Annotated in this window: 87 protein-coding genes, 1 tRNA gene and 1 pseudogene (1 of these 89 running past the window's edge); 41 read left to right on the top strand and 48 right to left on the bottom strand. The window is 57.3% G+C overall.

The window, feature by feature from the left end; genetic code table 11:
- Nucleotides 1-177: pseudogene (locus tag ACQUTI_RS21950) on the bottom strand (carbohydrate porin); the annotation flags it as partial.
- Nucleotides 178-507: 330 nt separating this feature from the next.
- The gene (gene xylA / locus ACQUTI_RS21945; protein WP_108450706.1) at nucleotides 508-1,827 is read right to left on the bottom strand and encodes a xylose isomerase; all 1,320 of its coding nucleotides are present in this window, start codon (nucleotides 1,825-1,827) and stop codon (nucleotides 508-510) included.
- Nucleotides 1,828-2,253: 426 nt separating this feature from the next.
- On the opposite strand from xylA, the gene ACQUTI_RS21940 reads away from it, so the two are divergent.
- Both ACQUTI_RS21940 and ACQUTI_RS21935 read left to right on the top strand, forming a co-directional pair.
- Nucleotides 2,254-3,693: an MFS transporter gene (locus ACQUTI_RS21940; RefSeq protein ID WP_072206957.1), complete on the top strand. Its 1,440-nt coding sequence runs from the start codon at nucleotides 2,254-2,256 to the stop codon at nucleotides 3,691-3,693.
- 58 nt (nucleotides 3,694-3,751) lie between these two features.
- Nucleotides 3,752-5,431 carry a glycoside hydrolase family 43 protein gene (locus ACQUTI_RS21935; RefSeq protein WP_099441535.1) on the top strand — a complete coding sequence of 560 codons (1,680 nt, stop codon included), beginning with the start codon at nucleotides 3,752-3,754 and terminating at the stop codon, nucleotides 5,429-5,431.
- 82 nt (nucleotides 5,432-5,513) lie between these two features.
- On the opposite strand, the gene ACQUTI_RS21930 is transcribed toward ACQUTI_RS21935, so the two are convergent.
- The gene (locus ACQUTI_RS21930; protein WP_099441534.1) at nucleotides 5,514-6,152 is read right to left on the bottom strand and encodes an HNH endonuclease; all 639 of its coding nucleotides are present in this window, start codon (nucleotides 6,150-6,152) and stop codon (nucleotides 5,514-5,516) included.
- 179 nt (nucleotides 6,153-6,331) lie between these two features.
- Between ACQUTI_RS21930 and ACQUTI_RS21925 the strand changes: the two genes are divergently transcribed.
- Entirely contained in the window at nucleotides 6,332-7,201 is an 870-nt protein-coding gene (locus tag ACQUTI_RS21925; protein WP_099441533.1) for a phosphorothioated DNA-binding restriction endonuclease, read from the top strand.
- 442 nt (nucleotides 7,202-7,643) lie between these two features.
- Here the strand turns inward: ACQUTI_RS21925 and ACQUTI_RS21920 are convergent, their stop codons facing one another.
- The 5 genes from ACQUTI_RS21920 to ACQUTI_RS21900 form a co-directional block, all read right to left on the bottom strand.
- Complete coding sequence (locus tag ACQUTI_RS21920; protein ID WP_064178477.1) at nucleotides 7,644-7,991, bottom strand: hypothetical protein; 348 nt, start codon at nucleotides 7,989-7,991, stop codon at nucleotides 7,644-7,646.
- 2 nt (nucleotides 7,992-7,993) lie between these two features.
- A complete protein-coding gene (locus ACQUTI_RS21915; RefSeq protein WP_064178476.1) occupies nucleotides 7,994-8,398 on the bottom strand; it encodes a hypothetical protein in 405 nt (134 codons plus the stop codon).
- Between the two features lie 10 nt (nucleotides 8,399-8,408).
- Nucleotides 8,409-9,785 (bottom strand): hypothetical protein, encoded by a 1,377-nt coding sequence (locus tag ACQUTI_RS21910; RefSeq protein WP_077267839.1) that lies wholly within the window; start codon nucleotides 9,783-9,785, stop codon nucleotides 8,409-8,411.
- A 334-nt stretch (nucleotides 9,786-10,119) separates the two neighbouring features.
- Nucleotides 10,120-10,443: a helix-turn-helix domain-containing protein gene (locus ACQUTI_RS21905; protein ID WP_064178475.1), complete on the bottom strand. Its 324-nt coding sequence runs from the start codon at nucleotides 10,441-10,443 to the stop codon at nucleotides 10,120-10,122.
- Nucleotides 10,427-10,786 (bottom strand): type II toxin-antitoxin system RelE/ParE family toxin, encoded by a 360-nt coding sequence (locus ACQUTI_RS21900; RefSeq protein ID WP_064178474.1) that lies wholly within the window; start codon nucleotides 10,784-10,786, stop codon nucleotides 10,427-10,429. Before ACQUTI_RS21900 ends, ACQUTI_RS21905 begins: the two co-directional genes overlap by 17 nt.
- Before the next feature lie 1,004 nt (nucleotides 10,787-11,790).
- Between ACQUTI_RS21900 and ACQUTI_RS21895 the strand changes: the two genes are divergently transcribed.
- From ACQUTI_RS21895 to ACQUTI_RS21880, 4 genes are all read left to right on the top strand, one after another.
- Entirely contained in the window at nucleotides 11,791-12,669 is an 879-nt protein-coding gene (locus tag ACQUTI_RS21895; RefSeq protein ID WP_064178473.1) for an integrase domain-containing protein, read from the top strand.
- On the top strand, nucleotides 12,669-12,893 hold the full coding sequence (locus tag ACQUTI_RS21890; protein ID WP_064178472.1) for a helix-turn-helix transcriptional regulator: 225 nt from the start codon (nucleotides 12,669-12,671) through the stop codon (nucleotides 12,891-12,893). Before ACQUTI_RS21895 ends, ACQUTI_RS21890 begins: the two co-directional genes overlap by 1 nt.
- On the top strand, nucleotides 12,886-13,965 hold the full coding sequence (locus ACQUTI_RS21885) for a helicase RepA family protein (RefSeq protein ID WP_064178471.1): 1,080 nt from the start codon (nucleotides 12,886-12,888) through the stop codon (nucleotides 13,963-13,965). The genes ACQUTI_RS21890 and ACQUTI_RS21885 overlap by 8 nt, the downstream gene beginning before the upstream one ends.
- A 517-nt stretch (nucleotides 13,966-14,482) precedes the next feature.
- Nucleotides 14,483-14,743, top strand: coding sequence for a helix-turn-helix transcriptional regulator (locus ACQUTI_RS21880; protein WP_064178470.1), 261 nt, complete (start codon nucleotides 14,483-14,485; stop codon nucleotides 14,741-14,743).
- Between the two features lie 28 nt (nucleotides 14,744-14,771).
- Here the strand turns inward: ACQUTI_RS21880 and ACQUTI_RS21875 are convergent, their stop codons facing one another.
- Nucleotides 14,772-15,038: a DUF2442 domain-containing protein gene (locus ACQUTI_RS21875; protein ID WP_064178469.1), complete on the bottom strand. Its 267-nt coding sequence runs from the start codon at nucleotides 15,036-15,038 to the stop codon at nucleotides 14,772-14,774.
- Nucleotides 15,010-15,297 carry a helix-turn-helix domain-containing protein gene (locus ACQUTI_RS21870; RefSeq protein ID WP_064178468.1) on the bottom strand — a complete coding sequence of 96 codons (288 nt, stop codon included), beginning with the start codon at nucleotides 15,295-15,297 and terminating at the stop codon, nucleotides 15,010-15,012. The genes ACQUTI_RS21875 and ACQUTI_RS21870 overlap by 29 nt, the downstream gene beginning before the upstream one ends.
- Before the next feature lie 118 nt (nucleotides 15,298-15,415).
- On the opposite strand from ACQUTI_RS21870, the gene ACQUTI_RS21865 reads away from it, so the two are divergent.
- Entirely contained in the window at nucleotides 15,416-15,670 is a 255-nt protein-coding gene (locus ACQUTI_RS21865) for a helix-turn-helix transcriptional regulator (protein WP_064178467.1), read from the top strand.
- Nucleotides 15,671-15,742: 72 nt separating this feature from the next.
- On the opposite strand, the gene ACQUTI_RS21860 is transcribed toward ACQUTI_RS21865, so the two are convergent.
- The 3 genes from ACQUTI_RS21860 to ACQUTI_RS21850 all read right to left on the bottom strand — a co-directional run bounded on the left by ACQUTI_RS21860 (nucleotide 15,743) and on the right by ACQUTI_RS21850 (nucleotide 18,603).
- Nucleotides 15,743-16,975: a hypothetical protein gene (locus ACQUTI_RS21860; RefSeq protein ID WP_074194154.1), complete on the bottom strand. Its 1,233-nt coding sequence runs from the start codon at nucleotides 16,973-16,975 to the stop codon at nucleotides 15,743-15,745.
- Between the two features lie 70 nt (nucleotides 16,976-17,045).
- Entirely contained in the window at nucleotides 17,046-18,299 is a 1,254-nt protein-coding gene (locus ACQUTI_RS21855) for a tyrosine-type recombinase/integrase (protein WP_064178466.1), read from the bottom strand.
- Between the two features lie 219 nt (nucleotides 18,300-18,518).
- Nucleotides 18,519-18,603: transfer RNA gene (locus tag ACQUTI_RS21850), tRNA-Leu, on the bottom strand.
- A gap of 593 nt (nucleotides 18,604-19,196) precedes the next feature.
- Between ACQUTI_RS21850 and ACQUTI_RS21845 the strand changes: the two genes are divergently transcribed.
- The 8 genes from ACQUTI_RS21845 to ACQUTI_RS21810 all read left to right on the top strand — a co-directional run bounded on the left by ACQUTI_RS21845 (nucleotide 19,197) and on the right by ACQUTI_RS21810 (nucleotide 27,577).
- Entirely contained in the window at nucleotides 19,197-19,871 is a 675-nt protein-coding gene (locus ACQUTI_RS21845) for a carbonic anhydrase (protein ID WP_114508608.1), read from the top strand.
- Nucleotides 19,868-21,337: a SulP family inorganic anion transporter gene (locus ACQUTI_RS21840; protein WP_101839309.1), complete on the top strand. Its 1,470-nt coding sequence runs from the start codon at nucleotides 19,868-19,870 to the stop codon at nucleotides 21,335-21,337. The genes ACQUTI_RS21845 and ACQUTI_RS21840 overlap by 4 nt, the downstream gene beginning before the upstream one ends.
- A gap of 111 nt (nucleotides 21,338-21,448) precedes the next feature.
- On the top strand, nucleotides 21,449-22,468 hold the full coding sequence (ahr, locus tag ACQUTI_RS21835; protein ID WP_004178400.1) for an NADPH-dependent aldehyde reductase Ahr: 1,020 nt from the start codon (nucleotides 21,449-21,451) through the stop codon (nucleotides 22,466-22,468).
- A gap of 130 nt (nucleotides 22,469-22,598) precedes the next feature.
- Nucleotides 22,599-23,483 carry a carbohydrate ABC transporter permease gene (locus ACQUTI_RS21830; protein ID WP_004146807.1) on the top strand — a complete coding sequence of 295 codons (885 nt, stop codon included), beginning with the start codon at nucleotides 22,599-22,601 and terminating at the stop codon, nucleotides 23,481-23,483.
- Nucleotides 23,473-24,360, top strand: coding sequence for a carbohydrate ABC transporter permease (locus tag ACQUTI_RS21825; RefSeq protein WP_048294078.1), 888 nt, complete (start codon nucleotides 23,473-23,475; stop codon nucleotides 24,358-24,360). The genes ACQUTI_RS21830 and ACQUTI_RS21825 overlap by 11 nt, the downstream gene beginning before the upstream one ends.
- Before the next feature lie 10 nt (nucleotides 24,361-24,370).
- Nucleotides 24,371-25,195, top strand: a complete 825-nt coding sequence (locus ACQUTI_RS21820; RefSeq protein ID WP_004192335.1) for a phosphodiesterase — start codon at nucleotides 24,371-24,373, stop codon at nucleotides 25,193-25,195.
- A gap of 5 nt (nucleotides 25,196-25,200) precedes the next feature.
- A complete protein-coding gene (locus ACQUTI_RS21815; RefSeq protein ID WP_048322810.1) occupies nucleotides 25,201-26,274 on the top strand; it encodes an ABC transporter ATP-binding protein in 1,074 nt (357 codons plus the stop codon).
- The gene (locus ACQUTI_RS21810) at nucleotides 26,267-27,577 is read left to right on the top strand and encodes an ABC transporter substrate-binding protein (protein WP_122543403.1); all 1,311 of its coding nucleotides are present in this window, start codon (nucleotides 26,267-26,269) and stop codon (nucleotides 27,575-27,577) included. The genes ACQUTI_RS21815 and ACQUTI_RS21810 overlap by 8 nt, the downstream gene beginning before the upstream one ends.
- A gap of 186 nt (nucleotides 27,578-27,763) precedes the next feature.
- On the opposite strand, the gene iolE is transcribed toward ACQUTI_RS21810, so the two are convergent.
- Genes iolE through iolD form a run of 4 tightly spaced genes read right to left on the bottom strand, consistent with a single transcriptional unit; the run spans nucleotide 27,764 to nucleotide 32,613 of the window.
- Nucleotides 27,764-28,663 carry a myo-inosose-2 dehydratase gene (gene iolE / locus ACQUTI_RS21805; RefSeq protein WP_002886970.1) on the bottom strand — a complete coding sequence of 300 codons (900 nt, stop codon included), beginning with the start codon at nucleotides 28,661-28,663 and terminating at the stop codon, nucleotides 27,764-27,766.
- A gap of 23 nt (nucleotides 28,664-28,686) precedes the next feature.
- Nucleotides 28,687-29,571 (bottom strand): sugar phosphate isomerase/epimerase family protein, encoded by an 885-nt coding sequence (locus ACQUTI_RS21800; protein WP_004152193.1) that lies wholly within the window; start codon nucleotides 29,569-29,571, stop codon nucleotides 28,687-28,689.
- 41 nt (nucleotides 29,572-29,612) lie between these two features.
- Nucleotides 29,613-30,626 (bottom strand): Gfo/Idh/MocA family protein, encoded by a 1,014-nt coding sequence (locus ACQUTI_RS21795; RefSeq protein WP_004152192.1) that lies wholly within the window; start codon nucleotides 30,624-30,626, stop codon nucleotides 29,613-29,615.
- Between the two features lie 46 nt (nucleotides 30,627-30,672).
- Complete coding sequence (gene iolD, locus ACQUTI_RS21790; protein WP_004152191.1) at nucleotides 30,673-32,613, bottom strand: 3D-(3,5/4)-trihydroxycyclohexane-1,2-dione acylhydrolase (decyclizing); 1,941 nt, start codon at nucleotides 32,611-32,613, stop codon at nucleotides 30,673-30,675.
- A 505-nt stretch (nucleotides 32,614-33,118) separates the two neighbouring features.
- Between iolD and ACQUTI_RS21785 the strand changes: the two genes are divergently transcribed.
- The gene (locus ACQUTI_RS21785; protein ID WP_064795199.1) at nucleotides 33,119-35,032 is read left to right on the top strand and encodes a bifunctional 5-dehydro-2-deoxygluconokinase/5-dehydro-2-deoxyphosphogluconate aldolase; all 1,914 of its coding nucleotides are present in this window, start codon (nucleotides 33,119-33,121) and stop codon (nucleotides 35,030-35,032) included.
- Between the two features lie 151 nt (nucleotides 35,033-35,183).
- Nucleotides 35,184-36,041 (top strand): MurR/RpiR family transcriptional regulator, encoded by an 858-nt coding sequence (locus ACQUTI_RS21780; protein ID WP_004206536.1) that lies wholly within the window; start codon nucleotides 35,184-35,186, stop codon nucleotides 36,039-36,041.
- 748 nt (nucleotides 36,042-36,789) lie between these two features.
- On the opposite strand, the gene iolB is transcribed toward ACQUTI_RS21780, so the two are convergent.
- Together iolB and ACQUTI_RS21770 are read right to left on the bottom strand one after the other, a co-directional pair.
- On the bottom strand, nucleotides 36,790-37,599 hold the full coding sequence (gene iolB / locus ACQUTI_RS21775; RefSeq protein WP_094334463.1) for a 5-deoxy-glucuronate isomerase: 810 nt from the start codon (nucleotides 37,597-37,599) through the stop codon (nucleotides 36,790-36,792).
- Nucleotides 37,600-37,617: 18 nt separating this feature from the next.
- On the bottom strand, nucleotides 37,618-39,123 hold the full coding sequence (locus ACQUTI_RS21770; RefSeq protein ID WP_004146794.1) for a CoA-acylating methylmalonate-semialdehyde dehydrogenase: 1,506 nt from the start codon (nucleotides 39,121-39,123) through the stop codon (nucleotides 37,618-37,620).
- Between the two features lie 351 nt (nucleotides 39,124-39,474).
- Here ACQUTI_RS21770 and ACQUTI_RS21765 point away from each other — a divergent pair, with 351 nt between their 5' ends.
- The gene (locus ACQUTI_RS21765) at nucleotides 39,475-40,296 is read left to right on the top strand and encodes a TIM barrel protein (RefSeq protein ID WP_017900562.1); all 822 of its coding nucleotides are present in this window, start codon (nucleotides 39,475-39,477) and stop codon (nucleotides 40,294-40,296) included.
- A 97-nt stretch (nucleotides 40,297-40,393) separates the two neighbouring features.
- Nucleotides 40,394-41,896, top strand: a complete 1,503-nt coding sequence (locus tag ACQUTI_RS21760) for a helicase HerA-like C-terminal domain-containing protein (protein ID WP_048322798.1) — start codon at nucleotides 40,394-40,396, stop codon at nucleotides 41,894-41,896.
- A 49-nt stretch (nucleotides 41,897-41,945) separates the two neighbouring features.
- On the opposite strand, the gene lptG is transcribed toward ACQUTI_RS21760, so the two are convergent.
- On the bottom strand, nucleotides 41,946-43,028 hold the full coding sequence (lptG, locus tag ACQUTI_RS21755; protein ID WP_002886956.1) for an LPS export ABC transporter permease LptG: 1,083 nt from the start codon (nucleotides 43,026-43,028) through the stop codon (nucleotides 41,946-41,948).
- Entirely contained in the window at nucleotides 43,028-44,125 is a 1,098-nt protein-coding gene (gene lptF, locus ACQUTI_RS21750) for an LPS export ABC transporter permease LptF (RefSeq protein WP_012969078.1), read from the bottom strand. Before lptF ends, lptG begins: the two co-directional genes overlap by 1 nt.
- A gap of 389 nt (nucleotides 44,126-44,514) precedes the next feature.
- On the opposite strand from lptF, the gene pepA reads away from it, so the two are divergent.
- The 4 genes from pepA (at nucleotide 44,515) to ACQUTI_RS21730 (ending at nucleotide 50,069) form a co-directional block, all read left to right on the top strand.
- Entirely contained in the window at nucleotides 44,515-46,026 is a 1,512-nt protein-coding gene (gene pepA, locus ACQUTI_RS21745; RefSeq protein WP_004206531.1) for a leucyl aminopeptidase, read from the top strand.
- Between the two features lie 121 nt (nucleotides 46,027-46,147).
- Nucleotides 46,148-46,591, top strand: a complete 444-nt coding sequence (gene holC / locus ACQUTI_RS21740; protein WP_004206530.1) for a DNA polymerase III subunit chi — start codon at nucleotides 46,148-46,150, stop codon at nucleotides 46,589-46,591.
- On the top strand, nucleotides 46,591-49,446 hold the full coding sequence (locus ACQUTI_RS21735) for a valine--tRNA ligase (protein WP_017900564.1): 2,856 nt from the start codon (nucleotides 46,591-46,593) through the stop codon (nucleotides 49,444-49,446). The genes holC and ACQUTI_RS21735 overlap by 1 nt, the downstream gene beginning before the upstream one ends.
- Before the next feature lie 119 nt (nucleotides 49,447-49,565).
- Nucleotides 49,566-50,069 carry a GNAT family N-acetyltransferase gene (locus ACQUTI_RS21730; protein WP_017900565.1) on the top strand — a complete coding sequence of 168 codons (504 nt, stop codon included), beginning with the start codon at nucleotides 49,566-49,568 and terminating at the stop codon, nucleotides 50,067-50,069.
- A 280-nt stretch (nucleotides 50,070-50,349) separates the two neighbouring features.
- Here ACQUTI_RS21730 and miaE read toward each other — a convergent pair whose 3' ends face one another.
- Both miaE and rraB read right to left on the bottom strand, forming a co-directional pair.
- Complete coding sequence (miaE, locus tag ACQUTI_RS21725; RefSeq protein ID WP_043519333.1) at nucleotides 50,350-51,114, bottom strand: tRNA isopentenyl-2-thiomethyl-A-37 hydroxylase MiaE; 765 nt, start codon at nucleotides 51,112-51,114, stop codon at nucleotides 50,350-50,352.
- A gap of 58 nt (nucleotides 51,115-51,172) precedes the next feature.
- Nucleotides 51,173-51,595, bottom strand: coding sequence for a ribonuclease E inhibitor RraB (gene rraB / locus ACQUTI_RS21720; protein WP_004206524.1), 423 nt, complete (start codon nucleotides 51,593-51,595; stop codon nucleotides 51,173-51,175).
- Between the two features lie 98 nt (nucleotides 51,596-51,693).
- On the opposite strand from rraB, the gene argL reads away from it, so the two are divergent.
- Together argL and argF are read left to right on the top strand one after the other, a co-directional pair.
- Nucleotides 51,694-51,789: a putative translational regulatory protein ArgL gene (gene argL / locus ACQUTI_RS21715; protein WP_370743245.1), complete on the top strand. Its 96-nt coding sequence runs from the start codon at nucleotides 51,694-51,696 to the stop codon at nucleotides 51,787-51,789.
- A complete protein-coding gene (gene argF, locus ACQUTI_RS21710) occupies nucleotides 51,759-52,763 on the top strand; it encodes an ornithine carbamoyltransferase (protein WP_043519330.1) in 1,005 nt (334 codons plus the stop codon). The genes argL and argF overlap by 31 nt, the downstream gene beginning before the upstream one ends.
- A 69-nt stretch (nucleotides 52,764-52,832) precedes the next feature.
- Here the strand turns inward: argF and ACQUTI_RS21705 are convergent, their stop codons facing one another.
- Nucleotides 52,833-53,285 (bottom strand): YhcH/YjgK/YiaL family protein, encoded by a 453-nt coding sequence (locus tag ACQUTI_RS21705; RefSeq protein WP_017900567.1) that lies wholly within the window; start codon nucleotides 53,283-53,285, stop codon nucleotides 52,833-52,835.
- A 194-nt stretch (nucleotides 53,286-53,479) separates the two neighbouring features.
- Between ACQUTI_RS21705 and ACQUTI_RS21700 the strand changes: the two genes are divergently transcribed.
- The 5 genes from ACQUTI_RS21700 to ridA all read left to right on the top strand — a co-directional run bounded on the left by ACQUTI_RS21700 (nucleotide 53,480) and on the right by ridA (nucleotide 55,571).
- Nucleotides 53,480-53,584: a pyrBI operon leader peptide gene (locus tag ACQUTI_RS21700; RefSeq protein WP_002886930.1), complete on the top strand. Its 105-nt coding sequence runs from the start codon at nucleotides 53,480-53,482 to the stop codon at nucleotides 53,582-53,584.
- Nucleotides 53,559-53,618, top strand: coding sequence for a pyrBI operon leader peptide (locus tag ACQUTI_RS21695; RefSeq protein WP_227650304.1), 60 nt, complete (start codon nucleotides 53,559-53,561; stop codon nucleotides 53,616-53,618). Before ACQUTI_RS21700 ends, ACQUTI_RS21695 begins: the two co-directional genes overlap by 26 nt.
- Before the next feature lie 2 nt (nucleotides 53,619-53,620).
- On the top strand, nucleotides 53,621-54,556 hold the full coding sequence (pyrB, locus tag ACQUTI_RS21690) for an aspartate carbamoyltransferase (protein WP_004206522.1): 936 nt from the start codon (nucleotides 53,621-53,623) through the stop codon (nucleotides 54,554-54,556).
- Nucleotides 54,557-54,570: 14 nt separating this feature from the next.
- Entirely contained in the window at nucleotides 54,571-55,032 is a 462-nt protein-coding gene (pyrI, locus tag ACQUTI_RS21685; protein WP_002886927.1) for an aspartate carbamoyltransferase regulatory subunit, read from the top strand.
- A gap of 152 nt (nucleotides 55,033-55,184) precedes the next feature.
- Complete coding sequence (gene ridA, locus ACQUTI_RS21680) at nucleotides 55,185-55,571, top strand: 2-iminobutanoate/2-iminopropanoate deaminase (RefSeq protein ID WP_002886926.1); 387 nt, start codon at nucleotides 55,185-55,187, stop codon at nucleotides 55,569-55,571.
- A gap of 73 nt (nucleotides 55,572-55,644) precedes the next feature.
- Here the strand turns inward: ridA and mgtA are convergent, their stop codons facing one another.
- Together mgtA and mgtL are read right to left on the bottom strand one after the other, a co-directional pair.
- Nucleotides 55,645-58,353, bottom strand: coding sequence for a magnesium-translocating P-type ATPase (gene mgtA / locus ACQUTI_RS21675; RefSeq protein ID WP_004206521.1), 2,709 nt, complete (start codon nucleotides 58,351-58,353; stop codon nucleotides 55,645-55,647).
- Between the two features lie 145 nt (nucleotides 58,354-58,498).
- Complete coding sequence (gene mgtL, locus ACQUTI_RS21670) at nucleotides 58,499-58,552, bottom strand: mgtA regulatory leader peptide MgtL (protein ID WP_219340445.1); 54 nt, start codon at nucleotides 58,550-58,552, stop codon at nucleotides 58,499-58,501.
- Between the two features lie 178 nt (nucleotides 58,553-58,730).
- On the opposite strand from mgtL, the gene treR reads away from it, so the two are divergent.
- The 5 genes from treR to nrdG all read left to right on the top strand — a co-directional run bounded on the left by treR (nucleotide 58,731) and on the right by nrdG (nucleotide 66,358).
- Entirely contained in the window at nucleotides 58,731-59,678 is a 948-nt protein-coding gene (treR, locus tag ACQUTI_RS21665) for a trehalose operon repressor TreR (protein WP_004206520.1), read from the top strand.
- A 131-nt stretch (nucleotides 59,679-59,809) separates the two neighbouring features.
- Nucleotides 59,810-61,228 carry a PTS trehalose transporter subunit IIBC gene (gene treB / locus ACQUTI_RS21660; protein WP_017900568.1) on the top strand — a complete coding sequence of 473 codons (1,419 nt, stop codon included), beginning with the start codon at nucleotides 59,810-59,812 and terminating at the stop codon, nucleotides 61,226-61,228.
- A gap of 51 nt (nucleotides 61,229-61,279) precedes the next feature.
- The gene (treC, locus tag ACQUTI_RS21655) at nucleotides 61,280-62,935 is read left to right on the top strand and encodes an alpha,alpha-phosphotrehalase (protein WP_049003742.1); all 1,656 of its coding nucleotides are present in this window, start codon (nucleotides 61,280-61,282) and stop codon (nucleotides 62,933-62,935) included.
- Nucleotides 62,936-63,320: 385 nt separating this feature from the next.
- Entirely contained in the window at nucleotides 63,321-65,459 is a 2,139-nt protein-coding gene (gene nrdD, locus ACQUTI_RS21650) for an anaerobic ribonucleoside-triphosphate reductase (protein WP_428923363.1), read from the top strand.
- A gap of 434 nt (nucleotides 65,460-65,893) precedes the next feature.
- Nucleotides 65,894-66,358 (top strand): anaerobic ribonucleoside-triphosphate reductase-activating protein, encoded by a 465-nt coding sequence (gene nrdG / locus ACQUTI_RS21645; protein WP_032456904.1) that lies wholly within the window; start codon nucleotides 65,894-65,896, stop codon nucleotides 66,356-66,358.
- 3 nt (nucleotides 66,359-66,361) lie between these two features.
- Here nrdG and ACQUTI_RS21640 read toward each other — a convergent pair whose 3' ends face one another.
- From ACQUTI_RS21640 to pmbA, 14 genes are all read right to left on the bottom strand, one after another.
- Nucleotides 66,362-66,643 carry a type II toxin-antitoxin system RelE family toxin gene (locus tag ACQUTI_RS21640; protein ID WP_017900571.1) on the bottom strand — a complete coding sequence of 94 codons (282 nt, stop codon included), beginning with the start codon at nucleotides 66,641-66,643 and terminating at the stop codon, nucleotides 66,362-66,364.
- Nucleotides 66,633-66,875: a type II toxin-antitoxin system RelB/DinJ family antitoxin gene (locus tag ACQUTI_RS21635; protein ID WP_002886901.1), complete on the bottom strand. Its 243-nt coding sequence runs from the start codon at nucleotides 66,873-66,875 to the stop codon at nucleotides 66,633-66,635. The genes ACQUTI_RS21640 and ACQUTI_RS21635 overlap by 11 nt, the downstream gene beginning before the upstream one ends.
- A gap of 77 nt (nucleotides 66,876-66,952) precedes the next feature.
- Entirely contained in the window at nucleotides 66,953-68,863 is a 1,911-nt protein-coding gene (locus tag ACQUTI_RS21630) for a BglG family transcription antiterminator (RefSeq protein ID WP_057212387.1), read from the bottom strand.
- Between the two features lie 22 nt (nucleotides 68,864-68,885).
- The gene (locus ACQUTI_RS21625; RefSeq protein WP_114508604.1) at nucleotides 68,886-70,037 is read right to left on the bottom strand and encodes a lactonase family protein; all 1,152 of its coding nucleotides are present in this window, start codon (nucleotides 70,035-70,037) and stop codon (nucleotides 68,886-68,888) included.
- Between the two features lie 66 nt (nucleotides 70,038-70,103).
- Nucleotides 70,104-70,844 carry a 2-dehydro-3-deoxy-phosphogluconate aldolase gene (gene dagF / locus ACQUTI_RS21620; protein WP_186602551.1) on the bottom strand — a complete coding sequence of 247 codons (741 nt, stop codon included), beginning with the start codon at nucleotides 70,842-70,844 and terminating at the stop codon, nucleotides 70,104-70,106.
- Nucleotides 70,841-71,959, bottom strand: coding sequence for a DgaE family pyridoxal phosphate-dependent ammonia lyase (locus ACQUTI_RS21615; RefSeq protein WP_043519322.1), 1,119 nt, complete (start codon nucleotides 71,957-71,959; stop codon nucleotides 70,841-70,843). The genes dagF and ACQUTI_RS21615 overlap by 4 nt, the downstream gene beginning before the upstream one ends.
- Nucleotides 71,943-73,076: an amidohydrolase/deacetylase family metallohydrolase gene (locus tag ACQUTI_RS21610; RefSeq protein WP_114508603.1), complete on the bottom strand. Its 1,134-nt coding sequence runs from the start codon at nucleotides 73,074-73,076 to the stop codon at nucleotides 71,943-71,945. The genes ACQUTI_RS21615 and ACQUTI_RS21610 overlap by 17 nt, the downstream gene beginning before the upstream one ends.
- A gap of 112 nt (nucleotides 73,077-73,188) precedes the next feature.
- A complete protein-coding gene (locus ACQUTI_RS21605) occupies nucleotides 73,189-73,833 on the bottom strand; it encodes a DUF4310 family protein (RefSeq protein WP_004206504.1) in 645 nt (214 codons plus the stop codon).
- A gap of 13 nt (nucleotides 73,834-73,846) precedes the next feature.
- The gene (locus tag ACQUTI_RS21600) at nucleotides 73,847-74,623 is read right to left on the bottom strand and encodes a DUF4311 domain-containing protein (RefSeq protein WP_002886897.1); all 777 of its coding nucleotides are present in this window, start codon (nucleotides 74,621-74,623) and stop codon (nucleotides 73,847-73,849) included.
- A gap of 21 nt (nucleotides 74,624-74,644) precedes the next feature.
- Complete coding sequence (locus tag ACQUTI_RS21595) at nucleotides 74,645-74,944, bottom strand: DUF4312 family protein (protein ID WP_004206503.1); 300 nt, start codon at nucleotides 74,942-74,944, stop codon at nucleotides 74,645-74,647.
- 2 nt (nucleotides 74,945-74,946) lie between these two features.
- The gene (locus tag ACQUTI_RS21590; protein ID WP_004206501.1) at nucleotides 74,947-75,309 is read right to left on the bottom strand and encodes an SFCGS family glycine-rich protein; all 363 of its coding nucleotides are present in this window, start codon (nucleotides 75,307-75,309) and stop codon (nucleotides 74,947-74,949) included.
- Nucleotides 75,310-75,319: 10 nt separating this feature from the next.
- Entirely contained in the window at nucleotides 75,320-75,658 is a 339-nt protein-coding gene (locus tag ACQUTI_RS21585; protein WP_004206500.1) for a PRD domain-containing protein, read from the bottom strand.
- A 289-nt stretch (nucleotides 75,659-75,947) separates the two neighbouring features.
- Complete coding sequence (cybC, locus tag ACQUTI_RS21580) at nucleotides 75,948-76,334, bottom strand: cytochrome b562 (protein ID WP_002886893.1); 387 nt, start codon at nucleotides 76,332-76,334, stop codon at nucleotides 75,948-75,950.
- A gap of 36 nt (nucleotides 76,335-76,370) precedes the next feature.
- A complete protein-coding gene (gene pmbA / locus ACQUTI_RS21575) occupies nucleotides 76,371-77,723 on the bottom strand; it encodes a metalloprotease PmbA (RefSeq protein WP_017900576.1) in 1,353 nt (450 codons plus the stop codon).
- Nucleotides 77,724-77,818: 95 nt separating this feature from the next.
- Between pmbA and yjgA the strand changes: the two genes are divergently transcribed.
- Nucleotides 77,819-78,370, top strand: coding sequence for a ribosome biogenesis factor YjgA (gene yjgA / locus ACQUTI_RS21570; protein WP_004206498.1), 552 nt, complete (start codon nucleotides 77,819-77,821; stop codon nucleotides 78,368-78,370).
- 565 nt (nucleotides 78,371-78,935) lie between these two features.
- On the top strand, nucleotides 78,936-80,144 hold the full coding sequence (locus ACQUTI_RS21565) for an aldose 1-epimerase family protein (RefSeq protein WP_428923362.1): 1,209 nt from the start codon (nucleotides 78,936-78,938) through the stop codon (nucleotides 80,142-80,144).
- A 43-nt stretch (nucleotides 80,145-80,187) separates the two neighbouring features.
- Here the strand turns inward: ACQUTI_RS21565 and ACQUTI_RS21560 are convergent, their stop codons facing one another.
- Nucleotides 80,188-80,715, bottom strand: coding sequence for a GNAT family N-acetyltransferase (locus ACQUTI_RS21560; protein WP_186602553.1), 528 nt, complete (start codon nucleotides 80,713-80,715; stop codon nucleotides 80,188-80,190).
- A 68-nt stretch (nucleotides 80,716-80,783) separates the two neighbouring features.
- Nucleotides 80,784-82,157, bottom strand: coding sequence for a UDP-N-acetylmuramate:L-alanyl-gamma-D-glutamyl-meso-diaminopimelate ligase (gene mpl / locus ACQUTI_RS21555; RefSeq protein ID WP_004206494.1), 1,374 nt, complete (start codon nucleotides 82,155-82,157; stop codon nucleotides 80,784-80,786).
- Nucleotides 82,158-82,332: 175 nt separating this feature from the next.
- On the opposite strand from mpl, the gene fbp reads away from it, so the two are divergent.
- Complete coding sequence (gene fbp, locus ACQUTI_RS21550; RefSeq protein WP_004206493.1) at nucleotides 82,333-83,331, top strand: class 1 fructose-bisphosphatase; 999 nt, start codon at nucleotides 82,333-82,335, stop codon at nucleotides 83,329-83,331.
- Nucleotides 83,332-83,375: 44 nt separating this feature from the next.
- On the opposite strand, the gene yjfF is transcribed toward fbp, so the two are convergent.
- The 4 genes from yjfF to ytfQ all read right to left on the bottom strand — a co-directional run bounded on the left by yjfF (nucleotide 83,376) and on the right by ytfQ (nucleotide 87,979).
- On the bottom strand, nucleotides 83,376-84,374 hold the full coding sequence (yjfF, locus tag ACQUTI_RS21545) for a galactofuranose ABC transporter, permease protein YjfF (protein ID WP_002886825.1): 999 nt from the start codon (nucleotides 84,372-84,374) through the stop codon (nucleotides 83,376-83,378).
- The gene (gene ytfT / locus ACQUTI_RS21540) at nucleotides 84,361-85,386 is read right to left on the bottom strand and encodes a galactofuranose ABC transporter, ATP-binding protein YtfT (protein ID WP_004206491.1); all 1,026 of its coding nucleotides are present in this window, start codon (nucleotides 85,384-85,386) and stop codon (nucleotides 84,361-84,363) included. Before ytfT ends, yjfF begins: the two co-directional genes overlap by 14 nt.
- 10 nt (nucleotides 85,387-85,396) lie before the next feature.
- Nucleotides 85,397-86,899, bottom strand: coding sequence for a galactofuranose ABC transporter, ATP-binding protein YtfR (ytfR, locus tag ACQUTI_RS21535; protein ID WP_008807146.1), 1,503 nt, complete (start codon nucleotides 86,897-86,899; stop codon nucleotides 85,397-85,399).
- Nucleotides 86,900-87,022: 123 nt separating this feature from the next.
- Nucleotides 87,023-87,979: a galactofuranose ABC transporter, galactofuranose-binding protein YtfQ gene (ytfQ, locus tag ACQUTI_RS21530; RefSeq protein WP_002886769.1), complete on the bottom strand. Its 957-nt coding sequence runs from the start codon at nucleotides 87,977-87,979 to the stop codon at nucleotides 87,023-87,025.
- Between the two features lie 403 nt (nucleotides 87,980-88,382).
- On the opposite strand from ytfQ, the gene ppa reads away from it, so the two are divergent.
- Entirely contained in the window at nucleotides 88,383-88,913 is a 531-nt protein-coding gene (gene ppa / locus ACQUTI_RS21525; RefSeq protein ID WP_002886766.1) for an inorganic diphosphatase, read from the top strand.
- Nucleotides 88,914-88,987: 74 nt separating this feature from the next.
- Entirely contained in the window at nucleotides 88,988-90,175 is a 1,188-nt protein-coding gene (locus ACQUTI_RS21520; RefSeq protein WP_186602555.1) for a hypothetical protein, read from the top strand.
- A gap of 145 nt (nucleotides 90,176-90,320) precedes the next feature.
- On the opposite strand, the gene ACQUTI_RS21515 is transcribed toward ACQUTI_RS21520, so the two are convergent.
- Both ACQUTI_RS21515 and tamB read right to left on the bottom strand, forming a co-directional pair.
- Nucleotides 90,321-90,665, bottom strand: a complete 345-nt coding sequence (locus ACQUTI_RS21515; RefSeq protein ID WP_002886724.1) for a gamma-glutamylcyclotransferase family protein — start codon at nucleotides 90,663-90,665, stop codon at nucleotides 90,321-90,323.
- A gap of 2 nt (nucleotides 90,666-90,667) precedes the next feature.
- Nucleotides 90,668-92,519, bottom strand: the end of a protein-coding gene (gene tamB / locus ACQUTI_RS21510; protein ID WP_186602564.1) for an autotransporter assembly complex protein TamB. The gene runs 1,925 nt beyond the window's last position; the window shows 1,852 of its 3,777 coding nt (coding positions 1,926-3,777); the start codon falls outside the window, past its right edge — the gene reads right to left on this strand; it ends in the stop codon at nucleotides 90,668-90,670.

Raw genomic sequence — 92,519 nt, 5'->3', positions numbered from 1 at the left:
CTTTTTGTCGGCCGCGGCGTCGATTTTCGCCTGGCGTTCGGCCAGCGCTTTATCAACGGCTTTGGCGACGATGGCGTCGATCTGTTCCTGAGTAAATTCTTGCGCCATTACAGAGGTAAGCGGAAAAAACGCGGCGATAACCGCCATGGTTAATGGAAGTTTTTTTATCATTGTCATGAGTTTCTCAATATAGGTTAATTTTATTCAGACAATAACCAGCCTATTCTGAGCTGACAGAATATGTCGCTATCATCAGAACAAGTTATTTTTTATTTTGTACGGTCACAGAGGCATTACACAATTATCGCGACTCTTCCTCCTTCACTAATATTAAACAGGTGGCACAATAGCAGAACCATCCGCACTGCGGATTGTTCATCTATAGACAGTCAAACAGATAGCCTTGCGGCGCAGACAGCATAAATACAACACGAACCAATAAACGCTATTTCCTGGCAGCAGGCAGATGGCGGAATATATGCCCCCGCAGGGGCATATCAGCCAAATTTAACCAAAGATATAGGTATTGACGAGATTTTCGAGTAATTCCTGACGCCCGCTGTGATGCTGCGGATTCAGATTATGCTGCTCAGCGTACCGGGCAATATTATCCAGCGACATGCGGCCGGCCATAATTTGTTGCCCCAGCTCGCCCTGCCAGCCGGCATAGCGTTTTGCCAGACCCTGATCGAGCTTGCCATCCTCAATCATGCGCGCGGCCAGCTTGAGGGACAGCGCCATCACGTCCATGGCGCCAATATGGCCATAGAACATGTCGTATTTGTCGGTGCTCTGCCGGCGAACTTTGGCGTCAAAGTTCAGGCCGCCGGTGGTGAATCCCCCGGCTTTGAGGATCTCGTACATCACCAGGGTATTTTCTTCCACGCTGTTCGGGAACTGATCGGTATCCCAGCCGAGCTGCGCATCGCCGCGGTTGGCATCAACGGAGCCGAAAATGCCCAGCGCGATGGCGCTGGCGATTTCATGATGGAAAGAGTGCCCCGCCAGGGTGGCGTGGTTGGCTTCAATGTTCACCTTGATCTCATTTTCCAGACCAAACTGCTTCAGGAAGCCATACACCGTCGCGACATCGTAATCGTATTGATGCTTGGTGGGCTCCTGCGGTTTCGGCTCGATAAGCAGCGTGCCGCCAAAGCCAATCTTATGCTTGTGCTCCACCACCATCTGCAGGAAGCGGCCAATCTGCTCGCGCTCCTGGCGCAGATCGGTATTCAACAGCGACTCGTAACCTTCGCGGCCGCCCCACAGCACATAGTTTTCGCCGCCGAGCTGGTGGGTGGCGTTCATGGCGGTCACCACCTGCGTGGCCGCCCAGGCAAACACCTCCGGATCGGGGCTGGTCGCCGCCCCGGCGCCGTAGCGCGGGTGGGTAAAGCAGTTGGCGGTGCCCCACAGCAGTTTCACGCCGGTTTGCTGCTGTTTCTCCGCCAGCACTTCGGTCATCACGGCGAAATTATGCAAATACTCTTTCAGCGACGCGCCTTCTGGCGAGACGTCGACATCATGGAAGCAGTAATACGGCACGTTGAGCTTGTAGAAAAATTCAAACGCCACGTCCGCTTTGCGTTTGGCCATTTCCAGCGCATCGCCCGCGGCCTGCCAGGGACGCTCAAACGAGCCGGCGCCAAACATATCAGCGCCATTCCAGCAGAAGTTATGCCAATAACAGGCGGCAAAACGCAGATGATCTGCCATGCGTTTTCCCAGCACGATTTCATCCGGATTATAGTGGCGAAACGCCAGCGGATTATCGGTTTTAGGTCCGGCAAAAAGAACGCGTTCGAGCTGGTCAAAATAAGTTTGCATGATGAACTCCGAAATTGAGGAAGCCGAAAATTAACAACTGTGACACATCGTGTATTCTCATCGTCGGTTGCTCAATTACGTTATTTCACTCGGCGATTGAGAAAATGCTCAAATGTGAGCCATCTCGCAAATAAAACTATTTTAAATATCTCGCTTCGCGCGCGTATAGCGTACACTCCCTGGGGAATTCAGGTGAACATAGCGAATTAAAATGCCTGTTTTGTCACATTGCATATCTGTCAGAAAATTAGCGGCGGATAACGAGTCAACGCAGGTGATACAGGCCTTTGCTTCGAGGATCACAGAAGTAAAAAAACATAATTACTTAATTTAAAAACGTAATAGATTCTTCCAGGTCAACTGTGTCAGAAAGTGTTTCACCTACACAAAACAAACCGGAGTCTGCTTAGAATGAGTAAAAACATAATGCACAGTCGGCATGATGAATATCATAAATTAACCCGCGGAGAACGAATTGGTTATGGCATGGGCGACTTTGCGCAAAACCTGGTTTTCGGCACCATTGGGGGTTTTCTGGCTTTGCATATGCTGACGGTAAATACCATCAGCACGGCAACGGCAGGCTTTATTTTTCTTTTTGTCCGCATCATTAATGTGTTTTGGGATCCGATGGTCGGAACCTACGTGGATAAACGAACCTCGAAAGCAGGAAAATATCGCCCCTGGCTGTTACGAGCCGGCGTGCCGCTGGTGATCCTGTCGGCATTACTGTTCGCGCCAATCCCCGGAGTGAAAGGTTCGGTGGCTTTCGCCTTTATTATTTATCTGGCGCTGGACCTGGTTTATTCCTTAGTCAATATTCCCTATGGCTCGCTGAATGCGTCGCTGACCCGCGACCCGGAATCGATCGATAAGCTGACCAGTACCCGTATGATGCTGGCCAACAGCGCCAACCTGCTGGTCTATACCCTGTTCCCGATGTTTGTGCAGATGGCGGCGCCGAAAGATCGCAGCCTGAAAGACACCGGCTTTTTCGGCCTTGAGCTGAATCTGGGCAACTATACCGATCCGTCGGCGAACTACGCCTGGTTCGGCGTGTACGCCATCTATATGATCATCGGCGCGGTGGCCCTGTTTATCTGTTATAAATTCACCAAAGAACGCGTTGTCGCGACCGCCGAGCAGACCGCCAACGTCAAAACCACCGACCTTTTCCACGAGCTCAGACATAACCGCCCGCTGGTTATTCTCGGCATGTTCTTTATGCTGGCCTTTACCTTCATGTTCTTTATGAACACCGTTAACGGCTTCTTCAACCAGTACGTCGTCGGCCACTCCGAATGGATGGGCGCGGTGGGTCTCGTCGCGTCTATTCCCGGCATCGCCTTCCCGATTTTCTGGCCGAAACTGAAAAAAATCTTTGGTAAAAAAGGCTTCTTCCATCTGTTCCTCGCCATGTTCATCGTCGGCGAACTGCTGACCTACGTCTGGTCCCGTGAAGGGATGCACGACGCCCTGTGGCTGGCCTATATCGCCACCTTTATTAAACAGTGGGGCTTAACCTCCGCCACCGGCTTTATGTGGGCGCTGGTACCAGAAGTCATCGCGTATGGCGAATTAAAATCTGGCAAACGCAATGCCGCCATTATCAATGCCATTATGGGACTCTTCTTCAAGATCGGCTTCACCATCGGCGGCGCGATCCCGCTGTGGCTGCTGGCGGTGTATGGATTTAATGAAAGCGGCGCCGTGCAGAGCGCCAGCGCCATCGACGGGATCATTATGACCGCGGTGTGGATCCCGATTGCGCTGGCCGCTATTTCGATGGTGATCATGCAGGTTTATCCGATCTCCGATAAACATGTTACCGACATCAACCGTCAGCTGGATGAGATCCGCGTGTAGTTAAAAAAATTATAAATCAGACCGATTCGTCACTTTCCATTTTAAAAGGTGTAATGAAATGTCACTTATTCAAAACCCGATATTACGTGGCTTTAATGCCGACCCCAGTATTATTCGCGTCGAGGATACGTACTATATTGCCAACTCGACGTTTGAGTGGTTCCCGGGCGTGCGTTTACATGAGTCGAAAGATCTGAAAAACTGGAACCTGCTGCCTTCGCCGCTCTCCACCACCACCCTGCTGGACATGAAGGGCAACCCCTCCTCCGGCGGCATTTGGGCGCCGGCGCTCTCCTGGGCCGATGGGCAATTCTGGTTGGTGTATACCGATGTGAAGGTCACCGAAGGCGCCTTCAAAGACATGACCAACTATCTGACCACCGCGAAGGATATTCGGGGCCCGTGGAGCGACCCGATCAAGCTGAACGGCGTCGGGTTTGACGCCTCGCTGTTCCATGACGACGATGGCCGGAAATATATCGTTCAGCAAACCTGGGATCACCGGGAGTACCATCACCCCTTCGATGGCATTACCTTAACGGAGCTGGATACCAACACGCTGAAATTAATGCCAGAAACCGCGCGCACCATTTACCGCGGCACCGCCGTGGCGCTGGTCGAGGGGCCGCACCTCTATAAACTGAACGGCTACTACTATCTGTTTGCCGCCCAGGGCGGCACCGTGTTTACCCACCAGGAGGTGGTGGCGCGGTCGAAAACCCTCGAGGCCGACAGCTTTGAAACCGAGCCGGGCGACGTATTCTTAACCAACGTCGACACCCCGGACAGCTACATCCAGAAACAGGGCCATGGCGCGCTGGTCTCCACCCCGGAAGGCGAATGGTATTACGCCTCGCTCTGCGCCCGGCCGTGGAGTCGCCCGGGGGAATCCATCTACGACCCGCGCGGCTGGTCAACCCTCGGTCGGGAAACCTCGATCCAGAAAGTGTACTGGGACGACGAAGGCTGGCCGCGTATTGAAGGCGGTCACGGCGGGAAAACCTTCGTCGAAGGGCCGAAAGACGCCATCTTCACCGAAAGCGCCAGCGATAATAGCCAGCAGGATGACTTTACGTCGCCAGCGCTCGACCCGAACTGGAATACCCTGCGGGTGCCGTTTACCGCCAAAATGGGCACCACCGGCAACGGCAAATTAACCTTAATCGGCCAGGGTTCGTTAGCCAATACGCATGACCTGTCGCTGATTGCCCGCCGCTGGCAGGCCTTCTATTTTGACGCCGCGGTGAAGGTGAAATTCGAGCCCTTCAGCTACCAGCAGATGGCCGGGTTAACGAATTACTATAACGACCGCCACTGGAGCTTTGTCTTCCTGACCTGGAATGAAATTAACGGCAAGGTCATCGAAGTCGGCGAAAATAACCGCGGGAAATACACATCGTACCTGAAAGATAACGCCATCAAGGTGCCGGACGGCGTGGAATACGTCTGGTTCCGGACCAAAGTCCGCAAGCAGACCTACAGCTATGAATACAGCTTCGATGGCGTGACCTTCACCGAGATCCCGGTCCAGCTGGATGCCGCAGTGCTGTCCGATGACTATGTGTTGCAGAGCTACGGCGGGTTCTTTACCGGGGCGTTCGTCGGCCTGGCGGCGGTAGACTACGCCGGGTACGGCACCCAGGCTGAGTTTTATCAGTTCGAGTATCAGGAGCTGGGCGATAGCTTAGCGGCCAATGGTAGCTACAGCTGGGAGGCTGGCGAGACGCGGGATAAGTAAGAGAGAGCGGACCCACGCTACCGGTGAGGTAGCGTGGGTTTTGTGGTGTGTTTGATGTAATGAAAGCGAGCGCTGTCGGATGTCAGTCTGCAGGGCGCAGCCGGGCCTTCAGCTCTTCGGGAGTAAACGGCGGATCTCGCCGGTGCAGCATTGCATGGCAGTTGGGACATACCGGGATCAGATCGGTTTCTGGGTTCAGACGATAATCCTGCTTGATCCCGGACAGCGGAATGAGATGGTGGATATGGATAAAGCCCTGGCCGATATCGCCATAGCGGCTGGCCATATCCAGACCGCATACCTTACACTGGCAGCCGTGCAGGCGAAGCGCCGCCTGACGAGCCTGACGGTCACGCTCATAGCGATTGATCACCACCTGCAACGCCGCCCCTTCCACGTACTCCATGGTCGTCTGCCCCTCATCGGGGAAAAGCGCAACCTCGTCATCGCCAGCGCCCTGCGACGCGATCGTAAATCCTTGCTCCAGTAACAGACGCACGCATTTGGATTTAATCCCTCCGCTGAAATCCGCCGGGGTAAATTCCGTCCCCGTCGCAAGCGTGGCCGCTAACCCGACGATGGCTTTTGAAGGATACCGACGCCCCTCAAACTCGATCTCATACAGACGCGCGCTTTTAAACTGATGCGCAACGCCTGCATCGTAAGCGCGAATGGCGGCGATGATGCATTCCCTGGATAAATGGTCCGGTAGTTTTTTCATAAGACATAGCTATCTGATGGCGCGAAGCTTGAGTATAAATAGAAAGCTATGGGCTTTTCGAACAAATAACTGGCAGTGATAGTTAAATAGCGATCCACGTAGAATCGCCGCATCTGGTAGGTTGATCGGCAAGGATTTTGCGAGCATCATCGCATTTATTTAGCTGCCAATATCACGCTATGCCCTCCAGCACGACCCTGCAACACGCGATCGAGAACATCACCATCTGGCGCAAAGGCGAACAGCGTGCACCGCATAAGCCACTGCTGCTGCTGTACGTCCTCTCACAGTACCAGCGCGGCCATGTGCGGATGTTCGACTACGCCTCAGAGATACGCGATGAGCTGCATAGCCTGCTGGAACGCTTTGGCCCGCAGCGCCGCCAGTACCGGCCGGACATGCCCTTTTGGCGCCTGAAAGGCGACGGCTTCTGGGAGCTGCACAACAGCGAACAGTGTTCAACCCAGGGCAGCCGACAGCCGCCCGGCAAAGAGCTGGAGCTCTGCCACGTCGCCGGCGGCTTCGATGAGCCGCATTTTGCGCTACTCAACAGAAATAAGAAGCTGATCAATACTCTCGCCCATCAGATCCTCGAAGCGCATTTCCCGGAGAGTATTCAGGAAGAACTGGCAGAAGAGATGGGGTTTGATCTGCAGCAGATCCGTAAAGAGCGCGACCCGCATTTTCGCCAGCAGGTGCTGCGCGCCTATAACTATGAGTGCGTGATCTGCGGCTTCAATATGCGCCATGATAATACCTCTGTCGCCCTGGAAGCGGCCCATATCAAATGGAAGCAGCACGGCGGCCCCTGCGAAATCCCTAACGGACTGGCGCTCTGCGCGATTCACCATAAGGCCTTTGATAAAGGCTCCATTGGTCTGGATGAGGATATGCGCATCCAGGTTTCGCCGGCGGTGAACGGCGGAGGCATCGTTGGCAGGCTGTTCTGGGATTTTGATGGTAAGACGATTACCTTGCCGCAGGGGAAAGCATGCTATCCGCAGGAGGGGTTTGTGGCGTGGCACCGGCGGGAGGTGTTCAGGGGTTGAGGGGGTATGGTGTGTGGGGTTTAATGTTGAGCGTAGGGTTTAAGGATTGTGAATGTGTTTCGGAGAGGATTTCGTGGTTGATCAATGATTGGTCGTGGCTAGATTAAAGGACTTATTTATTGGTTGTTTTGATATTGATGTTTGTGAGTTGGTGCGAAGGCCGGACTCGCTACATAATACAACCAATTGATTTTTAACTAATTTTAAAAATAAAATATTTAATTGACCACCATTTTGACCACCGCAATGTTTTATGCGGCACTATTTTGGTCAATCTTTGCATCAGATATAAGGGAACTTACCCTTAGACAAAAAGGGGTAAGCTCCCTACTTATTAAAAAAGTCAATAAATATGATTGATAACTAAGAGCGAAAAACGGATATTAGCGCCACATTTACAGCTAAAAAAGTCCAAAAACACATTTTTATTGGGGATTACTGATCATTCAATAAACCAATTATGTTCTGAACCATCCCAACCATAATATTTTCCATGAAATGCATCCATCGCTGCAACGTATTGTGAAAGTATCAATGTTACATCACTTGCTTGTGGCACATCATCTTCATCCAAGAGATCTAAAAAGGTAATCGACTCCTCATCAGACAAAACTGTTTTAACTTTTTCAAGCAAGCGGTTGACTATTTTTATTTTTCCTTTACTAACAGCCGAATCAGGTTTCTTCTTGGAGATTTCTTTAAATTCAGAATACATCGCTCTTAGCAAAGGAGTCGTAGTATCATGCGTTTGGGCCTTCTCTTGTGTTGTATAGAATTTATCACTTTTCACTTTTAATCCTTAAGTTTTTTTGGCTTTACGGTACGAATTAATACCATACCATCTTCATCGACCTTATCAGTTGCTTCACCTATAACTCGCCAAAACCAATTTCCGTTTCTAATAACAACATTATCAGACCTTTGCTTCTCAAAACATTGCAGATATTGAGAAAGTATAAAAACAACGTCACTGTTTTGTGGTATATCGTCTTCATCAAAGCTATCAAAATCGTCGAACGGCTTATACATTTCACCCAGATAGTCATTACTCTGTGATAAAAGTTTGTTTACGAACTTTAGCTTAAATTTATTCACCGCATCATTCGGGCTTTTTTTTGATAGTAATGATATTTCTTCATATATACTCAACAATTGACCAGATATTTTTTCAAAAGTATCTACATTAGCTCTATTCATTTTCTTACCCTCATGATGGACATGCTCGTCTAAACTCGATGTACTTTTTCTTCAAGACTTCAATCGGTGCTCTTTGCTTACTTTCATATACATCAACCATTAACTTTAAATCATCATCTGTAATTGCGATTATGCACTTTCTTTGAGACGACCATAAATCAATGGTATTTTTAAACATTGCCTTTGGTAACGGATTACGGGTCAGAAAAATTCCAAATCTTCCAATATTGGATTGGAGATAGCGGTTGAGCTGATTTATGTGATCTCTATCAATCGTTTTTACATTTTTCATTTCAATGACGAGTTGACGGTTATCGTAATCACAAAATATTTCATCTAAGAAATCAACATCGCGGTTATTATAGAATATCAAATCCCGAATATGCCTTCCCGATTCCGTCCGACTTTGTGTTTCAGCAAAGTCTAAATGTGGATAAAATAATGTAGCTAGTAAACTAGCTGATAAATCTTCGTACTTCATGTCAGCACCATCGTCTTTCCCTGTTTCAAGCTTTAAAAGCTCAGATAATTTCCTTTTTGCTGATAGGACAGGAATTTGACTAAACAGAGGGTCATTTTGACAATCCTTTGAAGTCCGATCTTTATATTTTACATATTCCTCTATAACCCCGAAATTGTCCCTATTAAAATTCAATACCTTCACCCGTTCTTCAGGCTCATTCGGATTAAATATCTCATCCCTCGGGCAATGGGACTTAAAATAATCCTCAAAATTAATCCAAGGGTTAAATCTTAGCCAACGCTTGGGAGTGAATATTAATGGCTCCCGAGTCTTAGGGTTTACTGGAAGCAGCAACTTTTTATTAAAATCGAAAGCATGTTTTTGATAGTTATATACAGAATCAAGGATAACTCCCTCAGTGGGTATTCGATTGATTTCGCACTGTTCTATTGTATAATCAATCAAAAATGATTTGATATAGTTGCAGGCAATGTCACTAACTCGATCCTTTGATATTCCAGAAATATAAAGTTGTATTATTTCAAAATGCGTGAATCCGAACTGGCTATATTCTGGAATATCCACAAACAAGCTAAGAATTTCCTTTGCTTGTTTAATCCCAATTTTTACTCCATTTCGCGACTTGGAGACACCGAGACCAACCTCTGGACATTCAGAAAGGTTAACAAGTACGTTGATTGCATCTTCTCCACGTCCTTTTTTAATCAAATAATTTAAATGATTGAAAGAGTTCGTAATAGCGGTATGTAACGACTGATCCTGCAAAGATGGTGACTTCCAAAGCAAAAAAGGATCGACGTAAAGAGGAATATCTTCATCAAAAAATTGAATTGCGAAATCCAAGTCTGCTTGAGACTTATGAACTCCATGATAGTCAGTTAGTCTAGGTCGAAATAGCTCCATGCGCCCTCGTTTTTTCGTCTAACGCTTATCCAATAAATAGATACTTAACTTAATACTGTACCGGATGACCTTGTCAATTTAACATTCATGTAACTTCTTTTATTCCTTTTCATTTTAGTCGGTTATTGGTACATGCCCCGCCTTGTTAAAGTACAAGTTAGCATGTCTAAGAAATTATGATATGCGTTTGGTCACTATCTAGATGCAAATGCTAAATGTATCAGAAGTTAGCCATCAGAAATAATTTCCGCTTTTGGCACTAAGTGTCCCATCAAATTAGCTCGAAATTTATCGCATAAAATGGCTAGACCCAAAATAAGCCAGTACAACTAAATCAAACCAACACCTTCAACCCATGCTTCTGCACCACGGTAAGCAGTTTCAGCGATAACCCACTTGGGCGTTTTACGCCGCTTTCCCATTTCTGCACCGTTGACACACTGGTGTTCAGGTAGCTGGCAAAAACGGGCTGGCTGACGTTTAGCTTCTCGCGCAACGCCTTAATCTCAATGGGTTGAAGCTCATCCACATTGTTAAGGCACGCTTTATCAAAGTTGCGCATCGTTTCCTGTGGGATAGCATCGACGCTGAATAATCCAGAAGCCGCGCTGTGGATGGCCTCAAATGCAGGACTCTTGAATTTACTTTTTGCAGTCATGGCAAATCTCCACCAGTTCTTTACTCTTAATCAGTGCCGTAAGCTTTTCATCAGCAAGAGCAGCGTAATGCTTCGCTAACTCACGAAATCCGGCCAGTTCACGATTATCAATGTTTGCCATATCCTGTTTGGCATAAAGGAACGTGTAAAACCAGTGCTCCCCACCTTTCGCCACAATAATGGCGCGATCGCGATTCTGGTTCAGCCGTTTCTTGTAAACTCCCCCGCCGAGGTCGTCAGCCTTCCCCTGCACTACCGCCTCAATAGCCTGGCATAACTCACTATCTTTAATTGCGTGCGATTTAGCCGCCTTGCTGAACCATTTAGTTTTGAATACGCGCATCCGGCTGACATCCTGTTACCTTAACTATAGCACCTGGTACTAGATTACTCCTTTTACTCACTGATGCAAAGTGCTTGAAGCCAACAAAAAATTGCCGTATTTTTAACCGCGCATATCTGCTGTCAACGGACAGCCACCAATGTTTCCAGTATCAGGATGATACGAGTGACCTGTGAGAAACGCCTTCGGGTGGTCACAAGCCAAAGTCATATGGAATGGAGTGTGGTCTGAGACTGACGCCTTCGGGCGACCACAAAGAAAGTTGTCGAAGCCTGAAAGACAACGCTGGATTAGCGGTAAATCTGCTCACCTTTGAAAGCAGGTATCGTCAATAAAAAACGCGCCTATGACGTGACGATAAAGGTTCCTTAAACTTAAGAGACGGCTAATAACGAGCGTTTCCTCGCCGATCGGCATTATCTGTAAAGAATGCTGTATTCGGTCTTCTCCTCAGTGAATGAGTTGCTGCAAGCAAGGCTATAACTTTTGCCTTCGATGACAGCAGTATCATCACCCGCTTAACGACAGGTACTTCCCGTACTGAAGGGTTTTCTGTACCCCAATTCTGGCACGTATTAAACGCTGCTGGCTGCGCCTTGATATGCCGTCAGGCATCTGCATGCGCCTGCCCTGCTGCGCGCTAATACGTGGCGTCACTTTTTGCGTGTTAACGCATGAAAGTGACGCCACAGCACAAAGCTGCCTCAACCGTGATGGCAAGTAATCTCACTTGACGACTCATGAATCTGACACACCAGTTCGGATGCCGAACTGTTCACTTTTACAGGAGATTTGAACCGATACCGAGGCAGGCCAATGGCCTGAGGGGATAACCTGCAATCGCAGGAGGCTGCACAGAGTGCATTACCGACGCCCCGCAATACCTCAACAACTGCCCGCTCTGGCGCACAGGTATCCGTTCAAGGCAGGTCAATATGATTGTTTCTGCCATTAAGCCCACGCGCCAGAGAAATGCAGCTCGTTGAAATTGAGAGAGGTTTGCTATAAGTAAATTAAGTCGTGAAATGAAAACGCGGGCTAAGCACGTCGGTGGCAGCTTTAAAACCGTTCACGATCGTACCCGTATCATTGATCGATTTTGTCGCCATCTGATGGCGCTCAATATCCAGGTCAGGGATGTCCAGCATCTGAAAACTAAACATATCGAAAGTTATATTGCCAACCGCCAGGCAACAGGTATTGCTGTTCGAACGCTTCATAATGACATGTCGGCACTGCGTGCAGTGTTTCGGCTGGCAGGCAGGGAAAAGCTTGTTACATCAACACGTTTAACGAACAAAGCACTGGGATTAAGCGGAGCAAGTCGCGCAGGTACGAAATTCGCGATTCCGGATGAGCGATTTCAGGCAGTATTGCAAAGCGCCCGACAGTATGACCAGGGGCTTGCCTGTGCCCTCCAGCTTGCCAGATTGCTGGGGCTTCGCTCACAGGAAGCTGTGCAGTGCGCCAGTTCACTGAATACCTGGAAGAAACAGCTTGAACAAAATCAATCAACCCTCACCATTGTTTTTGGCACCAAAGGCGGCAGGCCACGTGAAACACGTATCCTCAACCGTAACGCTGTACAGCAGGCAGTAAATGACGCTCTGCTGATTGCTAAAACACGTAACGGAAAGCTTATCGACAAGCCCGATTTAAAAACCGCCATGAACTTCTGGCGCACACATACCACACGGTTAGGGTTGATCGGCAATTATTCCCCCCACAGCCTGCGCTACGCATGGCCTCAGGATGCCCTTCGCTATTACCTGTCACAAGGATTTTCCCGCAGTGAAGCCAGAGCAATGACGTCAATGGATCTCGGCCACGGCGATGGTAGGGGTCGCTACGTCGAGCGCGTTTACACCAGGAAGGAGGGCTAATGATGTCGAATTTCAGGTTGTTGCGATTATCGGATGTGATGGAAAAAACCGGCTTCAGGAAATCATGGATTTATCTCCTGATAAGCAAGGGCGATTTTCCTCCGGCAGTCAAAATTGGCTCCCGCTCGGTGGCATGGCTGGAAAGCGAAGTGAATGACTGGATTGCTGAACGCATCGGCAAACGCGAGGGGGTACAGCAAACGGGGAAGTCAGACAATGAGTAAATTGATAACTGATACCGAAACAAAATTCAGCACCACACTTCCCCTGCGCAAAGGGTCTGACGGCTTTGATACCCGGCAGGACTACCTGATTAAGGGCTATTTGCCTGCCTCATCCGTTGCCAGCGCTTACGGTGCCAGCGGATCTTACAAATCCTTCTTGGCGGTATCATGGGGATGCCATATCGCTACCGGTAAGCCGTGGGCGGGAAAACCAGTCAAGCAGGGAGCCGTTATTTATATTGTTGGTGAAGGTGGGATCGGCGTTCCTCGCCGTATCCGGGCATGGAAGCAAACGCTTAATGGCGGTAGCCCTATTGATGCGCTATATCGTGTCGATTGCCCGATCTTTCCTGCCAGCCCGGAAAGCGTGCAACAGGTGATACAAGCCGCCAAAGATGTCAAAGCCGTAACCGATATGCCAATTCGCCTGATCATTCTGGATACCCTCGCCCGCTGCTTCGGCGGTTCAGACGAGAACGCAGCTAAAGATATGGGTGCCTTCATTCAGGGATGCGACTATATCAAAGCGGCCACACAGGCTACGGTGCTGATCATTCACCACTCTGGCAAAGATCAGGACAAAGGCGCACGCGGTTCCAGCGCATTCCGGGCGGCACTGGATGTGGAGTTTAATGTGCGCCGTGAAGGTGACGGTGGCGCATTGATTCTCAGTTGCACCAAGATGAAGGATGCCGAAGAGCCGCCACGTCGTGCCTATGATCTGCATTCCGTCGATTTATACGTGGATGATGATGGCGATCGGATCACTTCGCTGGTACTGAACGATGAAGGCCGCGAGGCCATAGATAATAATATCGCTGGCGACCAGGATTTATCAGGTATTTCACGACTCACGGATAACCACATTGCCTTATGGCAGGCTATTCGTTCTCGCACAGGCAGTGGCGATAGTTGTACCCGCTCACTGGTTCGGGACGATATGAGGGCGATGGGATTTGACGTAGCCAAAAAATTTACCCGCTGGCTGGACAAACTGGAAAAAGATGGTCTGATCGCGGTGGATGGAGAACGCATTACGCCGTTGTCGCAAAGAGATAAAACGAGAGATTAACCGGGGAAAGTGGGGGAATCTGATTCTGTTAGCGTCCAAATTCAATATATTCCCCCACTTCCGCCATGTATATATACGCCAGGTGGGGGAATAACTTAACCCTATAATAAATATCATTTTTTCATCAACATCAAAATTCAGGTGGGGGAATAAAAAACTTATCATCAAGTGGGAATAAAATGGGGGACTATCTGAGAATCACACACCTTATTTTCGCGTCAATTTCTCCAAAGAGATCGCTCCTCCTTAGCTTTGGTTCTCTTACCACCAACCAGTAACGCTTTTTAGACTTGACTGAGGCGGAGCGCAGCGAAGTGAGCACCGAACAGTCAAGTCTAAAAAGTGGAAAAACGGCACTGGCTTTACCACTCCATCCTTCTGGAGAGTCACTTTTTTGCCACAATAGCTTTTCTTCCTTTTTGATCTCAGACCAGCCCACCACTAAGTATTACTTAGTATATTTTCATCAAACACAGATGAGAATCGAGCCAGGACAAGTTAGTCATCTGGGACTCTCATGCTACCTCATCGTTTAAAAGCTGCACGCTTGAAAGCTGGTCTGTCACAGGAGCGGTTAGGAATTCTTGCCGGGATAGATGAAGCGACGGCCAGCGCCCGTATGAATCAGTATGAGCGCGGTATACACACGCCGGACTTTGAACTGACCTGCCGGTTAGCGTCGGTTATGGAGATTCCTGCCTGCTATTTTTATGCGGTGGAGGACGATCTGGCGGAGATCATACTGGAATATGCGAATAGTCGTCAGTCCGGGATCTAACCGATATCTGTACCCATACCGCATATCGTCATTTGCGATGAGTCATATCCCTGATTGCTCCCGCATAAAGCGCCTCAATATTGATATCCTCATCAATTTCCTCCCAATGAATTCCCCCACCTGCATTAAGGATGAAGCGCTCTCTCTGTTCTACTGTCGCGCGTTCAAGGCGTGGGAAGTTTTGGAGAGGGATATTTAGCAGTGCTTTCCCTTTAGCCTGAACGTGTAGGCATTTATCTGAGAAATAAACCACTACTGACGATTGATCAAATAGCAGACTGTTTACCTTCTTCATTCAATCTTTTCCTTATGCGCATTTTTCTGTCCAGTAGCGTACCAGAACTATCAAAATAACGGCTGGGCCAGATTTCTGCAGGATGAACGTCCAGCGCCGTGGCCACAAGCCATTCCCCTTTTGGCCAGGGACGCGAAAGCACATTGGCAAGCGTTGAAGAACTGAGTCCCGCAGAGCGCGATAACGCAGCCAGAGTCGTGCCTTTCTTGCGCAAGGCGGCGATGATATCTGCCGGATGCCAGTCATGATGTGATGCCATACCTATCTCCATTAAAACTTCGGGTAACAGTACGCATCAAATACTAAGGATTACTTAGTATATTTTCAAGACGCACAGATGAGAATCGCGACAAGCCACACAAGAAATCAGGATTCTCATGCTACCTCATCGCTTAAAAGCCGCACGTTTAAAGGCTGGCCTGTCACAGGAACGGTTAGGGATTCTTGCCGGAATTGATGAAGCAACAGCCAGTGCCCGAATGAATCAATATGAGCGCGGTATACACACGCCAGACTTTGAACTTGCCTGTCGGTTGGCATCGGTACTACAGGTTCCGGCTTGTTATTTTTATGCGGTGGAAGACGATCTGGCAGAAATGATTCTCGGATATTCAGAATCGCAGGAAAAATAAGCCCTATAAGACGTATTAGCTCCCGCCCCCCAGAGAAGGGGCGGGAGCGTTGTAAAAAGCATCACGGAATTACTAAATTTTAAAATTCCCTTTCGCATCCATAATTGTATCCCATTGTTTAAACTCATCACTAGTAAGAACAACACAACCTTTTGCCATAGTTTTGAAATGATTATTAAGGTATTTGTCTTTTTGGCGAGAAAAATTATCAAAGCTTGAAACCAGTGTTTTTTTCCTAAGGCTCTCTACATACACTGGGCAAACAAGATTATTCCCGTTAAAAGAAAACATATTAACAGCTTTAATAAAAAAATCACGTCTTCCTTCTAAATATTTAGTCTCCCATATAGTAGCAGGGAATAACTCCTTATAGTACTTTTCAGATGTAATATGATAATAATGAACCCTTTTATCTAATACACCTATTGTACTCAGCGCGGTTGAACCAATGAACAAAAAACCATTAGGCCAAATACAAACAATAAAGAACAATGATCCCATAATAGCTAATGAAGTCTCTTTCATTACTTTATAACTAAAAACACCAACATTATTGAAAGAATAATTTCTTGAATAAAAAATCATTGCCGGGAATAATGAAAGAAACGAGTAAGCAGAGAGAAAAAGGAAAGCATATACATACCCAAAAAATGTATGCCCATCAATACTCTTCAATACTAAAGAGATGGATATACTTATTGAAATTGAAGACAAAAAACATATTATTGATGTAATAATGATAGAAGCGCTTATTCTGATAATTTTAGCAGACCCACTAAAACGATTTTTATGACTATTTTTTACTTTCGCTATAGCTACTACAGAAACAATTGATGCTATGAAAGATAGAAGCAGAGAGCGTAATGGCTCATCCAGATAGAAGAAAACCTTATCTATATAGCTATAATTCTTAACGAAAGAAGAGAACACATCAGATGAAAAAATAAAAACAGAAGCTAACATAACCACTATTGTTATAAATGTGATAAATGGCATGTTTTTTGTGCTAGTGATATAACTATCCTTAACAAAAGAAGAGAATAATATCAAGTTAAAACTTGGAAGTATAAATGCAAATGACATAAATAGAGATATAAAAATAAACGAGAAAAATATTGAGAACAGATTCGTTTTATTTTCAATAGCACCAACCAGCAAATCAAGTCGAGAGAAATGCCCCAAATAACCCCAAACGATAATTACTGATAGAACCATGTATATGGGTGATATTTTTAGCGCATATATAAGATATTTCTTGACATTATTCAGAGTCGGCGTCAATCCTTTTTCTTTTACTCCTTCCATATTCACTCCGGCATTAATGTTAATATAAAACCACTCCATATAAATCAACAAGTTAAAATATCAAAACATATCATATTTTAAACTCATACGGCACCACATACTCTTCCCGATTCGCATCCAGATAATCCGCCCACCATTGCAGCATCAGCCGCCGTTCTTCGATATGTTCGGCCTTATGAATATAGGCCGCCCGCACGCTATTACGCTCCTGGTGACTCATTTGCCGCTCGACAGCATCCCGCGACCACTGCCCGGATTCAACCAAAGCGCTACAGGCCATTGTGCGGAAACCATGCCCGCACAATTCAGTAGTGGTGTCATATCCCATAACCCGCAGCGCATTATTGACGGTGTTTTCACTCATCGGTTTAGTCGGGCGACGATCGCCGGGGAAGATAAGTTCATAAGCACCGCTGATAGCCTTAATCTCTTTCAACAGCGCCAAAGCCTGGCAGGATAACGGTACTAAGTGCTCAGTGCGCATTTTCGCCCCGCGCTGAGAATGTTTTACACCGGGGATCGCTTCACGTTCAGCGGGTATCGTCCACATAGCACGTTTAAAGTCGATTTCAGTCCAGCGGGCAAAACGCAGTTCGCTGGAGCGGATAAAAACGCACAGCGTGAACTTTAAAGCCAGTGTGGTTAACGTTCTCCCTTTATAGCTTTCAATCCTTGCCAGAAAATCAGGAAGCTTATCCAGCTTCAACGCCGGGCGATGGGTCGCCTTCGGCGGCGCTATCGCCCCGGAGAGATCCTGAGCAGGATTGCGCTCTATCAGATCGTTCTGCACCGCATAGCGCATAATATCGGTCACCCGCTGACGTAGCCGTGACGCCAAATCGAGATGGCCGTTTTGCTCCACGGCTTTCAACGGCTCAAGCAAGCCTTTAGTCTTCAGGTCCGCTATGTGGCGATGGCCTATCGCCGGCAAAATATTACGTTCCATATCGCGCCATACCCGTCCGGCATGCGTTTCTGACCAGCGATTCTGACTAATGTACCGATGCCAGTCTCTCGCGACTTTCTCAAAGGTAATCAATGCGGCCTGTGCTTCTTCCTTTTCTTTCCCCCGTTTTTCTGCCGGGTTGATACCTTCAGCCAATAACAGCCGTACCTCATCACGCTTCTCACGGGCCTTTGCTAACGAGATTAGAGGATAAGCGCCAAAAGCGATGCGGCTTTCCTTGCCTTCGAAACGATACTTGAGATACCAGCGCTTAGAGCCGCCAGGGCTTATCAGCAGGTATAGTCCATGTGCATCAGCGAGTTTGTAAGCTTGCTCGCGAGGCTTAGCGGTGCGGGCTACAACGTCTGTCAGGGCCATAATTGGGGGTCAACTCCTAATCGAAGTGAATTGACCCTCATCTTGACCCCCAAATCATCTGGATGTCAATGGACAAAAAAAGACCAGCGCGGATAAAACGAACAGATCAGGAGGAAAAGAGATAAAACATCGATCTCTTAATAAACAGAAGGATATGGAGGTTTATGGAAGATTATGGACATAAAAAAAGCCACCCTAAGGTGACTGATTTTTCCACAATGGTGCCGAAGGCCGGACTCGAACCGGCACGTATTTCTACGGTTGATTTTGAATCAACTGCGTCTACCGATTTCGCCACTTCGGCACTGAAGGGGATGCGGAAACGTTCTGGATTATACCTGTCGGCGGCGGTCATGCAAGCGACAGCGTGCCGTCAATGCGCTAAGTGTCGAAAAAAACAGCGCTATCCTGCGCGGCGTCACCTTTAGCTGCCGTTCCATAGCGTGCCTACCACCAGCAACCCTTCTCTCACCCTCCCGCAGACCCAGCTCCACCTGCCAGCCACTCCCCTTTCCCCCTTTTCCCCCCCCAAACCCCACTCAAACTTATCTCAAATTTTTCTCACATTACTCTCGCCAGCATTCCTCAACACAACCCAACTATCCCCATCCATCCCCAATATCCAATCCCTCAATATTCCCCCGCCCCTACCCACCATCATTCCTATATATTCCAGAAAGTTTTAACCAATGCCTTTTTGTTATTCATCAGCCCCGCAGTAACATATTAATTTCATCAATATTTTTATAACTTTACATTAATGAAAAGTTTTCTTTTTGCCGTTTATTCCAGGATTTTCCTCAGGCGTGAAGGGTTCCGGTAAACACTATTTTTACTAGTCGCTGTACGAGTCTTGATGGACATATTCACTCGATGAATTAACTCAGGAGAATACTTGTGACGACGTTAAAACCTTTGCTGGCCCGCAACCGCAGCTGGGCGCTGCAGAAGTGTCAGCATGACCCGGACTATTTCGAAAAATGGGTCGACGGGCAGCGGCCCCACTCGCTGTGGATCGGCTGCTCCGATAGCCGCGTTCCCGCCGAGGTGCTCACCGGCAGCCAGCCCGGCGAGCTCTTTGTCCACCGCAATATCGCCAACATGCTCGACCCCACCGACGACAACGTCATGAGCGTCCTGCAATATGCCCTCCACTACCTTGAGGTGGAGCGGGTGGTGCTCTGCGGCCACTACGGCTGCGGCGGCGTGCAGGCGGCGCTCTCTCTGCCCACCCTGCCGCTGGCGCAGGAATCCTCGGCGCTGGCTCGCCGCATCGGCCAGCTGCGCCACACCCTGCATCACGAAATTGCGCAGATCGCCGATGGATGTTGTGTTGCGGCCTCCCCCGGCGCCAGCGCCAGCACCGACGCGGAGCGCTCTCGTCATGCGCTGGACGCCCTGGTGGAAGCCAACGTTCGCGCCCAGTTCGCCCGTCTGCTGGAGAGTGAACCGGTGCAGACGGTGCTCGCCAGCGGGCGGCCGCTCAGCCTGCACGGCTGCGTCTACGATCTGGCTTCCGGCCATTTAACCACCCTCGTCGAACACCTCTCACCGCAGGAGCACGCCCCATGAATACGCTTCGTCAGGACTCTCTCGCCGGCATCGTCGTCTTCCTTGTCGCCCTGCCGCTGTGCCTCGGCATCGCCCAGGCCAGCGGCTTACCGCCCTTCGTCGGCCTGCTGACCGGCATCATCGGCGGCCTGGTCGTCACCGCCCTCAGCCCCTCCCGCTTCGCCGTCAGCGGCCCCGCCGCCGGACTGGTCACCATCGTCGTCGCCGCCATTGAATCCCTGGGTTCCTTCTCCGTCTTCCTGATGGCGCTGGTGCTGGCCGGCGCGCTGCAGCTGCTGTTCGGCATCCTGCGGGCCGGGCGTTTTATCTCGCTGGTTCCCGCCAGCGTCATCAAAGGCATGCTGGCGGCGATCGGCATCCTGCTGATTATGCAGCAGATCCCCGTCGCGCTCGGCACGGCGGAAGAGATCGGGCTTGCCGAAGTGGTTCAGGGCAATGCCGCGTTCTCCGTCACTGCGATGGCCGTCGCCGCGGGCGGCCTGCTGGTGCTCTGGCTCTGGGGTTCGCCGCTTATCCGCCGGGTGAAGAGCCTGCGCTGGATCCCCGGGCCGCTGATCGCCGTCCTGCTCGGCTGCGTGACCACCCTGCTGCTGACCCATTTTGCGCCGCAGCAGCTGGCCGCTCTGCCGCGCATCACCCTGCCGGCGTTCGGCAGCCTCGGCGATCTGCTGGGCGAGCTGGAGTCTCCCGCATGGAGCGCGTGGCGCAATCCGTCGGTGTGGGTGGTGGCGGTGACCCTGGCGCTGGTCGCCAGCCTCGAAACCCTGCTCAGCCAGGAGGCGCTGAAAAAGCTGCGCCCGCAAAATCCGCCGCCTTCGCCGAACCGCGAAATGGTCGCCCAGGGCGTGGGCAACCTGCTCTCCGGCGTGCTGGGGGCGATGCCGATCACCGCGGTGATCGTCCGCAGCTCGGTGAACGTCAGCAACGGCGCGCAGAGCAAACTGTCGATCTTTATCCACGGCGTGCTGCTGTTGATCTGCGGCCTGTGGTTCAGCGGTCTGCTGACCCTGATCCCGCTCGCCAGCCTCGCCGCCGTGCTGCTCTATACCGGCTATAAGCTGGCGACGCCGCGGCTGTTCATCGAGCAGTTCCGCCAGGGGGCGGCGCAGTACGTCCCGTTCCTCGCCACCATCGGCGGGATTATCGCCTTCGGCATGCTGGCGGGGATCGGGATTGGCCTTGCCACCCAGATGGCGTTCAGCCTCTGGCGCAGCCATCGCCACTCGCTGCAGCTGGCGCGCTACGATGACCACTACGTGCTGCGCATCCAGCAGAATCTGACCTTTATGCACAATCCGCATCTGCTGGCCCTGCTGGCGAAAATTCCGGAAAAGAGCGTGGTGATCGTCGAGCACGACAGCGTCGGCTACCTCGACCCGGACGTGCAGGCAGTGCTGGATGATTTTGCCGAGAACGCCCCGCAGCGCGGCATCCGCCTTAATCAGTGGCCGCTGGCCAGCCGCTGAGCTTAACGGGCGGCTGGTCCGCCCGCTTCGCTACCCCTCCGATTGCCAAGCGCCGTGGAATGCCATGCTCTACACTTTCTGGGTTATCACGCCAACCCCAAGGAAATGAACATGAGCATCATTAAAAGCTACGCCGCCAAAGAAGCGGGCGCCGATCTGTCGCTGTGGGAATACGATGCCGGCGAGCTGCAGCCGGAAGATGTCGAAGTTGAGGTGGAATACTGCGGGATCTGCCATTCGGACCTGTCGATGATCGACAACGAATGGGGGATGTCGAGCTACCCGCTGGTGGCCGGTCACGAGGTGATTGGCCGGGTGGCGGCGCTGGGCAGCGCGGCGCAGGATAAAGGGCTGAAGATTGGCCAGAAGGTCGGCATCGGCTGGACGGCGCGCAGCTGCGGCCATTGCGACGCCTGCATCAGCGGCAACCAGATCAACTGTCTGGAAGGTTCGGTGCCGACCATTCTCAACCGCGGCGGCTTCGCCAATAAGCTGCGCGCCGACTGGCAGTGGGTGATCCCCCTGCCGGAGAGCATCGATCTGGCGTCCGCCGGCCCGATGCTGTGCGGCGGCATCACCGTCTTTAAACCGCTGCTGACCCACCACGTCACCGCCACCAGCCGCGTCGGGGTGATCGGCATCGGCGGCCTCGGCCATATCGCCATTAAGCTGCTGCGGGCGATGGGCGCGGAAGTGACCGCCTTCAGCTCCAACCCGGCCAAAGAGCAGGAAGTGCTGGCGATGGGCGCCGATCGCGTGGTCAACAGCCGCGATCCGGAAGCCTTAAAAGCGCTGGCCGGTCAGTTTGACCTGATCATCAACACCGTGGCGGTGGATCTCGACTGGCAGCCGTACTTCGAAGCCCTGGCTTACGGCGGCAACTTCCATACCGTCGGCGCGGTGATGAAGCCGTTCCCGGTGCCGGCCTTTACCCTTATCGGCGGCGACCGCAGCATCTCCGGCTCGGCGACCGGCAACCCGTCCGAACTGCGCACGCTGATGAAGTTCGCCGGGCGCAGCAAAGTGGCCCCGACCACCGAGCTGTTCCCGATGTCGCAGATTAACGAAGCGCTGAAGCACGTTCGCGAAGGCAAAGCCCGCTACCGCGCGGTGCTGAAAGCCGACTTCTGATGGTTCTCTCCCGCCGGGCGGCCCGCTCGCCCGGCGTTTTCCCCGTCGCTTCATCAAACCGTCATCTCCCCGCCATGCCTCTGTAGTCATTGCTTCCCACAATCCGGGCTTCGATAAATGGCTGAACGAGATGCGCGTCACCATGAGAAAGACCTGGCTTCCCTGGCTGATCCTGTCGCCTTCCCTGCTGTTTTTACTGCTGTTTACCTGGTTCCCGCTGGGGCGTTCGGTGTATGACAGCCTGTTTGATACCCGCATGGCCAGCGACGGCGCACAGTACGTCGGGCTGGATAACTTCGCCCGCCTGTTTGCCGATAACGTCTTCTGGCAGTCGCTGGGCAATAACCTGCTCTATATCCTGCTGACGGTGGTGCCCGGGGTGACCCTCGCCCTGCTGCTGGCGGTGGCGCTGAGCGAGAACCATCGCGTCAACCGCTGGCTTCGCACCGCCTTCTTCTTCCCGATGATTATCCCGATGGTCAGCGCCGCCGCGCTGTGGCTGTTTATCTTTATGCCCGGCCTCGGCCTGCTCGACCACTATCTGGCGAAGCTGTTCGGGCCGATGAACAACAACTGGCTGGGGCGCAGCAACAGCGCGCTGCTGGCGCTGGCGCTGATTGGCGTGTGGAAGTTCGCCGGCTACTACATGCTGTTTTTCCTCGCCGGGCTGCAGAGCATTCCGGCCTCGACGCGGGAAGCGGCGCTGATGGAAGGGGCTACCCGCACGCAGGTCTTTTTTAAGGTCACGCTGCCGCTGCTGCGCCCGACCCTGAGCTTTGTGATCACCACAGCGCTGATCTACTCCATCACCCAGATCGACCACGTGGCGGTCATGACCCGCGGCGGGCCGGACAACGCCACCACCGTGCTGCTCTATTACATCCAGAATCTCGCCTGGGATACCCACGACCTTGGCAAAGCCTCCGCCGCCACCTTCCTGACCCTGGCCGGGCTGTTCGCCTTCTCGCTGATTAACCTGAAACTGCTGGAGAAAGGAGCCCACTATGAGCGCTGACATTTCGCCGCTGCTGGTCCGCACACCCGCCGCTGCGCGTCCGCTGTGGCTGCGCCTGCGCCGCTCGTCGCCCTTTACGCTTACAGTATTAATGTGCTGCCTGGCGCTGCTGTGGATCAGCCCGTTTATCTGGATGCTGGCCACCTCGTTCAGCGCCACCACCTTCGGGGAAGATATGGCCTCGCTGCTGCCGCGCCTGCCGCTGACCCTCGATAACTTCCGCGACGCCTGGAACAGCGCCGACTGGCTGAGCCTGTACGCCAACACCCTTATCTTCACCTTCGGTACCTTCTTCGTGCAGCTGTTGACCATCACCACCGCCGGGTACGTCTTCGCCTGCCACGAATTTCGCGGCAAGCAGACGCTGTTTCTCCTGTTCCTGGTGCAGTTGATGATCATGCCAGTGGTGATGATGGTGCCGAACATGCTGACCCTGAAAACCTTCGGCCTGCTCAACACCCTCACCGGGGTGATGATGCCCTACTTCACCTCGGCGTTTGGCGTGTTCCTGATGCGTCAGGCGTTCCTCGCCATTCCGAAAGAGCTGGAGGAGGCGGCGCTGATGGAGGGCTGCCGCTGGTGGCAGGTGTTGTTCCGCGTGCTGCTGCCGATGTCCTGGCCGTCGGTGCTGGCCTTCGCCACCGTCAGCATCACCTACCACTGGAACGAGTACCTGTGGCCGCTGATGATGCTCAACGATCCCGACAAGCAGGTACTGACCGTCGGGCTGGTCTCCTTCGCCATGGGCGCCGAATCCGGCGGCCAGTGGGGCACCATCGGCGCCGGGACGCTGATGGTCTGCCTGCCGCTGATGCTGGCGTTCATTCTTTTTCAGAAACAGTTCCTGCGGAGCTTCGGCTTCTCCGGGATCAAATAAGGAGTGATTCATGCTGTTAGCACACATTTCCGATACCCATTTCCGCAGCCGCGGCGAGAAGCTGTACGGCTTTATCGACGTCAACGCCGCCAACGCCGATGTGGTCTCGCAGCTTAACGCGCTGCGCGAGCGCCCGGACGCGGTGGTGGTGAGCGGGGATATCGTCAACTGCGGCCGCCCGGAGGAGTATCAGGTGGCCCGCCAGATCCTCGGCAGCCTGAACTATCCGCTGTATCTGATCCCCGGCAACCACGACGACAAAGCCCATTTTCTGGAGCATCTTCACCCGCTGTGCCCGCAGCTGGGCAACGATCCGCAAAATATGCGCTATGCGGTGGATGATTTCGCCACCCGCCTGCTGTTTATCGACTCCAGCCGCGCCGGCACCTCGAAGGGCTGGCTGACCGACGAGACCATCGGTTGGCTGGAAGCCCAGCTGTTCGAGGGCGGCGACAAACCGGCGACCATCTTTATGCACCACCCGCCTCTGCCGCTGGGCAATGCGCAGATGGACCCGATCGCCTGCGAAAACGGCCACCGTCTGCTGGCGCTGGTGGAGCGTTTCCCGTCGCTGACGCGCATCTTCTGCGGCCATAACCACAGCCTGACCATGACCCAGTATCGCCAGGCGCTGATCTCCACCATTCCCGGCACCGTCCATCAGGTGCCGTACTGCCACGAAGACACCCGTCCCTATTACGACCTCTCCCCGGCTTCGTGCCTGATGCACCGCCAGGTCGGCGAGCAGTGGGTGAGCTACCAGCACTCGCTGGCCCACTACGCCGGGCCGTGGTTGTACGACGAAAACATCAGTTGCCCAACGGAAGAGCGCTAACCGCCATGCTCAGTCTGCAAAACATCAGTAAACGTTTCGACGGCAAGCCGGCGCTCAGCGCCCTGTCGCTGGATATTCACGAAGGCGAATTCGTGGTGCTGGTCGGCCCGTCGGGCTGCGGGAAAAGCACCCTGCTGCGCCTGCTTGCCGGCCTGGAGCCGGTCAGCGAAGGCCAAATCTGGCTGCATGATGAGAACATCACCGCCGCCACGCCGCGCGAGCGCAACTTCGCGATGATCTTCCAGAACTATGCCCTGTTTCCGCATCTGTCGGTGCGCGACAACATCACCTTCGGCATGCAGGTGCGCAAGGAAGAGAAAAGCAGCTGGCAGCCGCGGGTGGACAAAGTGGCGCAGATGCTGCAGCTGGAGGCGCTGCTTGACCGCAAACCGGCGAAGCTCTCCGGCGGCCAGCGCCAGCGGGTGGCGATGGCCCGGGCGATTGTGCGTAATCCGCGGCTGTTCCTGATGGACGAGCCGCTCTCCAACCTCGACGCCCGCCTGCGCAGCGAAGTGCGCGACAGCATTATGGCCCTCCACCAGCAGCTGAAAACCAGCACCATCTATGTGACCCACGACCAGACCGAGGCGATGTCGATGGCCGACCGCATCGTGGTGATGAACGGCGGCCACGTGCAGCAGGTCGGGCGCCCGGAGTATCTCTACGCCAACCCGGCCAACCTGTTCGTCGCCGGATTTATAGGCTCGCCGGCGATGAACCTCCTGTCGCTACCCTGCGCCAACGGTGAAGTACTGTTGGGAGAACAGCGCCATCCGCTGCCACCGCGCCACCGGGATCAGACCCGCGTCTGGCTGGGCATTCGCCCGGAACATATTACCGACCGCGTGGAGGAGGGCCATCTGCGCCTGCCGGCCACCGTTCTGCAACGAGAACTGATGGGGGCCGACTACCTGCTCCACGTCAGCACCCCGATCGGCACCCTGCGCTTTAGCCGCCGCCACCGCGGCACGGTGCCGGAGAAAGGCGAGTCGCTACCGATCGGCTTTTCGCCTGCCGATGTGCATCTTTTTCATGCTGAGACCCAGCATAATTTATTGATGGAGTGTAATCATGTTTAAACCTTTTACGGTAGTCGCGGTTGGCCTCAGTCTTGCCCTGAGCGGCGCGGCGCTGGCAAAAGAGAAAATAGACTTCATGTTCCCGGCGCCGGTGGACGGCAAGCTGACCATGGAGATGACCCGCGTCATTAAGCAATTCAACGACTCGCAGCAGGATGTCGAAGTACGCGGCATCTTCACCGGCAACTACGACACCACCAAGATCAAAGCCGAATCGGCGCAAAAGGCCGGGCAGCCGCCGGCGCTGGTGATCATGTCCGCCAACTTCACCACCGATCTGGCGCTGAAGGATGAGATCCTGCCGATGGATGAGCTGTTTAAATATGGCGATCAAAAGGCCGGCGATTTTCTGCAAAAGGAATTCTGGCCCGCGATGCATAAGAACGCCCAGGTGATGGGCACCACTTATGCGATCCCGTTCCATAACTCGACGCCGATCCTCTACTACAACAAGACGATGTTCGATCGGGCCGGGATCAAACAGCCGCCGCAGACTTGGGCCGAGCTGCTGGCCGATGCCAAAAAGCTGACCGACGAGAGCACAGGCCAGTGGGGGATCATGCTGCCGTCGACCAATGACGACTACGGCGGCTGGATCTTCTCGGCACTGGTGCGCGCCAACGGCGGGAAATACTTTAACGAAGACTATCCGGGCGAGGTCTATTACAACTCGCCGACCGCCATCGGCGCCCTGCGCTTCTGGCAGGATCTGATTTACAAGGACAAGGTAATGCCGTCCGGGGTGCTGAACTCGAAGCAGATCAGCGCCGCGTTCTTCTCCGGTAAGCTCGGGATGGCGATGCTCAGCACTGGCGCGCTGGGCTTTATGCGCGAGAACAGCAAAGACTTTGAGCTTGGGGTGGCGATGCTGCCGGCCAAAGAGCAGCGCGCGGTGCCGATCGGCGGCGCCAGCCTGGTGAGCTTTAAAGGCATCAGCGATGCGCAGAAGAAAGCGGCGTATCAGTTCCTGACCTATCTGGTGAGCCCCGACGTGAACGGCGCATGGAGCCGCTTTACCGGCTACTTCTCGCCGCGCAAGGCGTCATACGATACGCCGGAGATGAAGGCCTATCTGCAGCAGGATCCGCGGGCGGCGATCGCCCTTGAGCAGCTGAAGTACGCCCATCCGTGGTACTCCACCTGGGAGACCGTGGCGGTGCGTAAGGCGATGGAGAACCAGCTGGCGGCGGTGGTCAATGATGCCAAAGTGACGCCGGAAGCGGCGGTGCAGGCGGCGCAGAAGGAAGCCGACACGCTGATGAAACCGTATGTGGATAAGACCGCGCTGGCGGAAGTGAAGTGACGCTTTACCCGTCATCGTCACCCTCACCCTGGCCCTCTCCCTGAGGGAGAGGGGACGGTTCGGCGCTGTGGTTGAGCCCTAAGCCCGGGAGAGGGAACTGTCCGGCGCTGTGGTTAAGCCCCGAGTCCGGTTGTGAAAGGAAAAAAAGCAGGCCATACCCGGTATGGCCTGAAAATGTCACAACGATTAGATCCCTGCCGTTTCGCGAATATATTTGCGCGCTTTGACGGCGTATTCGAAAGGATTGGCCAGGGCAGGATCCTGCTCGGCTTCCACCACCATCCAGCCTTTATAGCCAAAGTCGTCCAGCAGCTTGAACACCGGACGGAAATCGATCACCCCGTCGCCCGGGACGGTGAAGGTGCCTTTTTTCACGCCGTCGAGGAACGACAGGCCGTCGCGGCGCACCTGGTCGATCACCGGCGGACGGACGTCTTTCAGGTGAACGTGGTTGATGCGCGGCAGATACTTTTTGAGGATCGCCAGCATCGGCGCTTCGCCGCCTTCGGAATACCAGGCGTGGCCGGTGTCGAACAGCAGGAAGACGCGCTCGTCCACCAGCGACATAAACTTGTCGATTTCCGCAGTGGTCTGGATGCCGGTGCCCATGTGGTGGTGCAGACAGACCTGCATCCCCTTCTCCGCCGCCAGGCGACCGAGGGTGTTATAGCCTTCCGCTACCCGCTGCCACTCTTCGTCGCTGAAGCACGGCTTCGCATCGCCGAGGATCGGTTTATCCAGCCCCTGGATGCTGCCGCTCTGCTCGGAGCAGCCAATCACTTTCGCGCCCATCGCATGAAGGAAGTTCATGTGATTGACGAATTCATCAATGGTTTTTTCCCGCTGGCCGTTGGCGAAAAAGGTGCTGAACCAGGCGTTGCAGATCTGAATGCCGCGGATGTCCAGCATCGGCTTGAGGACCGCCGGGTCGCGCGGATATTTGCTGCCGACTTCGCTGCCGGTAAAGCCGGCCAGCGCCATTTCGCTGACGATCTGCTGGAAGGTGTTTTCGCTGCCAAGTTCCGGCATATCATCGTTAGTCCAGCCGATCGGGGCGATAGCCAGTTTGACGTTATCTTTGTTCATAGTAGGGCTCCTGCCGCTGCGCCTTAACGGCGCAGCAATTCACGTTCAATGAGTTCACGGGTTTCCACTGCCTGGTATTTCATTTTTTCCGGGTAGCCAAACAGCGAGGTGGCGACAATCGGCTCCCCGCCGACCTTGAAGGTCTGCTCGGCGAATTTCATTTCGCGCAGGGTGCGGAACAGCGCGTCGAAATCCACATCCCCTTCCCCGACGCCTACGTGCTGGTGCACCACGGCATCCACGCCCGGCGGGTTAACGATATAGCGGCAATGTTTCGTATGATTGCGGGTATCCGCAATCAGGACATGGGAGAGATCGCTCCCGGCATAGCGCAGCATGCTCGCCACATCGCCGACGCCTTTGTCGTAGAAAAAGGTGTGCGGCACGCTGTAGACGTACTTCACGTTATCGCTGCGGAACGACTTCACGATATCGACGGTTTCATTATTCTCTTCGCAGAAATCCCAGGGATGCGCCTGGATCTCCACGCGAATGCCTTCCCGCTCAAAAATCGGCAACAGCTCTTCCATCGAGCGATAGAACATTTCATCGCAGATCTCAGGCTGATTCGGATCGCCGGAGAACTCGGTGTTGATCACCTGAACGCCCATCTCCACCGCAATTTCCACCAGCCGTTTCCAGTTTTTCACCGCCGCCTGACGGCGCAGTTCGTCCGGGCCGGACCAGCGGTAGACGCAGATAAACGACGACAGCTCAAGGCCGGTATCGCGCAGCGCCTGCTTGTACTCCGCCATGATCTCCCGGCTGGCGCGCGGGTGCTTGTAGAACGGGTTAATCTGCGGGTGCGGCGACTGTTCAATGTACTTGTAGCCCCACTCCGCTACCTGATGGACCATGCGGGTGATCCCGAGGTCCTTAATGACATCCACATCAAAGGCAATTTTCATCGTCGTTACCTGTGCAAAGAAGTTCCGTCAGCAAAACGTGCTTAACGTTTGTAGAATGCCGGGCACTCGGGCAGCGTCACTTCAACCGGCTCGCTGGTTCCCTGCGCTTTAATGCAGGCGTCCGCCGCCACCGACGCCGCGTAGCCGTCCCAGGCCGACGGGCCGTGCAGCTGGCCGGCTTTGACGTCGTTGATAAAGGCCTGCAGCTCGACGTCGTAGGCTTTGATAAAGCGGTCTTTCCAGTCGGTCAGAATGGCGGTCGACAGGCTGGCGGACTTGCGCATCTGGACGGCAGACGGCTCCGGCAGACGGGCAATCCCGGTCTCGCCGACCACTTCGCACTGGATGTCATACCCGTACTGGCAGTTCACGAACACCTCGACGTCGATCAGGGTGCCTTTTTTGGTTTCAAAGGAGACGATCTGCGGATCTTTCAGACGCGCGTGGGTGTGCGAGGTGGAGCGCGGGAAGCGCACCTGCACGGAACGGTAGTCATCGTTCAGCAGCCAGCGCAGCACGTCCAGCTCGTGGATCAGGGTGTTAGTGATCGCCATATCGGTGGTGTAGTTCTCACCAACCGACTGGTTGCGATGGGCGCAGCGCAGCATCAGCGGCGCGCCGATATCGCCATCGTCGATCACTTTTTTCAGCGCCAGATAGCCTTCGTCGTATGGGCGCATAAAACCTACCTGCACCAGGCGACGGCCGGCCTTCATTTCAGCATCGACGATGCGGCGGCAGCCTTCCGCAGACATCGCCAGCGGTTTTTCGCAGAACACCGGCTTACCGGCGGCGATGGCGGCCAGGGTGTACTCTTCGTGGGTCGGGTCCCAGGAGGTGACCAGGATGGCGTCGACATCGCTGGCGTTAATCACGTCGTGGCCGTCGGCGTAGACTTCCGCCTGCACGCCCGGCAGCGCGACCGCCGCACGGGCGTTGTCGGCATTGATATCAGACACCGCCACAACGGTGGCGCCCTGCAGAACCTGGGTGCAGCGACGGATGTGTTCTTTACCGATAGCGCCAGCGCCGATGACACCTAATTTGAGCGACATAATGGTTTTCTCCGTAAGTCTGTAGGATTCAGGGTGGATGTTCGTTTTAGTAATCACGCGCCTGGGCGCGTTTTTCATTAATCATTTGCGCAACTTTGCGGATCCGCTCAGAGAGCGCCGTCTGGGCGACCCCAACGTTCCACCAGCTGCCGTATTTGTGCACCATGGTCTTCGGCAGCACTTTAATATCAATCAGGGTGCTGACCGTTTCGCGACGGGCGGCGTCCAGCGCGTGGCGCAGTTCGTCCAGGGTGGTGACGCGCCAGGTTTTGCAACCGTAGCCGGCGGCGATGGTGGCGAAGTCCACCGGCACCAGGCCGCCCTGCAGCTGGCCGGTTTCCGGCTGGCGGTAGCGGAACTCGGTGCCGAAGCTGTCCATCCCGTGCTCCATCTGCAGGTTGTTGATGCAGCCGTTGGCCATGTTGTCGAACAGCACGACGTTGATCTTCGCCCGCTCCTGCAGGGAGGTGACCAGCTCAGAGTGGAGCATCATGAACGAGCCATCGCCGACCAGGGAGTAGACTTCGCTCTGCGGCTGCGCCAGCTTCACGCCCAGCGCGGCGTTGACCTCATATCCCATGCAGGAGTAGCCGTACTCCACGTGGTAGGTGTTTTCGGCACGGTTGCGCCAGACGCGCTGCAGATCGCCGGGCAGGCTGCCCGCCGCCGCGACGATCACCGCCTCGGCCGGCAGCGTTTCATTCAGTACCCCAAGGACGCTGCTCTGGGTCAGGGTGGAGTCGGTGATCTGGCGGAACTCGCGATACACCGATTCGCGATCGAGATGATCGTCGATCTCCGGGACAAAGGATTTCTCCTGCCACACCGCCTGGTAGACGCGCTGGGTCTCTTTTAACTGACGGCTCTGCACGCTCTCGATCTGCGCGCCCCAGCCGGCCTGCCAGCCGCTGTCCGCCAGCGCCGCGTCGAGGGCGGTCATCGCTTCCCGGGCGTCCGCCAGCATGGCAATACCGTCCAGCTTCCAGGCGTCGAAGTTGCTGACGTTAATATTCAGGAAACGCACCTCCGGGTGCTGGAAAATCCATTTCGAGGCGGTGGTAAAATCGCTGAAACGGGTGCCAACGCCGATCACCAGGTCGGCCTCTTTCGCCAGCAGGTTCGCCGCCAGACAGCCCGTCTCGCCGACGCCGCCGACGTTCAGGGGGTGAGAAGAGACCACCGTCCCCTTCCCGGCCTGGGTTTCGGCAAAGGGCACCCCGTAGCGCTCGGCGAAACGGGACAGCGCTTCGCCCGCGCCGGAGTATTTCACCCCGCCGCCGCAGACGATCAGCGGTTTACGACTGGCTTTGATGGCCGCCACGGCGTCCGCCAGCTGCGCGGCGCTGGCCGGGCGGCGGTCGAGACGGTGCACCCGGCGCGCAAAGAAGGATTCCGGGTAGTCCCAGGCTTCGCCCTGCACGTCCTGCGGCAGGCACAGCGTCACCGCGCCGGTTTCCGCCGGGTCGGTCAGGACGCGCATGGCGTTGATGCAGGCGCTCATCAGCTGTTCCGGGCGGGTAATGCGGTCCCAGTATTTGCTGACCGCGCGGAAGGCGTCATTGGTGCTGATGCTGAGATCGTAGCTCTGTTCAATCTGCTGGAGCACCGGGTCCGGCTGGCGGGTGGCGAAGACATCGCCCGGCAGCAGCAGCAGCGGAATGCGGTTGGCGCTGGCGGTGCCGGCGGCGGTGATCATGTTGGCCGCCCCCGGACCGATGGAGGAGGTGCAGGCGATAATCTGCCGGCGCAAGGCCTGGCGGGCAAAACCGGTGGCCGCGTGGGCCATCCCCTGCTCGTTGCGCCCCTGATAGACGCGCATGTCGCCGCTGTCCTGCTCCAGCGCCTGCCCCAGCCCCAGGACGTTGCCATGGCCGAATATCGCGAAAATGCCTTTCACGAACTTCAGCTCTACGCCATCCACTTCCAGGTACTGGTTATCGAGGAACTTCACCAGCGCCTGCGCCGTTGTCAGTCTCAGTTTGCCCATGATGCACAATCCTTATTGTTCAGTATTTGTGTGTGGCGTCGCGCCGATGCCGCCGGGGCCGTCGTTAACGTCACTGGAATACCTGTGGATTATAGGCAAACATTTTTTTCATTAAATACAAATACAGAAGAAATATTTCATTTTGCGAGAAGGATCAAACTCTCTACCCATTTCATACGTTTCACTTACATTCCTGACACGTTTTCGGGCCCTTTTTTGCCGCAGCACACGGCAATATCTCCTTAAAAATCATAGGTAAATGGCTGTCGTGTGGCGTTTCATTTTCCCCCGGGTCGACAGTGGGGGCGATCCGCGCTCACGCGAGGCTCAGTGCGGCAGAGTGGTAGATCCCTCACACTTTTGGTTTTTTAATTTCGAACGAGTTTGCAAATGAAATATTTATTTCTCAAACTAAGGGTAACCAATAACCCTCAGGCTGTTCACGGAGTCGACGTCGGGATCCCGACCCTTCCAGGCAGCAGACACCAAAAAGGAAATCCTAGCTATGAATGCAGCAGTAAAGCGGCTCGACGTCATCTGTATAGGTCGGGTGGCCGTCGACCTCTATGCCCAGCAGATCGGTTCGCGGCTAGAAGACGTTGCCAGTTTCGCGAAATATCTGGGCGGCTCCTCCGGCAACGTGGCCTTTGGCACCGCGATTCAGGGGCTGAAATCGGCCATGCTGGCGCGCGTTGGCGATGAACACAACGGCCGTTTCCTGCGCGAAACGCTCAACCGCGCCGGGGTGGATACTGAGTATCTGATTACCGACAAATCCCGCCTGACCGCGCTGGTGATGCTGGGGATAAAGGATCAGGAGACTTTCCCTCTGATTTTCTACCGCGATAACTGCGCCGATATGGCCTTAACGCCTGACGACATCAGCGAGGAGTATATTGCCTCCTCCCGGGCGCTGGCGGTGACCGGCACCCATCTGTCGCACGCCAACACCCGCGCCGCGGTGCTGAAGGCGCTGGAGTACGCCCGCCGTCACGGCCTGCGTACCGCGCTGGATATCGATTACCGTCCGGTGCTGTGGGGACTCACCTCGCTCGGCGATGGCGAAACCCGTTTCATTGAGTCCGGGCCGGTCACCAGCCAGCTGCAGGAAGTGCTGCATCTGTTCGATTTGGTGGTGGGAACCGAAGAAGAGTTTCATATTGCCGGGGGCAGCACCGATACCCTGACCGCGCTCAAAAATGTGCGCAATGCCACCAAAGCCACCCTCGTCTGCAAGCGCGGGCCGATGGGCTGCGTGGTGCTGGAAGGCGACATCCCGGACAGCTGGGACCAGGTGCCGCTGCAGCAGGGCGTGCGCGTGGAGGTGCTCAACGTGCTGGGCGCCGGAGATGCCTTTATGTCTGGCCTGCTGCGCGGCTGGCTTAACGACGAGGGCTGGGAGCAGGCTTGCCGTTATGCCAACGCCTGCGGGGCGCTGGTGGTCTCCCGCCACGGCTGTGCGCCGGCGATGCCGACCAAAGTCGAACTCGATGACTACCTGCAGCGCGCCGAATCGGTGCCGCGCCCGGACGTCGACGATCGCCTCAACCACCTGCACCGGGTGACCAGCCGCCGCCAGCAGTGGCCGGAGCTGTGCATTTTCGCCTTCGACCATCGCAAACAGCTGGCCGATCTGGCGCGGGAGGCCGGGCGCGATGAAGCCTGCATTCCGCAGCTCAAGCTGCTGTTGTTGGCCGCGGCCGAAGCGGCGGCGCAGGAGGCGGGTCTTGACCAGCGCAGCGGTATTCTGGCCGACGGCACCTACGGCCAGCGTGCGCTGAACGCCATTACCGGCAAGGGCTGGTGGATCGGGCGCCCTATCGAACTGCCCAGCTCGCGACCGCTGCGTCTGGAGCATGGCAACATCGGCTCGCAGCTGATCGACTGGCCGCTGGAGCATGTCGTCAAATGTCTGGTCTTCTATCACCCGGATGACCCGACGGCGCTGCGTGCAGAGCAGGACGCCCTGCTGCTCGAGGTGTGGCAGGCCTGTAACAAGTCAGGCCATGAATTGCTGCTGGAGGTGATCCTGCCGGAAAATGGCCCGGACAAAGACGAGCGCCATTACCACACCATGCTGGAACACTTCTATCAGCTGGGGATCAAGCCGGACTGGTGGAAGCTGCCGCCGCTCTCCAGCGCCAGCTGGCAGCAGATCACCGCCCTTATCGAGCGCGAAGATCCGTGGAGCCGCGGGATCCTGATCCTCGGTCTCGACGCACCTTCCGACAAACTGCGCGCCGGTTTCGCCGAGGCGGCCGCACACCCGATGATCAAAGGTTTCGCCGTCGGGCGCACTATCTTTGGCCAGCCGTCGCGGCGCTGGATGCAGGGTGAGCTCAGCGATGAGGCGCTGATAGAGGAAGTGAAACGCAACTACCTGACGCTTATTGGCTACTGGCGCGAAGCCCGGCGCTGATCCCCCGACGCCCGTCTCCGTCACCTTGCGGAGCGGGCGTTTTTCTGTTTCTTCGTGAAATGAATCGCGTATTTCGTCGCAATAAATGAAAAATTCGCTTCATTTGGTACACTGGAAGCCATATTCCTTCCATTTTCTCAGAGCGCACTCTATGGCCAATAACCCAACACAGCTGACCATCCTGCAGGATGAAATCAGGCGTCGCTACGATACGTTAAGCAAACGCCTGAAACAGGTCGCCCGCTATATCCTTGATAACAGCAATAGCGTGGCTTTCGATACCGTGGCCTCCATTGCGCAACAGGCGGACGTTCCCCCTTCCACGTTGATTCGTTTTGCCAACGCCTTCGGCTTCAGCGGCTTTAACGAAATGAAACAGATGTTCAAGCAACATTTGATGGAAGAGACCGCCAACTATACCGAGCGCGCCCGTCTGTTCCGCCAGACCACCAGCGATGAGTCCAGCCCGCCGGAAACGCCGACGGAAATTCTCAATATGTTCACGATGGTGAACAACCAGGCGCTGCAGCAGCTGGCGATGCAGACCTCCAGCGATGAGCTGGAGCGCGCGGTGGCCCTGCTGGGCGAGGCGGAAAATATCTACGTCATTGGCCTGCGCCGGTCGTTCAGCGTCGCCTCCTATCTGACCTATGCGCTGCGCCACCTCGATCGCAAAGCCTTTCTGATCGACGGCCTCGGCGGCATGTTCACCGAGCAACTGAGTCTGGTCGGCCCGAAAGACGTGGTGGTGGCGGTGAGCTTCTCGCCGTACGCCCGGGAAGTGGTCGAGCTGGTGGAGCTGGGCGCGCAGCGCAAAGCGCGGCAGATCGCCATTACCGACAGCCAGGTCAGCCCGCTGGCGGCCTTCAGCGATGTCTGCTTTGTGGTGCGGGAAGCGCAGGTGGATGGCTTCCGCTCGCAGGTTGCTTCCCTGTGCCTGGCCCAGACGCTGGCGGTGTCGCTGGCGCTGAACAGCAGTCAGGAGTCTGAGGCCAAGCAGAAGGCGTGAAATAAGCCGCCTGGCGTTAGTCGCCCGGCGGAGTTGTATAAGCCTGCGGGAGGCGCCAGTAGGCCGGGCAAGGCATTTATGCCGCCATCCGACACAAAGACGGGTATGGCGTCGGAGGTGTCCTGCCCGGCGGCGCTGCGCTTGCCGGGCCTGGGATATGTGCGCCTGCGGGATGCCGTAGAGACTGTTATCGGTTTGCAACTTTCCCGGCCAGACAATGCGTTTATTACGTGTAACTTCAGCGAAATTTGCGCTCCCGGTTAATCGTCTGCGTTATGCCTGGCATGGCACAGGGAGCGCACAGGGGGCGGCCAGTCGCCGCCGCCCCCTGTACCCCCGGGCTCCGGCCAGCAAAATCGCCGCTGCGCGGTCCCTTCGACTTATCCCTGCAGGCTTCGGGTCGGGCCGAGGCAGCGTCCGTGCAAAACACGGCCCTCAGCCCGCATCCATGCGGGCTGCCCCGGCCTTCCGGGAACGTCTCAGCGATTTTGAGGCCGTCAGCACCGGCAGTTTCAGTCGCGCAAGTGGGTAAATCAAGGACAGGTCGCAGGAACCCTGTAGGCCGGATAAGCGTAGCGCCATCCGGCACAGTCACGGGTACGGTGCCTGACGGCCCGGCAACGCTGCGCTTGCCGGGCCAGGGAGTGGGATTCCGCGGAGCCTTTCGCTAAAAAACACCCGCAGCCTCAAACAACAAGGCCGGTTAGCATCGCTAACCGGCCTTTTTTATCGGCGTCTGCGCGTCACGTTAGTCGTGGCGCGGATATTCCGGCGTGTTGATCCAGGCGTGGTCCTCTTCCCAGGTGAACAGCCATTTCCGATCCGGCCCGGCCATGACGTTCAGATAGTAGCTGTCGTAACCGGCAATCGCCGCCACCGGATGGTAACCGCGCGGCACCATCACCACATCGTGGTTATAGGGCGCCATGCAGGCGTCCAGGCTGCGGTCGTCGGTGTAGACCCGCTGGAAGGCAAAGCCCTGCGGCGGATCGAAGCGGTGATAGTAGGTCTCTTCCAGTTGCGTTTCTTTGCCCGGCTGGGCGGTATCGTGCTTATGCGACGGCCACGAGCTGGTGGCCCCTTCGTCGGTGTAGACTTCCACCACCAGCAGGCAATCCGCCTCGGCGCTGTCCGGCAGAATATTATGCACCCGACGCTGGTTGCGCCCTTTCCCACGATGCTCGACGCCGACGTCTTCCGGCCGAATAAGGCGTGCCGGGAAGTTGCCTTTGCCCGGCGCGCTACACACCGCCAGCTCCAGATCGGAATCGGCTGTCACCTCGACCCGATCCTGCGGTGGCACGTACACCGACCACGGCGGGGTGCGTTCAAACGGCGACATCCGTTTACCGAGATTCGGGAAATCGGCCTGCTGCGTTTTCACCGACGCCAGGCCGGCGACCAGCACCAGGCACAGCTCGCGGTCGCCGCTCTCCAGCGTCACGGTCTGCCCTTTTTTCAACATCCAGACATCAAAGCCGATATAGCGCCAACCGGCGCTTTGCGGCGTAATATGCTGGATCTGTCCCTCTTTTCGCGATTTAGCCAGTAACGACATGGCGCTCTCCTTCGCCGATTAACCTAACGTCGGCATGCTGAATTCAGATACGGTCTGCTGCCCTGCCGGCCAGCGTACGGTGGCGGTCTTCATGCGCGTGTAGAAGCGCACGCCGTCCGGCCCGTGAACGTTCAGCGCCCCGAACACTGAGCGCTTCCAGCCGCCGAAGCTGTGGAACGCCATCGGCACCGGGACCGGCACGTTCACCCCGACCATCCCCGCCTGCACGTCGTGGACGAATTCACGCGCGGTGTGGCCGTTGCTGGTGAAGACGGCGCTGCCGTTGCCAAACTCGTGGCTGTTAACCAGCTCGAGGGCGCTGTCATAGTCCGCCGCGCGCACAATCCCCAGCACCGGGCCAAAGATCTCTTCGCGCCAGATGGTCATCTCCGGGGTGACGTGATCGAACAGGGTGCCGCCGACATAATAGCCCGCGTCGTAACCCGGCACGCGCAGTTTGCGGCCATCGACCACCAGTTTTGCCCCTTCGCTTTCGCCTTTATCAATATAGCCGAGGACTTTTTTCTGGTGAGTATCAGAAACCACCGGCCCCATCTCGTTCTCTTCCTGGCCGCGCATACAGCCCGGGCCCACTTTCAGCGCCTCCACCAACGGCTTCAGGCGGGCGATCAGTTTGTCGGCGGTTTCATCTCCCACCGCGACCACCACCGGCAGCGCCATGCAGCGCTCGCCTGCGGAACCGAAGGCGCCGCCCATAATGGCGTTAACGGTGGCGTCAAGATCGGCATCCGGCATCACTATCGCGTGGTTTTTGGCGGCGCCAAAGGCTTGCACGCGCTTGCCGTGGGCGCTGGCGGTCTTATAGATATACTCCGCCACGCCGGAGGAGCCAACGAAGCTCACTGCCGCAATGCGCGGGTCAGTGTACAGCTGCTCGGCATCTTCATTGCTGCAGTGCACGACGTTAAACACGCCGTCCGGCAGACCAGCCTCTTTCAGCAGCTCTGCCAGACGCACGGCGGCCGTCGGCGCCAGCGCCGGCGGTTTGAGGACGAAGCTGTTGCCGCAGGCCAGCGCCAGCGGGAACATCCACATCGGCACCATCGCCGGGAAGTTGAACGGGGTGATCCCGGCCACCACGCCCAGCGGCTGCATCAGCGAATAGCTGTCGACGCCGGTGCCGACGTCAGAAGAGTATTCACCTTTAATCAGGTGCGGGATCCCGCAGGCGAATTCGACCACTTCCATGCCGCGGGTCAGCTCGCCCAGCGCATCCGACCACACTTTGCCGTGCTCGCTGACGATGATCCCCGCCAGCTCTTCCACGTGCTGCTCCAGCAGCATTTTGAAGTTGAACAGCACGCGGGCGCGGCGCAGCGGCGTGGTACGGGACCAGCTGTCAAACGCATCGCGAGCAACCTGAATCGCCTCAGAGACTTCCTGCGCGGTCGATACCGTGACTTCGCGCACCGCTTTGCCCGTCGCCGGATCGTACACCGGCATCGTTTCGTTGCTGCTGCTGATAACGGTTTTCCCGCCAATAAAGTTTCCTGTGATCGTCATGTTCTCGCCTCATAGTGAAGAGGGCCAGCGCACACCGGCCCGTCGCTGATTCTGCTGTGCTATAACCGTAGTAAAATGAAATTTATATTTCAACATTGTTGTGAAATGAAATTTCATTTTGGTGATAACAGTCGCATTTTGCGCTCACGCATCGCTTACACGCTTCCCCCATCGAGCCGCGCCGCCTCGTGATGCCAGGCTCCCCGTCCCGGTCGCTCCCGCCGCGGCGGCCGGGAATATTTTGCGAGGCAGCTCAAACAATCATCATTTTCATTCTTGCTTATTTTGGAATAAACGTTTTGACTGTTAGCCAATTGAACGAACCTAACCCTCTTCCGTCAGGAGTGTCCTATGGCCATCGCAATGCAACGTTTTTGTATTAACCGCAAAATCGCGCCAGCGCTCAGCATTGAAGCGTTTTTCCGTCTGGTGAACCGTCTGGGCCTGAATAAAGTCGAGCTGCGCAACGATTTACCCAGCGGGAAGGTGACCGACGATCTAAGCCATCAGCAGGTGCGCGAGCTGGCGGCGCGTTATCACATCGAGATCCTGACGATTAACGCGGTCTATCCCTTTAACCGCCGTAGCGAAGAGGTGCGGCAGCTGACCGAGTCGCTGCTGAAAGAGGCTCAGGCCATCGGCGCCAAATCGCTGGTGCTCTGCCCGCTCAACGACGGCAGCGAGGTGCCGGCCAGCGACACCCTGGGCGCCCTGCGCGATCTGGCCCCGCTGTTCGCCTTCTACGGCATCCACGGCCTGGTGGAGCCGCTGGGCTTCCCGCAAAGCTCGCTGCGATCGGCGCACCAGGCGCAGACGCTGATCCATGACGCGCGCGTGCCGTTTAAGCTGCTGATCGACACCTTCCATCACCATCTCTACCCGCAGGCGGCGGACGAGTTCAGTCAGGTGGAGGTAGCGGACATCGGGCTGGTCCACCTTTCCGGAGTGGACGATACCCGTCCGCGCGAGCAGCTCACCGATGCCGAGCGCATCATGCTGACGCCGCAGGATCGTCTCGGCACCTGCGAGCAGGTTAAGGCCCTGGAAGCCCGCGGCTATCAGGGGGTATACGCTTTTGAACCCTTCGCTCCCGAGCTGGCGCAGTGGAGCGAAGCGGATATCGAGCGCGAAATTGAGCAGAGCATCGCGCTTATCCAACGCCACTGCGCCTGAGGCCTCTCGCTAAAGCGTGCGCGGCGCGTGACGATTTCCCCAACGCCGGACGACGAGGTTGCCTATAATCGTCGCAGGATAAATGGAGGAATCGATCATGAGCTCACCCCTGTTGATTGCGCGCACGCTGGATAACGCGCTCTATTTGCTGCCCGCCATGGCCAACCGCCATGGGCTGATCACCGGTGCGACCGGCACCGGTAAAACCGTCACCCTGCAAAAGCTGGCTGAGTCGTTTTCGGAGATTGGCGTGCCGGTATTTATGGCGGACGTCAAGGGCGACCTGACCGGCATTGCCGCCGCGGGCCAGAGCTCAGAGAAACTGCAGGCGCGGCTGGAGAAGATCGGCGTCAGCGACTGGGAGCCGCACGCCAACCCGGTGGTGCTCTGGGATATCTTTGGCGAAAAGGGCCACCCGGTGCGGGCGACGGTCTCCGATCTTGGCCCCCTGCTGCTGGCGCGCCTGCTCAATCTCAATGAGGTGCAGAGCGGCGTGCTGAACATTATTTTCCGCATCGCGGACGACCGCGGCCTGCTGCTGCTCGACTTCAAAGACCTCCGCGCCATCACCCAGTTTATCGGCGACAACGCCAAATCTTTCCAGAATCAGTACGGCAATATCAGCAGCGCCTCGGTCGGCGCCATCCAGCGCGGGCTGTTGACCCTGGAGCAACAGGGCGCCGGGCACTTCTTCGGCGAGCCGATGCTGGATATTGCCGACTGGATGCGCGTCGATGCCAGTGGCAAAGGGGTGATCAATATCCTCAGCGCTGAAAAGCTCTACCAGATGCCGAAGCTCTACGCCGCCAGCCTGCTGTGGATGCTCTCCGAGCTGTACGAGCGCCTACCGGAGGCGGGCGATCTCGACAAGCCCAAACTGGTGTTCTTCTTCGATGAGGCGCATCTGCTGTTCAACGATGCGCCGCAGGTGCTGCTGGATAAAATCGAACAGGTGATCCGTCTTATCCGCTCCAAGGGCGTCGGCGTCTATTTTGTCTCGCAGAACCCGGCGGATATTCCCGACGCTGTGCTCGGCCAGTTGGGCAACCGTGTGCAGCACGCGCTGCGCGCCTTTACGCCGAAGGATCAGAAAGCGGTGAAAACCGCCGCCCAGACCATGCGCGCCAACCCGGCCTTCAGTACCGAACAGGCGATCCAGGAGCTGGGCACCGGCGAGGCGCTGATCTCCTTCCTCGATGAGAAAGGCAGTCCGTCGGTGGTCGAGCGGGCGATGGTTATCGCTCCCTGCTCGCGGATGGGGCCAGTCAGCGATGACGAGCGCAATGGCCTGCTGAATCACTCGCCGCTGTACGGCAAGTATGAAGAGGAGGTGGACCGCGAGTCGGCCTTCGAGATGCTGCAGCAAGGGGTGCAGGTCACTACCGAGCAGCAGTCGGCTCCGCCGGCGAAGGGTCAGCAGAGCGGAGAAGACGACGGGCTGCTCGGCGGCCTGAAAGATATCCTGTTCGGCAGCACCGGCCCGCGCGGCGGCAAACGCGACGGTATCGTGCAGACCGCGGCGAAAAGCGCAGTTCGCCAGGTCACCAATCAGATCGTCCGCGGCATGCTGGGCAGCCTGCTGGGCGGACGCAAGCGCTAAAAAAAAAGCCCCCTCATCAATGAGGGGGCTTAGGTTTCAGGCTTACCCGCTAGGCCTTACGCATCATCAGCCAGAGGCTTATCAGGAAGAAGCTGGCGCTTGGCAACAGCGCGCCGATGATCGGCGGTATGCCGTACACCAGGGTCAGCGGGCCGAAAATCTGATCCAGCACGTAGAAGATAAAGCCGAAGCTAATCCCCGTCACTACCCGGACGCCCATCGGCACGCTACGCAGCGGGCCAAAGATAAACGACAGCGCCATCAGCATCATCACCGCCACCGACAGCGGCTGGAAGATTTTGCTCCACATATTGAGCTGGTAGCGTCCCGGATCCTGACCGCTGGATTTCAGGTATTTCACATAGTTGTGCAGCCCGCTGATCGACAGCGCATCCGGATCCAGGGCAACCACGCCGAGCTTGTCCGGCGTCAGGTTGGTTTTCCAGGTACCGCTCACCATCTGCGACCCGGTCACCTGCTTCGGATCGGTCAGATCGGATTCATCCACCTGCGACAGGCGCCACACTTTATTCTCGCTATCGAATTTTGCCGAGGCGGCATAGCGCACCGACTGTAAACGACGCTCCGGGTTGAAGGCATAAATGCTGACGCCCCCCAGCTCATCGTTACCTTTCACCCGTTCGATATAGACAAAGTTATGGCCATCTTTCGCCCACAGCCCCTGCTGGGTGGAAAGTAGCGAACCGCCGTACATCTGCTGGGCGCGGTAGTTGCGCGCCATCTGTTCGCCCTGCGGCGCCACCCACTCGCCGATCGCCATGGTCAGCAGCACCAGCGGGATAGCGGTTTTCATCACCGCCAGCGCCACCTGCAGCCGGGTGAAACCGGACGCCTGCATCACCACCAGCTCGCTGCGCTGGGCCAGCATCCCCAGCCCCAGCAGCGCGCCAAGCAGCGCCGCCATTGGGAAGAAGATCTGGATGTCTTTCGGCACGCTGAGGATGGTATAGAGGCCGGCGCCCAGCGCGTCGTAACTGCCCTGCCCGGACTTTTTCAGCTGATCGACAAACTTGATAATGCCGGAGAGCGACACCAGCATGAACAGCGTCATCATGATGGTGTTGAAAATCGTCTTACCGATATAACGGTCAAGTACGCCAAACGCCTGCATCAGGCCGCTCCTTTATTAAAACGGGCGCGGAAGCGGCGCATCGGCACCGTGTCCCACAGGTTTAACAGCACCGCCAGCGCAAAATAGAGCAGGTTGATCGCCCACATCCAGATAGCCGGGTCCATTTTGCCTTTGCCGCCGTTCGACTTAATCGAGGTCTGCAGCAGGAAGAACACCAGGTAGAGCAGCATCGCCGGCAGCATCGACAGCACGCGGCCCTGGCGCGGGTTCACCACGCTGAGGGGCACCACCATCAGCGCCATAATGAAGACCGTCGCCACCAGCGTGAAGCGCCAGTGCAGTTCGGCGCGCGCGCGGTCGGTGTGGGTCTGCCACAGAGTGCGCATATCCATCTGTTCGGTGTCGTCCGGATCGGAGGTCACCGCCTGGTGGCCGATAATGGCCTGATAGTTATTGAAATCGGTAATGCGGAAATCGCGCAGCATCGCGGTGCCTTCAAAGCGGGTGCCCTTGTTGAGGGTCACCACCTGCGAACCGTCTTTCTGCTGCGACAGCTCGCCGGAATCCGCCACCACCACGGAAGGTCGCGCGTTGCCTTTCGGACGCAGCTGGGCAAGGAAGACGTCATGGAAGCGGTTGCCGTTGACGCTCTCGATAAACATCACCGCGTTACCATCGCTGGCCTGCTGGAACTGGCCCTGGGCCAGAGCGGCCATGCCGGGGTTAGCCTTGGCTTCCGCCAGCACTTCATCCTGATGGCGCGACGACCACGGCCCCGCCCACATCACGTTGACCGCCGCCACCGCGCCGGTGAACAGCGCGAGGATCATCGCCGCCTTGATCAGCACGGCTTTACTCAGGCCGCAGGCGTGCATCACCGTAATTTCGCTTTCGGTGTACAGCTTGCCGAGGGTCATCAGCAGGCCAAGGAACAGACTTAACGGCAGGATAAGCTGCGCCATCTCCGGGATGCCGAGCCCCAACAGCGAGAGCACCAGATTGGTTGGGATATCGCCATCCACCGCAGCGCCGAGGATCCTGACTAATTTCTGACAAAAGAAAATCAGTAACAGGATGAATAGGATCGCCAACTGGCTTTTCAGCGTCTCACGAACCAGATATCTTATGATTATCACTATAAATACGCCCGTAAAAACCCGTTTTAGTGCAGGAAAATTGCTTGTTTCATGGCTTAAACGTCATTTATTCTCTTTGGTCGTCGAAAACGTCGCTAAGATTAAATGACTCATCGGTTCTGCATGTCAGGATCTTTTCTGACGAACCCAGGCCTTAATAACGTTAAGATTAACACGAAGTCACCGCAACAGCGGATATGAGTTACGAAAGCTTGCAATTATATACTCAATGGATTTCGAGTTGTAAGAAGGCAGCAGGGCTGTGGCCCCTGGCGCGCACAATGTGCCACGTCAGGGTAAGCAGGCGCAGCCGGCGCATCTGCAACTTGAAAGGCGACGAGTATAGCCGTAGCCACCACTGTTGTCTTTAAGATTCAGGAGCATAGTGCATGGAGTTCAGTGTAAAAAGCGGTAGCCCGGAGAAGCAGCGGAGCGCCTGTATCGTGGTCGGCGTCTTTGAACCACGTCGCCTCTCCCCCATCGCCGAACAACTCGATAAAATCAGCGACGGCTACATCAGCGCCCTGCTGCGTCGCGGCGAGCTGGAAGGCAAACCTGGCCAGACGTTATTGCTGCACCATGTGCCAAACATTCTGTCTGAGCGCATTCTGCTGATTGGCTGCGGCAAAGAGCGCGAACTGGATGAGCGTCAGTACAAGCAGGTCATCCAGAAAACCATCAATACCCTGAATGATACCGGTTCAATGGAGGCGGTCTGCTTCCTGACCGAGCTGCACGTCAAGGGCCGTAACAACTACTGGAAAGTTCGCCAGGCCGTTGAAACCGCCAAAGAGACGCTGTACAGCTTCGACCAGCTGAAGACCAACAAAAGCGAGCCGCGTCGCCCGCTGCGTAAAATGGTCTTTAACGTGCCGACCCGTCGCGAGCTGACCAGCGGCGAACGCGCCATTCAGCACGGGCTGGCGATCGCCGCCGGCATCAAAGCGGCGAAAGATCTCGGCAACATGCCGCCGAACATCTGTAACGCCGCCTATCTGGCCTCCCAGGCACGCCAGCTGGCCGATACCTATAGCAAAAACGTTATCACCCGCGTGATCGGCGAACAGCAGATGCGCGAGCTGGGAATGAACGCCTACCTCGCCGTCGGCAACGGTTCGCAGAACGAGTCGCTGATGTCGGTCATCGAGTATAAAGGCAACCCGTCGGAAGACGCGCGCCCTATCGTGCTGGTCGGTAAAGGCCTGACCTTCGATTCCGGCGGTATCTCCATCAAGCCGGCTGAAGGCATGGACGAGATGAAGTACGACATGTGCGGCGCCGCGGCGGTGTACGGGGTGATGCGGATGGTTGCTGAGCTGCAGCTGCCGCTGAACGTGATCGGCGTGCTGGCGGGCTGTGAAAACATGCCTGGCGGTCGCGCGTATCGCCCGGGCGATGTTCTGACCACCATGTCCGGCCAGACGGTGGAAGTGCTGAACACCGACGCCGAAGGCCGTCTGGTGCTGTGCGATGTGCTGACCTACGTTGAGCGCTTCGAGCCGGAAGCGGTTATCGATGTCGCAACGCTGACCGGCGCCTGCGTGATTGCCCTCGGCCATCACATCACCGGCCTGATGTCGAACCATAATCCGCTGGCCCATGAGCTGATCGGCGCCTCTGAACTGGCGGGCGACCGCGCATGGCGTCTGCCGCTGGCCGATGAGTTCCAGGACCAGCTGGAATCCAACTTTGCCGATATGGCGAATATCGGCGGCCGTCCTGGCGGCGCGATCACCGCCGGCTGCTTCCTGTCGCGCTTCACCCGCAAGTACAACTGGGCGCACCTCGACATCGCCGGCACCGCCTGGCGTTCCGGCAAAGCCAAAGGCGCCACCGGTCGTCCGGTCGCTCTGCTGTCGCAGTTCCTGCTCAATCGCGCGGGTTTTAACGGCGAAGAGTGATTGCCGTCTGATGCCCGGTGGCGCTACGCTTACCGGGCCTACGGAAAGATGCCGTTTGTAGGCCGGGTAAGCGTAGCGCCACCCGGCTTTGCATTTAAATCCACGACAAGAAGCCCCATATATGAAGAATGCAACGTTCTACCTTCTGGACAACGAAGACACCGTCGACGGCCTGAGCGCCGTCGAGCAGCTGGTGTGTGACATTGCCGCAGAACGTTGGCGCAACGGCAAGCGCGTCCTGATCGCCTGTGAAGATGAGCAGCAGGCGATTCGTCTCGATGAGGCGCTGTGGTCGCGGCCGCCGGAGAGCTTTGTGCCGCACAATCTGGCGGGCGAAGGCCCGCGAGGCGGCGCGCCGGTGGAGATTGCCTGGCCGCAAAAGCGCAACAGCAGCCCGCGGGATATTCTGATCAGCCTGCGGCTTAACTTTGCAGATTTTGCCACCGCTTTCACAGAAGTGATAGACTTTGTCCCTTACGAAGAAAATCTGAAACAACTGGCGCGCGAACGCTATAAGGCGTACCGCATGGCTGGTTTCAACCTGAACACGGCAACCTGGAAATAATGGAAAAGACATACAACCCACAAGATATCGAACAGCCGCTTTACGAGCACTGGGAAAAGCAGGGCTATTTCAAACCGAATGGTGATGAAAGCCAGGAGAGCTTCTGCATCATGATCCCGCCGCCGAACGTCACCGGCAGTTTGCATATGGGTCATGCCTTCCAGCAAACCATCATGGATACCATGATTCGCTACCAGCGCATGCAGGGCAAAAACACCCTGTGGCAGGCGGGGACCGACCACGCGGGTATCGCTACCCAGATGGTGGTTGAGCGTAAGATTGCCGCTGAAGAAGGGAAAACCCGCCACGACTACGGCCGCGACGCCTTCATCGACAAAATCTGGCAGTGGAAAGCGGAATCCGGCGGCACCATTACCCGTCAGATGCGCCGTCTCGGCAACTCCGTGGACTGGGAGCGCGAGCGCTTCACCATGGACGAGGGGCTTTCCAATGCCGTGAAAGAAGTCTTTGTTCGCCTGTACAAAGAAGATCTGATCTACCGCGGTAAACGCCTGGTTAACTGGGACCCGAAACTGCGCACTGCCATTTCCGACCTCGAAGTGGAAAACCGCGAATCGAAAGGTTCGATGTGGCACATCCGCTACCCGCTGGCCGATGGCGCGAAAACCGCTGACGGTAAAGACTACCTGGTGGTCGCCACTACCCGTCCGGAAACCCTGCTGGGCGATACCGGCGTGGCCGTTAACCCGGAAGATCCGCGCTACAAAGATCTGATTGGCAAATTCGTGGTGCTGCCGCTGGTAAACCGCCGCATCCCGATCGTGGGCGACGAACACGCCGACATGGAGAAAGGCACCGGCTGCGTGAAGATCACCCCGGCGCACGACTTTAACGACTACGAAGTGGGTCGTCGTCACCAGCTGCCGATGATCAACATCCTGACCTTTGACGGCGACATCCGCGAAAGCGCGGAAGTGTACGACACCAAAGGCAATGAATCTGACGTCTACTCCAGCGAGATCCCGGCGGAGTTCCAGAAACTGGAACGCTTCGCGGCGCGTAAAGCCGTCGTTGCGGCGGTTGACGCCCTCGGCCTGCTGGAAGAGATCAAACCGCACGACCTGACCGTCCCTTACGGCGACCGCGGCGGCGTGGTTATCGAACCGATGCTGACCGACCAGTGGTACGTGCGCGCGGACGTGCTGGCCAAGCCGGCGGTGGAAGCCGTTGAAAACGGCGACATCCAGTTCGTGCCGAAGCAGTACGAAAACATGTACTTCTCCTGGATGCGCGATATTCAGGACTGGTGTATCTCCCGTCAGCTGTGGTGGGGTCACCGCATTCCGGCATGGTATGACAACGACGGCAATGTCTACGTGGGCCGTAGCGAAGACGAAGTGCGTCAGGAAAACAACCTGAGCGCCGACGTTGCGCTGCGTCAGGACGAAGACGTTCTCGATACCTGGTTCTCCTCCGCGCTGTGGACCTTTTCCACCCTCGGCTGGCCGGAAAACACCGACGCCCTGCGTCAGTTCCACCCAACCAGCGTGATGGTGTCCGGCTTCGACATCATCTTCTTCTGGATCGCCCGCATGATCATGATGACCATGCACTTCATCAAAGATGAAAACGGTAAACCGCAGGTTCCGTTTAAGACCGTCTACATGACCGGTCTGATCCGCGATGACGAAGGCCAGAAGATGTCCAAATCCAAGGGTAACGTTATCGACCCGCTGGATATGGTTGACGGCATCACCCTGCCGGAGCTGCTGGAGAAACGTACCGGCAACATGATGCAGCCGCAGCTGGCGGAGAAAATCCGTAAGCGCACCGAGAAACAGTTCCCGAACGGCATCGAGCCGCACGGCACCGACGCTCTGCGCTTTACCCTGGCGGCGCTGGCCTCTACCGGCCGCGACATCAACTGGGATATGAAGCGTCTGGAAGGTTACCGTAACTTCTGTAACAAGCTGTGGAACGCCAGCCGCTTCGTGCTGATGAACACTGAAGATCAGGATTGCGGCTTCAACGGCGGCGAGATGGTGCTCTCCCTGGCCGACCGCTGGATCCTTGCGGAATTCAACCACACCGTCAAAGCGTATCGCGAAGCGCTGGATAACTTCCGCTTCGATATCGCCGCCGGCATCCTGTATGAGTTCACCTGGAACCAGTTCTGCGACTGGTACCTGGAACTGACCAAGCCGGTCATGAACGGCGGCAGCGAAGCGGAGCTGCGCGGCACTCGCCATACGCTGGTGACTGTGCTGGAAGGTCTGCTGCGCCTGGCGCATCCGATCATTCCGTTCATCACCGAGACCATCTGGCAGCGCGTGAAGGTCATCTGCGGGATCACCGCCGACACCATCATGCTGCAGCCGTTCCCGCAGTACGATGCCTCTCAGGTGGACGACGCGGCGCTGGCCGACACCGAATGGCTGAAGCAGGCGATCGTCGCCGTGCGTAACATCCGTGCGGAAATGAACATCGCTCCGGGCAAACCGCTGGAACTGCTGCTGCGCGGCTGCAGCAAAGAGGCCGAGCGTCGCGTGAACGACAACCGCAGCTTCCTGCTGAATCTGGCGCGTCTGGAAAGCATTACCGTGCTGCCTGCCGAGGATAAAGGTCCGGTCTCGGTGACCAAGATCGTCGACGGCGCCGAACTGCTGATCCCGATGGCGGGCCTCATCAACAAAGAAGATGAGCTGGCGCGTCTGGCGAAAGAAGTGGCCAAAATCGAAGGTGAAATTGGCCGCATCGAAAGCAAGCTGGCCAACGAAGGCTTTGTCGCCCGAGCGCCGGAAGCGGTGATCGCCAAAGAGCGCGAGAAGCTGGAAGGCTACGCGGAAGCGAAAGCGAAGCTGATTGAACAGCAGGCAGTGATCGCCGCGCTGTAACCCTCCCGCCCCTTGCCACCCGGCAAGGGGCGTTTTTATGAAACATCCTCGCTTGCGCTCTCCCCTGCCGCGATGTTATTAACATCATCATTCGTCTTTTTTGGGTAATGAGTCATTGTATGAATACGAGCGTCCCCGCGGCGACGTTGCTGCGTCGCATTACGGCGGCAGACAATCCCGCCATCGCCAGGGTCATCCGTCAGGTCTCCGCTGAATACGGCCTGACCGCCGATAAAGGCTATACGGTCGCCGACCCGAATCTCGATGAGCTGTATGAGCTGTACAGCCAGCCGGGCTCCGCCTACTGGGTGGTGGAGAAAGAGGGAGAAGTGGTGGGCGGCGGAGGCGTCGCGCCGCTCGCCTGCAGCGAGCCGGATATCTGCGAGCTGCAGAAAATGTATTTTATGACCAGCGCCCGCGGCCAGGGGCTGGCGAAGAAGCTGGCGCTGTTGGCGCTGGACTACGCCCGCGAGCAGGGCTTTAAACGCTGCTATCTGGAAACCACCGCCTTCCTGACGGAGGCGATCGGCTTATATGAGCATCTTGGCTTCGAACATATTGACGGTCCGCTGGGCTGCACCGGCCACGTGGACTGCGAAGTGCGGATGTTGAAAACGCTGTAGCGCCTCGATATCGCAGGCGTCCCCGGTAGCGCTACGCTTACCGGGGCTACAGTTCGGTAGCCCGGCTAAGCGCAGCGCTACCGGGGTATGTCCCGGATGGCACTGCTGGCACCTTACCCGTGCTCGCGGTGCCGTTTTTTTGTCGGGTGGCGGCTAACGCCTTACCCAACCTACTGCCCGTACTATTGCGAGCTGAAGCTCTCAACGCTATCTCTCCCCATGACTACTGAAACTGCCGGTATTAGTGGCTACCGGGGCTACAGGGGCCGAATAGCGTGGGCTACGCCGCCGCCGGCACGCCGCTGTGAAAGCGGAACTCGGCCTCCGGACGGAGGATCAGCGCCGCTTCCGCCTCGCCGAGCTGGCGTACCCGCTCGCTGATATCTTCTCCGGCAATCTTCTGCGCCAGATCCAGGTAGTCCTGATAGTGACGCGCTTCCGAGCGCAGCAGCGACAGATAGAACTTCTGCAGATCGTCGTCCAGCCACGGCGCCAGCGCCGCAAAGCGCTCGCAGGAGCGGGCCTCGATATAGGCGCCGCAGATGAGCTTATCGATCAGCATCACCGGCTCATGTGAGCGCACTTCGCGCCGCAGGCCGCGGGCATAGTTGCTGGCGGTGATTTTGACATAGGGGATATCGCGCGCCAGCATCATCTCCCGCACTTGCCAGAAGTGATGCAGCTCCTCTTTAATCAGCAAAATCATGCTGTCCAGCAGCTGACGGCCCCATGGGTCGTCGGTCTGCGGCATGGCGCTTTTGTTGATCCGCTTATGCAGAGCGACAAAATCCGGCTCCGGCCCCCGGCGGTAGGTGAAGTCTTCATACGGCTTCAGGCAGTCCAGAAGCTCATCGGCGTCGGCTTTATCCGCGACGTAGCGACGCACCAGCAGCATGGCGTTCTGCGCCGCTTTCAGTTCGCACACCATATGGTCGGTCAGCAGCAGCGGCAGGTTTTCCGGCTTGCGGGCTTCGTCAATCCACGCCTGCGGCGTCGGGCAGTGCAGGAAGTTGATAATCGGGGAGAGTATCTGCGGGTAATCCATGGAAGTTCCTTGCTATACGGCGGCTGGCGCCGCCGTATCCATCTACAACATCTGCGACTTAGTGACGAACGCCATCGTCGTCTTCATCGACAAAATCTTCGTCATCATCGCCGTCTTCTTCGCCGTTGGGGTCCTCATAGTAGGTGCCCCACCCGTCATACTCGACGTCAAATTTTTCTGCCAGCGTCATCAGCTGTTCCACCTGGGCATCGATCAGTTCTGCGTTCAGGGCGCATTCGCTCAGAATATCGCAGCAGATGACCACTTCACCCTCTTCCACTTCCAGCTCTTCGGGCTCGGTTACTTCGTAGCCCAGCTTAAAGGCTTCCACCGCCACTTTCTCCAGGGTTTCGAAATCGTCTGCAGAGAGGTGATGCTCAATCGTGTACAGTGCGTCCGGATCGCTGCCATCCTCCAGCAGCTCTTCGATAATCAGACGCGTCTCTTCACGCTGTTCTTCCAGGTGTTCCGGGTTTGCCATGGCTCGTTCCTCATAATGTGCGGCAGTTATCCCTATTGTCACATACCGCCGTCATTGCCTCCACTTCTCAGTGAAAGATTTCGATCACAGACTTGCAAATGAATATTCATACATATAAATTGAATTTTAATTCAATTAGTGGCCTATGCCAGGTGAGGGAACCATGTCTGAGTTTTACCAGAAGCATTTTTTAAAGTTACTCGATTTTACGCCTGCAGAAATCACCGCCCTGCTCGAGCTGGCGGCAAAGCTGAAAGCCGATAAGAAAAACGGTATCGAAGTCCAGAAACTGGCAGGGAAAAACATCGCGCTCATCTTCGAAAAAGACTCAACCCGTACACGATGCTCTTTCGAAGTTGCCGCATACGATCAGGGCGCCCGCGTGACCTACCTGGGGCCCAGCGGCAGCCAGATTGGCCATAAAGAGTCGATCAAGGACACCGCCCGTGTGCTCGGACGGATGTACGACGGCATTCAGTATCGCGGCCACGGCCAGGAAGTGGTGGAGACCCTGGCGCAATATGCCGGCGTGCCGGTATGGAACGGCCTCACCAACGAGTACCACCCTACCCAGCTGCTGGCGGACCTGCTGACCATGAAAGAGCACCTGCCGGGCAAAGCCTTTAACCAGATGACGCTGGTCTACGCCGGCGACGCGCGCAACAACATGGGCAATTCGATGCTGGAAGCCGCCGCGTTGACCGGTCTGGATCTGCGCCTGGTGGCGCCATCGGCCTGCTGGCCGGAGGCCGCGCTGGTGGAAACCTGTACCGCGTTGGCGAAACAGCAGGGCGGCAACATCACCCTGACGGAAGATATCGCCGCGGGGGTGAAAGGCGCCGATTTTATCTATACCGACGTCTGGGTCTCAATGGGCGAGGCGAAGGAAAAATGGGCCGAACGTATCGCCCTGCTGCGCGACTATCAGGTTAACAGCGCGATGCTGGCGCTGACCGGCAATCCGCAGGTCAAGTTCCTCCACTGCCTGCCGGCGTTCCATGACGACCAGACCACGCTGGGCAAACAGATGGCGGCCGATTACGGCCTGCACGGCGGCATGGAAGTGACTGACGAGGTGTTTGAGTCGGCGGCAAGCGTGGTCTTTGACCAGGCGGAAAACCGGATGCACACCATCAAAGCGGTGATGGTGGCGACGCTGAGCAAATAGTCCTTCGCTCGCCGTCAAATCCCGGATCGCTCGGCGCGTATCCGGGATACCGCCCGTCAGGGCGCTGCGTTACGCCATCAGCATCTTCACCACCGCTTTGCGCACCTTCGCCGGCGCGCCCACGGCGCACAGCGGTTTATGCACTTCCCCGGGATAAAACACCACAAAGTCCCCTTCGTTAAGGATCACCGTTTGCTCCTGCGTCCCCTCCGCCAGGAAAGCGATGTCTTTCTCCGCCAGCCAGTCGGTCTGCGGCTCTCCTGCCGGCAAGGTGCTGAAGGTCATCCCCTCGCTGCCGCGGAGCACAATCTGGATATCGAGATAGCGGGTATGATATTCCGCGCGGCGTGCGGCCTGCGGCTCGGTGGTGTCTTCGGAAATCAGATAAAACAGGTTGTCGCCGTCGATATCGTGTTTACCCAGCGGCGTCGCCTCGCTGACATGGGCGATAACGTGTTCGATAGCCTCGCGCAGCGCGGCCGGCAGCCACGGCTGCAGATGGTGGATATTGCCAATAATCATCGCTTACCTCAAATATAAAACAACATTTCATTTTTGCGTTTTATACCCCCATCGCCGCTGCCATACCAGTACAGTTTCATGGTTCTTTGCGCTGGCGCACTTTTCTGCAGGCAAACGATTACCTGATTGTGAATGAATCGCTTGATCGTCATAACGGTCTGCGTATAATGCCAGTCGTTTTGCCGGGAGGAAGCATGGCCAATTGCGTACGACATTCTGTCTTAGCGCGTCTCAATGCAGACGCTGGCCTGCCGTTTTTCTTTCCGTTGCTCATTGGATTCCCGAAGCCCCTTATTTAAGGGGCTTTTTTTTTGCCCAGGCGTCAGGAGATAAGCATGGCTAACCCGCTATATCAAAAACATATCATTTCCATAAACGATCTCAGCCGCGAAGACCTCGAACTGGTGCTGGCGACGGCGGCAAAGCTGAAAGCCAATCCACAACCCGAGCTGCTGAAGCATAAGGTTATCGCCAGCTGTTTCTTTGAAGCCTCGACCCGCACCCGCCTCTCTTTTGAAACCTCGATGCACCGCCTGGGGGCCAGCGTGGTCGGCTTTTCCGACAGCGCCAACACTTCGCTGGGCAAAAAAGGGGAAACGCTGGCGGATACCATCTCCGTCATCAGCACCTACGTTGATGCCATCGTGATGCGTCATCCGCAGGAGGGCGCGGCCCGTCTGGCGACCGAATTCTCCGGCGGCGTGCCGGTACTGAACGCCGGCGACGGCGCTAACCAGCACCCGACCCAAACCCTGCTCGACCTGTTCACCATTCAGGAGACCCAGGGCCGCCTCGAAAACCTCAACGTGGCGATGGTCGGCGATCTGAAGTATGGCCGTACCGTCCACTCCCTGACCCAGGCGCTGGCCAAGTTCAGCGGCAACCGCTTCTACTTCATCGCCCCGGACGCGCTGGCCATGCCGCAATACATCCTCGATATGCTGGATGAAAAAGGTATCGCCTGGAGCCTGCATAGCGCCATCGACGACGTAATGGCGGAAGTGGATATTCTGTACATGACCCGCGTGCAGAAAGAACGTCTGGATCCGTCGGAATATGCCAACGTCAAAGCGCAGTTCGTCCTGCGCGCCGCCGACCTTGAAGGGGCGCGCGCTAACATGAAGGTGCTGCACCCGCTGCCGCGCATTGACGAAATCACCACCGATGTCGATAAAACGCCGCACGCCTGGTACTTCCAGCAGGCCGGTAACGGCATCTTCGCCCGCCAGGCGTTACTGGCACTGGTACTGAATAGCGAGCTGGCTCTGTAAGGGGGAAATGAGAGATGACACACGACAATAAACTGCAGGTAGAAGCGATCAAACGCGGCACCGTGATCGACCACATCCCGGCGCAGGTCGGCTTTAAGCTGCTCACCCTGTTCAAACTGACCGAAACCGACCAGCGCATCACCATCGGCCTGAACCTGCCCTCCGGCGAGATGGGCCGCAAAGACTTGATTAAAATCGAGAACACCTTCCTGACCGACGAGCAGGTTAACCAGCTGTCGTTATACGCCCCGCAGGCGACGGTAAACCGCATTGATGATTACGAAGTGGTGGGCAAATCCCGCCCGAGCCTGCCGGATCGTATCGACAGCGTGCTGGTCTGCCCGAACAGCAACTGTATCAGCCACGCCGAACCGGTTTCTTCCAGTTTTGCAGTGAAAAAGCGCGCTGATGACATCGCACTCAAATGTAAATACTGCGAAAAAGAGTTTTCTCATTATGTGGTGCTGGCCAACTAAATGCGGTTGGTATTGGTGGTAGGCCTCCCTATAATGGCTACCACCCTACGCTTCGTCCTTCAGGCGGCGTCTGCGCCGGCGATACAGCGCTTATCGCCTGGCGGCAACCTGAATGATTTTGCGTAACATTACTCAGTTCATCTGGAGATAACATGAGCAAAACTATTGCGACGGAAAATGCACCAGCAGCGATTGGCCCATACGTTCAGGGCGTTGACCTCGGCAGCATGATCATCACCTCTGGCCAAATCCCGGTCGACCCGAAAACCGGCAGCGTTCCGGAAGACGTGTCCGCACAGGCGCGCCAGTCGCTGAACAACGTGAAAGCGATCGTTGAAGCCGCTGGCCTCACCGTCGGCGATATCGTCAAGACCACCGTTTTCGTCAAAGACCTCAACGATTTCGCTACCGTTAACGCCACTTACGAAGCGTTCTTCACCGAGCACAACGCCACCTTCCCGGCGCGCTCCTGCGTTGAAGTGGCGCGTCTGCCGAAAGATGTGAAGATCGAGATCGAAGCCATCGCCGTGCGTCGCTGATCGCTAACCTCGGCATGAAAAAAGGCAGCCCGCAGGCTGCCTTTTTTACGTGGGTCATCCGTAAACCTTCCCCTCATTGCCAGCCGTAGCGGCGGCTGTAGAAGCCTTTGACGGTTTGGGTCAGCACCATATAGCCCGCCAGGATCGCCACCAGCCACGGGAAGTAGCTCAGCGGCAGAGCCTGCAGCTGCAGATAGCCCGCCAGCGGCGAGAACGGCAGCGCGATCCCCACCGCCATCACCACCAGGGTCATGGCGAACAGCGGCCAGGCGGCGCGGCTCTGGACGAAGGGAATGCGCCGGGTGCGGATCATGTGCACAATCAGCGTTTGCGACAGCAGCCCCTCGATAAACCAGCCGGACTGGAACAGGGTCTGCATCTCCACGGTATTGGCGTGGAACACCCACCACATCAGGCCGAAGGTGAGGATATCGAAAATCGAGCTGATCGGGCCGAAGAAGACCATAAAGCGCCCGAGATCGGCCGGGTTCCAGCGCTGCGGTTTGCGGATCTGTTCATCATCGACGTTATCGAACGGGATCGCCACCTGGGAGACATCGTACAGCAGGTTTTGAATCAACAGGTGCAGCGGCAGCATCGGCAGAAACGGCAGGAAGGCGCTGGCCACCAGCACGCTGAAGACGTTGCCGAAGTTGGAGCTGGCGGTCATTTTGATGTACTTGAGCATGTTGGCGAAGGTGCGGCGGCCTTCGATCACCCCCTCCTCCAGCACCATCAGGCTCTTCTCCAGCAGAATGATATCCGCCGCCTCGCGGGCAATATCCACCGCGCCGTCGACCGAGATGCCGATGTCCGCCGCGCGCAGCGCCGGGGCGTCGTTGATGCCGTCGCCCATAAAGCCCACCACGTGGCCTTCGCGTTTCAGCAGCGTCACGATACGCTCCTTATGCAGCGGCGCCAGGCGGGCGAAGAGCGTGGTGCGTTTCGCCAGCGCCGCCAGCTCGTCGTCGCTCATCGCTTCAATCTGGCTGCCAATCACCACTTCGCCAGCATCCAGCCCCACTTCATGGCACACCTTGGCCGCCACCAGCTCGCTGTCGCCGGTGAGGATCTTCACCGTGATGCCGCTGGCTTTTAATGCTTTCAGCGCCGGAGCGGTGGTCTCTTTCGGCGGATCGAGGAAGGCGATGTAGCCTTCCAGGATCAGGTCCGACTCATCGGCGCGCTGGTAGTCGCCTTCGCGGGCCGGCAGATATTTGGTCGCCACCGCCACCACCCGCAGCCCCTGCCGGTTGAGGGTGTCGGTCACCCGGCGAATGCGGCGCAGCATGGTGTCGTCCAGCGGCACGATATCGCCGTTGTAGCGCACCTGGGTTGAGACGTTGAGGATCTCCTGCAGCGCCCCTTTGCAGATCAGCTGATGCGCGTCGTCCTGCTCTTTCACCACCACCGACATGCGGCGGCGTTCGAAGTCGAAGGGGATCTCATCTACCTTCTGCCAGCGCGCCGCCAGCCCGCGGGCGGCCTCCAGCTCAACGCCCTCCAGCACCGCGGTGTCGAGCAGGTTTTTCAGGCCGGTCTGGTAGTGGCTGTTGAGCCAGGCGGCATGCAGTACCCGCTCGCTGACCTTGCCGGAGACGTCGGTATGGTTCTCCAGCACGATTTTATCCTGGGTCAGGGTGCCGGTTTTATCGGTGCAGAGGATGTCCATCGCGCCAAAATTCTGAATGGCGTCGAGGTGTTTGACGATCACCTTTTGTTTTGACAGCTTCACCGCCCCGCGCGCCAGCGTCGAGGTGACGATCATCGGCAGCATCTCCGGCGTCAGGCCGACCGCCACCGACAGCGCGAACAGCGCCGCCTCCCACCAGTCGCCTTTGGTGTAGCCATTGATCAGCAGCACCACCGGGGCCATCACCAGCATAAAGCGGATCAGCAACATGCTCACCCGACTGATGCCTTTCTGGAAGGCGTTCGGTTCGCTCTCCTGCTCGCTGACGCGGCCGGCCAGTTGACCAAACCAGGTGTGGCCGCCGGTGGCGAAAACGATGGCCTGCGCCGAGCCGCTCACCACGTTGGTGCCCATAAAGCACAGGGTGTCGCACTCCAGCGGGTTCTGCTGCAGCGGATCGCGGCTGCGGGCCACTTTCTCCACCGGCAGCGATTCGCCGGTCAGCGAGGCCTGGGCGACGAACAGGTCCCGCGCCTGCAGGATACGCAGGTCGGCCGGGATCATGTCTCCCGCCGACAGCCTGATGATGTCGCCCGGCACCAGCTGGTCGATAGGCAGTTCCAGCCAGCGGCTCTCCCCCTGCTCGTTGACCACCCGCAGCACGGTGGCGGTATTGCTCACCATCGCCTTCAGCGCATCCGCCGCTTTGGTCGAGCGCGCCTCCTGGATGAAGTTGAGCAGCGTCGAGATCCCCACCATCAGGGCGATAACCCCGGCGGCGAACAGATCCTCGGTGGAATAGGAGACGATGCCGAGCACCGTCAACAGCAGATTGAACGGGTTGCGGTAGCAGGTCCACAGATGCACCCACCACGGCGAGGGCTTCTGCGCCGGGATCTGGTTGTCACCGTGTTTGAGGATTTTCGCCGCCACTTCGCCTTCATTGAGCCCTTCAGGGTGGCTGTCAAAGGCGCGCCAGATCTCCTGGTCGTCCATCGCCGCCACGTCCAGGCACTGTTTGCCCAGCGACTCAGGAATGGGGCCGCTCGCCAGATGGCGGGCGTCCGGCAGCGGATCGCGCTGGACTAAACGGCGTGGCAGATGGCGGCTAAGCTGTGCGAACAGCTGCCGGGTATAATTTTTCAGCATAAACAGTCCCTCCGCGCTCGCCAAAGCGAACGCAGCGTTGCCGACGGGCGTAGCAAAACCTACCTGTCAGGCATGTTATTTTTATGGCAGGGACATCAAGGACGTCACTGCTTTACGCTTTCCGGTAAAGCAGTGTTAAACAGGCTTACCGGAAAGAAAGGTTGCTCCATCGAGGATGAGGAGTGGGATCGGGGTCCATAACTATCTCCGGTAAGTGAATATAAACGGCGCGGATTATAGCGCCCTCGTTAAGGATTGTGTGGCAATAATGGCGATGATAAACCCGCGCAACTAAACCGAACGTAAACCAGACTTTGCTCATTGCGGTTTGGTTGAGTAGCATTATGCTCACTTCTACCCCCTGACGAGAATTCCGCATGCAGAACCGGCTGACCATCAAAGATATCGCGCGCTTAAGCGGCGTAGGGAAATCAACGGTATCCCGCGTCCTCAACAACGAGAGCGGGGTCAGCGAACGGACCCGCGAGCGCGTCGAAGCGGTGATGCAGCAGCACGGTTTCTCGCCCTCTCGTTCCGCCCGCGCCATGCGCGGCCAGAGCGATAAAGTGGTGGCGATTATCGTCACCCGTCTCGATTCGCTGTCGGAAAACCTCGCCGTGCAGACCATGCTGCCCGCCTTTTATGAGCAGGGTTACGACCCGATTATGATGGAGAGTCAGTTCTCCCCGGGGCTGGTGGAGGAGCATCTCGGCATGCTCGCCCGGCGTAATATTGACGGCGTGGTACTGTTCGGTTTTACCGGCATCGACGAGGCGATGCTCGCCCCCTGGCGCGACACCCTGGTGCTGATGGCCCGCGACGCCCCCGGCTTCGCCTCGGTGTGCTATGACGACGAGGGGGCCATCACGCTGCTGATGCAGCGGCTCTACGAACGCGGACATCGCCACATCAGCTTCCTTGGCGTACCGCACAGCGACGTCACCACCGGCGAACGCCGACATCTCGCCTACCTCGCCTTCTGTAAAAAGCATCGTCTGACGCCCACCGCCGCCCTGCCGGGGCTGGGCATGAAGCAGGGGTATGACACCGTCGCCAGCGTGTTGACGGCCGAGACCAGCGCCCTGGTCTGCGCCACCGATACCCTCGCCCTCGGCGCCAGCAAATATCTCCAGCAGCAGGGCCGCGATGCGCTGCAGCTCGCCAGCGTCGGCAGCACGCCGCTGATGAAGTTTCTCCACCCGGAAATATTGACCGTCGATCCGGGCTATGCCGAGTCCGGACGCCGGGCCGCCCGGCAGTTGATCGAGCAGATCGCCGGCAGCGTCGATCCCCGCCAGATCGTCATTCCCGCCGCCCTGAATTAATCTCGTTCGGGCGATTTATGTGATCGTCGCCGGGTTTCGGGAACGTTCCCATTTTGCAAATCAAGCGGAACGGTTAGGATGCCCTCAAGGTAAAAACGGCATCTCTCCCCCTCTGTTTTTGAGGCTTCATCATGAGCAAAGTAAACCAGCAGGACATCGATAAACTGATCGAACTGGTGGGCGGGCGCGGCAATATCGCCACCGTCAGCCACTGTATTACCCGTTTGCGCTTTGTGCTGAACGACCCGGCCATCGCCAGACCAAAAGAGATTGAGCAGCTGCGCATGGTGAAGGGATGCTTCACTAACGCCGGCCAGTTCCAGGTGGTCATCGGCACCGAGGTGGGCGATTACTACAAGGCCCTGCTGGCGACCACTGGCCAGACTTCCGCCGATAAAGAGCAGGTCAAACAGGCCGCGCGGCAAAATATGAAGTGGCATGAACAGCTGATTTCGCACTTCGCCGAGATCTTCTTCCCCCTGCTGCCGGCGCTGATCAGCGGCGGTCTGATCCTCGGTTTCCGCAACGTCATCGGCGACTTACCCATGAGCAATGGCCAGACGCTGGCCCAGATGCACCCGTCGCTGAAAACCATCTATGACTTCCTGTGGCTGATTGGCGAGGCGATCTTCTTCTATCTGCCGGTGGGGATCTGCTGGTCGGCGGTGAAGAAGATGGGCGGTACGCCGATCCTCGGGATCGTCCTTGGCGTCACCCTCGTCTCCCCGCAGCTGATGAATGCCTATCTCCTCGGCCAGCAGGTGCCGGAGGTGTGGAACTTCGGCCTGTTTACCATTGCTAAAGTCGGCTACCAGGCGCAGGTGATCCCGGCCCTGCTGGCAGGCCTGACCTTAGGCTTTATCGAGACGCGCCTCAAGCGCATTGTGCCGGACTACCTCTACCTGGTCATTGTGCCGGTCTGCTCGCTGATCCTGGCGGTATTCCTCGCGCACGCCATTATCGGTCCGTTCGGCCGCCTGATCGGCGACGGCGTGGCCTTCGCGGTGCGCCATCTGTTAACCGGCAGCTTCGCGCCGATCGGCGCCGCGCTGTTTGGCTTCCTCTACGCGCCGCTGGTGATAACCGGTGTCCACCAGACCACCCTCGCCATCGATATGCAGATGATCCAGAGCATGGGCGGTACCCCGGTGTGGCCGCTGATTGCGCTGTCCAACATTGCCCAGGCGTCGGCGGTGGTCGGCATCATCATCGCCAGCCGCAAGCAGAATGAACGTGAAATATCGGTGCCGGCGGCGATCTCCGCCTATCTCGGGGTCACCGAGCCGGCAATGTACGGTATCAACCTGAAGTACCGCTTCCCGATGCTGTGCGCAATGATCGGCTCTGGCCTCGCCGGCCTGCTGTGCGGCCTGAACGGCGTGCTGGCGAACGGCATCGGCGTCGGCGGCCTGCCGGGGATCCTCTCCATCCAGCCTACCTACTGGCAGGTGTACGCCATGGCGATGGCCATCGCGGTGGTGGTGCCGATTATCCTCACCACCGTGGTGTATCAGCGCAAGTACCGTCAGGGCACCTTGCAGATTGTCTAACTTCTTCTTTCGGGGCGCCTTTGGCGCCCCTCGTTGCAGCAGGAAAGTACTATGAATCAACTCCCCCACTGGTGGCAAAACGGCGTTATTTATCAAATCTATCCGAAGAGTTTTCAGGATACCACCGGCAGCGGTACCGGCGACCTGCGCGGCGTCACCTCCCGCCTCGACTATCTGCAAAAGCTTGGGGTAGACGCCATCTGGCTGACGCCGTTCTACGTCTCTCCGCAGGTGGATAACGGCTACGACGTGGCGAACTACACCGCCATCGATCCCTCCTACGGCACGATGGCCGACTTTGACGCCCTGGTGGCGGAGGCGAAGGCCCGCGGGATCCGCATCGTGCTGGATATGGTGCTGAACCATACCTCGACCGAACACGAATGGTTCCGTCAGTCGCTGAATAAGGAAAGCCCCTACCGTCAGTTCTATATCTGGCGCGATGGCGAACCGGACGCCCTGCCGAACAACTGGCGCTCCAAGTTTGGCGGCAACGCCTGGCAGTGGCACGCCGACAGCGGGCAGTATTATCTGCACCTGTTCGCCATTGAGCAGGCGGATCTCAACTGGGAGAATCCGGCGGTGCGCGCCGAGCTGAAAAAGGTCTGCGAATTCTGGGCTGACCGCGGCGTCGACGGTCTGCGCCTCGACGTGGTCAACCTGATCTCAAAAGACCAGACCTTTCCCTGCGATCTGGACGGGGATGGCCGCCGCTTCTATACCGACGGCCCGCGGGTGCATGAGTTCCTGCAGGAGATGAGCCGCGATGTCTTCACCCCGCGTCATCTGATGACCGTCGGCGAGATGTCTTCCACCTCGCTGGAACACTGCCAGCAGTACGCCGCGCTGGACGGCCGCGAGCTGTCGATGACCTTTAACTTCCACCATTTAAAAGTCGATTATCCCGGAGGGGAGAAGTGGACCCTCGCCCGCCCGGACTATGTGGCGCTGAAGGCGCTGTTCCGCCACTGGCAGCAGGGGATGCACAACCGGGCATGGAACGCGCTGTTCTGGTGTAACCACGATCAGCCGCGCATCGTCTCGCGCTTTGGCGACGAAGGCGCGTACCGGGTGCCGGCGGCGAAGATGCTGGCGATGGTGCTGCACGGCATGCAGGGCACGCCCTATATTTACCAGGGCGAAGAGATCGGCATGACCAATCCGCACTTCAACAGCATTAGCGATTACCGTGACGTCGAAAGCCACAACATGTTTATCGAACGTGCGGCGCAGGGGCAAAGCCCGGACGAACTGCTGGCGATCCTTGCCAGCAAGTCGCGCGACAACAGCCGCACGCCGATGCCGTGGCACGCCGGCGAGAACGGTGGCTTCAGCGACGGCGAACCGTGGATCGGCCTTGGCGATAACTACCGGGAGATCAACGTCGAGGCGGCGCTGGCGGACCCCGATTCGGTGTTTTATGCCTATCAGCAGCTGATTACGCTGCGTAAAACCCTGCCGCTGCTGACCTGGGGCGATTATCAGGATCTCCTGCCTGACCATCCGTCGCTGTGGTGTTATCGCCGTCAGTGGCAGGGACAAACGCTGGTGGTCGCCGCCAACCTGAGCCGCGACCTGCAGACCTGGCAGCCAGAGGAGGCCCCAGGCGACTGGAAGATGATTATCAGCAACTATGCCGAGACCACGCCCCGCCCGACCGGGCTGACGCTGCGGCCGTTCGAAGCGGTATGGTGGCTGCAGGCGTAAGGTATCCCCTGCCCTCCCGAGATGAGGATGTCATGCCTGGCGCCGGTGGCGAACGCCAGGCATTTTTGCTTATTTTCCAGCCAGATAAATTTACATTTATCGCCAGCGCCCATCATCCGTACTCTCACCTTTTTACCTTGTTCTGGGTCAATAAAATCGCAAACATCTTTGATGCAAATCACTACATATAGAACTTAAAATGCGTCCCGGCCCTACATGTTGTATTAATCGTCTATTATGTCACCATATCTTATCGATGTCTGGCGGTGATGAGATGTGGATAAAACGGGCCGGATCTGAAGGCAAACAGCACGAGCCGTAGCGCGCAGCGCCTTCGGGATAACCTCCGCCTCTGTGGATAACCTGTTCTATATATGGAGTGATCATGACACCGCATGTGATGAAACGTGATGGCTGTAAAGTGCCGTTCAAGTCAGAGCGCATTCAGGAAGCAATTCTGCGTGCAGCTAAAGCAGCGGGAGTCGATGACGCAGACTATTGCGCCACCGTCGCAGAAGTCGTTAGCCAACAAATGCAGGGCCGCGCCCAGGTCGACATCAATGAGATCCAGACCGCGGTGGAAAACCAGCTGATGTCCGGCCCCTATAAGCAGCTGGCGCGCGCCTACATTGAGTATCGCCATGACCGCGATAGCCAGCGTGAGAAGCGCGGCCGCCTCAATCAGGAGATCCGCGGTCTCGTCGAGCAGACCAACTCCGCGCTGCTCAACGAAAACGCCAACAAGGACAGTAAAGTCATCCCGACCCAGCGCGACCTGCTGGCCGGTATCGTCGCCAAGCACTACGCCCGGCAGCACCTGCTGCCTCACGATGTGGTGATGGCCCACGAACGCGGCATGATCCACTATCATGACCTCGATTACTCGCCCTTCTTCCCCATGTTTAACTGCATGCTGATCGACCTGAAAGGCATGCTGACCCAGGGCTTTAAGATGGGCAACGCGGAGATCGAGCCGCCGAAGTCTATCTCTACCGCCACCGCGGTGACAGCGCAGATCATCGCCCAGGTCGCCAGCCATATTTACGGCGGCACCACCATTAACCGCATCGATGAAGTGCTGGCGCCGTTCGTCAGCGAAAGCTTTAACAAGCATCGCAAAATCGCCGAAGAGTGGCAGATCCCGGATGCCGAAGGCTATGCCCGCGCCCGTACCGAAAAAGAGTGCTACGACGCCTTCCAGTCGCTGGAGTATGAGGTTAACACGCTGCATACCGCCAACGGCCAGACGCCGTTCGTCACCTTCGGGTTCGGCCTCGGCACCAGCTGGGAATCGCGGCTGATCCAGCAGTCGATTCTGCGTAACCGCATTGCCGGCCTCGGTAAAAACCGTAAGACCGCGGTGTTCCCGAAACTGGTGTTCGCGATCCGTGACGGCCTGAACCATAAGTTCGGCGATCCGAACTACGACATCAAACAGCTGGCGCTGGAGTGCGCCAGCAAGCGCATGTACCCGGATATCCTCAACTACGACCAGGTGGTGAAGGTTACCGGGTCGTTTAAAACGCCGATGGGCTGCCGCAGCTTCCTCGGGGTGTGGGAAAACGAGAACGGCGAGCAGGTGCACGATGGGCGCAATAACCTCGGCGTTATCAGCCTCAACCTGCCGCGCATCGCCCTGGAAGCGAAAGGCGACGAAGCCGCCTTCTGGGCGCTGCTGGACGAGCGCCTGCAGCTGGCGCGCAAAGCGCTGATGACCCGTATTGCCCGCCTGGAAGGGGTAAAAGCGCGCGTGGCGCCGATCCTCTATATGGAAGGGGCCTGCGGCGTGCGACTGAAAGCCGACGACGACGTCTCCGAGATTTTCAAAAACGGCCGGGCGTCGATTTCGCTGGGCTATATCGGTATCCATGAAACCATCAATGCGCTGTACGGCAATCAGCACATGTACGACAGCGAGGCGCTGCGCGAGAAGGGTGTGGCCATCGTCCAGCGCCTGCGCGACGCCGTCGATTTGTGGAAGGAAGAGACCGGCTACGGCTTTAGCTTGTACAGCACGCCGAGCGAAAACCTGTGCGATCGCTTCTGCCGTCTCGATACCGCCGAGTTTGGCGTGGTGGAAGGGGTGACCGACAAAGGTTACTACACCAACAGCTTCCACCTCGACGTGGAGAAGAAGGTCAACCCGTACGACAAGATCGATTTTGAAGCGCCGTATCCGCCGCTGGCCAACGGGGGCTTCATTTGCTACGGCGAATACCCGAACATCCAGCACAACCTGAAGGCGCTGGAGTACGTGTGGGATTACAGCTATCAGCATGTGCCGTATTACGGAACCAATACGCCGATCGATGAATGCTACGAGTGTGGTTTCACCGGCGAGTTCGAGTGCACCAGCAAGGGTTTTACCTGCCCGAAATGCGGTAACCACGACGCCTCCCGCGTTTCCGTTACCCGCCGGGTGTGCGGCTACCTCGGTAGCCCGGACGCGCGTCCGTTCAACGCCGGCAAGCAGGAAGAAGTGAAGCGCCGCGTGAAGCACCTGGGCAATGGGCAGATCGGTTAAAGAACAATGCGCTTTTCCCGGATAGCGGCGCGCAGCGCCTTATCCGGGCTACCACTCCTGCGCAGAGTTCTCACCCTCACCCTACCCCTCTCCCTCAAGGGAGAGGGAATCGTTCGAGCACGCCGTTGAGCCCGGCGCGGATTTTCCCCCTCTCCCCATGGGAGAGGGCCGGGGTGAGGGCATCAGCCCCTGGTAGCCCGGCCGAGCGCAGCGACGCCGGGAAATGGCCGCACTCCTCCGTTTTCGCAAAGCAAATAACGTCAGAGCAAGGCGGCAAACGAAGGGATCCCAGACAGCCAGGTGGGTTTCCTCAAATCAGTTGGCGTTGTAGCAAGGCGGCAAACGAGTAAGTCCCGGGGAGCTTACTGGAGTAAGTGACCCGGGCGAGCGAGCGCAGCCAACGCCGCTGCAGCGGCAAATGAGAAGAGGAAACAATGAATTACCATCAGTACTACCCGGTAGATATTGTCAACGGCCCCGGCACCCGCTGCACCCTGTTTGTCTCCGGCTGCGTCCACGAGTGCCCAGGCTGCTACAACAAAAGCACCTGGAGGGTGAATTCCGGCATGCCCTTCACGACCGAGATGGCCGACCGCATCATCGCCGACCTCAACGACACCCGCATCAAGCGCCAGGGGATTTCGCTCTCCGGCGGCGATCCGCTGCATCCGCAAAACATCGCGGAGATCTTAAAGCTGGTTCAGCGCGTGCGCGCCGAATGCCCCGGCAAAGATATCTGGGTCTGGACCGGCTATAAGCTGGAAGAGCTGAATGAGGCGCAGATGCAGGTGGTGAACCTGATCAACGTGCTGGTCGACGGTAAGTTTGTGCAGGATTTAAAAGACCCGGCGCTGATCTGGCGCGGCAGCAGCAACCAGGTCGTGCATCATTTGCGATAGCGTTTAGAGCCGTTTATTCGCCTGATGATAAACGGCCGCTTTCTCTCTTTTGCCAATGGCAATAACGTAAACCACCACCACCCTATCTCGTACTTGATACACCAGCCGATAACCTGACGCCTTAAGCTTGATTTTGTAGCAATCCGGCAAATCGCTCAGCCTGGCCGACTCAATTCGCGGATTCTGCACAATCTGCTGGAGCTTATTTTTGAACTGTTTTTTGACCGTCTCGCCAAGCTGCCATTCGCGCCAGGCTCGTGGATCAAACTCCAGTTCATAGGTCATCCAGACTCACCTTAACCCCCGGCCGTGGGTTTTCCAGCCGCTCGCGAACGGTGCGTAACAACGCCGCTTCGCCATCGCTGATGGTCATACTTTTCACCGGCATGCGGCCATTTTCCGCAATGTATTGAAACAGCAGGCGTACCGCCTCCGTTGGCGTCATATCGAGTTTCTCCAGCACGGCATAAGCCTCTTTTTTGAGTTTATCATCCAGCCGAACGTTGAGCGTGGCCATTATGCCTCCAGAAAGGGATATTTTGTAATGCATTATAGCATTACATTTGAATTACACTCGAATCTGGAAAACGCCTCTCAAAACCGGCTGACGCATTCCATCGCCACCGTTTTAAACTCATCGAAGCTGCGGGTCGTGGCGAGGCGGCTCATGGCGCGCTCGCGCAGGAAAGTCACGAAAATATCGTAGATCGCCATCGCCTCTTCATACTCGCGCTTGCTGATAGCGAGCAGGAAGATGATATGGGCGGTTTCGTCCCCCCAGGCGATGCCCTGCGGAGCGATAACGGTATAGACCACCGTCTTTTTCGCCAGCAGACCCAGGGAGTGCGGTAGCGCAATACCGTCGCCGAGCATGGTGCTGACGATCGCTTCACGCTCCACCACCGAAGCATGAAACTCCGCATCGACGAAGCCTTCCTCCAGCAGCTGCTGACACAGTTCGGCGAATAGCGTTTGCTGATCCATCGGCGTGTCGATCACCCGGAAATGGGCGGCATCGAAGTACTTATTCAGCATCCACGGACGGGTGCGGTCCACCAGCACCAGCTTGCCGATCTGATCCAGTTGATAGTCAGTGGGGAACGGCGCGATGGTCACTACCGGCTTGTCTTTTTCGCTGATCCGCACCGTGGAGATAACAAAATCCGCCTCGATCGCGTCCCGCTGTTCGTACTCGCGCTGGGAAATAGTGGCGGCGATCTCCAGCTGCGGATATTTGCGCTGCAGGATCGCCTCAATCATCCGCACCATCGCATTGCTGGTATCACACACCAGCAGCACCTGCGGCTGACGCTGGTAGCCGATGTTGTAGTGGCGCTCCAGCCCGACGCCGATATGCAGCACCAGAAAACCGATTTCGTTTTCGCTAATGGTATAAGGCGTGTATTTGCCCCAGCTGGAGACCGCGGCGAGGGTCATATCCCAGGCCATCGGGTAGTGCTGTTTGATGTTATCCAGCAGCGGATTGGGGATCATGATCTGGTAGCGTACGCGGGTGATCATGGTCTTTATGTGGGTCAGCAGATCGGCGTGCAGCTGGGCATCGTCCAGCAGATTGTAGTTATACTGGCTGTTGATGTAGCGCAGGATGTAGTTGACCAGCGCTTCGTCATCGTCGGCGCTGATGGTTTCCGGGTCCACGTCCTGTACCTGACGGGCGGCGATATGCACGCACAGCCACTCTTCTTCCGCGGGCGATAAAGGTTTACCGGCCAGCCGCTGCAGTTCGCCCGCCAGATCGCGCGCGGCATCACGGACGTTCTGCGCCACATCTTCAGCACTGAAATCCGCCAGCGGGTAGCCTTCGCTGACGCGGCGCACCACCACCGCCCCGTACAGGCAGATAAAGCGCTCGCCGACGTCGGTGAGGCGAATATGGTGCCGGGTGAGCGTCTCCTGCAGCACGGGCTCCAGCAGCGCTGGCACCTCCGCGGCAAAGGCCTCGGCGCCGATCGGCGGCGCGATACCGCCCTGCTGGGCCAGCTCCCACAGCAGGTCGGTGAGGCAGGCGCGAACCGATACCTCGCTGCCAAACAGCTTCATACCGTGGCGCGGGCGGGTTTCAAGGGTGAGCTGATAGCGCTGGAAGCGCTCGCGCACCTCGACCATATCGTTCTGCAGCGTGGCGCGGCTGACGAACCACTCATCCGCCAGGTCTTCCAGCTTGATGGAGAACGCCGACGTCAGAAAACGCACCAGCAGAAACGTGATGCGATCCTGGGCGGTACGCGGGACATGCTGCGCCTTCGGCGACGCCTCCTCCAGCGTCTGAAAGCTCGCCGGGTTATCAATTTTCAGCTGATAACCGCTGCCGCGGTTGAGGATAAACTGCGCGCCATACTGCGCCAGTAGCGCATTCAGGGCGGTAATATCGGCGCGCACGGTACGGGTGGAAACCGACAGGCGTTGCGCCAGCTCATCCTGCGGCAGCGTTTCATTCCGCAGCAGGGTGAAGAGTTGCGCTAAGCGTTGGTTGGGAAATCGCATGTCAGTTCCTTGTGGTTACGGCTCAGGGTTGGGCGGATATCACCATCTGCGATGGGCTGCCGACCGGCGTGTAGTCTGAGACAAAGGTCAATTTGCCATCCTTCGGCGCCACGCTGAAGCGGGTAATATTATCGCTACGCTGGTTCATGACGTACAGCCACTGCCCCTGAGTATCCAGGGTCAGCGTGCGGGGGTAATCTCCGCGCGTCCAGATATCCTCCTGGTGGCTCAGGCGGCCATCGGTCTGCACCGTAAAGTGGGCGATGCTGTTATGCAGACGGTTGGCGACGTACAGCTGTTTGCCGTCGTTGCTCAGCGCCAGACCGGCGGCAAAGCTGGTGCCCTTATACTCTTTCGGCAGCGCGGAGACGGTTTTGCCTTCGCGCAGCAGACCGCTTTGCTGCTCCAGATGATAGAAGGTCAGCGTCGACGCTTCTTCGTTAATCAGCCACAGGCCGTCGCCCTTTGGCGTAAAGACGAAGTGGCGCGAGCCGGCGCCCGGCGACGAAGCGGCGATAAATGGCGGATCGTTCGGCGTCAGCTTGCCGCTGGCGCTATCCAGCCGGTACTGATAGATCCGATCCAGCCCCAGATCGGTAGAGTAAACGTATTTTCCGCTGGGATCGGCGGCGATCATATGGGCGTGCGGGCCATTGTGATCGCTGATGGCGAAGCTGCCCTCGACGGCCGCCGCCGGGCGTTCGGCCCCTGCCGGGCCTTCATCCTGATGCCTGTCCACCGCCTCACCCAGGCTACCATCTTCTTTGACCGGTAGCACGGCGATGCTGCCGCTGACGTAGTTGGCTACCAGCAGCTGTTTACCGTTTGGCGTCAGGGAGAGATAAACCGGCCCGGCGCCGCCGGAGGCGACCTGATTGAGTGCGGTCAGCTCACCGTTCTTCTCAATGCGCCACGCCTGCACCACGCCTTTCTCCACCTCGCTGGCGGCATACAGCGTTTTGCCATCGCGCGAGACGGTCAGCTGCGCGGCGTTCGGCAACGAGCTCACCAGCGTCCTGTCACGTAGCGCGCCGGTGTGGCTATCAACGGTAAAGCGGTACAGACCTTCGCCATTGGGATTATAGGTTCCTACCCAGGCATAGTGAGTTTGCGCGGCGGCGGCGGCGGCAAACAGGGACAGTGAAGCGACAAGCAGATGACGAGCGACAGGCATAGCAACTCCTTGATGGTTCAGTGGGATAAGCTGCCCCTCACCCTTTGAGGGTGAGGGGCAAGGGCACTACTTCACTAACTGTTTGGTCATCTCCAGCAGCTGGCGAACATCGGCCGGGCGGGTGTTGCCGCTGGCCTTATCGATAATCGAGCTGTAGATATGCGGGATGATTTTGCTCACCCCGGCATCAAGGGCGATTTTCAGGATCTCGCTGTAGTTTTCCAGATCGATACCGCCGGTCGGCTCCAGCCAGAAATCGTGCGCGGCGCAGGCTTTGGCCACTGCTTCGAACTCGTCGCGGTGCTTCAGGCCGCCCATCGGGAAGTATTTGATGGAGCTGCCGCCCATATCTTTTAACAGCGCGATGGCGGTTTCCAGCGGCACAATCCCATCCGCCGCGCCGCTGCTCAGCGGGCCGGTGGAGATCTTCACCATCCCCGGGGTGCCGGTGGGCGAAACCAGGCCGTTGACCACCGTCTCGTTCTGCCCGAGCAGCGCGCGGCTGGTGGCCACGCCGGTGAAGACCTGGTTGACGTGCTGCGGCTGCACCTGGCGAGAAATCTCGCTCACCATCGCCGACTGATTCGGATCCCCCGCGCCCAGCCCGACGGAGAGGGCGTTATCAATCAGCTTCGCGTAGTCGCGCATATCGGCCACCGCGCTGGCGACGTCCGGGTAATTTTTGGAGAGCACGCCGACCAGGACATGACCTTCCACCGCGTCGTAGATTTCCCGAGCGTTGTCTTTGCTGCCTGCCAGGACGTTCAGGCACACGCGGTCACGGTAAAAGTTTGGGGTCAGTTTCATGCTTGTTTCTCCTTGTGCAGAACTTCCGCGATGCGACGGGCGACCACCGCCAGCTGCTGTGCGTTAACGCTGCGGACATCGGCTTCGATAATGCCTTCATTCGCTTTATAGCCGCGGAAGTAGATGGCGTATTCGCCTTGCTTCAGCGCGTTAACCAGATCGCCGGTCTTCACGCCGGTCACCGCTTCGTCGAATTTGATTTCGGCGCGGGCGATATCGCGGCCGGCGCTGTCCCATACCACACGGGCAGTGACGCCGTCGAGGGTGTTGAGCTGTTCGATAAACGGCGTCATCTTCGTCACCATCTCCTCACCGCTCTCTTTGCTCGTCGTCAGGTAGTGTTCAATGGCGCAGGTCAGGCCGAGGATCCCCTCTTTCCCCACTTTCATCGCCCGGCCAATGCCCATCGACTGGCGTTTAACCCACTCAACGTACTGCGTTTTGCCGATCACCAGCCCGCTGGTCGGCCCTTCAATCGCTTTCGCGCCGCTGTAGATAACCAGGTCGGCGCCCATGCGGTAGTAGCACTGCAGATCTTCCTCCGCCGCCGCGTCGACGATCAGCGGTAAATGATGCTGACGCGCTACTTCCGCGGCCTGCGCGACGTTGAGCATGCTTTTCTGCACGCAGTGGTGGGATTTGATGTAGAGGATCGCCGCGGTGCGCGGGGTGATCGCCGCCGCCAGCTGTTCGGCAGAGCATTCGTTGGCGTAGCCCGCTTCCACCAGCTTACCGCCGCCCAGCGCCACCATGGTGCCGACCGGCGCGCCGAAGTTGACGTTGTGGCCCTTCGGCAGGACGATTTCGTTATTCTCTATCGGCGTAACGTGCAGGTTCTCCAGCAGCCAGTCGCTGTCTTTCACCAGCACCGCCGCCACCGACTGGGCAATCCCTGCCGACGCGCAGGAGACCACGGTCGCCCCTTCCACGTCCAGCAGCCTGGCGATGTACTCGCCGGTCTTATTCACCAGGTCTTTCATTTCAAAGTACTGGTTCATACCGGCCATCGCGGCTTCCACCACTTCCGGGCGCGGCGTGGAGACGCCCAGCGCTGTCATCCGGCCGGAAGTGTTAATTACTTGTTTTAAATGGTATTTTTCAAAAATCGAAGGCATGTTCCGCGCTCCCTTGTTCGGTCAGATAGCCTTTGCCCGCGCGGATCGCGGCCAGCGGCACCAGAATGTTGTCTGCCTGGAGGCTCTCTTTTTCGGCATCCACCAGCAGCGTAGGCTGGCGCTCCAGGCGAAATAGCGTTAGATCGGCGTCGAAACCCACTTCCAGCCGCCCTTTACGCGACAGGCGCAGCCCCTCGGCGGCGCTGACGGTCACGCAGTCAATCACCTGCGGCAGGGTCATGCCGATAGCGAGGAATTTCGACATCACCAGCGCCAGCGAACGTACCGGGCCGTCGATGCGGTTGCGGCAGTAAATATCCGAGCTGATGGTGTGCGGCAGAATGCCCAGCGCAATCGCCCGGCGCGCCACTTCAAAGCTGAAGCTGGCGGTACCGTGGCCGACGTCAAGGCGCACGCCGCGGTGCAGGGCGCGGGTAATCGAACTGCGCAGTTCGCCGGCAGGATTCAGAATGCGGTTCGGCTTGCCGTTATAGCAGTGGGTAATGATGTCGCCGCGACTCAACAGCTCGGCAATTTCATCGAGGTTCGGCGGATTATTGCCGATGTGTACCATCAGCGGCAGATCGCCGTTTTCCTGCTGCATAGCCTTGGCGCGCGCCAGCGGCGTAATGCCGTTTTCCCCCACCACGCTGCTGCTCATGCGCGCCTTCAGGCCGACGATAAAGTCGGGATGGCGCTGCACCGCCTGCTTCACCGCCTCGGCGTCGATATTGGCCAAATTGGCCAGTTCGTTCTGGGCAATCAGCCCGACGCGGGAGATATTGAGCAGGGCATAGACTTCCGTCACCGCTTTGCGGGTTAACTGGTAGAAGTCGTCCACATCGTCGGCGCCGGTGCTGCCAGCATCAATCACGGTGGTGACGCCGGTGGCGATGCCAACGCTGTCCGGCTCATCGTGATATATCGGCGAATTTGGGTAGCAGTGAACGTGGGAGTCAATCCAGCCGGCGCTGACGTAGCTGTTGCCCTGCAGATCGATGGTTTTACGGGAGGGCGCGCTAATCTCGCCCAGCGCCGCGATTTTCCCGTCCTGAATGGCGATATCAGTCAGGGTATCGTCGACGAGGCGCGCGCGGCGCAGGAGTAAATCAAACATAGCTATCTCCTGATGAAAGAGTGAATCTGTTGCCGGATGGCGGCGTACCGCCTTATCCGGCCTACACATCGCACTGACCTGTAGGCCCGATAAGCGCAGCGCCATCGGGCGATTAGCTAATCGCCACCGGGAAGATCGAGCCAAGGATCATCGCGCCGAGGATGGCGCCGCCGGTGATCGGTTTCTGCCAGATATAGAACAGCAGTGCGCCAACCAGCGAGCCGATCCCGATAGGAATCGAGGCGGTCATTGCGCTGAGGATAATCAACGGCCCCAGGAAGCGGCCGGAGGCGTTACCTGCGCCCATCATCACGTCGGCGCCGTAGGTGGAGTCGCTTTGGTTGATGGTGAACTTACGCGCCAGAATAATGATGTAGCCCACCGCCAGGCCGAGGATCAGGCCGGTTGCCAGCGAGGCGGCGAAGTTCGCCACCGGGAAGACAAAGCCCGCGCCGAGCAGCAGCGCCGGGACGCCAAGACCGATCCCGGTCTGAATAGCGCCGCCGATATCGAGGATCCCCACCAGCGACCCTTCGATGATGCGGGCGAACAGGAAGCTGGCGCCAAACGCCGCCACCGCGCCGTAAACGCCGGTATCAATCCCCGACTTCAGCATCGCCACGAAGGCGACTTCGTTAAAGGCGCCGATGCCGTACAGGTAGTACATGTGGGTCCCGGCGAAGACGCCGGAGGAGAGCAGGCCAACGAAGATCGGGAACGACCAGTCGGCATACCAAAAACCTTTATTCTGTTCCATTATCAGGCTCCCGTTATTTGCCGCTGAGTGAGTTGTGGATCATGTCCAGCCAGTTCGGCACGGTCAGATGGAAGGATTCGATCATCTTCATGTCGAAGCCGCGGAAGAAACCGCTGAGGACGAACAGGGCGACAATGGCCACCATCATCACTTTGGTGACCCGGTTCCAGCCGCTCTCTTCAACGCCTTTGCCGATCAGAATACCCAGCACCAGCCCCGGTACGGCGTTGCCCATAATCAGCTGCGCCGCGCCGCCGAAGATGGTCGCCCAGAAACCTGATTTTTTACCGGCGTCGATCGCCGCCAGCCAGAAGATCACCGGCATCACGGTGTTCACCAGCAGGTTTGCCGCCGGCACCAGTACCTTAACCGCGGTCACCTGCAGCGCTTCCGGTACGGACGAGGCGGTAAGGTTGAGGAAGGCGACGACAATCATGCCGATGATGCCGCAGGAGATGGCCATTTTTTTCGGATCGTGCAGCGTTTCGCCGACGTTACGATTTTTCAGCATCAGCGCCGCCGCGCCCCAGTTGGGGATAATGCGGTGGTCAACATCCTGGGTGAAGGAGCCTGCTGCAACGGAAGAGGCCCAGGCGTTAAAGAAGAAACCGAGGCCAAAGGAGAAGTGGGAAGCCGGATCGCCCTCACAGGAGTTCAGCTCGCCCAGGGTTCGAAACGCCCCCATCCCCTGGGTGGTAGGGGCATGAAACATGCGTGCCGCTCCGGCGCCCACGCCGACGCCGACCAGGCCGCCGATGATAAGCGATTTTATTAGAATTATCAGGAACATAGTCAGACCCTTTGCTAACAATCAGGTTTGCGTGACGAAATCCACTTTATCGAGATCGATGGCGGTCACGTTGACGGTGACGTCCAGCTCCACGCTGTAGGTCCGTCGTTCACGGCGCAAAAAGAAAAACAGGAAGGCCTCTTTTCGTACCGCTTCGCGCGCATGAACAACCGTCACGTCCTGTGGCTCAATACGCAGCAGAATGTGCGATGAGGTTTTCATCACCGCAGCCTGCACATGGTTCAGGGCATCGGCGAAGGCCCGTGATTTGCTTTCGCCTTTGCCGGCAACCCTCACCGTGGTGGTGAATTGCTCTTTCATACTTATGCGCCGTATTTCTTTTTCCAGGCTTCTACCAGGCGCTCACCCAGCTCTTCTTTATCCATAAAGCCGAAGCCCAGCACGTTGCAGCCTTCGTTTATGGCGGTGACGCCCTCTTCAACAGAACGCATGCCGTATTTCGCTTTGTAGCCGTATTTGGTCTGGGCGGTGATGGCGCCGGCGCCGCCGCTGCCGCAGAAGGAGATGCCGAAGGTGGCGTTTTCCGCTTTCATCATGTCACCAAGCTTCATGTCGGCAGCAACGCCAGGGACGACCACTGCGCGTGCGCCGGCTTTCTCTGCGCCTGCGGCGACCTTTTGGCCTTTACCCAGACGGTCGCCAATAACTACGGTGATTTGTTCCATGTTTTGCTCCTTACAGGTTTTCTTTTGCGACTTCGAAGTGGACGGAGAGCAGCCAGGCCTCTTCATCGGGCAGGTTGCCGAACTGCGCGACCACTTCGCGGGCCAACGTCATTGAATCTGGTGAAATCTCTTCGAACAGGCTGGCATCCACTTCCGGCAGCGGTTCGCCGCTGATTGACCGGTGGGCCATCGCCCGCACGTGGGAAGTCAGCATTTGCTCCTGAACGTCGTTAGGGACGATGCCGTGACGGCTTAACAGGGCAAAAACCTGCTGCAGCATCTTGTCAGCCAGGCGTTCGGTCTGCGCTGCCTGCTCCCCTACGTCGTGTATTACCGCTCCGTTATTCACTTCTGATACCCCGCTGATGTCTCTGGGAATCAAAGTAGCGCCGGGGGATGGGAGTTTGTAGCGAGTTGTTTTCCACTTCGAAGTGGAAAGGGAGACGGCAGGCGTGATCGACACCACATATTCACTGGAAAAATGAAAAAACAGCAATTATGGCGTGAGACGTATCACAACAATGCGCGCGAATGAGCCGCCCGCGGCTGCGGAAAGGCCGGAAAAAGAAAAGGGAAAAATGTGATACAGGTAGGTTTTCAGGCGGGAGACATCGGCTGATGCCTCCCGAAAAGAACAGTTAGCGGTACTTCTTATGGTAGGTGTTGCGGGTGGTTTTAAACTCCTCCGCGGCGGCCTGCGCCTCTTTCACCTTGCCTTCATTCGCCAGCTTCAGCGCGCCGTCGATCTGGCCGATCAGAATATCCAGACCGTGACGGTAATCTTTCATCTCAGCGCTGTCGGCCGCTTTGCCTTCCAGCTTCGGCGGGGTCTCTTTCTGGGCATCAACCGCGGCGGTACGCATCTTATTCAGCGCCGCTTTCAGCTCGCCGGCGTCAGAGGTTTTCTGTACCACTTGCAGGTTTTCTGCCAGAGTGTCCATGTCTTCGCCCAGGTCGGCGAAGGCCGACGCTGAACCGAGCGCAAAAGCAGAGACAGCCAGCATCGCTAACAGTTTTTTACGCATTGCTCACTTCCTTTTTATTATTTAAGCAAACAGGTGTTATTGTCCGGCGATTTTCATCTCCGGCAGCAGCACAGAACCACACTGAATGTTGCTGCGCGTTTCGATATCATCGCCAATGGTCACGATATTACGCCACATTTCTTTCAGATTTCCTGCAATGGTGATCTCACTGACAGGATATTGAATTTCGCCATTTTCTACCCAGAAGCCGGATGCGCCGCGTGAGTAGTCGCCGGTGACGCCACTGACACCCTGCCCCATCAGTTCGGTAACCACAAGACCGGTGCCCATCTCTTTAAGCATCTTTGCAAAACTCAGCCCGCGGCCGTTGATGCGCCAGTTATGGATGCCCCCGGCGTGGCCGGTACTTTTCATCCCCAGCTTGCGGGCGGAGTAGTTGGTCAACAGCCACTGGGTCAGCACGCCGTCTTTGACGATATCGCGACGCTCGGTGCGCACGCCTTCGCTGTCGAACGGCGTGGAGGCCAGCCCTTTCAGCAGGTGCGGATGCTCTTCAATGGTCAGCCACTCCGGCAAAATTTGTTTGCCCAGCGAATCGAGCAGGAAGGTGGATTTGCGGTATACCGAACCACCGGCAATCGCTCCGACCAGGTGGCCAAACAGCCCGGTTGCCACTTCGTTGGCGAAAATCACCGGCGCCTTCATGGTCGACAGCTTACGCGGCGCCAGGCGCGACAGGGTGCGGCGGGCGCACTCTTCCCCGACCCATTCCGGGGATTGCAGATCCTCGATTGCCCGGCCAATGGTGTAGGCGTAGTCGCGTTCCATATCGCCGTCATCTTCCGCAATGACGCAGCTGGAGAGCGAATGGCGAGTCGAGCAGTAGCTTTGCAGCATGCCATGGCTGTTGCCGAACACTTTGATGCCATAGTGGCTGTTAAAGCTGCCGCCTTCGGTGTTGGTGATGCGTTTATCGGCCTTCAGCGCCGCTTGCTCCGCGCGGGCGGCCAGTTCAATGGCGTCGTCCGGGGAGACCTCCGCCGGGTGGAACAGGTCCAGATCCGGGGCGTCAAAGGCCAGCAGCTCTTTATCGGCCACGCCGGCAAACGGGTCCGGGGAGGTATAGCGCGCGATATCCAGCGCCGCCTGCACGGTACGGGCGATGGCGTCCGGGCTGAGATCGGTGGAAGAGGCGCTGCCCTTGCGGTTCTGGTGGTAAACCGTGATGCCTAACGCCCCATCGCTATTGAATTCTACATTCTCCACTTCGCCATAGCGGGTGCTGACGCCGATGCCTGTCGTTTTGCTGACGGAGACTTCTGCGCCATCGGATTTACCTGCCGCCAGTTCCAGCGCCGTGGTCACGGCCTCTTCCAGCGTCTTACGTTGCTGGGCAACTTGAGAGATCACTTTCATTGCTAATGCCATAATGTAAGAAGGAGTTAACTGAAGTCTAACAGAGAACCGTTTTTCAGTGCGCGCCTTAACTGGTAACATTAGCCTCTTTTTTTAAGGAGCCTGAGATGACAAAGCAGCCCGAAGACTGGCTCGACGACGTTCCCGGTGATGATATCGAGGATGAAGACGATGAAATTATCTGGGTCAGTAAGAGTGAAATTAAGCGCGACGCGGAAGAACTGAAGCGTCTTGGCGCTGAACTCGTTGACCTGGGGAAAAACGCGCTGGATAAAATTCCGCTGGATACTGACCTGCGCGACGCCATCGAACTCGCCCAGCGAATCAAAAAAGAGGGTCGCCGCCGCCAGCTGCAGCTTATCGGTAAGATGCTGCGCAATCGCGATGTCGATCCGATTCGTCAGGCGCTGGATAAGCTAAAAAACCGCCACAACCAGCAGGTTGCGCTGTTCCACAAGCTGGAGCAGATTCGTGACCGACTGATTGACGACGGGGATGACGCCGTAGCTGAAGTGCTGAACCTGTGGCCAGATGCTGACCGTCAGCAGCTGCGTTCCCTGATCCGCAATGCGAAGAAAGAGAAAGAAGGCAACAAACCGCCGAAATCCGCGCGCCTGATCTTCCAGTATCTGCGCGAACTGGCGGAAAACGAAGGCTAATCCCCGCCGCTTTTGCCGCACAAGTCACCCGGATGGCGGCGCGCTGCGCCTTATCCGGGCTACTCCGCTGTTTCCGGCGTTGTGCCGGATGGCGGCTACGCCTTATCCGGCCTACGAAAGGCTGCTTAACCTGATTTATCAAACGCTTGCTCAACACCGTAGGCCCGCGCAAGCGCAGCGCCGCCGGGCAAACTGTATCCGGCGCCGTTTCCGGCGTTGTACCGGATGGCGGCTACGCCTTATCCGGCCTACCTTCCCCAGCTACAACGCCAACATCGCGCCAGCAGGGGGTTCCCGCTGCATCTCCTGAGTCCCCCTAATCCGCACAACGATACTTTTGTTTATTGCCTCACCACCGCTGAATCGTTAAAGCTAAAAGCAATGCAGATCACATCTTGTGGTGATAATTAATCATGCCTTAGCACAATAATACGACACTTATCGCATTTAACATCTTCAAAACGGCCACTTTCTCACCAGGTGAGGCGCTTCACATTTTAATCACCCCCATGCCGGTAGATTTCACACGTCAATGACACAATCGATTCAGCAAAAGGGAATAAAAATGAAAAAGACATTGGTTCTGACGGCTATCGCTCTGCTGGTTTCTGGCTCCGCCGCGGCAAAAACATGGGTGCTGACGAGTGCTGAAGAGGGCATGGATAAAGGAAACTGGCATATCAGCAGCGATCAGCTGAAGGTGAAAGACCATACGTTCAGCATTGAGCAGAAAGTCCTGCACGGCGGCAAGCAGGAAGGCAGCAAAATCCTCACCATTCGCAGTAAAGACGGCCTGACTATCACCCTCAGCCCGACGCGGGGCATGAACTTGCTGCGAGTGGAAGGCTTCGGCAGCCGGATGGGCTGGGATTCGCCGGTCAAAGAGGTTGTTAACCCGGCGTTTATCAACCTGGAGAGCCGCAACGGACTCGGCTGGCTGGAAGGGTTCAACGAGATGATGGTCCGCTGCGGCTATGAGTGGACCGGCCATCCGGTCACCGCGGACGGGCAAATTTATACCCTGCACGGCAAAGCCGGCAACACGCCGGCCTCCCTGGTGGAGGTTGAGGTGGCCGACAGCGCGCCGTATGAAATTCGCGTCCGCGGGCTGGTGAAAGAGAGCACCTTCAAAAAAGCCGATCTGCAGACCATGACCGAGCTGCGCTATATCCCGGGCAGCAACAGCTTCAGCCTGCACGATGTCTTAACCAATCACGCCGACTATCCGCATGATTACCAGATCATCTACCACAGCAACTTCGGCACCCCGATCCTCGAAGAAGGCGCGCGTTTCCTCGCCCCGATGTCCAGCATCAGCCCGTTCAATGATTACGCCAAGAGCGGATTAAAAACCTGGCAAACCTATCAGGGGCCGACCAAAGACTTTGACGAGATGGTGTTTAATATTCAGCCGCTGGCCGATGAAAATCACCAGACGCTGGCCGCCGTGGTCAACAAAGCGGGCGATAAAGGCGCCTCTATTCAGTTCGACACCCGCCAGCTGCCGGTCCTGACGCTGTGGAAAAACACCGACACCGTCAAACAGGGTTACGTCACCGGTATCGAGCCGGGGACCAGCTACGCCTATCCGGTGACCATTGAACGCGAGCAAAAACGCGTGAAGCAGCTACAGCCGGGCGCCAGCGCGCAGTTTGATCTGACCTACACCCTGCTGCACGACAGCGCCCAGGTGGCCGCCGTCGAGCAGAAGATCGCGCAGATTCAGGGCGACAATAAAGTGGTGGAGAACGAAACGCCGATCGCCAAAGAGTAAAAATACCCCCAGCCGAACGCCCGGAGCGGTACGCCGCGCCGGGCTACTCCCGCCCCATCACCTCGTGCCCGAGATCCCGGGCAAACTGCTGGTACTGTCGCTCATCGATCGGCTGCGGATAGCTCAGCACCAGCAGCTCATGATCCGCGATGCCCTGATGATAGGTGGGATGACGATGCGCCCAGGGGTTAGCGTGAAATCCCATCGACTGATAAAAGCGCAGTCGTTTATGGGCGATCTCGCTGGTGAGCGGATCGATTTCCAGAATAGTCAGCGGGGCGCGCGTCAGGATCTGCGCCAGCAGCTGTTTACCATAGCCGCGGGAGCGCAGCGTATCGTCGATCGCCAGATGTTCGACATAACCGTAGCCGGCAAACAGCCAGCAGCCGCTGAGGCCGATAAATACGTTCTCATCGAACCACGCCTCCAGCGCGTAGTGCGGGTGGCTCAGCGCCTGACGTTTGGCCTCGCTTTCGCGCTGCTCGTGCCACGGAAAGGCGCGTGCGTAGAGCGCGTCCAGCATGGCGAAATGGGGCGAGTCGGTAGTTAGTACGCTTTCGCAGGTCAGCATCACACCCTCCCTGTTGGTAAAAACAAAACTGCCCTCACGCGGAGGGCAGTGACCGGAGGCGCTCGGGCTTACTCTGCCGCGGCCGCTTTTTGCGCCAGCTTATCCAGCAGCTTTTGATGAATGCCGCCGAAGCCGCCGTTGCTCATCACCAGGATATGGTCGCCAGGATGGGCGGTTTTGACCACCATCTCCGCCAGGGTATCGACGTCGGCGCTCCAGTGGGCCGGCTGGACGCAGGCTTCCGCCACTTCCGCCACCTGCCACGGGATATGCTGCGGCTGCAGGAGGAACACTTCATCGGCGCGGCCAAGGGACGGCGCCAGATCGTCCTTGCAGACGCCCATTTTCATGGTATTAGAGCGCGGCTCCAGCACGGCGAGAATGCGCGCGGTGCCGCCCACTTTGCCGCGCAGCGCCTGCAGCGTGGCGAGGATCGCCGTCGGATGATGAGCGAAATCGTCATACACGGTGACGCCGTTGGCTTCGCCGCGCAGCTCCAGACGACGGCGGGCGTTGATAAAGCTGCCCAGCGCGTTCGCGGCATCCGCCGGCAGTACCCCGACGTGACGCGCCGCGGCAATGGCCATCAGGCCGTTATGCATATTATGCTCGCCGACCAGCGCCCATTTCACCTCGCCGACCTTTTCACCGTCGAACAGCACTTCCCACTGCGAGGCGTCGGCGTTCAGCTTCTTCGCCTGCCAGTGGCCCTGCTCGCCCACCAGCTCCTGCTCGCTCCAGCAGCCCATCGCCATCACCTGCTTCAGGTTGATGTCGTTCTCCGGCAGGATAATTTTGCCTTTGCCCGGCACGATGCGCACCAGATGGTGGAACTGCTTCTGAATCGCCTTCAGGTCGTCAAAGATATCCGCGTGGTCGAACTCAAGGTTGTTAAGGATCAGCGTCCGCGGGCAGTAGTGAACAAATTTGGAGCGCTTGTCGAAGAAGGCGCAGTCGTATTCATCCGCTTCAATGACGAAGAACGGGCTGTCGCCCAGGCGCGCAGAGACGTCGAAATTGCCCGGAACGCCGCCAATAACGAAGCCCGGCTGGTAACCGCAGGCTTCAAGGATCCAGGTCGCCATGCCGGCGGTGGTGGTTTTGCCGTGGGTCCCGGCGACGGCCAGCACCCAGCGATCGCGCAGCACGAAGTCGTGCAGCCACTGCGGGCCGGACATATAGGGAATATTGTTTTCCAGCACCGCTTCAACGCACGGGTTGCCGCGAGTCATGGCGTTACCGATGATCACCAGGTCCGGCCGGGGCTCCAGCTGGCTGGGGTCATAACCCTGAATTAAATCAATCCCCTGGTTTTCCAGCAGGGTGCTCATCGGCGGATAGACGTTAGCATCCGACCCCGTTACCTCATGACCGAGGGAGCGCGCCAGCATGGCCAGGCCCCCCATAAACGTGCCACAGATTCCTAAAATATGAATGCGCATTCGTCATTTCCTTCTCTTATCCGGGGCACATTTTACCCATATCCCGGGCCCTGGCGAAATGCATTTCAGGCGAATCTGTATTTTGCTGGCGCGATTCACCAGTGCGCACTTTTTTGATTCTTTGTTAAGATTGTTGCGTTCGTTTTACTCAACATAAAAATGCAGGGAACGAGTTATGAAAACGTTAGGTGAGTTTATTGTTGAAAAGCAGCACGAGTTCTCCCACGCCACCGGTGAGCTGACTGCTTTGTTGTCAGCAATAAAGCTGGGCGCCAAGATCATCCACCGCGATATCAACAAGGCCGGTCTGGTCGATATCCTGGGTGCCAGCGGTGCTGAAAACGTTCAGGGCGAGGTTCAGCAAAAACTCGATCTGTTCGCTAATGAAAAATTAAAAGCCGCACTGCGAGCACGCGATATTGTTGCCGGGATCGCCTCTGAAGAAGAAGATGAGATTGTCGTCTTCGAAGGGTGTGAACACGCCAAATACGTGGTGCTGATGGACCCTCTGGATGGCTCCTCTAACATCGACGTTAACGTCTCTGTCGGTACGATCTTCTCTATCTATCGCCGTGTGACGCCTGTTGGCACGCCGGTGACAGAAGAAGATTTCCTGCAGCCGGGAAACAAGCAGGTGGCAGCGGGCTATGTGGTCTATGGCTCTTCGACAATGCTGGTGTATACCACCGGCTGCGGCGTCCACGCCTTCACCTATGACCCGTCCCTCGGCGTCTTCTGTCTGTGCCAGGAGCGCATGCGCTTCCCGGAGAAGGGCAATACCTACTCCATTAACGAAGGCAACTACATCAAATTCCCGCAGGGCGTGAAGAAGTACATTAAGTACTGCCAGGAAGAAGACAAAGCGACGCAGCGTCCTTATACCTCACGCTATATCGGCTCTCTGGTGGCGGACTTCCACCGCAACCTGCTGAAAGGCGGCATCTACCTCTATCCAAGCACCGCCAGCCACCCGGATGGTAAGCTGCGCCTGCTGTATGAATGCAACCCGATGGCCTTCCTTGCCGAACAGGCGGGCGGTAAGGCCAGCGATGGTAAAGAGCGTATTCTGGATATTGTTCCGGAAAGCCTGCACCAGCGCCGCTCCTTCTTCGTCGGCAACAACCACATGGTGGAAGACGTCGAGAACTTTATTAAGTCGTTCCCGGACGCCTAAACGCCCTGCCCGCTCCTCCCGCGCCTGCGGGAGGAGCCTCTCGCTTAGCGACTCCCCGCCCCGCTCACCCGCGTCACCGCCGCATTCTGCCGGTTTTCCCACAGCACGGTCAGCCCACGCTGCAGCGCGATAAAGATAAACAGCAAAATGCCGATGGCGATTTTCGTCCACCATGAGCTGAGGGTGCCGTCGAAGTTGATGTAGGTCTGAATCAGCCCCTGGATCGCCACCCCGAACAGGGTTCCCAGCACGGTGCCAACGCCGCCGCTGAGCAGCGTGCCGCCGATCACCACCGAGGCAATGGCGTCCAGCTCCACGCCGACGCCCGCCAGCGCATAGCCCGCCTGGGTATAAATGGAAAAGACGATCCCGGCCAGCGTCGCCAGCCCGGTGGAGAGCATATAGATACGGATTGTGGCGCTGCGGGTGGAAATCCCCATCAGATTCGCCGACGTCGCGTTGCCGCCGATGGCATACACCTGATTGCCGAAGCGGGTGCGGTGGGCGACAAAAATACCGGCCACCACCACCAGCAGCATCAGCAGCCCCATGGCGCTGAGGCGTCCGCCGCCGGGAATGGTCCATGCCAGCCCGGACAGGGTGTCATACACCGGGTGGTTAATCGGAATCGACTCCTCTGATACCAGATAGCTCACGCCGCGCAGGAAGAACATGCCGGCGAGGGTGATGATAAAGGCCGGGATCTTCAGGGCGTCAATCAGCAGCCCCATAAACGCGCCGAAGGCGCAGCCCATCACCAGCACCAGCGGAAACGCCACCAGCGGTGATATTCCCCAAAAGCCAATCGCTTTGGCGAGAAAGACGCCGGTAAAGGCGATCACCGACCCGACAGACAGATCGATCCCGCCGGAGAGGATCACGAAGGTCATGCCCACGGCGATGATCCCGAGGAAGGCGTTATCCGTCAGGATATTGCAGATCACCCGCGTCGAGGCAAAGCCGGGGAATTGCGTCAGGCAGTAGAGATAGCCCAGCACAAACACCGCGAGGGTGATCATCAACGGTAAATTACGTTTTATCATGGCCGCGTACCCCTTTCAGTAAACCGATAAAGCGCGGCGACTGGACAATCAGTACGCACAGCACCACCACCGCTTTCACCACCTGGTTGAGCTCCGGCGGGAAGCCGGAGAGCAAAATCCCGGTGTTCATGCCCTGGATAATCAGCGCCCCCACCACCGACAGCAGCAGGTTGAATCGCCCGCCCATCAGCGAAGCGCCGCCGATGACCACCGCCAGAATGGCGTCCAGCTCCAGCCATAGCCCGGCGTTATTGGCATCAGCGCCGCGAATGTCCGCCGCCACGATGATCCCGGCGATCGCCGCGCAGACGCCGCTCAGGACATAGGCCAGCATCACCACGATGCGGGTATTAACGCCGGCGTTTTTCGCCGCGCGGATATTGATCCCCACCGCTTCGATAAACATGCCCAGCGCCGTTTTACGGGTAAACAGCCAGAACAGCAGCAGCGTAGCAGCGGCGACGATCACTGGCGTCGGAAACAGCAGAAACGATCCGCTGCCAAGCCACGCCAGCGCAGGGGAATCAAAGGTGACGATCTGCCCGGCGGTGATCAACTGCGCTACCCCGCGTCCGGCCACCATCAGGATCAACGTCGCCACAAAGGGCTGGATCTTAAGGACCGCCACGAGGATGCCGTTCCACAGCCCGGCCAGCGCGCCCGCCGCCAGCGAGGCCAGCAGCACCACCGCCAGGCTGTGTCCGGCGACGGTCATCGAGGCGGCCGTCGCGCCGGCAATCGCCATCACCGCCCCCACCGACAGGTCGATGCCGCCGGTGGCGATCACCAGCGTCATGCCGATGGCCAGCAGCGCCACCGGAGCGGCGCGGTTGAGAATATCGATTGGGCTGCCAAACAGGCGGCCATCCTGGAGCACTACCTGATAAAAATGGGGCGCCACCAGGCTGTCGACCAGCAGAACCAGCAGCAGAGCAATGATCTGCGGGGTGCCCTTCGGCCAGGTGAAGCGTCGCTTCTCCGGGCCGGTTTGCGAAAGAGATCGAGGCATCATGAGTTACTCCTTATGCCGCAATAGCGTTCATGATCGCCGGTACAGAGAGCTCGGCGAGCGGGATCTCGGCCACCTGCCGGCGATCGCGCATGATAATGACCCGATCGGCGTAACCCACTAGCTCCTCCAGTTCAGAGGAGATGACCAGCAGCGCCAGACCATCGGCGCAGAGGGTTTCAATCAGGCGAATAATTTCCGCGTGGGCGCCGACGTCAATGCCGCGGGTCGGTTCATCGAGGATCAGGAACTGCGGTTTGGTCAGCAGCCAGCGGGAAAGTAATACCTTCTGCTGGTTGCCGCCGGAGAGAAACTCGATCGGCTGCTCCGCGCTGGGGGTACGGATCCCCAGCTGGCGAATAAAGCGCTCGGCGATCTCGTTCTGTTCACGCCGGGGTATCGGCCGCAGCCAGCCGCGCTGCGCCTGCAGGGCAAGGACGATATTTTCCCGCACCGAAGCGGCGGCGATAATGCCGTCGGTTTTGCGATCCTCCGGACAGAAGCCGATCCCGAGGCAGGAGGCCTGATGCGGAGAGCGCAGGGTTTGCGGTTTGCCTTTGATCCATGCCTTCCCGCTGTCCGCCGTTTTAATGCCGAAGATCACCTCGGCGGTTTCAGTGCGTCCGGAACCCAACAGGCCGGCGAGGCCGACAATTTCGCCCGGACGGACCTGCAGGTCGAACGGGGCGATGGTGCCTTTCTTGCCGTAGCCTTCGAACGCCGCCACCGGCTTATCGCTCAGCAGGGTTCGGCCCGCCCGCTGCAGGGCGTTGTGGTCCAGTTCGCGGCCCAGCATCATTTTCACCAGCTCAATCTGCGGCAGCTCGCGGGTTTCGCGGCAGCCGACGAAGCTGCCGTTGCGCAGCACGGTAATGCGGTCGCTGACCGCATAGACCTGGTCGAGAAAATGGGTGACGAAGATCAGGCTGACGCCGTTATCCCTGAGCTGGCGCATCAGGGTAAACAGCATCTCCACCTCCTGAGTATCGAGGCTGGCGGTGGGCTCGTCGAGGATCAGCACCTTGGCCGACAGGTCGATAGCCCGACAGATAGCAACGATCTGCTGCATCGCTACTGAAAAGCGGTTCAGCGGCTCGCGCACATCGAGGGAAAAGCCATAGGAGGCCATCAGCGCCGTCGCCCTGGCCTCCATCTCTTTACGCCGCAGCAGGCCAAACCGCCGCGGCTCACGGCCGATAAACAGGTTGTCCGCCACCGACATATTCGGCAGCAGGTTCACTTCCTGATAAACGGTGCCGATCCCCAGCTGCTGGGCATGGGCGGTATTTTTCGGGGAAATGGCCTGGCCTTCCAGCCAGATGGTGCCGCGATCGGCATGGTAAACGCCGGTAAGCGCTTTGATCAGCGTCGATTTTCCGGCGCCGTTTTCGCCCAACAGGGCCATGATTTCGCCGCGCCGCAGGCTAAAGTTGACGTTATCCAGCGCCTTAACGCCGGGGAAGAATTTACTGAGTCCTTCGGTGCGAAGGATCTCCTGGTGTGCCTCGGCGCTCATAATCGATATCACCTTCAAATGATGTCAGGTTGCCCCGGTTCGCGCTCTGCTTGCCGGGGTTACTGGAACGCTGCCTGTTACCCTCTCCGCTTGCGGAGAGGGCCGGGATGAGGGGCTAGCCACTCAGTAGCCCATATTTTTCTTCTTCTCTAACTCTTCTTTCGCCGTATCCGGCAGATACAGCGTCGATTTGGTAATGGTCAGCTTCTCCGGCAGGGTGCCGTCTTTTTTGTATTTCTCCAGCGCATCAAACGCCGGGCCGGCCATATTCGGCGTCAGCTCGACGCTGGCGTTGGCTTCGCCGGCGATCATCGCTTTATAGATATCCGGCACGCCGTCGATGGAGCCGGTCAGAATATCTTTGCCCGGCTTCAGACCGGCTTCTTTAATGGCCTGGATGGCGCCGATGGCCATATCGTCGTTATGAGCGAATACCATGCAGATGTTTTTGCCGTTATTCTCCGCCTTGATAAAGCTCTCCATGACCTCTTTCCCTTTGCTGCGGGTGAAGTCGCCGGACTGAGAGCGGATAATTTTGATATTCGACGCTTTGGCGATAGCGTCGGCGAAGCCTTTCTTACGGTCGATGGCCACGCTGGCCCCGACGGTGCCCTGCAGTTCAACGACGTTACACGGCTTACCGTCGACGGTTTTCACCAGCCAGTCGCCAATCAGCTGGCCTTCCAGCACGTTGTTGGCGGTCACGGTGGTCATGTAGAGATCTTTATCTTTCACATCAATGGAACGGTCGAGGAGGAAGACCGGTATCTTGGCCTCTTTCGCCTCTTTCAGCACCGGCTCCCAGCCGGTGGCCACCACCGGCGCAATGAAGATCGCGTCAACCCCCTGGGCGATAAAGGAGCGCACCGCTTTGATCTGGTTTTCCTGTTTTTGCTGACCATCAGCGATCTTCAGCGTAATACCGCGCTTGGCGGCTTCCTCTTTCGCGACGCTGGTTTCCGCCGCACGCCAGCCGGATTCAGAACCGACCTGCGAAAAACCTACGGTTAGCGGGGCAGCTATCGCCATAGACGACATAGCTGCGGAAACTGCTGTGACAAGAAGTAAGCGCTTCCACATAAGGGTATCCTCGTAGGGTTATTGTTGGTTAAAGTCTCACCTGCGGACAAACTATAGACAATCGGTGATGTAACTGAATGCGTTACATCACACTTCAAAAAAGTAAATGAGATGTTAATGACAGCCCCATTGCCCAGCGGAGAGCGGATAAGGCTTCGCGGGGAGCGCGGCAGCGGCGGTTTGTGACGTTTTTTTAAGCAGTTTGATAAATCAATCACATGCAATGAAAACGGTTACATAAATTTATTCATGATGTGGCTATGTTTATGGATTTTCATGTCATTATGGCGTGCAAAATTCAGAGCACTCCGCGGCGAGATCGGGAAAAAGAAGCGAAGACATTCGATGTGAGTTGGCTATAATACCGAGCACTTGTTTGCCATACATTTTAAAGGAAACAGACATGAGCTTACTCAACGTACCTGCGGGCAAAGATCTGCCGGAAGACATCTACGTCGTGATCGAGATCCCGGCGAACGCAGATCCTATCAAATACGAAGTCGACAAAGAGAGCGGTGCACTGTTCGTTGACCGTTTCATGTCCACAGCGATGTTCTATCCGTGCAACTACGGCTACATAAACCACACCCTGTCCCTGGACGGCGACCCGGTTGACGTGCTGGTCCCGACTCCGTACCCGCTGCAGCCGGGCTCCGTGATCCGCTGCCGTCCGGTTGGCGTTCTGAAGATGACCGACGAATCCGGTGAAGATGCGAAACTGGTTGCCGTACCGCACACCAAGCTGAGCAAAGAATACGATCACATCAATGATGTGAACGACCTGCCGGAACTGCTGAAAGCCCAGATCACTCACTTCTTTGAGCACTACAAAGATCTGGAAAAAGGCAAATGGGTTAAAGTCGACGGTTGGGACAACGCGGAAGCGGCGAAAGCCGAAATCGTTGCCTCTTTCGAGCGCGCTAAGCAGAAGTAATTCTGTCTCAGGCAGGGTCATCCCCTGCCTGATTGCGGCACGGATTGCCGCGATAACACCATGGAGGGTGTCCCGTGAAAAGCGTTCGCTATTTCACTCTTAACTTTTCTGGCTTCACGACCGCCGCCTCTGAAAAACAGGGGTATCTGCGCCTTATCGCCGGCGAGCATGTCTTTTATACCGATAAACGCTATTTTAACGACCCCGCACTTTTTGACCGTCTGAAGATCAATCAGCCCCTGCATCTTGGCGCCCGCCGCCTGGACAACGGCAGTTACTGGATCCACTGGCTCAGCGATGGCGAAACGCTCCTTGAGCCCAGTCAATACGTAAAGCGCTGGGCCCGGCCACTGCTGTTTATCAGCCTGCTGACGCTCATCATCACCCTTATCCCGCTCATGGTGAGCGCCTCAGAATGGGGAAAGTTCGGCTGCGGCATTATCGCGATACTGGCCTTCATCGCGCTGTTAACCGGGCTCTACGAGCTTCTGTTCCACCCGGCGCTAAAACGGCACCCCGCCATGCGCGATCTGCTGGCGAAGATGGCGCTGGCCCGCCGACGCGACGTCTCCTTTTGCCAGTCGCTACCCGCCACGACGCAAGCCCTCCGCCAGTCGGCAATGCCTTTTACGCAAGCCCTGCCGGAACGCTATGCCGCTCAGGCAGACATCATCATCGACGCCCACTTTAAGAAGTGGTATGCAGGCAATCCAACCCGCGAATATCACGGCCTCGGGATACAATGCGGTTCCCTGCCGCTGGCCTTCTGGTGGCAGGCAGGCTGCGCTAATTTCGCGCTGCATCCGGTGTTTTACCGTTGTCAGCCGCCGTTTCTTGCCACCGGCGATCGCATCCTCGCCGTATACGAGCGCGACAGCCGGGCGATCCATGCGCTATACAATGCCAGCGACGGCGCGGCTTATATAAAAAACCATCCGCTCTATCCTGGACGCCGACAGCTGTCGCTGCTCTATTACCTGTTTTACGGCCTCGCGCTGGTGATGTATCTGTTATTTCTCGGAGTAGAACTCGTCAGCGCCCTTCAGTCAGGCCGGCGCGTCTGGTGGCAGGTTCAGGATTCGCTGGACATGCTGTCCTTATTGTTACTCTGTTTTGGTGGGGTACTGGCGGTGCTGGAGCTGATAGGCCCAACGGCCTGGTTATTGTCACGCCGGGTGGCTGACTGGCTGAAGCTGCGATCGGCGATGCGGCGTTACCTGCGGGGGGCTGCCCCTCCTACCACGCTCGAGGAGGTCATGTAATGTTTAGCACCCCAACACGACGATTATTATTCCTCGCGCTGACGACGCTGGCTTCCACAGCGTGGCTGGCGAAGGATTATCTTCCGCTCTGGTAAGAGGTAGGCGCAGAAAAAAACAACGCCACCCGAAGGTGGCGCTGTCATGGTTAATACTGGTCGCGATCCAACCAGTTGCCGTTCGCTATCAACGTACAACCCTCAACGGAACGTTGATAGACATACATCCATGCGCTGCCGTAAGGCGTCTGAATCAGGTGGCGCGCATACTCGCCCCCCTTGGTGCGCAGCGCATCCAGTTCGGCCAGCGTCGATGCATCAATACGATAAACTTCACCATGTACTGTGCCTTCGCCGGGCACCGCGCCTGGATAGTGGCCCAGGCTGTACAGCTGATAATCGTCGACACTATGAGCGCCCAGCCACTGGGCGTTGGTCATCCAGTGGCTGTTGCCTTGTTTGCGTCGTAAACTGCCGTAAACAAATATTCGCATTGCTAAAACTCAAACTGATAGAGCAAATCGAGCGCCTGGTCGATGCCAGACACCGCTTCCACATATAGCTTAGGCATCAGGCGATAACGTAAAGTCAGCGTCGCCAGGGAATCGAAGATACCGACCCCGTATTTTACCTGCAGACCCGGCAGTACATAGCCGCTGACCACCACCTGGGAAGAGTCGCCTACCCCTTCGGTGTCCAACGCCAAATTGCTTACGCCAAACGTCTCGCCGATTTTACCCACAACCTGACCACTTTGTGCAACCCCCATACCAATAAGCATTGAGGTCATCGCGGCGCTATCGCTCTGTCCGCTGCTCAAACCCTGGCCGCGCAGCAGATAAGACAGCGCTTCCTGCTGGGACATAACCGGGTCAGAGAAGATCTCCGCTTTCGGCTGATCGGCGGAGCCGGTGACGCGAACGCCGGCGATCACGTCGTCTTCGGTGGCATCCGGGTTACGAATTGCTTCGATATTCAGTAATGGCTGATCCGGCGGACCGGAGAACAGCAGTTCCCCTTTGCGCACAATCAAATCCTGGCCATAGGCGTGGAAGCGGCCGTCCGGAATATTGATCTGCCCGTTGAGTCCCAGCCCCTGCTTGTCCTGCGCCACTTTCAGATCGCCGGTCAGACGCGCTTTCAGACCGAAGGCTTCCAGACGAACGTTGTTGCCGACGTGAATGGTCAGGTTGCTGTTGATCGGGATCCCGGCGCTCTGCTGATTAATCGGCTTGAGGTTTTTGTCGAGCATCACTTCATCAGAAGACACGCCAACCGCGCTCTCCGGCACTTCGTTGACCACGATCCGCGCCCAGGGCACATCCACCTTGCCATCGAGGTTGAACAGGCTTGGCGTGGCGGTAAACACCACGTCCGGCGATACATCGAGACGCACCATCGGCGGCACCGTGATCCGCACCCGGCTGCCTTTCGCCGCAATTTGCGCCCGCCAGTTATCGATCTGCGTCCAGTCGGCGTTGCCGCTGAGGGCGATTTGCCCCTGACGGGTGTTCACCGTCCCCTGCAGGGTCGAGCGCGTGCCGTTGAAGTTCATCGCCAGCTGGCTCGGCTGCATATCAAACGGCATAAAGTTGCCGTCGATATCCACCCCGCTTAACTGCATCTGGCCGAACAGCTGCGGACTCTTCACGTTGCCGCCCAGGCGCAGACGGGCGTTGAGCCTTCCCTCCGCCTTTTCACCGCGGGCGAAAATCGGGTTGATCATCGCCAGCGAGAAGTTGCTGATATTGACGTTGCCGCCGAGGTTACGCCGCCCCTGCGGGTCGGTGACCTGCACCTGCCCATCCAGCTGGCCATTGTTGGTCAGGCGGATAAGCCAGCCCAGCTCCGCGCGATTGTTATGCAGATCGGCGCTGAGGTTCAGCGTATCGAACGCCACCGGCAGCGGGGCGTCATTGACCACCTGGGTCACTTTGACGTTGCGCCCGCTGAGGGTCACTTTGCCCTGCGGCAGCCCCTCCTTGGTGGTGTCCCAGCTGACATCGGCATTACCGGTAAAGACGCCGCTGGCCTGGGTCGCCTCCGGCATAAACGGCTTGAGCATCGCCAGGTCGAAGCGGTTGAGATTCACCCGCGCCCGCCCGCTGGCGCCTGCGTCAATGGTCTCAGGCACGCAGAGCTCGGCGTTCGGGTTGGTCCAGCAGTGTGGCCCGATGCTGATTTTCTGCTCCTGGTTGCGGTAGTCCAGCGCGATACTGCGCGTCAGCGCCACCGGACCCACCGGCGTCTGGAAGCGGGTATCGCTTAGCGCGCCTCTCCAGCGCTCGGCCTGACGATCGAAGCTGCCCGCCAGCGCCAGCTGGCCGGAAACCGGATCGCCTTGCACC

This window comes from Klebsiella sp. 7-CIP_Kleb., from assembly GCF_050378655.1.
Lineage (GTDB): Bacteria > Pseudomonadota > Gammaproteobacteria > Enterobacterales > Enterobacteriaceae > Klebsiella > Klebsiella quasipneumoniae.
This window is presented reverse-complemented; position numbering and strand designations above follow the sequence as displayed.

What these genes read in the sequence shown, in the direction of transcription:
- yjgA (WP_004206498.1), top strand. Translation starts at nt 77,819, where the DNA reads ATGACAAAGCAGCCCGAAGACTGGCTCGACGACGTTCCCGGTGATGAT.
- pyrB (WP_004206522.1), top strand. Translation starts at nt 53,621, where the DNA reads ATGGCTAACCCGCTATATCAAAAACATATCATTTCCATAAACGATCTC.
- ACQUTI_RS21765 (WP_017900562.1), top strand. Translation starts at nt 39,475, where the DNA reads ATGGCCATCGCAATGCAACGTTTTTGTATTAACCGCAAAATCGCGCCA.
- ACQUTI_RS21780 (WP_004206536.1), top strand. Translation starts at nt 35,184, where the DNA reads ATGGCCAATAACCCAACACAGCTGACCATCCTGCAGGATGAAATCAGG.
- iolD (WP_004152191.1), bottom strand. Translation starts at nt 32,613, where the DNA reads ATGGGCAAACTGAGACTGACAACGGCGCAGGCGCTGGTGAAGTTCCTC.
- ACQUTI_RS21615 (WP_043519322.1), bottom strand. Translation starts at nt 71,959, where the DNA reads ATGCCTTCGATTTTTGAAAAATACCATTTAAAACAAGTAATTAACACT.
- dagF (WP_186602551.1), bottom strand. Translation starts at nt 70,844, where the DNA reads ATGAAACTGACCCCAAACTTTTACCGTGACCGCGTGTGCCTGAACGTC.
- ACQUTI_RS21810 (WP_122543403.1), top strand. Translation starts at nt 26,267, where the DNA reads ATGTTTAAACCTTTTACGGTAGTCGCGGTTGGCCTCAGTCTTGCCCTG.
- nrdG (WP_032456904.1), top strand. Translation starts at nt 65,894, where the DNA reads ATGAATTACCATCAGTACTACCCGGTAGATATTGTCAACGGCCCCGGC.
- cybC (WP_002886893.1), bottom strand. Translation starts at nt 76,334, where the DNA reads ATGCGTAAAAAACTGTTAGCGATGCTGGCTGTCTCTGCTTTTGCGCTC.
- argF (WP_043519330.1), top strand. Translation starts at nt 51,759, where the DNA reads ATGTCTGAGTTTTACCAGAAGCATTTTTTAAAGTTACTCGATTTTACG.
- ACQUTI_RS21890 (WP_064178472.1), top strand. Translation starts at nt 12,669, where the DNA reads ATGATGTCGAATTTCAGGTTGTTGCGATTATCGGATGTGATGGAAAAA.
- ACQUTI_RS21800 (WP_004152193.1), bottom strand. Translation starts at nt 29,571, where the DNA reads ATGAAAATTGCCTTTGATGTGGATGTCATTAAGGACCTCGGGATCACC.
- ACQUTI_RS21560 (WP_186602553.1), bottom strand. Translation starts at nt 80,715, where the DNA reads ATGCTGACCTGCGAAAGCGTACTAACTACCGACTCGCCCCATTTCGCC.
- ACQUTI_RS21785 (WP_064795199.1), top strand. Translation starts at nt 33,119, where the DNA reads ATGAATGCAGCAGTAAAGCGGCTCGACGTCATCTGTATAGGTCGGGTG.
- ACQUTI_RS21925 (WP_099441533.1), top strand. Translation starts at nt 6,332, where the DNA reads ATGCCCTCCAGCACGACCCTGCAACACGCGATCGAGAACATCACCATC.
- ACQUTI_RS21635 (WP_002886901.1), bottom strand. Translation starts at nt 66,875, where the DNA reads ATGGCCACGCTCAACGTTCGGCTGGATGATAAACTCAAAAAAGAGGCT.
- treB (WP_017900568.1), top strand. Translation starts at nt 59,810, where the DNA reads ATGAGCAAAGTAAACCAGCAGGACATCGATAAACTGATCGAACTGGTG.
- rraB (WP_004206524.1), bottom strand. Translation starts at nt 51,595, where the DNA reads ATGGCAAACCCGGAACACCTGGAAGAACAGCGTGAAGAGACGCGTCTG.
- holC (WP_004206530.1), top strand. Translation starts at nt 46,148, where the DNA reads ATGAAGAATGCAACGTTCTACCTTCTGGACAACGAAGACACCGTCGAC.
- ACQUTI_RS21935 (WP_099441535.1), top strand. Translation starts at nt 3,752, where the DNA reads ATGTCACTTATTCAAAACCCGATATTACGTGGCTTTAATGCCGACCCC.
- fbp (WP_004206493.1), top strand. Translation starts at nt 82,333, where the DNA reads ATGAAAACGTTAGGTGAGTTTATTGTTGAAAAGCAGCACGAGTTCTCC.
- ACQUTI_RS21735 (WP_017900564.1), top strand. Translation starts at nt 46,591, where the DNA reads ATGGAAAAGACATACAACCCACAAGATATCGAACAGCCGCTTTACGAG.
- ACQUTI_RS21905 (WP_064178475.1), bottom strand. Translation starts at nt 10,443, where the DNA reads ATGACTGCAAAAAGTAAATTCAAGAGTCCTGCATTTGAGGCCATCCAC.
- miaE (WP_043519333.1), bottom strand. Translation starts at nt 51,114, where the DNA reads ATGGATTACCCGCAGATACTCTCCCCGATTATCAACTTCCTGCACTGC.
- ytfT (WP_004206491.1), bottom strand. Translation starts at nt 85,386, where the DNA reads ATGATGCCTCGATCTCTTTCGCAAACCGGCCCGGAGAAGCGACGCTTC.
- ACQUTI_RS21930 (WP_099441534.1), bottom strand. Translation starts at nt 6,152, where the DNA reads ATGAAAAAACTACCGGACCATTTATCCAGGGAATGCATCATCGCCGCC.
- ACQUTI_RS21865 (WP_064178467.1), top strand. Translation starts at nt 15,416, where the DNA reads ATGCTACCTCATCGCTTAAAAGCCGCACGTTTAAAGGCTGGCCTGTCA.
- ytfQ (WP_002886769.1), bottom strand. Translation starts at nt 87,979, where the DNA reads ATGTGGAAGCGCTTACTTCTTGTCACAGCAGTTTCCGCAGCTATGTCG.
- ACQUTI_RS21600 (WP_002886897.1), bottom strand. Translation starts at nt 74,623, where the DNA reads ATGTTCCTGATAATTCTAATAAAATCGCTTATCATCGGCGGCCTGGTC.
- ACQUTI_RS21605 (WP_004206504.1), bottom strand. Translation starts at nt 73,833, where the DNA reads ATGGAACAGAATAAAGGTTTTTGGTATGCCGACTGGTCGTTCCCGATC.
- treC (WP_049003742.1), top strand. Translation starts at nt 61,280, where the DNA reads ATGAATCAACTCCCCCACTGGTGGCAAAACGGCGTTATTTATCAAATC.
- treR (WP_004206520.1), top strand. Translation starts at nt 58,731, where the DNA reads ATGCAGAACCGGCTGACCATCAAAGATATCGCGCGCTTAAGCGGCGTA.
- ACQUTI_RS21815 (WP_048322810.1), top strand. Translation starts at nt 25,201, where the DNA reads ATGCTCAGTCTGCAAAACATCAGTAAACGTTTCGACGGCAAGCCGGCG.
- ACQUTI_RS21700 (WP_002886930.1), top strand. Translation starts at nt 53,480, where the DNA reads ATGGCCAATTGCGTACGACATTCTGTCTTAGCGCGTCTCAATGCAGAC.
- ACQUTI_RS21825 (WP_048294078.1), top strand. Translation starts at nt 23,473, where the DNA reads ATGAGCGCTGACATTTCGCCGCTGCTGGTCCGCACACCCGCCGCTGCG.
- ACQUTI_RS21590 (WP_004206501.1), bottom strand. Translation starts at nt 75,309, where the DNA reads ATGGAACAAATCACCGTAGTTATTGGCGACCGTCTGGGTAAAGGCCAA.
- ACQUTI_RS21625 (WP_114508604.1), bottom strand. Translation starts at nt 70,037, where the DNA reads ATGCCTGTCGCTCGTCATCTGCTTGTCGCTTCACTGTCCCTGTTTGCC.
- mgtA (WP_004206521.1), bottom strand. Translation starts at nt 58,353, where the DNA reads ATGCTGAAAAATTATACCCGGCAGCTGTTCGCACAGCTTAGCCGCCAT.
- ACQUTI_RS21770 (WP_004146794.1), bottom strand. Translation starts at nt 39,123, where the DNA reads ATGACGATCACAGGAAACTTTATTGGCGGGAAAACCGTTATCAGCAGC.
- ACQUTI_RS21900 (WP_064178474.1), bottom strand. Translation starts at nt 10,786, where the DNA reads ATGCGCGTATTCAAAACTAAATGGTTCAGCAAGGCGGCTAAATCGCAC.
- ACQUTI_RS21705 (WP_017900567.1), bottom strand. Translation starts at nt 53,285, where the DNA reads ATGATTATTGGCAATATCCACCATCTGCAGCCGTGGCTGCCGGCCGCG.
- ACQUTI_RS21940 (WP_072206957.1), top strand. Translation starts at nt 2,254, where the DNA reads ATGCACAGTCGGCATGATGAATATCATAAATTAACCCGCGGAGAACGA.
- ACQUTI_RS21860 (WP_074194154.1), bottom strand. Translation starts at nt 16,975, where the DNA reads ATGGAAGGAGTAAAAGAAAAAGGATTGACGCCGACTCTGAATAATGTC.
- ACQUTI_RS21885 (WP_064178471.1), top strand. Translation starts at nt 12,886, where the DNA reads ATGAGTAAATTGATAACTGATACCGAAACAAAATTCAGCACCACACTT.
- ACQUTI_RS21630 (WP_057212387.1), bottom strand. Translation starts at nt 68,863, where the DNA reads ATGCGATTTCCCAACCAACGCTTAGCGCAACTCTTCACCCTGCTGCGG.
- ACQUTI_RS21820 (WP_004192335.1), top strand. Translation starts at nt 24,371, where the DNA reads ATGCTGTTAGCACACATTTCCGATACCCATTTCCGCAGCCGCGGCGAG.
- ytfR (WP_008807146.1), bottom strand. Translation starts at nt 86,899, where the DNA reads ATGAGCGCCGAGGCACACCAGGAGATCCTTCGCACCGAAGGACTCAGT.
- xylA (WP_108450706.1), bottom strand. Translation starts at nt 1,827, where the DNA reads ATGCAAACTTATTTTGACCAGCTCGAACGCGTTCTTTTTGCCGGACCT.
- ACQUTI_RS21610 (WP_114508603.1), bottom strand. Translation starts at nt 73,076, where the DNA reads ATGTTTGATTTACTCCTGCGCCGCGCGCGCCTCGTCGACGATACCCTG.
- ACQUTI_RS21915 (WP_064178476.1), bottom strand. Translation starts at nt 8,398, where the DNA reads ATGAATAGAGCTAATGTAGATACTTTTGAAAAAATATCTGGTCAATTG.
- ACQUTI_RS21515 (WP_002886724.1), bottom strand. Translation starts at nt 90,665, where the DNA reads ATGCGAATATTTGTTTACGGCAGTTTACGACGCAAACAAGGCAACAGC.
- iolB (WP_094334463.1), bottom strand. Translation starts at nt 37,599, where the DNA reads ATGTCGTTACTGGCTAAATCGCGAAAAGAGGGACAGATCCAGCATATT.
- ACQUTI_RS21760 (WP_048322798.1), top strand. Translation starts at nt 40,394, where the DNA reads ATGAGCTCACCCCTGTTGATTGCGCGCACGCTGGATAACGCGCTCTAT.
- pepA (WP_004206531.1), top strand. Translation starts at nt 44,515, where the DNA reads ATGGAGTTCAGTGTAAAAAGCGGTAGCCCGGAGAAGCAGCGGAGCGCC.
- lptG (WP_002886956.1), bottom strand. Translation starts at nt 43,028, where the DNA reads ATGCAGGCGTTTGGCGTACTTGACCGTTATATCGGTAAGACGATTTTC.
- pyrI (WP_002886927.1), top strand. Translation starts at nt 54,571, where the DNA reads ATGACACACGACAATAAACTGCAGGTAGAAGCGATCAAACGCGGCACC.
- yjfF (WP_002886825.1), bottom strand. Translation starts at nt 84,374, where the DNA reads ATGATAAAACGTAATTTACCGTTGATGATCACCCTCGCGGTGTTTGTG.
- ppa (WP_002886766.1), top strand. Translation starts at nt 88,383, where the DNA reads ATGAGCTTACTCAACGTACCTGCGGGCAAAGATCTGCCGGAAGACATC.
- argL (WP_370743245.1), top strand. Translation starts at nt 51,694, where the DNA reads ATGAATATTCATACATATAAATTGAATTTTAATTCAATTAGTGGCCTA.
- ACQUTI_RS21640 (WP_017900571.1), bottom strand. Translation starts at nt 66,643, where the DNA reads ATGACCTATGAACTGGAGTTTGATCCACGAGCCTGGCGCGAATGGCAG.
- ACQUTI_RS21880 (WP_064178470.1), top strand. Translation starts at nt 14,483, where the DNA reads ATGCTACCTCATCGTTTAAAAGCTGCACGCTTGAAAGCTGGTCTGTCA.
- ACQUTI_RS21565 (WP_428923362.1), top strand. Translation starts at nt 78,936, where the DNA reads ATGAAAAAGACATTGGTTCTGACGGCTATCGCTCTGCTGGTTTCTGGC.
- ACQUTI_RS21875 (WP_064178469.1), bottom strand. Translation starts at nt 15,038, where the DNA reads ATGAAGAAGGTAAACAGTCTGCTATTTGATCAATCGTCAGTAGTGGTT.
- ACQUTI_RS21795 (WP_004152192.1), bottom strand. Translation starts at nt 30,626, where the DNA reads ATGTCGCTCAAATTAGGTGTCATCGGCGCTGGCGCTATCGGTAAAGAA.
- pmbA (WP_017900576.1), bottom strand. Translation starts at nt 77,723, where the DNA reads ATGGCATTAGCAATGAAAGTGATCTCTCAAGTTGCCCAGCAACGTAAG.
- ahr (WP_004178400.1), top strand. Translation starts at nt 21,449, where the DNA reads ATGAGCATCATTAAAAGCTACGCCGCCAAAGAAGCGGGCGCCGATCTG.
- ACQUTI_RS21595 (WP_004206503.1), bottom strand. Translation starts at nt 74,944, where the DNA reads ATGAAAGAGCAATTCACCACCACGGTGAGGGTTGCCGGCAAAGGCGAA.
- ACQUTI_RS21830 (WP_004146807.1), top strand. Translation starts at nt 22,599, where the DNA reads ATGCGCGTCACCATGAGAAAGACCTGGCTTCCCTGGCTGATCCTGTCG.
- ACQUTI_RS21840 (WP_101839309.1), top strand. Translation starts at nt 19,868, where the DNA reads ATGAATACGCTTCGTCAGGACTCTCTCGCCGGCATCGTCGTCTTCCTT.
- iolE (WP_002886970.1), bottom strand. Translation starts at nt 28,663, where the DNA reads ATGAACAAAGATAACGTCAAACTGGCTATCGCCCCGATCGGCTGGACT.
- ACQUTI_RS21730 (WP_017900565.1), top strand. Translation starts at nt 49,566, where the DNA reads ATGAATACGAGCGTCCCCGCGGCGACGTTGCTGCGTCGCATTACGGCG.
- mpl (WP_004206494.1), bottom strand. Translation starts at nt 82,157, where the DNA reads ATGCGCATTCATATTTTAGGAATCTGTGGCACGTTTATGGGGGGCCTG.
- ridA (WP_002886926.1), top strand. Translation starts at nt 55,185, where the DNA reads ATGAGCAAAACTATTGCGACGGAAAATGCACCAGCAGCGATTGGCCCA.
- ACQUTI_RS21910 (WP_077267839.1), bottom strand. Translation starts at nt 9,785, where the DNA reads ATGGAGCTATTTCGACCTAGACTAACTGACTATCATGGAGTTCATAAG.
- nrdD (WP_428923363.1), top strand. Translation starts at nt 63,321, where the DNA reads ATGACACCGCATGTGATGAAACGTGATGGCTGTAAAGTGCCGTTCAAG.
- ACQUTI_RS21855 (WP_064178466.1), bottom strand. Translation starts at nt 18,299, where the DNA reads ATGGCCCTGACAGACGTTGTAGCCCGCACCGCTAAGCCTCGCGAGCAA.
- ACQUTI_RS21870 (WP_064178468.1), bottom strand. Translation starts at nt 15,297, where the DNA reads ATGGCATCACATCATGACTGGCATCCGGCAGATATCATCGCCGCCTTG.